The 112,265-nt window shown below is 71.4% G+C and carries 105 protein-coding genes and 5 tRNA genes (2 of these 110 cut by a window edge); 72 read left to right on the top strand and 38 right to left on the bottom strand.

All coding sequences use genetic code 11. From position 1 onward, the window contains the following. A protein-coding gene (locus tag ACZ7LU_RS12060; RefSeq protein ID WP_398308892.1) for an ABC transporter ATP-binding protein crosses the window boundary here: on the top strand, nt 1–19 show its end. The gene continues 1,079 nt to the left of window position 1, outside the view; the window shows 19 of its 1,098 coding nt (coding positions 1,080–1,098); its start codon lies beyond the left edge, outside the window; its stop codon occupies nt 17–19. Nucleotides 20–72: 53 nt separating this feature from the next. Beyond that, complete coding sequence (locus ACZ7LU_RS12055; RefSeq protein WP_470985397.1) at nt 73–1,209, top strand: ABC transporter ATP-binding protein; 1,137 nt, start codon at nt 73–75, stop codon at nt 1,207–1,209. A 56-nt stretch (nt 1,210–1,265) separates the two neighbouring features. On the opposite strand, the gene ACZ7LU_RS12050 is transcribed toward ACZ7LU_RS12055, so the two are convergent. Next, entirely contained in the window at nt 1,266–1,451 is a 186-nt protein-coding gene (locus ACZ7LU_RS12050) for a hypothetical protein (protein ID WP_470985302.1), read from the bottom strand. Between the two features lie 151 nt (nt 1,452–1,602). Between ACZ7LU_RS12050 and ACZ7LU_RS12045 the strand changes: the two genes are divergently transcribed. Together ACZ7LU_RS12045 and ACZ7LU_RS12040 are read left to right on the top strand one after the other, a co-directional pair. Further along, complete coding sequence (locus tag ACZ7LU_RS12045; protein WP_398308889.1) at nt 1,603–2,277, top strand: trimeric intracellular cation channel family protein; 675 nt, start codon at nt 1,603–1,605, stop codon at nt 2,275–2,277. Nucleotides 2,278–2,352: 75 nt separating this feature from the next. Then, nucleotides 2,353–3,222 (top strand): thioesterase family protein, encoded by an 870-nt coding sequence (locus tag ACZ7LU_RS12040; protein WP_398308887.1) that lies wholly within the window; start codon nt 2,353–2,355, stop codon nt 3,220–3,222. On the opposite strand, the gene ACZ7LU_RS12035 is transcribed toward ACZ7LU_RS12040, so the two are convergent. Beyond that, nucleotides 3,219–4,088 carry an alpha/beta fold hydrolase gene (locus ACZ7LU_RS12035; RefSeq protein ID WP_471916639.1) on the bottom strand — a complete coding sequence of 290 codons (870 nt, stop codon included), beginning with the start codon at nt 4,086–4,088 and terminating at the stop codon, nt 3,219–3,221. The genes ACZ7LU_RS12040 and ACZ7LU_RS12035 overlap by 4 nt on opposite strands. 86 nt (nt 4,089–4,174) lie before the next feature. Further along, nucleotides 4,175–4,801 carry a TetR family transcriptional regulator gene (locus ACZ7LU_RS12030; RefSeq protein ID WP_468089512.1) on the bottom strand — a complete coding sequence of 209 codons (627 nt, stop codon included), beginning with the start codon at nt 4,799–4,801 and terminating at the stop codon, nt 4,175–4,177. Nucleotides 4,802–4,912: 111 nt separating this feature from the next. Here ACZ7LU_RS12030 and ACZ7LU_RS12025 point away from each other — a divergent pair, with 111 nt between their 5' ends. The 3 genes from ACZ7LU_RS12025 (at nt 4,913) to ACZ7LU_RS12015 (ending at nt 6,715) form a co-directional block, all read left to right on the top strand. Further along, nucleotides 4,913–5,065, top strand: coding sequence for a hypothetical protein (locus ACZ7LU_RS12025; protein WP_398308881.1), 153 nt, complete (start codon nt 4,913–4,915; stop codon nt 5,063–5,065). 170 nt (nt 5,066–5,235) lie between these two features. Beyond that, nucleotides 5,236–5,454, top strand: coding sequence for a DUF4190 domain-containing protein (locus ACZ7LU_RS12020; RefSeq protein WP_468089868.1), 219 nt, complete (start codon nt 5,236–5,238; stop codon nt 5,452–5,454). A gap of 91 nt (nt 5,455–5,545) precedes the next feature. Continuing rightward, nucleotides 5,546–6,715: a cysteine desulfurase family protein gene (locus ACZ7LU_RS12015; RefSeq protein WP_471916638.1), complete on the top strand. Its 1,170-nt coding sequence runs from the start codon at nt 5,546–5,548 to the stop codon at nt 6,713–6,715. On the opposite strand, the gene ACZ7LU_RS12010 is transcribed toward ACZ7LU_RS12015, so the two are convergent. Next, entirely contained in the window at nt 6,712–7,413 is a 702-nt protein-coding gene (locus ACZ7LU_RS12010) for an N-acetylmuramoyl-L-alanine amidase (protein WP_471916637.1), read from the bottom strand. The two genes, ACZ7LU_RS12015 and ACZ7LU_RS12010, sit on opposite strands and share 4 nt — an antisense overlap. A 67-nt stretch (nt 7,414–7,480) precedes the next feature. On the opposite strand from ACZ7LU_RS12010, the gene mnmA reads away from it, so the two are divergent. Further along, entirely contained in the window at nt 7,481–8,626 is a 1,146-nt protein-coding gene (gene mnmA / locus ACZ7LU_RS12005; protein WP_398309030.1) for a tRNA 2-thiouridine(34) synthase MnmA, read from the top strand. A gap of 21 nt (nt 8,627–8,647) precedes the next feature. Here mnmA and ACZ7LU_RS12000 read toward each other — a convergent pair whose 3' ends face one another. After that, a complete protein-coding gene (locus tag ACZ7LU_RS12000; protein ID WP_471916636.1) occupies nt 8,648–9,301 on the bottom strand; it encodes a GNAT family N-acetyltransferase in 654 nt (217 codons plus the stop codon). 69 nt (nt 9,302–9,370) lie between these two features. Then, on the bottom strand, nt 9,371–10,306 hold the full coding sequence (locus ACZ7LU_RS11995; protein WP_471917060.1) for an NADP-dependent oxidoreductase: 936 nt from the start codon (nt 10,304–10,306) through the stop codon (nt 9,371–9,373). A gap of 119 nt (nt 10,307–10,425) precedes the next feature. Here ACZ7LU_RS11995 and ACZ7LU_RS11990 point away from each other — a divergent pair, with 119 nt between their 5' ends. Further along, nucleotides 10,426–11,421, top strand: coding sequence for a GlxA family transcriptional regulator (locus ACZ7LU_RS11990; protein WP_471916635.1), 996 nt, complete (start codon nt 10,426–10,428; stop codon nt 11,419–11,421). On the opposite strand, the gene ACZ7LU_RS11985 is transcribed toward ACZ7LU_RS11990, so the two are convergent. After that, a complete protein-coding gene (locus ACZ7LU_RS11985) occupies nt 11,405–11,737 on the bottom strand; it encodes a DUF427 domain-containing protein (protein WP_471916634.1) in 333 nt (110 codons plus the stop codon). The two genes, ACZ7LU_RS11990 and ACZ7LU_RS11985, sit on opposite strands and share 17 nt — an antisense overlap. A gap of 51 nt (nt 11,738–11,788) precedes the next feature. On the opposite strand from ACZ7LU_RS11985, the gene ACZ7LU_RS11980 reads away from it, so the two are divergent. The 16 genes from ACZ7LU_RS11980 (at nt 11,789) to ACZ7LU_RS11905 (ending at nt 32,543) form a co-directional block, all read left to right on the top strand. After that, on the top strand, nt 11,789–12,334 hold the full coding sequence (locus ACZ7LU_RS11980; RefSeq protein ID WP_398308870.1) for an LOG family protein: 546 nt from the start codon (nt 11,789–11,791) through the stop codon (nt 12,332–12,334). Nucleotides 12,335–12,341: 7 nt separating this feature from the next. After that, a complete protein-coding gene (locus tag ACZ7LU_RS11975; RefSeq protein WP_471916633.1) occupies nt 12,342–13,040 on the top strand; it encodes an SDR family oxidoreductase in 699 nt (232 codons plus the stop codon). Next, entirely contained in the window at nt 13,037–14,050 is a 1,014-nt protein-coding gene (locus ACZ7LU_RS11970) for a methionine synthase (RefSeq protein ID WP_471916632.1), read from the top strand. Before ACZ7LU_RS11975 ends, ACZ7LU_RS11970 begins: the two co-directional genes overlap by 4 nt. Before the next feature lie 30 nt (nt 14,051–14,080). Further along, nucleotides 14,081–16,264 (top strand): NAD-dependent DNA ligase LigA, encoded by a 2,184-nt coding sequence (gene ligA, locus ACZ7LU_RS11965; RefSeq protein WP_468562414.1) that lies wholly within the window; start codon nt 14,081–14,083, stop codon nt 16,262–16,264. Nucleotides 16,265–16,579: 315 nt separating this feature from the next. Further along, nucleotides 16,580–18,895: a putative bifunctional diguanylate cyclase/phosphodiesterase gene (locus tag ACZ7LU_RS11960; RefSeq protein WP_471916631.1), complete on the top strand. Its 2,316-nt coding sequence runs from the start codon at nt 16,580–16,582 to the stop codon at nt 18,893–18,895. 100 nt (nt 18,896–18,995) lie between these two features. Continuing rightward, nucleotides 18,996–19,292 (top strand): Asp-tRNA(Asn)/Glu-tRNA(Gln) amidotransferase subunit GatC, encoded by a 297-nt coding sequence (gene gatC / locus ACZ7LU_RS11955; RefSeq protein ID WP_362999093.1) that lies wholly within the window; start codon nt 18,996–18,998, stop codon nt 19,290–19,292. A gap of 5 nt (nt 19,293–19,297) precedes the next feature. Beyond that, entirely contained in the window at nt 19,298–20,791 is a 1,494-nt protein-coding gene (gene gatA, locus ACZ7LU_RS11950) for an Asp-tRNA(Asn)/Glu-tRNA(Gln) amidotransferase subunit GatA (protein WP_398308860.1), read from the top strand. Next, a complete protein-coding gene (locus ACZ7LU_RS11945; RefSeq protein WP_362999095.1) occupies nt 20,788–21,027 on the top strand; it encodes a hypothetical protein in 240 nt (79 codons plus the stop codon). Before gatA ends, ACZ7LU_RS11945 begins: the two co-directional genes overlap by 4 nt. Before the next feature lie 16 nt (nt 21,028–21,043). Next, the gene (gatB, locus tag ACZ7LU_RS11940) at nt 21,044–22,558 is read left to right on the top strand and encodes an Asp-tRNA(Asn)/Glu-tRNA(Gln) amidotransferase subunit GatB (RefSeq protein WP_471916630.1); all 1,515 of its coding nucleotides are present in this window, start codon (nt 21,044–21,046) and stop codon (nt 22,556–22,558) included. Nucleotides 22,559–22,772: 214 nt separating this feature from the next. Then, nucleotides 22,773–24,887: a phosphocholine-specific phospholipase C gene (locus tag ACZ7LU_RS11935; protein WP_471916629.1), complete on the top strand. Its 2,115-nt coding sequence runs from the start codon at nt 22,773–22,775 to the stop codon at nt 24,885–24,887. 219 nt (nt 24,888–25,106) lie between these two features. Further along, nucleotides 25,107–27,374 carry an MMPL family transporter gene (locus ACZ7LU_RS11930; protein WP_471916628.1) on the top strand — a complete coding sequence of 756 codons (2,268 nt, stop codon included), beginning with the start codon at nt 25,107–25,109 and terminating at the stop codon, nt 27,372–27,374. Further along, nucleotides 27,343–27,915, top strand: a complete 573-nt coding sequence (locus tag ACZ7LU_RS11925) for a GNAT family N-acetyltransferase (RefSeq protein WP_471916627.1) — start codon at nt 27,343–27,345, stop codon at nt 27,913–27,915. Before ACZ7LU_RS11930 ends, ACZ7LU_RS11925 begins: the two co-directional genes overlap by 32 nt. 35 nt (nt 27,916–27,950) lie before the next feature. Beyond that, nucleotides 27,951–28,613 (top strand): hypothetical protein, encoded by a 663-nt coding sequence (locus ACZ7LU_RS11920; RefSeq protein WP_471916626.1) that lies wholly within the window; start codon nt 27,951–27,953, stop codon nt 28,611–28,613. A gap of 195 nt (nt 28,614–28,808) precedes the next feature. Continuing rightward, complete coding sequence (locus ACZ7LU_RS11915; RefSeq protein ID WP_398308849.1) at nt 28,809–29,009, top strand: hypothetical protein; 201 nt, start codon at nt 28,809–28,811, stop codon at nt 29,007–29,009. A gap of 67 nt (nt 29,010–29,076) precedes the next feature. Next, nucleotides 29,077–32,181: a helix-turn-helix transcriptional regulator gene (locus tag ACZ7LU_RS11910; RefSeq protein WP_471917059.1), complete on the top strand. Its 3,105-nt coding sequence runs from the start codon at nt 29,077–29,079 to the stop codon at nt 32,179–32,181. A gap of 80 nt (nt 32,182–32,261) precedes the next feature. After that, complete coding sequence (locus ACZ7LU_RS11905; protein WP_471916625.1) at nt 32,262–32,543, top strand: DUF6191 domain-containing protein; 282 nt, start codon at nt 32,262–32,264, stop codon at nt 32,541–32,543. Nucleotides 32,544–32,549: 6 nt separating this feature from the next. On the opposite strand, the gene ACZ7LU_RS11900 is transcribed toward ACZ7LU_RS11905, so the two are convergent. Next, nucleotides 32,550–33,713: a PQQ-dependent sugar dehydrogenase gene (locus ACZ7LU_RS11900; protein ID WP_471917058.1), complete on the bottom strand. Its 1,164-nt coding sequence runs from the start codon at nt 33,711–33,713 to the stop codon at nt 32,550–32,552. A 233-nt stretch (nt 33,714–33,946) separates the two neighbouring features. Then, on the bottom strand, nt 33,947–34,975 hold the full coding sequence (locus ACZ7LU_RS11895; protein WP_398309022.1) for an aldo/keto reductase: 1,029 nt from the start codon (nt 34,973–34,975) through the stop codon (nt 33,947–33,949). Between the two features lie 117 nt (nt 34,976–35,092). On the opposite strand from ACZ7LU_RS11895, the gene ACZ7LU_RS11890 reads away from it, so the two are divergent. The 6 genes from ACZ7LU_RS11890 to serA all read left to right on the top strand — a co-directional run bounded on the left by ACZ7LU_RS11890 (nt 35,093) and on the right by serA (nt 45,066). Continuing rightward, complete coding sequence (locus tag ACZ7LU_RS11890) at nt 35,093–36,046, top strand: 2-hydroxyacid dehydrogenase (protein ID WP_468089484.1); 954 nt, start codon at nt 35,093–35,095, stop codon at nt 36,044–36,046. Between the two features lie 386 nt (nt 36,047–36,432). Next, on the top strand, nt 36,433–39,477 hold the full coding sequence (locus ACZ7LU_RS11885) for a putative bifunctional diguanylate cyclase/phosphodiesterase (protein WP_468562404.1): 3,045 nt from the start codon (nt 36,433–36,435) through the stop codon (nt 39,475–39,477). Between the two features lie 233 nt (nt 39,478–39,710). Then, complete coding sequence (locus tag ACZ7LU_RS11880) at nt 39,711–41,558, top strand: acetolactate synthase large subunit (protein ID WP_468313365.1); 1,848 nt, start codon at nt 39,711–39,713, stop codon at nt 41,556–41,558. Nucleotides 41,559–41,587: 29 nt separating this feature from the next. Beyond that, the gene (ilvN, locus tag ACZ7LU_RS11875; protein WP_030785263.1) at nt 41,588–42,115 is read left to right on the top strand and encodes an acetolactate synthase small subunit; all 528 of its coding nucleotides are present in this window, start codon (nt 41,588–41,590) and stop codon (nt 42,113–42,115) included. 116 nt (nt 42,116–42,231) lie between these two features. Beyond that, nucleotides 42,232–43,230, top strand: coding sequence for a ketol-acid reductoisomerase (ilvC, locus tag ACZ7LU_RS11870; RefSeq protein ID WP_398308837.1), 999 nt, complete (start codon nt 42,232–42,234; stop codon nt 43,228–43,230). A 231-nt stretch (nt 43,231–43,461) separates the two neighbouring features. Continuing rightward, nucleotides 43,462–45,066: a phosphoglycerate dehydrogenase gene (gene serA / locus ACZ7LU_RS11865; protein ID WP_398308835.1), complete on the top strand. Its 1,605-nt coding sequence runs from the start codon at nt 43,462–43,464 to the stop codon at nt 45,064–45,066. 99 nt (nt 45,067–45,165) lie between these two features. On the opposite strand, the gene ACZ7LU_RS11860 is transcribed toward serA, so the two are convergent. Beyond that, nucleotides 45,166–45,513 (bottom strand): hypothetical protein, encoded by a 348-nt coding sequence (locus tag ACZ7LU_RS11860; RefSeq protein WP_398308833.1) that lies wholly within the window; start codon nt 45,511–45,513, stop codon nt 45,166–45,168. Nucleotides 45,514–45,606: 93 nt separating this feature from the next. Continuing rightward, entirely contained in the window at nt 45,607–46,776 is a 1,170-nt protein-coding gene (locus ACZ7LU_RS11855; protein WP_471916624.1) for a PucR family transcriptional regulator, read from the bottom strand. 193 nt (nt 46,777–46,969) lie between these two features. Here ACZ7LU_RS11855 and ACZ7LU_RS11850 point away from each other — a divergent pair, with 193 nt between their 5' ends. Both ACZ7LU_RS11850 and pruA read left to right on the top strand, forming a co-directional pair. Next, a complete protein-coding gene (locus ACZ7LU_RS11850) occupies nt 46,970–47,896 on the top strand; it encodes a proline dehydrogenase family protein (protein WP_398308829.1) in 927 nt (308 codons plus the stop codon). Nucleotides 47,897–47,953: 57 nt separating this feature from the next. Continuing rightward, entirely contained in the window at nt 47,954–49,585 is a 1,632-nt protein-coding gene (gene pruA / locus ACZ7LU_RS11845) for an L-glutamate gamma-semialdehyde dehydrogenase (RefSeq protein ID WP_468562400.1), read from the top strand. Nucleotides 49,586–49,672: 87 nt separating this feature from the next. Here the strand turns inward: pruA and bla are convergent, their stop codons facing one another. Then, nucleotides 49,673–50,563 (bottom strand): class A beta-lactamase, encoded by an 891-nt coding sequence (bla, locus tag ACZ7LU_RS11840; RefSeq protein ID WP_471916623.1) that lies wholly within the window; start codon nt 50,561–50,563, stop codon nt 49,673–49,675. A gap of 157 nt (nt 50,564–50,720) precedes the next feature. Here bla and ACZ7LU_RS11835 point away from each other — a divergent pair, with 157 nt between their 5' ends. Continuing rightward, nucleotides 50,721–51,839 carry an oxidoreductase gene (locus tag ACZ7LU_RS11835; protein WP_471916622.1) on the top strand — a complete coding sequence of 373 codons (1,119 nt, stop codon included), beginning with the start codon at nt 50,721–50,723 and terminating at the stop codon, nt 51,837–51,839. On the opposite strand, the gene ACZ7LU_RS11830 is transcribed toward ACZ7LU_RS11835, so the two are convergent. Both ACZ7LU_RS11830 and ACZ7LU_RS11825 read right to left on the bottom strand, forming a co-directional pair. Beyond that, nucleotides 51,818–52,525, bottom strand: coding sequence for a nitroreductase family protein (locus tag ACZ7LU_RS11830; protein WP_468089474.1), 708 nt, complete (start codon nt 52,523–52,525; stop codon nt 51,818–51,820). The two genes, ACZ7LU_RS11835 and ACZ7LU_RS11830, sit on opposite strands and share 22 nt — an antisense overlap. A 69-nt stretch (nt 52,526–52,594) precedes the next feature. Next, nucleotides 52,595–53,587, bottom strand: a complete 993-nt coding sequence (locus ACZ7LU_RS11825; protein WP_471916621.1) for an NADP-dependent oxidoreductase — start codon at nt 53,585–53,587, stop codon at nt 52,595–52,597. A gap of 101 nt (nt 53,588–53,688) precedes the next feature. On the opposite strand from ACZ7LU_RS11825, the gene ACZ7LU_RS11820 reads away from it, so the two are divergent. Together ACZ7LU_RS11820 and ACZ7LU_RS11815 are read left to right on the top strand one after the other, a co-directional pair. After that, a complete protein-coding gene (locus ACZ7LU_RS11820; protein ID WP_471916620.1) occupies nt 53,689–54,633 on the top strand; it encodes a LysR family transcriptional regulator in 945 nt (314 codons plus the stop codon). Nucleotides 54,634–54,839: 206 nt separating this feature from the next. Next, nucleotides 54,840–54,968, top strand: coding sequence for a hypothetical protein (locus tag ACZ7LU_RS11815; protein WP_398308815.1), 129 nt, complete (start codon nt 54,840–54,842; stop codon nt 54,966–54,968). 10 nt (nt 54,969–54,978) lie between these two features. Here the strand turns inward: ACZ7LU_RS11815 and ACZ7LU_RS11810 are convergent, their stop codons facing one another. Continuing rightward, complete coding sequence (locus ACZ7LU_RS11810; RefSeq protein ID WP_471916619.1) at nt 54,979–56,583, bottom strand: purple acid phosphatase family protein; 1,605 nt, start codon at nt 56,581–56,583, stop codon at nt 54,979–54,981. Between the two features lie 140 nt (nt 56,584–56,723). On the opposite strand from ACZ7LU_RS11810, the gene ACZ7LU_RS11805 reads away from it, so the two are divergent. Next, nucleotides 56,724–57,773, top strand: coding sequence for a 3-isopropylmalate dehydrogenase (locus ACZ7LU_RS11805; protein WP_471916618.1), 1,050 nt, complete (start codon nt 56,724–56,726; stop codon nt 57,771–57,773). Nucleotides 57,774–58,031: 258 nt separating this feature from the next. Beyond that, entirely contained in the window at nt 58,032–59,123 is a 1,092-nt protein-coding gene (locus ACZ7LU_RS11800; RefSeq protein ID WP_398308809.1) for a branched-chain amino acid aminotransferase, read from the top strand. Between the two features lie 359 nt (nt 59,124–59,482). Here ACZ7LU_RS11800 and ACZ7LU_RS11795 read toward each other — a convergent pair whose 3' ends face one another. Beyond that, nucleotides 59,483–60,118, bottom strand: coding sequence for a TetR family transcriptional regulator (locus ACZ7LU_RS11795; RefSeq protein WP_471916617.1), 636 nt, complete (start codon nt 60,116–60,118; stop codon nt 59,483–59,485). A gap of 119 nt (nt 60,119–60,237) precedes the next feature. Here ACZ7LU_RS11795 and ACZ7LU_RS11790 point away from each other — a divergent pair, with 119 nt between their 5' ends. Then, the gene (locus tag ACZ7LU_RS11790) at nt 60,238–61,167 is read left to right on the top strand and encodes a zinc-binding dehydrogenase (RefSeq protein ID WP_471916616.1); all 930 of its coding nucleotides are present in this window, start codon (nt 60,238–60,240) and stop codon (nt 61,165–61,167) included. Nucleotides 61,168–61,186: 19 nt separating this feature from the next. On the opposite strand, the gene ACZ7LU_RS11785 is transcribed toward ACZ7LU_RS11790, so the two are convergent. Next, nucleotides 61,187–61,360 (bottom strand): hypothetical protein, encoded by a 174-nt coding sequence (locus ACZ7LU_RS11785; protein WP_471916615.1) that lies wholly within the window; start codon nt 61,358–61,360, stop codon nt 61,187–61,189. A gap of 48 nt (nt 61,361–61,408) precedes the next feature. Further along, entirely contained in the window at nt 61,409–62,854 is a 1,446-nt protein-coding gene (locus tag ACZ7LU_RS11780; protein WP_471149318.1) for a cytosine permease, read from the bottom strand. A gap of 166 nt (nt 62,855–63,020) precedes the next feature. Between ACZ7LU_RS11780 and ureA the strand changes: the two genes are divergently transcribed. The 6 genes from ureA (at nt 63,021) to ACZ7LU_RS11750 (ending at nt 70,427) form a co-directional block, all read left to right on the top strand. Further along, the gene (gene ureA, locus ACZ7LU_RS11775; protein ID WP_468313306.1) at nt 63,021–63,725 is read left to right on the top strand and encodes an urease subunit gamma; all 705 of its coding nucleotides are present in this window, start codon (nt 63,021–63,023) and stop codon (nt 63,723–63,725) included. Beyond that, nucleotides 63,722–65,443 (top strand): urease subunit alpha, encoded by a 1,722-nt coding sequence (locus tag ACZ7LU_RS11770; protein WP_398308798.1) that lies wholly within the window; start codon nt 63,722–63,724, stop codon nt 65,441–65,443. Before ureA ends, ACZ7LU_RS11770 begins: the two co-directional genes overlap by 4 nt. 11 nt (nt 65,444–65,454) lie before the next feature. Further along, entirely contained in the window at nt 65,455–66,492 is a 1,038-nt protein-coding gene (locus ACZ7LU_RS11765) for an agmatine deiminase family protein (protein ID WP_468718032.1), read from the top strand. 14 nt (nt 66,493–66,506) lie between these two features. Continuing rightward, the gene (locus ACZ7LU_RS11760; protein ID WP_471916614.1) at nt 66,507–67,151 is read left to right on the top strand and encodes a TetR/AcrR family transcriptional regulator; all 645 of its coding nucleotides are present in this window, start codon (nt 66,507–66,509) and stop codon (nt 67,149–67,151) included. A 281-nt stretch (nt 67,152–67,432) separates the two neighbouring features. Next, complete coding sequence (cimA, locus tag ACZ7LU_RS11755) at nt 67,433–69,037, top strand: citramalate synthase (RefSeq protein WP_471149314.1); 1,605 nt, start codon at nt 67,433–67,435, stop codon at nt 69,035–69,037. Between the two features lie 40 nt (nt 69,038–69,077). Beyond that, nucleotides 69,078–70,427 (top strand): hypothetical protein, encoded by a 1,350-nt coding sequence (locus ACZ7LU_RS11750; RefSeq protein ID WP_471916613.1) that lies wholly within the window; start codon nt 69,078–69,080, stop codon nt 70,425–70,427. 59 nt (nt 70,428–70,486) lie between these two features. Here ACZ7LU_RS11750 and ACZ7LU_RS11745 read toward each other — a convergent pair whose 3' ends face one another. Beyond that, nucleotides 70,487–71,035: a hypothetical protein gene (locus ACZ7LU_RS11745; RefSeq protein ID WP_468562377.1), complete on the bottom strand. Its 549-nt coding sequence runs from the start codon at nt 71,033–71,035 to the stop codon at nt 70,487–70,489. 18 nt (nt 71,036–71,053) lie between these two features. Then, a complete protein-coding gene (locus ACZ7LU_RS11740) occupies nt 71,054–71,677 on the bottom strand; it encodes a YceI family protein (protein ID WP_471916612.1) in 624 nt (207 codons plus the stop codon). 280 nt (nt 71,678–71,957) lie between these two features. Here ACZ7LU_RS11740 and ACZ7LU_RS11735 point away from each other — a divergent pair, with 280 nt between their 5' ends. The 6 genes from ACZ7LU_RS11735 to ACZ7LU_RS11710 all read left to right on the top strand — a co-directional run bounded on the left by ACZ7LU_RS11735 (nt 71,958) and on the right by ACZ7LU_RS11710 (nt 77,745). After that, nucleotides 71,958–72,506 carry a hypothetical protein gene (locus ACZ7LU_RS11735; RefSeq protein WP_398308784.1) on the top strand — a complete coding sequence of 183 codons (549 nt, stop codon included), beginning with the start codon at nt 71,958–71,960 and terminating at the stop codon, nt 72,504–72,506. Between the two features lie 164 nt (nt 72,507–72,670). After that, nucleotides 72,671–73,510 carry a DUF4097 family beta strand repeat-containing protein gene (locus tag ACZ7LU_RS11730; protein WP_471916611.1) on the top strand — a complete coding sequence of 280 codons (840 nt, stop codon included), beginning with the start codon at nt 72,671–72,673 and terminating at the stop codon, nt 73,508–73,510. A gap of 221 nt (nt 73,511–73,731) precedes the next feature. Continuing rightward, nucleotides 73,732–74,682 carry an ATP-binding cassette domain-containing protein gene (locus ACZ7LU_RS11725; RefSeq protein WP_471916610.1) on the top strand — a complete coding sequence of 317 codons (951 nt, stop codon included), beginning with the start codon at nt 73,732–73,734 and terminating at the stop codon, nt 74,680–74,682. Nucleotides 74,683–74,716: 34 nt separating this feature from the next. Next, nucleotides 74,717–75,553 carry an ABC transporter permease gene (locus ACZ7LU_RS11720; protein ID WP_468089434.1) on the top strand — a complete coding sequence of 279 codons (837 nt, stop codon included), beginning with the start codon at nt 74,717–74,719 and terminating at the stop codon, nt 75,551–75,553. 352 nt (nt 75,554–75,905) lie between these two features. Beyond that, the gene (locus ACZ7LU_RS11715) at nt 75,906–77,498 is read left to right on the top strand and encodes an acyl-CoA carboxylase subunit beta (RefSeq protein WP_398308776.1); all 1,593 of its coding nucleotides are present in this window, start codon (nt 75,906–75,908) and stop codon (nt 77,496–77,498) included. Between the two features lie 52 nt (nt 77,499–77,550). Next, on the top strand, nt 77,551–77,745 hold the full coding sequence (locus ACZ7LU_RS11710) for an acyl-CoA carboxylase subunit epsilon (protein WP_398308774.1): 195 nt from the start codon (nt 77,551–77,553) through the stop codon (nt 77,743–77,745). A 55-nt stretch (nt 77,746–77,800) separates the two neighbouring features. Here ACZ7LU_RS11710 and ACZ7LU_RS11705 read toward each other — a convergent pair whose 3' ends face one another. Continuing rightward, on the bottom strand, nt 77,801–78,679 hold the full coding sequence (locus tag ACZ7LU_RS11705; RefSeq protein ID WP_471916609.1) for a LysR family transcriptional regulator: 879 nt from the start codon (nt 78,677–78,679) through the stop codon (nt 77,801–77,803). A gap of 115 nt (nt 78,680–78,794) precedes the next feature. Between ACZ7LU_RS11705 and ACZ7LU_RS11700 the strand changes: the two genes are divergently transcribed. Further along, the gene (locus ACZ7LU_RS11700) at nt 78,795–79,184 is read left to right on the top strand and encodes a tautomerase family protein (RefSeq protein ID WP_470984372.1); all 390 of its coding nucleotides are present in this window, start codon (nt 78,795–78,797) and stop codon (nt 79,182–79,184) included. Nucleotides 79,185–79,246: 62 nt separating this feature from the next. On the opposite strand, the gene ACZ7LU_RS11695 is transcribed toward ACZ7LU_RS11700, so the two are convergent. From ACZ7LU_RS11695 to ACZ7LU_RS11660, 8 genes are all read right to left on the bottom strand, one after another. Then, nucleotides 79,247–79,831, bottom strand: coding sequence for a GTP-binding protein (locus tag ACZ7LU_RS11695; protein ID WP_030361923.1), 585 nt, complete (start codon nt 79,829–79,831; stop codon nt 79,247–79,249). Continuing rightward, nucleotides 79,812–80,402: a DUF742 domain-containing protein gene (locus tag ACZ7LU_RS11690; protein WP_398308769.1), complete on the bottom strand. Its 591-nt coding sequence runs from the start codon at nt 80,400–80,402 to the stop codon at nt 79,812–79,814. Before ACZ7LU_RS11690 ends, ACZ7LU_RS11695 begins: the two co-directional genes overlap by 20 nt. Before the next feature lie 94 nt (nt 80,403–80,496). Beyond that, nucleotides 80,497–80,910 (bottom strand): roadblock/LC7 domain-containing protein, encoded by a 414-nt coding sequence (locus ACZ7LU_RS11685; protein WP_030787419.1) that lies wholly within the window; start codon nt 80,908–80,910, stop codon nt 80,497–80,499. Nucleotides 80,911–80,920: 10 nt separating this feature from the next. Next, complete coding sequence (locus ACZ7LU_RS11680) at nt 80,921–84,073, bottom strand: sensor histidine kinase (protein ID WP_471916608.1); 3,153 nt, start codon at nt 84,071–84,073, stop codon at nt 80,921–80,923. A 339-nt stretch (nt 84,074–84,412) separates the two neighbouring features. Then, nucleotides 84,413–84,997, bottom strand: coding sequence for a GTP-binding protein (locus tag ACZ7LU_RS11675; RefSeq protein ID WP_362998169.1), 585 nt, complete (start codon nt 84,995–84,997; stop codon nt 84,413–84,415). Continuing rightward, nucleotides 84,978–85,379 carry a DUF742 domain-containing protein gene (locus ACZ7LU_RS11670; RefSeq protein ID WP_398308765.1) on the bottom strand — a complete coding sequence of 134 codons (402 nt, stop codon included), beginning with the start codon at nt 85,377–85,379 and terminating at the stop codon, nt 84,978–84,980. Before ACZ7LU_RS11670 ends, ACZ7LU_RS11675 begins: the two co-directional genes overlap by 20 nt. Before the next feature lie 141 nt (nt 85,380–85,520). Continuing rightward, nucleotides 85,521–85,934, bottom strand: a complete 414-nt coding sequence (locus ACZ7LU_RS11665) for a roadblock/LC7 domain-containing protein (protein ID WP_030787430.1) — start codon at nt 85,932–85,934, stop codon at nt 85,521–85,523. A 9-nt stretch (nt 85,935–85,943) separates the two neighbouring features. Beyond that, on the bottom strand, nt 85,944–89,885 hold the full coding sequence (locus tag ACZ7LU_RS11660) for a sensor histidine kinase (RefSeq protein ID WP_471916607.1): 3,942 nt from the start codon (nt 89,883–89,885) through the stop codon (nt 85,944–85,946). Nucleotides 89,886–90,460: 575 nt separating this feature from the next. On the opposite strand from ACZ7LU_RS11660, the gene ACZ7LU_RS11655 reads away from it, so the two are divergent. The 9 genes from ACZ7LU_RS11655 to ACZ7LU_RS11615 all read left to right on the top strand — a co-directional run bounded on the left by ACZ7LU_RS11655 (nt 90,461) and on the right by ACZ7LU_RS11615 (nt 94,517). Next, complete coding sequence (locus ACZ7LU_RS11655) at nt 90,461–90,661, top strand: hypothetical protein (protein WP_398308761.1); 201 nt, start codon at nt 90,461–90,463, stop codon at nt 90,659–90,661. A gap of 79 nt (nt 90,662–90,740) precedes the next feature. Next, entirely contained in the window at nt 90,741–91,529 is a 789-nt protein-coding gene (locus tag ACZ7LU_RS11650; RefSeq protein ID WP_362998161.1) for a fumarylacetoacetate hydrolase family protein, read from the top strand. Then, nucleotides 91,522–93,000 carry a glutamate--tRNA ligase gene (gltX, locus tag ACZ7LU_RS11645; RefSeq protein ID WP_468089420.1) on the top strand — a complete coding sequence of 493 codons (1,479 nt, stop codon included), beginning with the start codon at nt 91,522–91,524 and terminating at the stop codon, nt 92,998–93,000. Before ACZ7LU_RS11650 ends, gltX begins: the two co-directional genes overlap by 8 nt. A gap of 176 nt (nt 93,001–93,176) precedes the next feature. Further along, complete coding sequence (locus ACZ7LU_RS11640; RefSeq protein WP_471916606.1) at nt 93,177–93,905, top strand: HAD family hydrolase; 729 nt, start codon at nt 93,177–93,179, stop codon at nt 93,903–93,905. Nucleotides 93,906–93,992: 87 nt separating this feature from the next. After that, nucleotides 93,993–94,064: transfer RNA gene (locus ACZ7LU_RS11635), tRNA-Gln, on the top strand. Nucleotides 94,065–94,105: 41 nt separating this feature from the next. After that, nucleotides 94,106–94,178: transfer RNA gene (locus tag ACZ7LU_RS11630), tRNA-Glu, on the top strand. A 62-nt stretch (nt 94,179–94,240) separates the two neighbouring features. Continuing rightward, a tRNA-Glu gene (locus ACZ7LU_RS11625) sits at nt 94,241–94,313 on the top strand. 31 nt (nt 94,314–94,344) lie between these two features. Then, nucleotides 94,345–94,416, top strand: a tRNA-Gln gene (locus tag ACZ7LU_RS11620). A 28-nt stretch (nt 94,417–94,444) separates the two neighbouring features. Beyond that, a tRNA-Glu gene (locus ACZ7LU_RS11615) sits at nt 94,445–94,517 on the top strand. Nucleotides 94,518–94,559: 42 nt separating this feature from the next. Here ACZ7LU_RS11615 and ACZ7LU_RS11610 read toward each other — a convergent pair. Then, complete coding sequence (locus ACZ7LU_RS11610) at nt 94,560–95,216, bottom strand: MerR family transcriptional regulator (RefSeq protein WP_398308755.1); 657 nt, start codon at nt 95,214–95,216, stop codon at nt 94,560–94,562. A 131-nt stretch (nt 95,217–95,347) separates the two neighbouring features. Between ACZ7LU_RS11610 and ACZ7LU_RS11605 the strand changes: the two genes are divergently transcribed. Next, nucleotides 95,348–95,806: a DUF4188 domain-containing protein gene (locus ACZ7LU_RS11605; RefSeq protein WP_468313511.1), complete on the top strand. Its 459-nt coding sequence runs from the start codon at nt 95,348–95,350 to the stop codon at nt 95,804–95,806. 159 nt (nt 95,807–95,965) lie between these two features. Here the strand turns inward: ACZ7LU_RS11605 and ndgR are convergent, their stop codons facing one another. Further along, nucleotides 95,966–96,682 carry an IclR family transcriptional regulator NdgR gene (gene ndgR, locus ACZ7LU_RS11600; protein WP_058942291.1) on the bottom strand — a complete coding sequence of 239 codons (717 nt, stop codon included), beginning with the start codon at nt 96,680–96,682 and terminating at the stop codon, nt 95,966–95,968. A 181-nt stretch (nt 96,683–96,863) separates the two neighbouring features. Between ndgR and leuC the strand changes: the two genes are divergently transcribed. From leuC to ACZ7LU_RS11580, 4 genes are all read left to right on the top strand, one after another. Continuing rightward, nucleotides 96,864–98,291, top strand: coding sequence for a 3-isopropylmalate dehydratase large subunit (gene leuC / locus ACZ7LU_RS11595; protein WP_398308753.1), 1,428 nt, complete (start codon nt 96,864–96,866; stop codon nt 98,289–98,291). 2 nt (nt 98,292–98,293) lie between these two features. Further along, a complete protein-coding gene (leuD, locus tag ACZ7LU_RS11590; RefSeq protein ID WP_398308751.1) occupies nt 98,294–98,887 on the top strand; it encodes a 3-isopropylmalate dehydratase small subunit in 594 nt (197 codons plus the stop codon). Between the two features lie 248 nt (nt 98,888–99,135). Beyond that, nucleotides 99,136–99,372 (top strand): SCO5555 family protein, encoded by a 237-nt coding sequence (locus tag ACZ7LU_RS11585; RefSeq protein WP_398308750.1) that lies wholly within the window; start codon nt 99,136–99,138, stop codon nt 99,370–99,372. 161 nt (nt 99,373–99,533) lie between these two features. After that, nucleotides 99,534–100,241: an HU family DNA-binding protein gene (locus ACZ7LU_RS11580; RefSeq protein ID WP_471916605.1), complete on the top strand. Its 708-nt coding sequence runs from the start codon at nt 99,534–99,536 to the stop codon at nt 100,239–100,241. 150 nt (nt 100,242–100,391) lie between these two features. On the opposite strand, the gene ACZ7LU_RS11575 is transcribed toward ACZ7LU_RS11580, so the two are convergent. Beyond that, nucleotides 100,392–100,595 (bottom strand): hypothetical protein, encoded by a 204-nt coding sequence (locus ACZ7LU_RS11575; protein ID WP_471916604.1) that lies wholly within the window; start codon nt 100,593–100,595, stop codon nt 100,392–100,394. Nucleotides 100,596–100,609: 14 nt separating this feature from the next. Beyond that, nucleotides 100,610–101,245, bottom strand: coding sequence for a 2-phospho-L-lactate guanylyltransferase (gene cofC, locus ACZ7LU_RS11570; protein ID WP_468089410.1), 636 nt, complete (start codon nt 101,243–101,245; stop codon nt 100,610–100,612). 152 nt (nt 101,246–101,397) lie between these two features. Here cofC and ACZ7LU_RS11565 point away from each other — a divergent pair, with 152 nt between their 5' ends. The 3 genes from ACZ7LU_RS11565 (at nt 101,398) to ACZ7LU_RS11555 (ending at nt 104,413) form a co-directional block, all read left to right on the top strand. Next, on the top strand, nt 101,398–102,183 hold the full coding sequence (locus ACZ7LU_RS11565; protein ID WP_398308742.1) for a lysophospholipid acyltransferase family protein: 786 nt from the start codon (nt 101,398–101,400) through the stop codon (nt 102,181–102,183). A 74-nt stretch (nt 102,184–102,257) separates the two neighbouring features. Further along, nucleotides 102,258–103,208 carry an NAD(P)H-dependent glycerol-3-phosphate dehydrogenase gene (locus ACZ7LU_RS11560; protein ID WP_398309016.1) on the top strand — a complete coding sequence of 317 codons (951 nt, stop codon included), beginning with the start codon at nt 102,258–102,260 and terminating at the stop codon, nt 103,206–103,208. A gap of 47 nt (nt 103,209–103,255) precedes the next feature. Next, the gene (locus tag ACZ7LU_RS11555) at nt 103,256–104,413 is read left to right on the top strand and encodes a D-alanine--D-alanine ligase family protein (protein WP_398308740.1); all 1,158 of its coding nucleotides are present in this window, start codon (nt 103,256–103,258) and stop codon (nt 104,411–104,413) included. 24 nt (nt 104,414–104,437) lie between these two features. Here the strand turns inward: ACZ7LU_RS11555 and ACZ7LU_RS11550 are convergent, their stop codons facing one another. Beyond that, a complete protein-coding gene (locus tag ACZ7LU_RS11550) occupies nt 104,438–104,938 on the bottom strand; it encodes a DUF3515 domain-containing protein (RefSeq protein WP_468089405.1) in 501 nt (166 codons plus the stop codon). A gap of 20 nt (nt 104,939–104,958) precedes the next feature. After that, nucleotides 104,959–105,192: an Lrp/AsnC family transcriptional regulator gene (locus ACZ7LU_RS11545; RefSeq protein WP_016642988.1), complete on the bottom strand. Its 234-nt coding sequence runs from the start codon at nt 105,190–105,192 to the stop codon at nt 104,959–104,961. Between the two features lie 212 nt (nt 105,193–105,404). On the opposite strand from ACZ7LU_RS11545, the gene ACZ7LU_RS11540 reads away from it, so the two are divergent. Further along, nucleotides 105,405–106,373: a thiamine-phosphate kinase gene (locus ACZ7LU_RS11540; RefSeq protein ID WP_398308735.1), complete on the top strand. Its 969-nt coding sequence runs from the start codon at nt 105,405–105,407 to the stop codon at nt 106,371–106,373. Continuing rightward, nucleotides 106,370–107,182 carry a bifunctional hydroxymethylpyrimidine kinase/phosphomethylpyrimidine kinase gene (gene thiD, locus ACZ7LU_RS11535; protein ID WP_398308733.1) on the top strand — a complete coding sequence of 271 codons (813 nt, stop codon included), beginning with the start codon at nt 106,370–106,372 and terminating at the stop codon, nt 107,180–107,182. The genes ACZ7LU_RS11540 and thiD overlap by 4 nt, the downstream gene beginning before the upstream one ends. Here the strand turns inward: thiD and ACZ7LU_RS11530 are convergent. From ACZ7LU_RS11530 to rpmB, 3 genes are all read right to left on the bottom strand, one after another. Continuing rightward, complete coding sequence (locus ACZ7LU_RS11530) at nt 107,155–108,429, bottom strand: FAD-dependent monooxygenase (protein WP_471916603.1); 1,275 nt, start codon at nt 108,427–108,429, stop codon at nt 107,155–107,157. The genes thiD and ACZ7LU_RS11530 overlap by 28 nt on opposite strands. Nucleotides 108,430–108,464: 35 nt before the next feature. Continuing rightward, nucleotides 108,465–111,569, bottom strand: a complete 3,105-nt coding sequence (locus ACZ7LU_RS11525; RefSeq protein WP_471916602.1) for an AfsR/SARP family transcriptional regulator — start codon at nt 111,567–111,569, stop codon at nt 108,465–108,467. A gap of 158 nt (nt 111,570–111,727) precedes the next feature. Then, nucleotides 111,728–111,913: a 50S ribosomal protein L28 gene (gene rpmB, locus ACZ7LU_RS11520; RefSeq protein ID WP_016642993.1), complete on the bottom strand. Its 186-nt coding sequence runs from the start codon at nt 111,911–111,913 to the stop codon at nt 111,728–111,730. 212 nt (nt 111,914–112,125) lie between these two features. On the opposite strand from rpmB, the gene ACZ7LU_RS11515 reads away from it, so the two are divergent. Further along, nucleotides 112,126–112,265, top strand: the start of a protein-coding gene (locus ACZ7LU_RS11515; RefSeq protein WP_471118143.1) for a DAK2 domain-containing protein. The gene runs 1,588 nt beyond the window's last position; 140 of the gene's 1,728 nt are visible here — the first part of the coding sequence; the start codon lies at nt 112,126–112,128; the stop codon falls past the right edge of the window.

Below are 112,265 nucleotides of genomic sequence, written 5' to 3'. Positions count from 1 at the left end.
GATTGCGCCGAAGCTGTGAACGATGACGCGAAGAGCCAGGCCGCGAAGGGCCAGGACGTGAAGGGCCAGGAGATGACGATCCCGGCGCAGGCGAAGGGCTCGTCCGAGCCGCTGCTCAAGGTCGACGGCCTGGTGAAGCACTTCCCGATCAAGAAGGGGCTGCTCCAGCGCCAGGTGGCGGCGGTGCAGGCGGTCGACGGCCTCTCCTTCGACGTACGCCCCGGTGAAACGCTCGGCGTGGTCGGCGAGTCCGGCTGCGGCAAGTCGACGATGGGCCGGCTGATCACCCGGCTCCTCGAACCGACCGGCGGCCGCGTCGAGTTCGAGGGCACGGACATCACGCATCTGAACACCGCGCGGATGCGTCCGCTCCGCCGCGACGTCCAGATGATCTTCCAGGACCCGTACTCGTCGCTGAACCCGCGGCACACCATCGGCACGATCGTCGGCGCGCCCTTCAAGCTCCAGGGCGTCAAGCCCGAGGGCGGCGTGAAGAAGACCGTGCAGGAGATGCTGGAGCGGGTCGGGCTCAGCCCGGAGCACTACAACCGCTACCCGCACGAATTCTCCGGCGGCCAGCGCCAGCGCATCGGCATCGCGCGGGCCCTCGCCCTGCGGCCCAAGCTGGTCGTGGCGGACGAGCCGGTCTCCGCCCTGGACGTCTCCATCCAGGCCCAGGTGGTCAACCTCCTGGACGACCTCCAGGAGGAGCTCGGCCTCACGTACGTGATCATCGCGCACGACCTGTCGGTCATCCGGCACGTCTCGGACCGCATCGCGGTGATGTACCTCGGCAAGATCGTGGAGCTGGCGGACCGGAACGACCTCTACTCCACGCCGATGCACCCGTACACGAAGGCGCTGCTCTCCGCGGTGCCGGTGCCCGACCCCAAGCGGCGCGGCGTCAAGAGCGAGCGGATCCTGCTCCGCGGCGACGTCCCCTCGCCGATCGACCCGCCGAGCGGCTGCCGCTTCCACACGCGGTGCTGGAAGGCGACGGAGATCTGCAAGACCAAGGAGCCGCCGCTGACCGCGCTCGCCACCGGGCACCAGGTGGCGTGCCACCACCCGGAGAACGCGGCGGACCAGGCGCCGCAGGACACCGTGCTCCTCTCGGCGGCCAAGGAGGCGATCGAGGTGGTCTCGGTGGCGACCAAGGCGGAGGAGACGGCGGCGGCCGAGAAGGCTTCGGAGAAGCCCTCGAATTAGTGGCCAAGGGAGGGGAGGGTGTGCGACTGATCGCGCGCCCTCCCCTCCTTTGTGTGTCACTCCGTGACGGTCCAGCGCCCCACTTCCCGGTACGCGGAGTCGTAGACGCTCTCGCCGTCGCCCGGCGTCAGCGCGTAGTGGCCGAGGTTGCCGCCCCAGTACCGCAGGATCCGGCCCAGCTCCTCCGCCGCCTTGCCCTCGAACGCCGTCTCACCCATGTCGATCTCCAGCAGGAATCTCATGGCTTCAACCTTGTCATTGAAGTCCTTTGTGAGACTTCGCCGGACGAGAACCCGTGGTGACCGGCGGCGATGGCCGGTCAACCCTCAAACCGGGGAGAAGGCAGGGGGCAGGGCGGTCCGGCCATGGGGAAGACACGCGTAAGAATGGCGCGTGCTCCAGGATCTGTTCACGCCCTCCGTCCAGCACGCGCTCGACATCGTGGGGATCTTCGTCTTCGCGATCTCCGGCGCGCTGCTCGCCGTGCGCAAGAACTTCGACGTCTTCGGCATCGCCGTGCTCGCCGAGGTCACCGCGCTGGGCGGAGGCCTCTTCCGCGATCTGGTCATCGGGGCGGTCCCGCCGGCCGCCTTCACCGACCTCGGCTACTTCATCACCCCCCTCTTCGCGGCCGCGCTGGTCTTCTTCCTGCACCCCGAGGTCGAGCGCACCCAGCTCGCGGTGAACGTCTTCGACGCGGCGGGCCTCGGCCTGTTCTGTGTGGCGGGCACGACCAAGGCGTACGACTACGGCCTCGGGCTCACCGCGTCGGCGACCCTGGGCCTGATGACCGCGGTGGGCGGCGGCGTGCTCCGCGACATCGTCGCCAACGAAGTGCCCTCGCTGGTCCGCTGGGACCGCGACCTGTACGCGGTCCCCGCCATCGTGGGCGCCACGATGGTCGCCCTGTGCATCCACTTCGAGCAGCTGACGGGCTTCACCAGCGGCCTCGCCGCCGTGACGGCGTTCACCCTGCGGCTGCTCGCGATCCGCTACCACTGGCGGGCGCCGCGCGCCTGGAACCGGCGCTCCACCGCGGTGGAGGCGGAGGTGCGGGAGACGCCGTGAAGCGCCCCGAGGCCGTGGCTGTCGAGCGTCCCGGAAAAGCTACCGCTCAGTAATTAGATGTTGTACGTTGCTGCCATGGCAACGGCAGCATCAATTCCCGCATCGGTGCCCGCGCGCATCGGCGACAGCGAGTTCGACCGCGACACGGCGGTCACCCGCCGGGAGCCCGGCGTCTACGACACGGAGCTCTCCGCGGGCTGGACGATCATCAGCGCCGTCAACGGCGGCTATCTCCTCGCCGTCATCGGCCGCGCGCTCGCGGACGCCCTGCCGCACGCCGACCCCTTCACGATCTCGGCGCACTACCTCACCGCGTCCAGTCCCGGCCCCGCCGTGATCCGCACGGACGTGGTGCGCGGCGGCCGGTCGCTCTCCACCGGTCAGGCCTCGCTCTTCCAGTACGACGAGGAGGGGCGCGAGGTCGAGCGGATCCGCGTGCTCGCCTCGTACGGCGACCTGGACGCGCTCCCCGACGACGTCCGCACGACGGCGAAGCCGCCCGCCATCCCGCCGCTCGACCAGTGCTTCGGCGCGCAGGACGCACCCGACCACCGTCCGGTGCCCGGCAGTTCGGCCATCGCCGACCGCCTCTTCCTCAAGCTCGACCCGGCCACGCTCGGCTGGGCGCTCGGCCAGCCGTCCGGCAAGGGCGAGATGCGGGCCTGGTTCGGGCTCGCGGACGGCCGCGACGCGGACCCGCTCTCGCTGCTGCTCGCCGTCGACGCGCTGCCGCCGACCGCCTTCGAGATGGGCCTCACCGGCTGGGTGCCGACCGTGGAGCTGACGGTCCACGTCCGTCACCGCCCGGCCCCGGGCCCGCTGCGCGTCGCGATCACCACGCGGAACCTCGCGGGTGGCTTCCTGGAGGAGGACGCCGAGGTCTGGGACAGCGAGGACCGCCTGGTGGCGCAGTCGCGGCAGCTGGCGCGGGCGCGGCTCGGCTAGCGGCTCCGGCTTTCCCGGAGGAAGCCGATCAGCTCCCCGGCGAGCTCGGCGGGCGCGTCCTCCTGGACGAGATGCCCCGCGCCCTCGATCAGGCGCAGCTCGGCGCCGGGGACGAGCTGCGCGAGCTCCTCGCCCTTGGCCGCGGGGATCCAGGTGTCCTGGGCGCCCCAGCAGATCAGGACGGGCAGCCGCAGCTCGCCGTACCGGCCCTGGATCTCGTCGGTGAACCGCTGGTCGTTCTGCTCGATCTGCCGGTAGAAGGCGGCCTGCCCCTCTGTCGTGCACCAGGGCTCCACGAGCCGGTCGAGCACGGCCGGATGCAGTCCGCGCCGGCTGGCCGAGCCGACGTACTCGCGGACCAGCGCCCGGTGCAGCTCGGGCGGCAGCTGGGCGAACACGTCGGCGTTCGCGCCGAGCAGCCGGTACGTGGGGGAGCCCCAGGGGGCGAGCGCCACCGGGTCGACGAGGGCGAGCCGTTCGTAGCGGGCGCCGTGCAGCAGGTGTGCGCGCAGCGCGACGCATCCGCCGAAGTCGTGCGCCACGACGGCGGGCCGGTCCAGGCCCCAGTGGCCGAGGAGTTCCGTGAGAACCCGGCCCTGCGCGGCGAGCGAGACGTCCTGCCCGTCCCGCATCTCCGAGGCGCCGTAGCCGGGCAGGTCCCACACGTACACGCGATGGCCGCCGGCCAGCGCGCGGGCGACGCCACGCCACACGTACGACGAGAAGGGCGTGCCGTGGACGAGGACGAGGGGCGGGGCGCCGGTGGGGCCGAGGGCCGCCCAGCGGACGGCGCCGGCGGAGCTGTCGAAGGTCTGGTCGAGGACCCAGTCGAGGGCCGGGAGGTCACGGTCCGAGGCAGCTGACATGACCGTAAGGCTAGTTGCTCCTTACGTGCCGTGCCAGTGTCTTACGTGTCTTCCGCGCCCTGGATGTCTTAGGCGTCTTAGGTGTCTTACGTGTCGTGCCAGTGCCTGCGGCCGAGGCCCACCAGCCGCAGCTGCCTGCGGGCGACGTCCGCGACCCGGGCCTCCGCCGCCGTCCCGGGGCCCGCGTCCAGGAACGCCGACGCGGTCATCACCATGTGGTCGACGTACATTCCGGCCAGCATCAGCAGATCGTCCTCGGTCCAGCCCGCAGTCGGCTCCTCCTGGGCGAACTGCTCCGCCACCTCCTTGGCGAACAGGGCGAGTTGGGCGCCGATCGCGTCCCGCACCGCCCGCACGCCGCCGTGCCGCTCGCGGGCGATGAAGCGGACGTGCGCCGGATGCGTGTGGACGTAGCCCGCTATCAACTCGACCGTGCCCGCGATGCGTTCCTCACCGTCGCCGGTCGCCGCCAGCATCGCGGTCAGCGTGGTGTGCAGACTGCCGAGCGCCTCCTCGACCAGGGCCACGCCCAGGTCGGCGGTGTCGCGGAAGTGCCGGTAGAAGGCGGTGGGGGCGACGCCCACGGCGCGGGTGACCTCGCGCAGGCCCAGGCTGCTGAGGCTCTGCTCGTCCAGCAGCTGGAGCGCCGCGTCGAGGAGTGCCTGCCGGGTCTTCTGCTTCTGGGCCTGCCGGACGCCGAGGGTGTGACTCATGCCATGCAGTTAACAACTGTTCTCCGAGTTTTGAAAGCCGGAGACGGAGTACTCTGTAAGTCAGTGAACAGTTGTAACCACAAGCGTTCACCGAACGAGAGAGGGATCTCCGTGCTCTTCATCGTCGCCGCCCTGATGCTGCTGGGTGTCGCCATGGGTACCGTGGCGCACGCCCCGCTTCCGGTCACCCTCGTCGCCGCCGCCGTCATCGGCGTGTGGCTCGCGGTCTTCGCCCTGCGCGAGCGCCACGCGCGGCACCGCTGAGCCCACCTCTCCGTACGACACCTCCACCTGTCAGGAGTCGCACCATGGGAAGCACCGCAACCCGCACTCGCACCCGTTCGGAGCTTGAGAGCACGGCCCCGGCCCGTACCGAGGAGCCCCGTCCCGTCACCGAGGAGCCCCGTCCCGTCGGACGGCGGGACACCGACGGCATGGCCGTCGCCTCCTTCGTCCTCGGTCTGCTCGGACTGCTCGTCCTGAACCTCTTCCTCGGGCCCATCGCGATCGTCCTCGCGAGCATGGCCCTGTGGCGCGGCACCGCCCGCAGGGGCCGCGCGCTGCTCGGTCTCGGACTCGGCGTGGCCGACCTCCTCGTGCTCGCCGCGCTCGTCGCGACGGACGACACCGTGTCCTGGGGTCTCGCGGGCTGACACCTGTCCCGGGTCTCTCGGGGTGACGGGTCTCGCAGGCTGACACCGCCGGGGCGGAGGGCGGCGCACGGCTCGTAGAATCGTGCCCACCATGGCCTACCTCGACCACGCAGCGACCACTCCGATGCTCCCGGAGGCGATCGCGGCGATGACCGCGCAGATCGCCGTCACCGGCAACGCCTCCTCGCTGCACGCGGCGGGGCGCCGAGCGCGACGCACCGTCGAGGAGGCCCGCGAGACGCTCGCCGAGTCACTCGGCGCCCGCCCCAGCGAGACCGTCTTCACCTCCGGCGGCACCGAGGCCGACAACCTCGCCGTGAAGGGCCTGTACTGGGCCCGCCGCGACGCGGAACCGGCCCGCACCCGCATCCTGTCGAGCCCCGTCGAGCACCACGCCGTCCTCGACGCCGTGCACTGGCTCGGCGAGCACGAGGGTGCCACCGTCGAATACCTCCCCGTCGACCGGCACGGCCGCGTGCACCCCGACGTGCTGCGCGAAGCCATCGAGCGCAACCCCGACGACGTCGCCCTGGCCACCGTCATGTGGGCCAACAACGAGATCGGCACGGTCCAGCCGGTCCGCGAACTGGCCGACGTCGCCCATGAGTTCGGCGTCCCGCTGCACGCCGACGCCGTCCAGGCCTACGGTCAGATCCCCGTCGACTTCGCCGCCTCCGGCCTCGCCGCGATGACCGTGTCCAGCCACAAGATCGGCGGTCCCTACGGCATCGGCGCGCTGCTGCTCGGCCGTGAGTACAGCCCCGTGCCCGTCCTGCACGGCGGCGGCCAGGAGCGGCATGTGCGCTCCGGGACGCTGGACGTGCCCGCCATCGCGGCGTTCGCCGTCGCGGGCGAGCACGCGGCGGCACACCGCGAGCGGTTCGCCGCCGAGATCGGCGCGCTCCGCGACGACCTGGTGACCGCCGTCCGCTCGGCGGTCCCCGAGGCGATCCTCGGCGGCGACCCGGCCCCCGGCGGCCGGCTGCCCGCCAACGCCCACTTCACCTTCCCCGGCTGCGAGGGCGACTCCCTCCTGCTGCTCCTGGACGCGCAGGGCATCGAGTGCTCCACCGGCTCCGCGTGCACGGCGGGCATCGCGCAGCCCAGCCACGTCCTGCTCGCCACCGGCACCGACCCCGACCTGGCCCGCGGCACCCTCCGCTTCTCGCTGGGCCACACGTCCACGAAGGCGGACGTCGACGCGGTGGCGGCGGCGATCGGCCCGGCGGTGGAGCGGGCGCGGACGGCGGGCCTCAGCTAGGGCTTCTTCTCCTTGCTCGCGCTTTTCGTGGGCTTCTCCGGTCTGTCCCGCTCCGCCCGCACCAGACGCAGATAGCGGTCCCAGTCCCAGTGCGGCCCGGGGTCCGTGTGGTCCGTGCCGGGCACCTCCACGTGGCCCATGATGTGCTCGCGGTCCACCGGGATGTCGTACCGTCGGCAGATGCCGGCGGTGAGCCGCGCCGAAGCCGCGTACATCGCGTCCGTGAACGACGACTTCTTGTCGACGAAGCCCTCGTGCTCGATGCCGATGCTGCGTTCGTTGTAGCTCTTGTTGCCCGCGTGGAACGCCACGTCCAGCTCGCGGATCATCTGCGCGATGTGGCCGTCCTTGCGCACCACGTAGTGCGCGGCGGCGCCGTGGCCCGGGTCCTTGAAGACCCGCAGCGCCGTCTGGTACCCGCCCTGGACGACGTGGATGACGACGCGGTCGATCTCGTAGTCGTCGGGGCGGTCCGCGCGGCGCCAGTTGTAGTCCGAGGCGGCTATCCACTGGGCGCCCGGGGCGTCGACCTCGCCCTCCTTGCGCTTCTTGACCACGCCCGGCAGCCGCCACCACAGCCGGCCGAGCTCGTCCCCGGCGAGCACGGCGGTGCCGACGGCCGCCGCGGCGCCGCCGATCAGCAGAGTGCGCCGGTCGATGCCCCGGCGCCCCGGCTTCTCCTGCTCTGCATCCCCCATATGATCGTCAACGCTTACTCACGGGCATCCGGTTCCCGCGGCCCCGTACCCTATGAGGGCTATGACTTTGACCGAGACCCCGCAGCCTCAGCCCTCGCAGCGTCCCCAGCGCCCCCTCCGCGTCCTGGCCGCCATGTCCGGAGGCGTGGATTCCGCCGTCGCCGCCGCCCGCGCGGCCGAAGCGGGGCACGACGTGACCGGAGTGCACCTCGCGCTCTCGGCGAACCCCCAGTCGTTCCGTACGGGCGCGCGCGGCTGCTGCACCATCGAGGACTCGCGCGACGCCCGCCGCGCCGCGGACGTCATCGGCATCCCGTTCTACGTGTGGGACCTCGCCGAGCGGTTCCGCGAGGACGTGGTCGAGGACTTCATCGCGGAGTACGAGGCGGGCCGCACCCCGAACCCGTGCCTGCGCTGCAACGAGAAGATCAAGTTCGCCGCGCTCCTCGACAAGGCCCTCGCCCTCGGCTTCGACGCGGTCGTCACCGGCCACTACGCCAAGGTGATCGTCCGCGAGGACGGCACGCGCGAGCTGCACCGGGCCTCGGACATGGCCAAGGACCAGAGTTACGTCCTCGGCGTCCTGGACGACAAGCAGCTCGCCCACGCGATGTTCCCCCTGGGTGACACGGTCACCACCAAGGAGGAGATCCGCGCGGAGGCCGAGGAGCGCGGGCTGGCCGTCGCCAAGAAGCCCGACAGCCACGACATCTGCTTCATCGCCGACGGCGACACCCAGGGCTTCCTCGCCTCCCGCCTCGGCAAGGCGGAGGGCGACATCGTGGACGAGTCCGGAGAGGTCCTCGGCACCCACGAGGGAGCGTTCGGCTACACCATCGGCCAGCGCAAGGGCCTCCGCATCGGCACCCCCGCCCCCGACGGCAAGCCGCGCTACGTCCTGGACATCTCCCCGGTGAACAACACCGTGACGGTCGGCCCGGCCGCCGCCCTGGACGTCACGGCCCTGACGGCCATCAAGCCCCGCTGGTGCGGAGCGGCCCCCACGGGTCCGGGCACGTACACGGCGCAGCTGCGCGCGCACGGCGACGAGACCCCGGTCACCGCGGAGCTGGTGGAAGGGGAGCTTCGGGTCTCCTTCGACGAGCCCGTCCGCGGCGTCGCCCCCGGCCAGGCCGTCGTGCTCTACGACGGCACGCGCGTGGTCGGCTCGGCGACGATCGCGTCTACGGAGCGGGTGACGGCGGCGGCCTGAGCGCCCCACTCTCAAGGCCCCTCACCGGGCCGCCGTGAACATCGCGCTGGTGAGCGGGGCCCGGTAGGTCCACCCCAGCGACCCGTACAGCGCCCGTCCCTCCGGAGTGCCCGCGAGGACGGCCGTGCGGGCGCCCCGGGCCGCGGCCGCGTGCTGGAGGGTGCGCATCACCAGGCCGCCCAGGCCCCTGCGCCGGTGTGCGGGGGCGGTCTCGACCTGGTCGACGACCGCGGTCGCCCCGGTCGGCGCGATCTGGCCGCGAGCCGCGAGGGCGCCGTCAGGCGCGGTGACCAGCACCCGGGTGACCCCGCCGCGGGTCCAGACGCGCAGCCGGTATCCCGCGGGCACCGGCGCGGGCTCCGGCGCGTCCGGCGTCAGCGGCAGCGACATCAGGCACCCCGGCTCCGGGTCGATCCGCCAGCGAGGGCCCAGCCACGCGCGTACGACCTCCGGGTCCGCGAAGGCCTTGAACCAGACGCCAGCCCCGGTCACCTGGTCGGCCACCTTCCGGACGGTGGTCTCGTCGACCTCGTCGCCCACCGCCCCGAGGACGTGCCGGGTGACGTGGTCGAGGTGGCCCACGTCGATGGTCCAGCCCCACGGCTCGGTGAGCGGCGGCGCGGCCCCGCGCGACACCACCCAGCCGTCGACCCAGGCCCGTACGAGGTCGTCCATGCCATCCCCCTCTGTAATAACCAATGCAGGATAGAGGCTATTACAGGGACTATAGCCGGGCCGAGTCGATCAGGCGACGCGGAGCACGATCTTGCCCTGGGTGCGGCCCTGTTCGCCGCGCGCGTGGGCCTTCGCCGCCTCCTCCAGGGGGATGACCGCGTCGATCTCCACGCGGAGCTTCCCCTCGTCGACCAGGCGGGAGATCTCCAGCAGGCCGAGGCGGTCCGGCTCGACGATCGTCCAGCCCGTGTGCACGCCGAGCTCCGCGGCCCGTGCCGGGTCCGGGAGGCCGCCCGGGTCGGGCAGCGTGACCAGGTGCCCGCCGGGGCGGATGATCTCCAGGGACCGTGCCCCGTACGCGCCGCCCACGCCGTCGAGGACCACGTCCACGTCGCTCACCGCCTCGGTGAAGTCCACGCGCGTGTAGTCGACGACTTCGTCCGCGCCGAGGCCGCGCAGGAAGTCGTGCTTCTCCTCGCGCGCGGTGCCGATCACGTACGCGCCGTGCGCCTTGGCGATCTGCACGGCGAGGTGGCCCACGCCGCCGGCGGCCGCGTGGATCAGCACCCGCTGCCCGGCGCGCAGCCCGGCCGTCTCGATCAGGCCCTGCCAGGCGGTGAGCGCGGCGAGGGGCAGCGCGGCCGCCTCGATGTGGCTGATGCCCGTGGGCTTGGGCGCGAAGCGCCGGGCGGGGGCCGCGACGAACTCGGCGTACGCGCCGGTCTGTTCGGGGAAGCGGGGCATGCCGAAGACCTCGTCGCCGGGCTGGTAGAGGGTCACTCCGGGGCCCACCGCCTCGACGACGCCCGACACGTCGTAGCCGAGGATCGGGGTGTCGCCCCAGTTGCCGAAGGCGCCCTCCGCGCGGGTCTTCCAGTCGACGGGGTTGACGCCCGCCGCGTGCACCCGGACCAGGATCTCGGTCAGTCCCGGCTCGGGGCGGTCGACCTCCACGGGGGCGAGGTTCTCGGGGGCGCCCCAGGCGCGGGGGCTGACGGCACGCATCTTCATGGTCTTCCGCTTTCTTCAGGAATGTCCTCGGGAACGGCTTGCGGGACCAAGCGTGCGACGGTGCGACCGAGGACAGTGCTGGCAGTTTGGTCATCATGTGACAGGATTCGGCCATGCAGTGCAGTGGAGCAAGTGGCACAAAGGGTGCGCATCGCGTGGCCGTCCTCGCCCTGGACGGCGTGTACGCCTTCGAGCTGGGCATTCCGTCCCGGGTCTTCGGTGTCGCCGAGGGCGCCGGGCGCACACCGCTCTACGACGTCGTGGTCTGCACGGTGGACGGGAACCCGGTGCGCACGGACTCCGGGTTCACGGTGGCCGTCGAGCACGGCCCCGAGGCCCTGGAGCGCGCGGACACCGTGGTGATCACGCCGACCCGCCGCTTCGACCGGGGCATGGAGGGCGACGAGCTGCCGGAGGGCGTGGTCGCCGCCCTGGAGCGGATCAGGCCCGGCACCCGCATCGTGTCGTTCTGCAACGCCTCGTACGTCCTCGCCGCCGTCGGCCTCCTCGACGGGCGCCCCGCGACGACGCACTGGCACGTCGCCCGCGACTTCCAGCGGTCCTTCCCCAGGATCAAGGTCGACGCGGACGTGCTTTTCGTGGACGACGGCGACGTGCTCACCGCGGCGGGCGTCGCCGCCGGCATCGACCTCTGCCTCCACCTCGTGCGCCGCGACCACGGCGCGGCCGTCGCCAACCACGTCGCCCGCGTCTGCGTCGTGCCGCCCTGGCGCGACGGCGGGCAGGCGCAGTACATCGAGCGGCCCGTCCCGGAGCCCACGCTCGCCACGACGGCCGCCACGCGCGCGTGGGCCCTCGAACGGCTTCAGGAGCCGCTGCCCCTGAGCGAACTCGCCGCCCACGCCCGCATGAGCCTGCGGACCTTCACCCGCCGCTTCCAGGAAGAGACCGGCATGCCGCCCGGCCGCTGGCTGACCGCCCAGCGCATCGAACTCGCCCGGCAGCTCCTGGAGTCCAGCGACCTGCCCGTGGACGTCGTGGCCCACCGGGCGGGGTTCGGCACCGGCAACTCCCTGCGCCAGCACATGCGTTCCGTGCTCGGCGTCTCGCCGGCCGCCTACCGGCGGACGTTCACGGCTGCTTCGTGACCTCTGCTTCGTAGAAGCAGAGGTGGTCCTTGATCTGCGCCACGGCCGGCTTCGGCTCCGGGTACGCCCACACCGTGTCCGGCGCGCCCGGCAGCGACCAGTAGGCGGCCGTGCCCTTGAACGGGCAGTACGTGTGGGTCTCCGACGGTGTCAGCAGGTCCGTGCGCACGTCCTCCGGGGGGAGGTAGTGGCGTACGGGATACCCCGTCTCGCGCAGCAGCAGGGGGCGGCTGCTCTCCGCCACGACCTGCCCGTCACACACCACGCGCACGTGGTCCGTGCCCTGCTCGACGGTGATCCGGTGTCCGTTGGTCATGAGATGCCCTCCTCGACGAGTGCCTTCTGAGACGGAACGTACCGTGGGCGCATGAACATCTGCGTCTTCCTCTCCGCCGCCGATCTCGACGAGCGCTACACCCGCCCGGCCCGTGAATTCGCCGAACTGCTCGGCAAGGGCGGCCACACGCTGGTGTGGGGCGGCTCCGAGAGCGGCCTCATGAAGGTCGTGGCGGACGGCGTGCACGAGGCGGGCGGCCGGCTCGTCGGCGTCTCCGTCGACTTCCTCGCCGCCAAGGCCCGGCAGGTCGTCGAGCCCCACGAGATGGTGATCGCGCGCGACCTCGCCGAGCGCAAGGCGCTCCTCCTGGAGAAGGCCGACGCGATCGTGATCATGGTGGGCGGCACCGGCACCCTCGACGAGGCCACCGAGATACTGGAGCTGAAGAAGCACGGCAAGCACACCAAGCCGGTGGTCCTGCTGAACTCCGCCGGGTTCTACGACGGCCTCAAGGAGCAGTTCCGCCGCATGGAGGACGAGGGTTTCCTGCCCGTCCCGCTGACCGACCTGGTCTTCTTCGCGGAGGAGCCCGTCGGCGCCCTGGCCTACCTGGAGGAATCCTTCGGCACCCGGTGATGCGAGCATGGCGGGTATGGCTACACATGTGATCACCGGGGCGGGCTCCGGCATCGGCGCGGCCGTCGCCCGCCGCCTCCACGCACGCGGCGACGACCTCGTCCTGCACGCGCGGGACGCGGGCCGCGCCAAGGAGCTCGCCGCCGAGTTTCCCGGCGCGAGCACGCTCGTCGGAGACCTCTCCGACCCCGACAAGCTGTCCTGGGCCTTCGGCCACCAGTCGCTGCCGTCCCGGGTCGACTCCCTGCTGCACATCGCGGGCGTCGTCGACCTCGGCCCGGTCGGCGAGCTCACCCCCAAGGCGTGGCGCCACCAGCTCAACGTCAACCTCATCGCCCCCGCCGAACTGACCCGCCACTTCCTGCCCCAGCTCCGGGTCGCCCAGGGGCACGTGGTCTTCGTCAACTCCGGCGCCGGCCTCAGCGCCCACGCCGACTGGTCCGCGTACGCGGCCTCCAAGCACGGCCTGAAGGCCCTCGCCGACTCGCTGCGCCAGGAGGAGCACGGCAACGGCGTCCGCGTCACCTCCGTCTACCCCGGCCGTACGGCGAGCGCCATGCAGGTCAAGGTCCACCAGCAGGAGGGCAAGGAGTACGACCCGTCGCGCTACATCGACCCCGAGTCGGTCGCCACGACGATCCTCATGGCCCTGGACCTGCCGCGCGACGCGGAGGTCAACGACCTGACGGTGCGGCCGGGACGATGAGCGACACCTTCACCTGGGGCCCCGCCACCGGCATCGGGTCGATGCCCGGCGGGGACGCCCGCGAGGCCGCGAAGACCGTGACCGGCAGCTTCGATGGGCCCGAACAGGGCATCCCGTACCTGCCCGAGCTGCCCGCGCGCGGACCCGGCGCCGACATGATCGGCCGCACCGCCGGGCTCCTCGTCGACCTGTACGCGCGCGTGGAGCCCAGCGGCTGGCGCGTCGGCGACCGTCCGGGCCGGGACACCCGGCGCGCCAGGGCCTGGCTCGGCGAGGACCTTGACGCCCTGGAGGAGTTCACCCAGGGGTACGAGGGCCCGCTGAAGGTCCAGGCCGTCGGCCCCTGGACGCTCGCCGCCGCCCTGGAGCTGCGGAACGGCGAGGCCGCGCTCTCCGACCCCGGCGCCTGCCGCGACCTCGCAGGGTCCCTCGCCGAAGGCCTGCGCGAACACCTCGCCGACGTGCGCCGCAGGGTGCCCGGCGCACAGGTGGTCCTGCAGCTCGACGAGCCCTCGCTCATCGCCGTGCTGCGCGGGCAGGTCAAGACCGCCAGCGAGTACCGCACGCACCGCGCCGTGGACCGGCAGGTCGTCGAGAGCACGCTGCGGGACGTCCTCGCCGTCCGGGGCGAGGGTGCCGCGGTCGTCCACTCCTGCGCGCCCGACGTGCCCTTCGCGCTGCTTCGCCGCGCCGGGGCCGACGCGATCTCGTTCGACTTCTCCTTGCTCACCGAGCGTGACGACGAGGCGATCGGTGAGGCGGTCGAGGGCGGCACGAAGCTCTTCGCCGGTGTCGTGCCGGGCGTGGACGGCCGATTGTCAGACCCTGCCGGTAGCGTCATGGGTGTCAGGACGTTCTGGCGCAGGCTGGGGCTGAATCCGGGATCGCTCGCGGAGTCGGTCGTGGTCACTCCGTCGTGCGGTCTCGCGGGCTCTTCTCCCGCGTACGCACGCGAGGTGCTCGGCCATTGCGTGAGAGCGGCGCGATCGCTCGCGGACAACCCTGAGTAATTGGGTATGACGTAACGGGAGGACGAAACGGTGGCTGTCGAACAGCAAGGCTCTGTGCCCGCCGAGGCACGGGATCAGCATGCCCAGCTGGCCGAACAGATCGAGGAGCACCGCTTCCGGTACTACGTGAAGGACCAACCGGTCGTCAGCGACGCCGAGTTCGACAGGCTCCTGCGTTCTCTCGAAGCCCTGGAGGAGGAGTATCCGGAGCTCAGGACCCCGGATTCGCCCACCCAGAAGGTCTCCGGTTCGTACGAGACGGAGTTCACCGCGGTGGAGCACCGCGAGCGCATGCTCTCCCTGGACAACGCCTTCGACGACGAGGAGCTGGCCGCCTGGGCCGACCGTGTCGCCAAGGAGGTCGGCTCCCCGGACTTCCACCTCCTGTGCGAGCTGAAGGTCGACGGCCTCGCGGTCAACCTCACGTACGAGGACGGCAGGCTGACCCGCGCCGCCACCAGGGGCGACGGCCGCACCGGCGAGGACATCACACCGAACGTCCGCACGATCGCCGACATCCCCCAGCGCCTCAAGGGCGACCGCGTCCCCGCCCTGGTGGAGATCCGCGGCGAGGTCTTCTTCCCCATGGAGAAGTTCGAGGAGCTGAACGCCCGCCTGGTCGAGGCGGGCGACAAGCCCTTCGCCAACCCGCGCAACGCGGCGGCGGGTTCGCTGCGCCAGAAGGACCCGCGCGTCACCGCGACCCGCCCACTGCACATGGTGGTGCACGGCATCGGCGCCCGCGAGGGCTTCGACATCGACTGCCTCAGCCACGCCTATGACCTGCTCAAGGAGTGGGGCCTGCCCACCGCCAAGCACAACAAGGTGGTGGACGGACTCGACGGCGTCCGCGACTTCATCGCGTACTTCGGAGAGAACCGGCACTCCGTGGAGCACGAGATCGACGGCGTCGTCGTCAAGCTCGACGAGATCCCGCTCCAGGGCCGCCTCGGCTCCACCTCACGCGCCCCCCGCTGGGCCATCGCCTGGAAGTACGCGCCGGAGGAGGTCAACACCAAACTCATCAACATCCGCGTCGGCGTCGGCCGCACCGGCCGCGTCACGCCGTACGCCCAGGTTGAGCCCGTCACCGTCGCGGGCTCCGAGGTCGAGTTCGCAACCCTGCACAACCAGGACGTGGTGAAGAAGAAGGGCGTCTTCATCGGCGACACCGTCGTGATCCGCAAGGCCGGTGACGTCATTCCGGAGATCCTCGGCCCCGTCGTGGACCTGCGGGACGGCAGCGAGCGGGAGTTCGTGATGCCCGCCGAGTGCCCCGAGTGCGGCACCGCGCTGCGGCCCATGAAGGAGGGCGACATCGACCTCCGCTGCCCCAACGCCCAGTCGTGCCCGGCCCAGTTGCGCGAGCGCCTCTTCTACCTCGCGGGCCGCAAGAGCCTGGACATCGAGAACTTCGGGTACGTCGCCGCGGCCGCGCTCACCAGGCCCCTGGAGCCCGCCGAGCCGCCGATCCTCGACGAGGGCGACATCTTCGACCTGAAGGTCGACGAGCTCCTGCCCATCAAGTCGTACGTCTTGGACCAGGACTCCGGCCTGCCCAAGCGCGACCCCAAGACCGGCGAGGAGAAGGTCGTCACCTTCTTCGCCAACCAGAAGGGCGAGGCGAAGAAGAACACCCTCGCCATGCTGGAGAACATCGCGGCGGCCAAGGAGCGCCCGCTCGCCCGCGTCCTCACGGGCCTCTCGATCCGGCACGTAGGACCGGTGGCCGCCGAGGCGCTGGCCCGCGAGTTCCGCTCCATCGACCGCATCGAACAGGCCACCGAGGAGGAGCTGGCCACGACGGAGGGCGTCGGCCCGACCATCGCGGCCTCACTCAAACAGTGGTTCGCCGAGGAGTGGCACCGGGAGATCCTGCGCAAGTGGCGGGCCGCCGGCGTGCGCATGGAGGAGGAGTCGGGCGGCGAGGACGAGGGACCGCGCCCGCTCGCGGGCCTCACCGTCGTCGTCACCGGGACGCTCGAGCACCACACCCGGGATGGCGCGAAAGAGGCGCTGCAGAGCCGGGGAGCAAAGGTGACCGGTTCCGTTTCGAAGAAGACCTCATTCGTCGTCGTCGGCGACAACCCCGGGTCGAAGTACGACAAGGCCATGCAGGTGAAGGTTCCGGTTCTCAACGAGGAAGGCTTCGCTGTGCTGCTCGAACAAGGACCTGACGCGGCGCGGGAAGTCGCGCTTCCGACCGAGGAGTAGCGGTTGAAGGCCACCCGTTCGGCGCATACCAGAGGCATACGGGTGGCCGGGTCGCATTCGGGCAACCGTAGCCGACCGCTGCCCGTGGAAGCCTTCTGCGGCCTACTGTTGAGGTGTGCGCCTGCCGTGCCCCGCTGCGAACGGGGTATCACCTGCTCATCAAGAGCTCGGAAGGGGGCATCCCCTGCTCGGCAAGGGTCCGGGAGGGCTGCGTCTCCCTGCTCGTGCGGAGCATGGGGACGGTTGTTCGGGCGCGGCCGACTCGTGGGCCGAGTCCGCGTGGCGTGGGCACCGCCGGCTGTGAGAGGGACGGGAATGGAACCGACCGAGAGCGCCGCCCCGGACTCACGGCTGCGCGCGCGCCTGTGGCGCGCGCCGGGAGCCTGGTTGCGGGGCCGCCGGGCAGTGCCGGCCACCGACCCGGGCGCCGCCGTCGGCGCGGCCGCCCGCTCCGGATCCGCCGCGCTGAGCACCGCCGTGGAACCACGCGAGCGGGCCTGGATGGCCACACCCGACCGCACCGACACCCCCGTCACCTGCACGGCCGACCCGGCCGCGCAGGACTCCCGCGAGGCCTGGCCCCTGCTGCCCGTCATGGTCGTCGCCGCGGCCGCCGTGTTCCTCGGCACCGGCTTCTTCCAGGCCGTCACGGGCCGGCACGCGCTGTTCCCCACCGGCGCGGCCGGCTGGTCCCTCGCCGTCCTCACCGGCCTCATCGTCGCCCACCTCGTCGCCCTCGGCCGCGACCGCTGGTGGGGCGGCACGGGATCCGGCGGCGCGCTCACCGTCGCCGTCCTCCTGCTCTACGGCTGGGTGCCCGCCGGCCTGGTCAGCCTCACCGTCGTCGTCCTGGTCGGCGTCGCGCGCAGACACCGCTGGCGGCAGGGCCTGCTGCACGGCGCGGTCGACATCCTCGGCATCGGCGCGGGCGGCCTCGCCCTGGCCGCCTTCGGCACGGCGCCGAGCGCCGAATCCCCCTGGCTGCCCGCCACCTGGGACCTGTACACCGCCCCCCAAGTGGCCCTGGTCGCCGTCGCGTACCTCGTCGTCACCCGCGTCCTGCTCTGGTACGTCCACGCGCCCCGCACCGGCGCCCTGCCCACCGTCACCCGCACCGCCCTCGTCAGGCAGGGCCTCCTCAGCGTCGCGCTGCTCGGCATCGCCCCGCTGATCTGCGTCGTGGCGATCTCCCTGCCCATCCTGCTGCCCCTCTTCGCCATCCCGCTGGTCGCGCTCGACTCCACCCTGTGGATCGCCCGCGCCCGTGCGGAGGAGCAGCTGCGCGACCCGCTCACCGGCCTGCCCAACCGGCAGTGGCTGCTCGAACGGACCTGGACGGCCCTCGACGACGCCGAGCGGCTCGGCGCACGGGCCGCGTTAATGCTGATCGACATGGACCGCTTCCGGTCGGTCAACGACACCCTCGGCCACCTCGCCGGCGACCGGCTGCTGCTGCAGATAGCGGACCGGCTGCGGCTCGCGCTGCCGCGCGGCGCCGAGGCCGCACGGCTCGGCGGCGACGAGTTCGCCGTCCTGCTGCCGGTCGTCGACTCCACCACCTCGGCCACGCGTGTGGCGCGCCAGCTGGTCGCCGCCCTCGGCTCGCCGCTCGACCTTGACGGCCTGACCCTCGTCCTGGAGGCGAGCGCCGGCCTCGCCGTCTTCCCCGACCACGCGCTCGACGCGGAGGGCCTCCTGCGCCGCGCCGACGTCGCGATGTACCAGGCGAAGCGCGACCGCACCGGCGTCGAGGTGTACGAGTCCAAGCGGGACTCCAACACCCCGGACCGCCTCGGCCTGTTGGGCGACCTGCGCCGCGCGCTCGACGCCGGCGACGTCGAACTGCACTATCAGCCGAAGGTCCGCTTCGACGGCAAGGTCGCGGGCCTGGAGGCCCTGGTCCGCTGGGTGCACCCCGAGCGCGGCCGGGTGCCGCCCGACGAGTTCATCGCCATCGCCGAGTCGTCCGGCCTCATGCCCCACCTGACGGAGTACGTCCTGGAGACGGCGCTTGGCCAGGTCGCCAAGTGGCAGGCGATGGGACTCAAGGTCCCCGTCGCGGTGAACGTGTCCCCGCGCGACGTCCACACCCCCGGCTTCGCGGGTGCGGTCGCGGCGCGTCTCGCCCGGCACGGGGTCCCGCCCGGGGCGCTGCAGCTGGAGATAACCGAGCACGTCCTCCTGGAGGACCCGCAGCGCGCCGCGGACACACTGGCCGGGCTCACCGGCCACGGGGTCAAGATGTCCCTCGACGACTTCGGCACGGGGTACTCCTCCCTGGTCCACCTGCGCCGCCTCCCGGTCAGCGAACTGAAGATCGACCGCTCCTTCGTGGCCCGCCTCGCCATCGACAACGAAGACGCGGAGATCGTCCGCTGCACCGTGGACCTCGCCCACTCGCTCGGCCTGCTCGTCGTCGCGGAGGGCGTCGAGGACGACGAGACGTGGGAGCGGCTGCGGGACCTCGGGTGCGACGCGGTCCAGGGCTGGCTCGTCGCCGCGGCGATGCCCGCCGAGGAGGCGACGGCGTGGCTCCGCGCGCGCGGCTCCCGCGGCTGGCGCCGCCCGGCGGACGTCGCCGCGGAGGCCGCCTCCGCGGCGGAACAGTCCTCGGGCCACGTGGTCAAGTAGCCGCCGCGGAGCGGTGCGGAGGAAACCGTTTAACGGGCACCCCGGAGCGACCCATAGGATTGGGGCCACAACCCGCACACTCACCCCTGAGGACCGCCGCATGCCTGGCATCACGCGCGAGGAGGTCGCCCACCTCGCCCGCCTTGCACGTCTGGAGCTGAAGGCCGAGGAGCTCGACCACTTCGCCGGACAGCTCGACGACATCATCGGCGCGGTCGCCCGCGTCTCCGAGGTCGCCGACCAAGACGTACCGCCGACCTCGCACCCGCTGCCGCTGACGAACGTCATGCGCGCGGACGAGGTCCGTCCGTCGCTCACCACCGAGCAGGCGCTCTCTGGCGCCCCGGCCCAGGAGCAGCAGCGTTTCAAGGTGCCGCAGATCCTGGGGGAGGACTGAAGATCATGACGGACATCATCAAGCTCACCGCCGCCGAAATCGCGTCGGGGATCGCCTCCGGCGAGCTCACGGCGGTCGAGGTCACCGAGGCCCACCTGGCCCGTATCGAAGCCGTCGACGAGAAGGTGAACGCCTTCCTGCACGTCGACCGCGAGGGCGCTCTCGCGCAGGCCCGCGCCGTCGACGAGAAGCGCGCCAGGGGAGAGAAGCTCGGCCCGCTGGCCGGCGTCCCGATCGCGCTCAAGGACATCTTCACCACCGAGGGCGTGCCGACCACGGTCGGCTCGAAGATCCTCGAAGGCTGGATCCCGCCGTACGACGCGACCGTCACCAAGCGCCTGAAGGCCGCCGACGTCGTCATCCTCGGCAAGACCAACATGGACGAGTTCGCCATGGGGTCCTCCACCGAGAACAGCGCGTACGGCCCCACCGGCAACCCCTGGGACCTCACCCGCATCCCGGGTGGCTCCGGCGGCGGCTCCTCCGCGGCCCTCGCCGCGTACGAGACCCCCCTCGCCATGGGCACCGACACCGGCGGCTCGATCCGCCAGCCCGCGGCCGTCACCGGCACGGTCGGCGTCAAGCCGACCTACGGCGGCGTCTCCCGCTACGGCATGGTCGCCTTCAGCTCCAGCCTCGACCAGGGCGGCCCCTGCGCCCGCACCGTCCTCGACGCCGCCCTGCTGCACGAGGCCATCGCCGGGCACGACGAGCTCGACTCGACGTCCATCGACGCCCCGGTCCCGCCGGTCGTCGAGGCCGCGCGCAACGGCTCCGTCCAGGGCATGCGGGTCGGCGTCGTCAAGCAGTTCCGCGGCGAGGGCTACCAGGCCGGTGTCGTCCAGCGCTTCGACGAGTCCGTGGAGCTCCTCAAGGAGCTCGGCGCGGAGATCGTCGAGCTGGACTGCCCGACGTTCGACCTGGCGCTCTCCGCGTACTACCTGATCGCGCCCTCGGAGTGCTCCTCGAACCTCGCCCGCTTCGACGCCATGCGCTACGGCCTGCGCGTCGGCGACGACGGCACGAAGTCCGCCGAGGACGTCACCGCGCTGACCCGCGAGGCCGGCTTCGGCGACGAGGTCAAGCGCCGCATCATCCTCGGTACGTACGCGCTCAGCTCCGGCTACTACGACGCGTACTACGGCAGCGCCCAGAAGGTCCGCACGCTCATCACCCGTGAGTTCGAGGCGGCCTTCGAGCAGGTCGACGTGATCGTCTCCCCGACGACGCCGACCACTGCCTTCCCGATCGGCGAGCGCGCCGACGACCCGATGGCGATGTACCTCGCGGACCTGTGCACCATCCCGACCAACCTGGCGGGCAACGCCGCCATGTCGCTGCCCTGCGGCCTCGCGCCGGAGGACGGCCTGCCCGTCGGACTGCAGATCATCGCCCCCGCCATGAAGGACGACCGGCTGTACAAGGTCGGTGCTGCCGTAGAGGCCGCCTTCGTGGAAAAGTGGGGACACCCGCTGCTTGAGGAGGCACCGTCGCTGTGAGTGCACTGAACAAGGCCAAGGGCTTCAAGAAGTCCAAGACCGGCACGTACCTGTCGATCGGCACCACCGCCTTCGGCGCGGTGAGCGTGATCAAGCAGGCCAAGAAGGCCCGCTACGACCACGACACGCTCCGCCTCGTGGACGCGATCGTCTCCGCTGCCGCCATCGCCACCGGCGTCGCTCTGCTCGTGCGCGAGCTGAAGCGCCTCGGCGACGACGACGTCCTGCTGGGCTGAGAGGGAAAGTTTCACCGTGACTGTCACTTCTGACCTGGTGTCGTACGAGGAAGCCCTCGCGACGTACGACCCCGTCATGGGCCTCGAGGTCCATGTCGAGCTCGGCACCAAGACCAAGATGTTCTGCGGCTGCTCGACCGCGCTCAAGCAGGACGCGAACAGCCAGACCTGCCCCACCTGCCTCGGCCTGCCCGGCGCGCTGCCGGTCGTCAACGAGATCGGTGTCGAGTCCGCGATCAAGATCGGTCTCGCGCTGAACTGCGAGATCGCCGAGTGGTGCCGCTTCGCCCGGAAGAACTACTTCTATCCGGACATGCCGAAGAACTTCCAGACCTCGCAGTACGACGAGCCGATCGCCTTCAACGGCTATCTGGACGTCCAGCTGGAGGACGGCGAGATCTTCCGCGTGGAGATCGAGCGCGCCCACATGGAGGAGGACACCGGCAAGTCCACGCACGTCGGTGGCGCGACGGGCCGCATCCACGGCGCCTCGCACTCCCTCCTGGACTACAACCGCGCCGGCATCCCGCTCATCGAGATCGTCACCAAGCCGATCGAGGGCGCCGGCGAGCGCGCCCCCGAGGTCGCCAAGGCGTACGTCGCCGAGCTGCGCGAGCTCATCAAGGCGCTCGGCGTCTCCGAGGCCCGCATGGACAAGGGCCAGATGCGCTGCGACGTCAACCTCTCGCTGCGCCCCAAGGGGCAGCAGGCGTTCGGCACCCGCAGCGAGACGAAGAACGTCAACTCGCTGCGGTCCGTGGAGCGCGCGGCGCGCTTCGAGATCCAGCGCCACGCGGCGGTCCTGAGCTCCGGCGGCACCATCGTCCAGGAGACCCGTCACTTCCACGAGGACGACGGCTCCACGACCTCCGGCCGCATCAAGGACAACGCCGAGGACTACCGGTACTTCCCGGAGCCCGACCTCGTCCCCGTCGCCCCGTCCCGCGAGTGGGTCGAGAAGCTGCGGGCCGGCCTGCCCGAGATGCCGCGCGTGCGCCGCAACCGCCTCCGCGAGGAGTGGGGCATCACCGAGCACGACATGCAGTCGATCCTCAACGCGGGCGCGGTCGAGCCGATCGTCGCCACCATCGAGGCGGGCGCCGACGCGGCGTCGGCCCGCAAGTGGTGGATGGGCGAGCTGGCCCGCAACGCCAACGAATCGGGTGTGGCTCTCGAAGAGCTCCCCATCACCCCGGCGCACGTCGCCCGGGTGACCGAGCTCGTCGCCGCAGGTGATCTGAACGACAAGCTGGCCCGCCAGGTCATCGAGGGTGTCCTGAAGGGCGAGGGCACCCCGGACGAGGTCGTCGAGAAGCGCGGCCTGAAGGTCGTCTCGGACGAGGGCGCGCTGACGGCCGCCGTCGACGAGGCCATCGCCGGCAACCCCGGTGTCGCGGACAAGATCCGCGGCGGCAAGGTCGCGGCCGCCGGCGCGCTGGTCGGCGCGGTCATGAAGGCCACCCGTGGCCAGGCCGACGCGGCCCGCGTCAAGGAGCTCATCCTGGAGAAGCTGGGCGTCAGCGAGGGCTGAGGTTTCCCTTCCTCCCGGTGAGGGGGCGGCGCACCCGACGGGGGCGCCGCCCCCTCACTCGTGTCCGGACGTCCTGGTGAACTCTTGGACGTTCACTCCGACTTCGTCCCGCGGTCTTCACAAGGAAACCGGACGTCACTAGCGTCCCGCCGAACAGGTCAATGGATCAGCAGAGAACCATTGGATGTCGGCCAGGACAACTGGGAGGTCCCACGTGACTCCGGAGATTTCGCGCAGACGCCTGATGGCGATCGGCGGCGGCGCGCTCGGTGCCGCCACCGTCGGCTCCTTCCTGCCGCCTTCGCTGCAGGAGGCGCTCGCGCAGGAGCCGCCGAGGGACGGCGGTCTCGACAAGATCGAGCACGTGGTGATCCTCATGCAGGAGAACCGGTCCTTCGACCACTATTTCGGATCCCTGCGCGGAGTGCGCGGCTTCGGTGACCGCAACGCCATCCGACTGCCCAGCGGCAAGACGGTGTTCGAGCAGCCCGGCGCCCTGCGCACGATCCTGCCCTTCCCCGTCCGCCAGGCCGCGGAGACGCAGAAGAAGGACCTCCAGTACATCGGCGACCTGGACCACTCCTGGAGCGGCGGCGCCAAGGCCTGGCGCGACGGCTGGATGGACGGCTGGATCACCGCCAAGACGGCGGCCACGATGGCGTACTACACGCGCGAGGACATCCCGCTGCACTACGAACTCGCCGACACCTTCACCGTCTGCGACGCCTACCACTCGTCCATCCACACCTCCACCAGCCCCAACCGCAACCACCTGTGGAGCGGGAAGACGGGCTACGAGGCGAACGGCAAGCGGGCCGTCGGCAACGACGCCTACGCCGAGGGAACGCACCCCGGCTACGGCTGGGGGACGTACGCCGAGCGCCTGGAGAAGGCCGGCGTGAGCTGGCGGACGTACACCGAGTGGGAGAACTTCACCGACAACCAGATCGAGTTCTTCACCACCTTCAAGGCCATCGCCCGCAAGGCCCTGGCCGCGGCGGGCACCGGCCTGACCTACATGGAGGCCTTCTACGCCAAGGTGCGCGACACCAAGGACGAGACGGCGCGCGCGAAGCTCCTCGCCGACCTGGACAAGGGCGTCGCCACCCTCACCAAGAGCGAGCGGTCGCTGTTCGAGCGCGGTCTGCGGCGCGTGCCGACCGGCAAGCTCGCCGAGGAGTTCGCGAAGGACGTCGCGGGCGGCAAGCTCGCGAAAGTCACCTATCTGGTGCCGTCCGCGGTGGACTCCGAGCACCCCAGCGTCTCCTCGCCCATCCACAGCGCGACCATCGTCTACAAGGTGCTCGACGCCCTCGCCTCCCATCCCGAGGTCTGGCGTCGCACCGCCGTGTTCATCAACTACGACGAGAACGACGGCTTCTTCGACCACGTCCCGCCGCCCGTGCCCGGCGGCGACTCCGCCGAGGAGAAGGAAGAGCGCTGGGACGGGAAGCCGACCGGTCTCGGCGCGCGCGTGCCGATGCTCGTCATCTCGCCGTGGACCGTCGGCGGATACGTCTGCTCCGAAGTCTTCGACCACACCTCCGTCGTGCGCTTCCTGGAGAAGTGGACCGGGGTGAAGGAGCCCAACATCAGCGCCTGGCGCCGCAAGGTCACCGGCGATCTCACCGGCGCCTTCGACTTCCGGCGCGGCCACCGCAGGCCCGACATCGACCAGCCCGGCGCCATCCCCGCGTTCAGCGGCCGCTGGGCGCCGCAGCCGCCCCTGAAGCAGTCGATGCCGGTCCAGGAGCCCGGCACCCGCCGCGCCCGCCCACTGCCCTACCAGCCCGACGCCGACGTGACGCCCGGCGAGGACGGCACGCTCACGGTGCGGCTGCGCAACGGCGGCAGCTCCAGCGCGCACTTCGCGCTCTACCCGTACGCCGGTGAGTTCACGATTCCGCAGCACCAGGACGTCGTGCGCAAGGGCTCCTGGACCGTTCCGGTGCCGGGGGACGCGTACGCCTTCACCGTCACCGGGCCGAACGGCTTCCGCCGCGAGTTCGCGGGGGCCAAGGGGGCCGGGGACGGCGGCGCGCGGCTCGCCTCCGCGATCACCCGCCGCGAGATACACCTCACCCTCGCCAACCGCGGCCGCCACGACCTGGTCTTCACGGTCAAGCCCCTCGGCTATGTGGACGAGGACGACATCAGGCGCCGCACACGGACCGTCCGGGTCAAGGCGCGCAGCAGCCGCACCGTCGCCTGGCACACCGCCGGCGAGCACGGCTGGTACGACGTCGAGGTGACCACCGACCGCGACACCGCCTTCCGTCGCCGCCTCATGGGCCACATCGAGAACGGACGCGTGAGCGTCTCGGGATGACCCCGGCACGCCGGGTGCGCGGAGGTACCCCCGGTGCCTCCGCGCACACCTTGTGCCCTTGTGAGTAAGGCCACGAAACGGACCAACGATCGCCAACGGCTGTCAAAGTGACTGTGGCGCCGATGTCGCCACTCATGCGTTCTTTGCGGGCTGCGGGCTGTCCACTTGCTTGACTGTTGCTCCCGATGAAGATCCACGAACCATTCAGGGAGCCAGTCCGTGGCAGCACTCGCCCGGTGGTGCGTCAGGCACCGACTCGTCGTCGTCCTGCTGTGGCTCCTCGCTCTCGGCGGGGCCGTCTCGGCCGCCGCCGTCGCCGGATCCGCGTATTCGAACGACTACGAGGTGCCGGGCACCGAGTCCGGCCGGGCGACCCAGCTCCTGAACGAGAACTTCCACGGCCTCGGCGGCGACAGCGACACCGTCGTCTGGCACACCGGCCCCGGCACCTCCGTGCGCGCCGCCGACGTCGAGCAGACGATGTCCGGCGCCCTCGACAAGATCGCCGAGCTGCCCGCCGTGGCCTCCGTGACCGGGCCCTACGAGGGCGAGGGAGGGGGCGCGGACCAGGTCAGCCAGGACAGCCGCACGGCGTACGCCACCGTCACCTTCCGCGAGCAGGCCGACGACATGGACAAGGCCGACGCGCAGGCCGTCGTCGACACCGCGAAGGCCGCCGCGTCCGACCGCCTGCAGGTGGAGCTCGGCGGCACCGCCATCGGTCTCACCGAGTCCAAGAGCGCCCAGGTCGCCGAGATCGTCGGGGTGGCCGTCGCCGCCGTCGTGCTCTTCGTCGCCTTCGGCTCGCTCGCCGCGTCCGCCCTGCCCATCGCCACCGCGTTGGTGTCCGTCGGCACCGCGTACGCGGGCATCGTGCTGCTCGGCCATGTGATGACCGTCGCGGACTTCGCACCGATGCTCGGCACCCTGATCGGGCTCGGCGTCGGCATCGACTACGCCCTCTTCATCGTCACCCGGCACCGCAAGGGCCTCAAACGCGGCCTGCCCGTGGCCGTCGCCGCCGAACGCGCCGTCGCCACCACAGGACGCGCCGTGGTCTTCGCGGGCGCCACCGTCTGCATCGCCCTGCTCGGCATGCTCATCCTGCGGCTCGGCTTCCTCAACGGAGTCGCGATCGCCGCCTCGCTCACCGTCGTCCTCACCGTCGCCGCGTCCGTGACCCTGCTGCCCGCGCTCCTCACCTGGATCGGCCCGCGCGCCCTCAGCCGCCGCGAACGCCGCCGCATGGCCGAGCACGGCCCCGAACCGGAGCTGCCGACCGGACTCGCCGCCCGCTGGGCCGTCTTCGTGGAGCGCCACCCCCGCCTGCTCGGCGCCGTCGCGGTCCTCGTCATGGCCGTGCTCGCGCTGCCCGCCCTCGGCCTGCACCTCGGCACATCCGACCAGGGCAACAACCCGGCGAAGGCGACCACCCGGCAGGCGTACGACCTCCTCGCCGACGGTTTCGGCCCCGGCGTCAACGGGCCCCTGACACTAGTGAGCGAGATCTACGGAGCGGGCGACCGGGTGGCCGTCGACGACCTCGCCGCGACGCTGAGGTCGACCGAAGGCGTCGCCTCCGTGAGCCCGGTGACGTACGGGGACAACGGCCGCGCCGCCTTCCTCACCGTCGTCCCCGACTCGGCTCCCCAGTCCGAGAAGACCAGCGCACTCGTCGACCGGCTGCGCGACGACGTCCTCCCTGAGGCGGAGGCGGAGAGCTCCCTGGAGGTGTCCGTCGGCGGCGTCACCGCGAGCTACGACGACTTCGCGGAGGTCATCGTCGGCAAGCTGCCGCTCTTCGTGGGCGTCGTCATCGGGCTCGGCTGCGTGCTGCTCCTGCTGGCCTTCCGGTCCATCGGGATCCCCCTCAAGGCCGCCGCGATGAACGTCGCCGCGGTCGCCTCCGCGTTCGGCGTCGTCGTCGCGATCTTCCAGTGGGGCTGGGGGAGTGAGCTGCTCGGGCTCGGCAGGGCCGGGCCGATCGAGCCTTTCCTGCCGGTGATCATGGTGTCCGTCCTCTTCGGGCTCTCCATGGACTACCAGGTCTTCCTGGTCAGCCGGATGTACGAGGAGTGGCTGGAGACCGGCGACAACCGGCGGGCCGTCCGCGTGGGCCTCGCCGAGACCAGCCGCGTGATCAACTCCGCGGCCGTGATCATGATCTCGGTCTTCCTGGCCTTCGTCCTCAGCGGCGACCGGGTCATCGCGATGTTCGGCATCGCGCTCGCGGCGGCCGTCGCCCTCGACGCCTTCGTGCTGCGTACGCTGCTCGTGCCCGCCCTGATGCACATGCTCGGCGGCGCCAACTGGTGGCTGCCGAGCCGCCTGGACCGCCTCCTGCCGCGCATCAGCATCGAGCCGCCGGAATCTCGTTCGAACCCGCGTGGCACACGTGCGAAGATCCCCGGAAACCGGGACGTCGCCGACGACGTGAGTGCGCTGGAGGAGCAGGATGTTCGCGATATCGCTGGACGAGGGCGCTGAGCTGCGGCCGCTGGAGCCGTGGCAGGCACAGGAGTTCCTGGAGCACGTCGAGCGGGCGCGGGAGTACGCGGGGCCGTGGGTGCCCTTCACCGCGGTCGTGACGGACCTCGAGACCGCGCGGAAGCACCTCCAGACGTACGCCGACAAGCAGGCCTCCGACACCGGACGTTTCTACGGCATCTGGCTGGACGGCACCCTCGTCGGCGGTGTCCTCTTCCGGATCTTCGACACCGGCAGCGACAGCTGTGAGGTCGGTGTGTGGCTGGAGCCGTCGGCCGCCGGGCGCGGCCTGGTCAACAAGGCGTCGCGGGTGCTCATCGACTGGGCCGTGGACGAGCGCGGGATGCACCGCGTGGAGTGGCTGGTCTCCTCGCTCAACGACCGCAGCAAGGCGGCCGCCGAGCGGCTCGGGTTCACCAGGGACGGCGTGCTGCGGGAGAGCTTCCCCTGGCAGGGCGTGCGGCACGACATGGAGGTCTGGTCCGTACTCGCCCCGGAGTGGCGGGCGGCGCGGGACGCCCAGGTGGCGGACGCGCGTTAAGGGAGCTCTCAGACTCCGTCCGTACGGTGCGGGGCATGGGTACTAAGACAGATGACGCGGCCGGTGCCAAGGGTGCGGCCGGGACCGAGGCCGAGGCCGACGAAGTGACCGGGGCCGGGAAGCCGGAGACGGTCGACGTCACGAAGTCCGACGCGGCCGACGCCGCCGGGCCCGAGGGCGCCACCCCCGAGGCGGCGGAGGCCGCCGACGCGGACGCCGAGACCGCCGAGGACGCAGAGAACGCCGACGCCGACGCGGATGACGATGTGGATGCCGACGTGGCCGCCCGCCCCGCCGGGCCCACCGGTGTCGGCCAGGGCGCCGCGGCCGTCGTGTCCGCCGCGCTCGGCGTGATCGGCCTCTCCGGAGGCTGGCTCGGCACGATCGCCGGCGCGCGCTCGAACATCATGGGGCAGCTGGAGACCAAGCAGTCCGCGAGCGTCTCCGACCAACTCCAGGCCATGTACGGCGACTCCTGGCAGGCCACCGCGCTGATCGCCGGCTTCTTCGCGGCCGCCGCGCTGGTCGTCGGCTTCCTGGTGCTCGTCAGGCCCGCGTTCGGCGCGCCCGGCAAGGAGCAGGCGCCGTGGATCAAGTCCGTGGCGTGGGCAGGCGTCGCGCTCGGCGTGATCGGGCTGCTCCTCGCCGTCGCCAAGTACTCCGACCTGCTGCTCGGACTGCCGTCCGCACCTTCCTGAGCCATCGGCCCGCGCACGTAAGGCAGGGGCGGGGCAGGGGCTAAGGCCCCCGCCCCGCCCTTCGTCGTACCTAAGGCCCCACGCCTCCGGGAGATGCGGCATCCGCCCGATGTGGGCGACCCCCCTGGGAGACGAAAGTGGAGACATCGCAGAGAACGACACCGGCGATACCACCGACAACCCGAGGGGTACGACATGTTCGAGTACGAGATGCACCAGGTGCGCGCCGCCGAGCTGGCCCGCGAGGCCGACCGCCACCGCCTGCTCGGCGAGGCCCGCAAGCTCCGTGCCGCCGCCCGCCGTTCGGCCCGCCACGAAGCCGAGGGGCGGGTGAGTACGACGCTCTGGAGGAACCGCCTCATGCGGGGCAGGGCGCGCTTCACACGGGCCGCCTGAGATGACGGGGCCCGTGCCGGTGACCGCTCCGCGGACATCGGGTGCCGCGCCGGCCGCCCTCTGTGCGATGCTCGCGGCTGTGGAGACCAGGTCCGTGAGCCCGGTGTTCGTCGGCCGAACCGACGAACTCGGCGTACTGAACGAAGCGCTCGCCCGCGCCACCGGCACCCCGCTCGAAGGAGCCGGGGGGCCCGGCCCGGGCGAGCCGCAGGCGTTGCTGCTCGGCGGTGAGGCGGGGGTCGGCAAGACCCGCCTCGTCGAGGAGTTCGCCGCGGCCGCCGAGAGACAAGGCGCCGTCGTCGCGCTCGGCGGCTGCGTGGAGATCGGCGCCGACGGCCTGCCGTTCGCCCCCTTCGCCACCGCGCTGCGCTCGCTGCGCCGCCAGCTCCCCGACGAACTGGCCGCCGCCGCCGAGGGCCAGGAGGAAGAACTCGCCAGGCTCCTGCCCGAACTGGCGGGGCCCACGCACGGAAACACCTCGCACGGACACGCCCCCGGAGGCAGATCCGACGAGGGAACGGCCCGCCTCTTCGAACTCACCGCACGCCTCCTGGAGCGCCTCTCCCGCGACCGCACCGTCGTCGTCGCCCTGGAGGACCTGCACTGGGCCGACACCTCCACCCGCCACCTCCTCGCCTATCTCTTCCGCACCCTGCGCGGCGGCCGCCTCGTCCTCCTCGCCACCTATCGCGCCGACGACATCCACCGCCGCCACCCCCTGCGTCCCCTCCTCGCCGAACTGGACCGGCTGCGCACGGTGCGCCGTGTCGAGCTGAGCCGCTTCAGCAAGGACGAAGTCGCCCGCCAGATGGCCGGGATACTCGCAGCCGAGCCCGAACAGGCCTTGGTCGACGACATATTCGACCGCTCCGACGGCAACGCCTTCTTCGTCGAGGAACTCGCCGTCGCCTCCCACGGCGGCAGCTGCGCTGGTCTGACGGACTCCCTGCGCGACCTGCTCCTCGTCCGCGTCGAGGAACTGCCCGAGGACACCCAGCGGGTGGCGCGGATCGTCGCCGAGGGCGGCTCCACCGTCGAGTACGAACTGCTCGCCGCAGTCGCCGGACTCGACGAGGACGACCTCATCGAGGCGCTGCGAGCGGCCGTCGGCGCCAACATCCTGCTCGCCTCGCCGGACGGCGACGGCTACCGCTTCCGCCACTCCCTGGTCCGCGAGGCCGTCAGCGACGACCTGCTCCCCGGCGAGCGCTCCCGCATCAACCGTCGCTTCGCCCAGGCCCTTGAGGCCGAGCCCACGCTCGTCGCCGCCGACCAGCGCGCCGCCCGCCTCGCCACCTACTGGTACCACGCGCACGACGCGGCCAAGGCCCTGCCCGCCGTCCTCGACGCCTCCGTCGAGGCCCGCCGCCGCTACGCCTACGCCGAGCAACTCCGCCTGCTCGAACGGGCGATGGAGCTGTGGGACGACGCCCCCGAGTCCGTCCGCGAATCCCTCCGCCCCGCCGACTACGTCGAGGGCTACCCCGCCTGCGGCTGCGACCCCGCCACCGCCCCCCTGCGCTATCTGGACCTGATGGCCGAGGCCACGGTCGCCGGGCGCCTCTCCGGCGAACGCGACCGCGCCCTCAAAATCACCAAGCGCGCCCTGCGCTTCCTCGACGGCGAGAACGACCCCCACCGCTCCGCCTGGTTCTGGGTGGCCCGCTCCCGGCTCGTCTCCACCCTCGGCCGCGGCGACGGCTGGGCGGAGATCGCCAAGGCCGAGGAGCTGATGCGCGGCCTGCCGCCCTCCGAGGTGCACGCGGACGTCCTCGTCTACCGCGCCTCCTGGGGCATGCTGCACGACCCGGGCCCCGAGACCCTGGCCGCCGCCGAACGCGCCGTCGAGTACGCCCGCATGGTCAAGGCCGACACCATCGAACTCAACGCCCGCCTCACCCGCGGCGCCCTCCTCGTCGAGGCAGGCGACCCCGAGGCGGGCCTCGCCGAGATGTACGAGGTCAGGGACCGCGTCGTCCGGGACGCCCTGGTCACCGACCTCAGCCGGGTCCACATCAACCTCCCTTCCTCCCTCGAAGGCGTCGGCCGCTCCGCCGAAGCGGTCGAGGTCGCGATGGCGGGCATCGAGTTCTGCCGGAAATACGGACTGGTGGACTCCGAGGGCTGGGTCTGGGCCAATGTCGCCGAGTCGCTCATCTCCCTCGGCCGCTGGGACGAGGCGGCCCACGCCGTCGCGGAGACCCAGCGCTGCGTGCAGAGCTCCAAGCCCCGGGCCTCGGCCTCCGAACGGTCCGCGCGCATGGCGCTCTACCGCGGTGAATACGCCGCGGCCGCCCGCCACATGCACACCGCCCACCAGCACCTCGGCACCCACGATCCACAGCCCCAATACATCCTCGTCCTCGTCCGCATCGCCCTCGGCCTCGCCGCCGCCGAGGGCCGGATCCTCGACGGCCGCGCCGAGTTCGAACGCGGCCTCGCCACCGGCCTCCCCCTCGGCACCTACAAATACGGCTGGCCCCTGCTCCTCGCCGCCGCCACGATGGAGGCCGACGCCCGCGGCCTGCCCGCCGCCGAACCCGGCCGCCCCGCCGCCCTCGAACGGATCCGCGGCGTCACCAAGTCCCTCGCCACCCCCACCCCGCTCTCCCTCGCCCTCGACGAGTGGACCCGCACCGAACTCCTGCGCGCCGAGGGCCGTGACCGCCCCGCCGACTGGCACACCGTCGTCACCGCCCTCGAACCCCTCGACCGCCCCTACGACCTCGCCCAGGCCCGCCTGCGCCTGGCCGAATCCCTCCTCGCCCCGGACACCACCGACCGCGACCGCGCCGCCCACCTGCTGCGCCAGGCCGGCGAGGTGGCTGACCGGCTCGGCGCCCGGCCGCTCTCCGACTCCATCACCGGACTCGCCCGGCGCGCCCGCCTCTCCCTGCACCCCGCCGAGACCGTCCGCGCCCCCGCCGCCCCGGCCCACCCCGCCGAGGCGCTGGGCCTGACCAGCCGGGAACGGGACGTCCTGCGGCTGGTCGCGGCGGGCCGCAGCAACCGCCAGATCGCCGAGGAACTCTTCATCTCCCCGAAGACGGCGAGCGTCCACGTCTCCAACATCCTCGCCAAGCTGTCCGTCACCGGCCGCGGCGAGGCCGCCGCGCTCGCCCACCGGCTCCGGCTGTTCCCCACCGCCGACGAGCAGCCCGCCCGGGGTTGACCTGCGCTTTTCCGTCTCGAGCCGGTTTCCGGCCGCCTCGCTTACGCTTGACGGCAGGATCTCGGCTCCTGGGAGGCGCAGTGTTCAACGCGATCGAGGCTCTGTTCGCGCCGGGGCGCAAGCACACCGACGACGAACAGAAGCGCCTGGAGATGACCCGCGTCGACCTCGCCGACGGCGACCCGGGGCGCGGACCGATCGACCTGACCTCGGGCAAGGTGGTCGTACGCCCACCCGTCCCGGCACCACGCTCCGACGAGACGCCGAGCACGGACGAGACGCCGAGTGTCGACGAGACGCTGAGCACGGAAGAGACCCCGAGCGTCGAGGAGAGACCTTCGCTCGACGCGCCGGACAGCTGACCTGACCTACTTCACCTGCACCTCCAGGATCTTGTCGTCCCCCTTCTCGGGTGTGCCCCGCGAGTCCGTCTCGTTCGTGACCAGCCACAGCTTGTCGCCGCCCGCCGCGACCACCGTGCGCAGGCGGCCGTGCTCGCCCTTCAGGAACGCCTGCGGCTCCGGCTCGCCCTCCAAACCCCGCACCGGGACGCGCCACAGCCGCTCACCGCGCAGACCCGCCATCCACACCGAGCCCTCGGCATAGGCGATACCGCTCGGTGAGGCCTCCGACGTCTTCCACTGGGCCACCGGATCCCGGAAGCCCTCCTTGCCCTCCTTGCCCTCGACCTCGGGCCAGCCGTAGTTCTCGCCGGCCTTGATGTCGTTCAGCTCGTCCCAGGTGTCCTGGCCGAACTCCGAGGCCCACAGCCGCTTCTGCTCGTCCCAGGCCAGGCCTTGCACATTCCGGTGCCCGAACGAATAGACGGCTGAGTCGTCGAAGGGATTGCCGGGGGCCGGCTCGCCCTCCGGGGTGAGGCGGAGGATCTTGCCGCCGAGGGACTTCTTGTCCTGCGCGAGGTCCGTCTCACCCGTTTCCCCCGCGCCCGCGTACAGCATCTTGTCGGGGCCGAAGGCGATCCGGCCGCCGTTGTGGATCATGCCCTTCGGGATGCCCTTGAAGACCGTGTCGGGTGCGCCCAGCTGCTCGCCCGAGGGTTTCTTCTCGTCGTACAGCATGCGGGCGATGCGGTTGTCGGACGCCGTCGTGAAGTACGCGTACACCAAGTGGTCCGATGCGTACGAAGGCGAGAGGGCGAGGCCCATCAGGCCGCCCTCGCCGCCGGGGGAGACGCCCGGCACCGAGCCGAGCTCCGTCTTCTTGCCCGTCTTCCCGTCGACCCGGGTGATCGTCCCCTCGTCGCGCGAGGACACCAGCAGGTCACCGCCGGGCAGCGGCGCGAGGCCCCAGGGGGACTTGAGGCCCGTGGTGACCGTGCGGACGACCTTCGCGGAGCCCTTCTCCGGTGGGGCCTCGGCGCCCGCCTTCCCGGTGGGGGACCGGCTCGACGTGTCCCGCTGCGGCGGGCTCTCGCGTCGGTCCGGTTCGTCGTCGCCGGACGAGCACCCCGCCGCGAACACGAGGGAGGCAGCGGCCAGCAAGGCCGTAACAGCAGGTCGTCGCACGATCAGATCCCTTCGACGCAGCGCTTCTACTGTTCATACACCGCTCGCGCCCCTCAGGTTCCCGAACTCAGCCCCACGACAGATTCCCGGACTCAGCCCCACGACAGATTCCCGGACTCAGCCCCACGACAGATTCCCGGACCCAGTCCCACAACAGATTCCCGGACTCAGCCCCACAACAGATTCGCGAACCCAGCCCCACGACAGGTCCCGAACCCAGCCCCACAACAGGTCCGGACTCAGTCCCACGACCCCAGCGCGGCCGGCAACGCCGCGATCTCCGCCAGGTCCGTCTCCGTCAGCCGCACCGAGGCCGCCCCGGCGTTCTCCACCGCCCAGCGCTCCCGCTTGGCACCGGGGATCGGCACCACGTGCCTGCCCTGCGCGAGCACCCACGCCAGCGCGACCTGCGCGGGCGTCGCCCCGTGCCGCTCCGCCACCCGGCGGAGCCCCACCACCAGCGGCTGGTTGGCCGCCATCATCTCGGCGGTGAAGCGCGGGTGCCGGGCCCGCAGGTCGTCCGGCTCGAAGCCCTGGCCGGGCTTCAGCGTGCCCGTGAGGAAACCATTCCCCAGCGGCATCGCGGCGAGCAGCCCTATCCCGCGGTCCACGCACCACGGCAGCAACGCGTCCAACGCCTCCGGTGACCACACGGAAAGCTCGGCCTGCACCGCGCTCACCGGAAAGACCTGCTGCACCCGCTCCAACTGCCGGATCGTCGCGTCGTGCAGCCCCGGCCCCGGGCGCCCGGGCGCCGCACGCCGCTGAGCGCGCGCCCCCACCGCGCACAGCCCCAGCGCCCGCACCTTTCCCGCGGCGACGAGTTCGGCCATCGCGCCCCAGGTCTCCTCGATGGGCACCTCGGGGTCCGCGCGGTGCAGCTGATAGAGGTCGATGGTCTCCGTCTGGAGCCGTCGCAGCGACGCGTCGCAGGCCCTTTTCACATAGCCGGGGCGGCCGTTGGCGACGATGTGCTGCTCGCCCACGAGCAGCCCGCACTTCGTCGACACGAACGCCTCCGCGCGCCGCTCCTTCAACACCCTGCCGATCAGCAGCTCATTGGTGAACGGCCCGTACATGTCCGCCGTGTCCAGCAGCAGCCCCCCACCGCCACCGGCCGCGCCGACGGCGTCCAACGCCGCGTGCACAGTGCGCAACGACGCGTCGCCGCGCTGCCGCGAGCCGGTGTACGCCCAGCTCATCGGCATGCAGCCGAGTCCGACGGCGCCCACTTCGAGCGCCCCCGCGCCGATCGTCCTGCGCTCCACCTGGACGTACCCTCCCACTCCTCGTTCGGAGATCATCAAAACTAACCGCTGCCGCCCCGGCCCCGACCGCTGCCCTCCACAGGGCGGCCCGCACCAGCGCGCACTAGCCTCCTGGCCATGACGACAGATGTATGGCTTCCGTTTGCACCGCACGAGATACAAGGGCTGCCCGAGGCCTCCGAGGCGGGCCTCGAGTACCGCTACTGGGACGGCGGCCCGGAGTTCCCCGCCGACCCGGCCGACTGCGCCTTCTATGTCGTGCCCTATATGAAGGGCACCGAGATCGCCGTACGCCCCCTGTCCGCGATGACGTCCCTGCGCGTCGTACAGACACTGACCGCGGGAATCGACCACGTGGAGCCGGGCATCCCGTCCCTCGCGCCCGGCGTGCGGTTGTGCAATGCCCGCGGTGTGCACGAGGCCAGCACCGCCGAGCTCGCGCTCGCCCTGACGCTCGCCTCGCTGCGGGGGATCCCGCGCTTCGTGGAGGGGCAGCGGCTGGAGAAGTGGCGGTCCGGGTTCTATCCGGCGCTCGCCGACAGGTCCGTCCTCATCGTGGGCTACGGATCGATCGGTTCCGCCATCGAGGACAGGCTCGCCCCCTTCGAATGCGCGCGGGTGGCGCGCGTCGCGCGCTCTGCCCGTGCCACGGAGCGCGGTCCCGTGCATCCGCTCGCCGACCTGCCGTCCCTGCTGCCCGACGCGGACGTCGTCATCCTCTCGACGCCCCTGTCCGAGACCACGCGCGGGCTGGTCGGCGCCGACTTCCTGGCCCGCATGAAGGACGGCGCGCTGCTCGTGAACGTCGCCCGCGGACCCGTGGTCGACACCAAGGCACTCCTCGCGGAACTGGAGTCCGGCCGCATCACCGCCGCCCTCGACGTGACCGATCCGGAACCCCTGCCCGCAGGTCACCCCCTGTGGCACGCTCCAGGAGTGCTCATCAGCCCGCACGTGGGCGGCTCCACCTCGGCGTTCGGGCCCCGCGCCCGGCGCCTGCTGGCCGCACAACTGACCAAGTACGTGGCCGGACAACCCCTCGACAACGTGGTGCTGACAACGGGCAGTTGATCGCCCGGAAGCGCTTTGCGCACGCTCCGCGCCCGACTGCGTGCGCCCTGTGTCCGCTTCTCCGCCGATAGTCACGGAGCGTAGAGGAGCTATGTCCCTGAGTGACGAGTCTGGTGTATCGTCCCGACAGGGGATGCGCCGTGGACCGTTCGGCGCCGGGGACGAGACATCAGACTGCGAGGGGGGCGACGGGCGATGCACGGCCTATGGGCGAACGATCCGACGCGGCGGGACCGCAGCCGGCGACTCTGCCGCACACCGGCCCGCAGACGCAGGCGAGCCGGGAACCGCACGAGCGGCCGTCGCCGCACGCACCAGCGCCCCTGTCGGCACGGCCGACGCGCGCGCCGGGCGGACACGGGGGCGGCGCGGACCAGGGCGGCCCGATGAGTGCCCGCCCGACCTCGACCCCCGTCCTCGACGGGGGCGTGGCCGCGCTGCCGCACAGGGTGCCGCTGGTCAGGCGCCCGCTGCCCGGGGGCCGCGGCCTCTTCTCCCAGCTGGTGCTCCTGCTGCTCTGCGGGGCGTATGCCGCGGGCTCGGCGCTCGGCTGGGGATCGGAGCGGCTCGCCCTGATCATGGGTGACTTCGGGCTGAGCATCGCGGCGGCGGCCGCCGCGATCTCCTGCTTCCGCTACTCCCGCACGCGCCGCAGCCGCTTTCGACCCGCATGGCTGCTCTTCGCGCTTTCCTCCGCGATGGCAGCCCTCGGCAACGGCGTCTGGGGCTGGTACGAGGTCGTGTTGGAGCGGCCCGTGCCCACTCGGGGCCTCGCCGACCTGTTCTTCCTCTGCTTCGCCCCGCCCGCCATCATCGGACTACTCGTGCTCGCCAAGCGCCCGGTGACCAAGGCGGGTTGGGGGTGCCTCGCCCTCGACTCCTGGCTGATCGGGGGCTCGCTCCTCACGCTCTCCTGGAGTCTGGCCCTCGCGCACACCGCCCAGTTCGAGGGGCGCAGCGTCGCGTACGCCGCGCTCTCCCTCGCCTATCCGCTCCTCGACATCGCGCTGGTCAGCATGGTGCTGGCCCTGCACTTCAGACGGTCGTCGGCCAACCGCACCGCGGTGAACACCGCGATCGGCGCGCTCGCCCTGACCGTGATGTGCGACGCGCTCTTCACCTCGCCGCTGCTGCACGCCAGTTACCGCTCGGGCCAGATGCTGGACGCCGGATGGTTCGCGGGCTCGCTGCTCCTCGCGTACGCCCCATGGGCCGCCCCCTGGCACGTGTACGGCGAGCGCGGGACCGGCCACGCACGCGTGCCGTACGACAGCGCCCCCGAGGAGCCGCGGACCCCCGCGACCCGTCCGATCGCCGGCTCGCTGGCCGCCCTCACGCCCTATCTGGCCGCCGCCGTCTGCACGTTGGGAATTCTCTACAACGCACTGAACGGCCGCAGCGTCGACCGCGTCGTGCTCTTCACCGCCAGCACCGTGGTGCTCGCACTCGTGGTCCGCCAGGGCATTATGCTCCTCGACAACATCACCCTCACCCAGGAACTGGCCCAGAAGGAGAACCACTTCAGGTCCCTGGTCCAAGGCTCCAGCGACGTCATCATGATCGCCGCGCCGAACGGCATCCTGCGGTACGTGAGCCCGGCCGCCGCCGGGGTCTACGGCCGCGACGCCGAAGAACTCGTCGGTTCCGAACTGGCCTCGCTCATGCACCCCGAGGACCTGGGCCGAGTCGTCCACGAAGTCCGCAGATTCCTCGCCGCCAACCCCGTCGAGGAGCCCACCACCCGCATCGAGTGCCGCTTCAAGTCCGGCGACGGCGACTGGCTGAACGTGGAGTCCACCGTCAACCGCCACCAGGGCGGCCTCATCTTCAACAGCAGAGACGTCACCGAACGGGTCCGCCTCCAGGCGCAGTTGCAGCACAACGCCGAGCACGACCCGCTCACCGACCTGCCCAACCGCGCCCTGTTCACCCGCCGCGTCGGCCAGGCACTGGCCGGCCGCAGAGTGACCGACCGCGGCACGGCCGTGCTCTTCATCGACCTCGACGGCTTCAAGGCCGTCAACGACACCATCGGACACCAGGCCGGGGACGAGCTCCTCATCCAGGCCGCGCGCAGACTCCAGGAGGCGGTGCGTTCGGGCGACACCGCCTCCCGGCTCGGCGGCGATGAGTTCGCGGCCCTCATCGTCGGCGACGGGACCAGAGACCAGGCCGCCAGAGAACGGCACATCTGCGAGCTCGCCGACCGGCTGAGAATCACCCTGTCCCAGCCCTACGCCATCGACGGCAACGACGTGCGCGTGGCGGCGTCCATCGGCGTGGCCTTCGCCGAGCCGGGCATCGGCGCGGGAGAGCTCCTGCGCAACGCCGACCTCGCGATGTACCGCGCCAAGGCAGGGGGCAAGAACCGCGTCGAGCTGTACGCGCCCCAGATGCAGGCCGACGTCGTCCGCAAGGCGCAGCTCGCCACGCGGCTGCGCGCCGCGCTGCACGAGGGCGAGTTCGCGCTGCTGCACCAGCCCGTGGTCCGGCTCGACGACGGCCGGATCACGTCGGTCGCGGCCCAGGCCCGCTGGCGCTCGGCGCAGGGCATCCTGTTCACGCCCGCCGAGTTCCTGCGCGTGTCCGAGAAGAAGGGCGAAGACGGCGGCCGGGCGGCCGAGCTGGGCCGCTGGATGCTCGAAGAAGCCGTCGAGCAGGCTGCCGAGCGCGGCCGGAGCGGGCACGCGGTGCCCGTCGCCGTCCGGATGAGCGCGCGCCGCCTGCTGGACCGGTCCATGCCCATGGGCTCCATCGAGGCGCTCCTGACCCGGCACGGCCTGCCCTCCGGCGCGCTCGTCATCGAGCTCGCCGACAGCGACCCCAGGGTCTCGCTCGACGACCTGGAGCGCCGCCTCGCGTCCCTGCGCAGGCTCGGCGTGCGGATTGCGCTCGACGGCTTCGGCAGCGGATACGCGGCGATCACCGCGCTGCGCCGGCTCCCCATCGACGTGCTGAAGCTGGACCGCGGCCTGATCGAGGGCGTCGTCGAGTCCGCGCGGCTGCACAAGATCACCTCCGGCCTGCTCCGCATCGCGAACGACCTGGGGCTCGTCTCCGTGGCCGACGGCGTCGACCTGCCCGAGCAGGTGGTCGCCCTGCGCGCGATGGGCTGCACGCACGGCCAGGGCATGGCGTTCTCCGGGCCGCTCGACGAGTACCGGCTGCGCCGGGCGCTCACCATCGGCGAGTATCCGGTGCCGCACGGCCCGGCCGAGCCGGTGCTCGCGGGCGGCCGCCCGGTGGCGTACGGCGGCGTGGCGTCGGCGACCTACGCGGGCGGACCCGCGGGTGCCTATGCGGGCGGGTCCTCCGGGCCGTTCGCGAGCGGGCCCGCGGGGACGTACGCGGGCGGCTCCCCGGGGGCGTACGCGAGCGGCCCCTCGCCCTACGCCCGTTCACATAATGAGACCCCCGTCCCACCTACTTGACACACCATGCGTGCCGGGGGGAGGGTCAATGCCATGCGCACCCGAATTCTCGTACTTGGAAAGCGCGTCGGCTGAAGCTGGGACCGACCGGTCCGAACACCGGATCCCAGCGACCGCACCCGGCGCGCTCCCCTCGCTTGCCTCACGGCACGAGGGGTTTTTTGTTGCACTGGCACCTGCCAAACCCCCGCAAACACCCCGCAAAAACCCTCAGCTTCGAGAAGAGAATGCCGATGACCGAGCAGGCCACCGGGGCCCACCATCCGCAGCCGCGGCCCCGATCCTCAGGACAGCAGTCCGCCCCCGTCGAGCACGTCACGGGTGCGCAGTCCCTCATTCGTTCTCTCGAGGAAGTCGGGGCCGACACGGTGTTCGGCATCCCCGGCGGAGCCATCCTCCCGGCCTACGACCCGATGATGGACTCCACCCGGGTGCGGCACGTCCTGGTGCGGCACGAGCAGGGCGCGGGCCACGCGGCCACCGGATACGCGCAGGCCACCGGCAAGGTCGGCGTCTGCATGGCGACGAGCGGCCCCGGCGCAACCAACCTGGTCACCCCGATCGCCGACGCCCACATGGACTCCGTCCCGCTGGTCGCGATCACCGGCCAGGTGGCCTCCAAGGCGATCGGCACGGACGCCTTCCAGGAGGCGGACATCGTCGGCATCACCATGCCGATCACCAAGCACAACTTCCTGGTCACCAAGGCCGAGGACATCCCGCGCACCATCGCCGAGGCCTTCCACATCGCCTCGACCGGGCGCCCGGGCCCCGTCCTCGTGGACATCGCGAAGGACGCGCTGCAGGCGCAGACGACGTTCTCCTGGCCGCCGCAGCAGGACCTGCCCGGCTACCGCCCGGTGACCAAGCCGCACGCCAAGCAGATCCGCGAGGCCGCCAAGCTCATCACCGCGGCCAAGCGCCCGGTCCTCTACGTCGGCGGTGGCGTCCTGAAGGCGCGGGCCACCGCGGAGCTGAAGGTCCTGGCAGAGCTCACCGGAGCGCCCGTCACCACCACACTGATGGCGCTCGGCGCATTCCCCGACAGCCACCCGCTGCACGTGGGAATGCCGGGCATGCACGGTGCGGTCACCGCCGTCACCGCGCTGCAGAAGGCCGACCTGATCGTCGCCCTCGGAGCCCGCTTCGACGACCGCGTCACCGGCAAGCTGGACAGCTTCGCCCCGTTCGCGAAGATCGTCCACGCCGACATCGACCCGGCCGAGATCGGCAAGAACCGCGCCGCCGACGTGCCGATCGTCGGCGACGCCCGCGAGGTCATCGCCGACCTCGTCCAGGCCGTCCAGACCGAGCACACCGAGGGCCACACGGGTGACTACACCGCCTGGTGGAGCGACCTCAACCGCTGGCGCGACACCTACCCCCTCGGCTACACCCAGCCCGAGGACGGCTCGCTCTCCCCGCAGCACGTCATCGAGCGCGTCGGCCGGCTCGCACCCGACGACACGATCTTCGCGGCGGGCGTCGGCCAGCACCAGATGTGGGCCGCGCACTTCATCCAGTACGAGAAGCCCGCCACCTGGCTCAACTCCGGTGGCGCGGGGACGATGGGCTACGCGGTCCCGGCCGCGATGGGCGCCAAGGCCGGACAGCCCGACCGCACGGTCTGGGCGATCGACGGCGACGGCTGCTTCCAGATGACCAATCAGGAGCTCACCACCTGCGCCCTGAACAACATCCCGATCAAGGTCGCCATCATCAACAACGGCGCCCTCGGGATGGTCCGCCAGTGGCAGACCCTGTTCTACAACCAGCGTTACTCCAACACCGTCCTGCACAGCGGTCCCGAGGACATCGGCCCCAACAAGGGCACCCGCGTCCCGGACTTCGTCAAGCTGTCGGAGGCCATGGGCTGCGTGGCGCTGCGCTGCGAGCGCCCCGAGGACCTGGACAAGGTCATCGCGGAGGCGAACGCCATCAACGACCGCCCCGTCGTCGTCGACTTCATCGTCCACGAGGACGCCCAGGTCTGGCCGATGGTCGCCGCCGGCACCTCGAACGACGAGGTCATGGCCGCCCGCGGGGTCCGCCCCGACTTCGGCGACAACGAAGACGACTGAGACCGAGAGCGAAAGAGAGACCACGCGTCATGTCCACCAAGCACACGCTCTCCGTCCTGGTCGAGAACAAGCCCGGCGTCCTCGCCCGGATCACCGCCCTGTTCTCGCGCCGCGGCTTCAACATCGACTCGCTCGCCGTAGGCGTCACCGAGCACCCCGACATCTCCCGCATCACCATCGTGGTGAACGTCGAGGACCTGCCGCTCGAACAGGTCACGAAGCAGCTCAACAAGCTCGTCAACGTCCTGAAGATCGTCGAACTGGAGCCGGGCGCCGCCGTGGCCCGCGAGCTCGTCCTCGCGAAGGTCCGCGCCGACAACGAGACCCGCTCCCAGATCGTCGAGATCGTCCAGCTGTTCCGCGCCAAGACCGTGGACGTCTCCCCGGAGGCCGTCACCATCGAGGCCACCGGCAGCAGCGACAAGCTGGAGGCCATGCTCAAGATGCTGGAGCCCTTCGGCATCAAGGAGCTCGTCCAGTCCGGCACCATCGCGATCGGCCGCGGCTCCCGCTCCATCACGGACCGCAGCCTGCGGGCGCTCGACCGCAGCGCCTGACCCGGGGCTCCGGTATCCCTCTCGGACATCCCTCTCGGATACCGAGACCCCTGAACTTCCCTCACTGAACCCGCCGTACGGTGGGACGCAACACCAGCACACATAGGAGATTCCCAGTGGCCGAGCTGTTCTACGACGACGACGCCGACCTGTCCATCATCCAGGGCCGCAAGGTCGCGGTCATCGGTTACGGCAGCCAGGGCCACGCCCACGCGCTGTCGCTCCGTGACTCGGGTGTCGACGTCCGCGTCGGTCTGCACGAGGGCTCCAAGTCCAAGGCCAAGGCCGAGGAGCAGGGCCTGCGGGTCGTCACCCCGTCCGAGGCGGCGGCCGAGGCCGACGTCATCATGATCCTGGTGCCGGACCCGATCCAGGCCCAGGTCTACGAGGAGTCCATCAAGGACAACCTCAAGGACGGCGACGCGCTGTTCTTCGGCCACGGCCTGAACATCCGCTTCGGCTTCATCAAGGCCCCCGAGGGCGTCGACGTCTGCATGGTCGCCCCCAAGGGCCCGGGCCACCTGGTCCGCCGCCAGTACGAGGAGGGCCGCGGCGTCCCGTGCATCGCGGCCGTCGAGCAGGACGCCACGGGCAACGGCTTCCAGCTGGCGCTCTCGTACGCCAAGGGCATCGGCGGCACGCGTGCGGGCGTCATCAAGACGACCTTCACCGAGGAGACCGAGACCGACCTCTTCGGCGAGCAGGCCGTGCTCTGCGGCGGCACCGCCGCGCTGGTCAAGGCGGGCTTCGAGACCCTGACCGAGGCCGGCTACCAGCCGGAGATCGCGTACTTCGAGTGCCTCCACGAGCTGAAGCTGATCGTGGACCTCATGTACGAGGGCGGCCTGGAGAAGATGCGCTGGTCCGTCTCCGAGACCGCCGAGTGGGGCGACTACATCACCGGCCCGCGGATCATCACGGACGCCACCAAGGCCGAGATGAAGAAGGTCCTCGCGGAGATCCAGGACGGCACCTTCGCCAAGCAGTGGATGGACGAGTACCACGGCGGCCTGAAGAAGTACAACGAGTACAAGACCCAGGACGAGAACCACCTCCTGGAGACCACGGGCAAGGAGCTGCGCAAGCTCATGTCGTGGGTCAACGACGAGGACTGACGTATTCGGGGTCCGGGGCACCGCCCCGGGCCCCGCTGTCGTTGTCCACCCCGTCCAGCCACGGACGGGTGATCCTTCCGCAGAGGCGCATGCTGATCCGTTCGGCGCCACTATGCTTCTGTTCAACATTCGCGTCGGGCCCACAGCGTCGTGCGTCTTCCACGCGGCAAGCACCCTCCACCGCCTGCGGCCGTCGGGACGGCCGTCCGCAATGGACCTGTGAGGACTCACGTGAGCACTGCTGCCACCGGCAAACCCGTCGTACTCATCGCTGAAGAGCTGTCGCCCGCCACCGTCGACGCACTGGGCCCGGACTTCGAGATCCGCCAGTGCAACGGCGCGGACCGCGCCGAGCTGCTGCCCGCCATCGCCGACGTCGACGCGATCCTGGTCCGCTCCGCGACCAAGGTCGACGCCGAGGCCATCGCCGCGGCCAAGAAGCTGAAGGTCGTCGCCCGCGCGGGCGTCGGCCTGGACAACGTGGACGTGTCCGCCGCCACCAAGGCCGGCGTCATGGTCGTCAACGCCCCGACCTCGAACATCGTCACCGCCGCCGAGCTCGCCTGCGGCCTGCTCCTGGCCACCGCGCGCAACATCCCCCAGGCCAACGCCGCCCTCAAGAACGGCGAGTGGAAGCGCTCCAAGTACACGGGCGTCGAGCTCGCCGAGAAGACCCTCGGCGTCGTCGGCCTCGGCCGCATCGGTGCCCTCGTCGCCCAGCGCATGAGCGCCTTCGGCATGAAGGTCGTCGCCTACGACCCGTACGTGCAGCCCGCCCGCGCCGCCCAGATGGGCGTGAAGGTGCTGTCCCTGGACGAGCTCCTCGAAGTCTCCGACTTCATCACCGTGCACCTCCCCAAGACGCCCGAGACCCTCGGTCTCATCGGTGACGAGGCGCTGCACAAGGTCAAGCCGACCGTCCGCATCGTCAACGCCGCGCGCGGCGGCATCGTCGACGAGGAGGCGCTGCACTCCGCCCTCAAGGAGGGCCGCGTCGCCGGCGCCGGCCTGGACGTGTACGCGAAGGAGCCCTGCACGGACTCCCCGCTCTTCCAGTTCGACCAGGTCGTCTGCACCCCGCACCTCGGCGCCTCCACGGACGAGGCGCAGGAGAAGGCCGGCATCGCCGTCGCCAAGTCGGTGCGCCTCGCCCTCGCCGGTGAGCTCGTGCCCGACGCGGTGAACGTGCAGGGCGGTGTCATCGCCGAGGACGTGCGCCCCGGCCTGCCGCTCGCCGAGAAGCTCGGCCGGATCTTCACCGCCCTCGCGGGCGAGGTCGCGGCCCGTCTCGACGTCGAGGTGTACGGCGAGATCACCCAGCACGACGTGAAGGTGCTCGAACTCTCCGCGCTGAAGGGCGTCTTCGAGGACGTCGTCGACGAGACCGTCTCCTATGTGAACGCGCCGCTGTTCGCCCAGGAGCGCGGCGTCGAGGTCCGCCTCACCACGAGCTCCGAGTCCCCCGACCACCGGAACGTGGTCACGGTGCGCGGCACGCTCTCCGGCGGCGAGGAGATCGCGGTCTCCGGCACGCTGGCCGGCCCCAAGCACCTCCAGAAGATCGTCGCCATCGGTGAGTACGACGTGGACTTGGCGCTCGCCGACCACATGGTCGTCCTGCGGTACGCCGACCGTCCCGGCGTCGTCGGCACCGTCGGCCGCGTCCTCGGCGAGGCCGGCATCAACATCGCGGGCATGCAGGTCGCCCGCGCCGACGTCGGCGGCGAGGCCCTCGCCGTCCTCACCGTCGACGACACGGTGCCGCAGCCGGTTCTGAACGAGCTGGCGGAGGAGATCGGCGCGGATTCCGCCCGCGCGGTGAACCTCACGGACTAGGAAAACGCGAAACGCCGGGTGGGCCGGAGAAATCCGGCCCGCCCGGCGTTTCGCTGTTCACCAACCGTTGTTCACCAGCCGTTGTTCACCGGTCGTTGTTCACCAGTCGATGCAGGTGGCCGGGACGTAGCCCTTGATGTTGTAGTTGTTCGGCATGACGTACAGCCACTTGTTGCTGCTCTTGCCGCAGAGGCGGTACGACTGGCCGGTGAAGGACTGGCCGTCGTTGCAGAGGAACGCCTTGCGGCCCTTGTTCAGCTGACCGACCGCGTGGCCGTTCACCTTCGGCGTGGTGCGGACCTTCACCGTCTCCTTGGCGGGGACGTTGGTGAGGCCGCGGGAGCAGTCCGGCCTCGTGGCGGCCGCGGCGGTACCCGTGGTGAGGACGGTGCCGGAGAGCGCGACGGCGGAGACGGCGACGGCGGAGGCCAACAGCCTGAGCTTCATGGGGTGTTCGTTCTCCCGTGTGGAGGGTGATTTTCGGACGGGGGAAACCGTACCCCTCCAAGATCACGGAATCGGGCGTTCGTTACCCGCCGCTTACAGCCGTGACGACTTCAGGACCATGTGCAGCAGCAGGCGGTCCTCGCCGTCGTCCAGGTCGAGGCCGGTGAGCTGCTCCACGCGCGACAGGCGGTAGTAGAGCGTCTGGCGGTGGATGCCCAACTCGGCGGCCGCGCGGCCCGCTTGCCCCGCGCAGTCGAGGAACACCTCGGCGGTACGGGCCAGTTCGCGGTGGGTGGGGGAGAGGAGCTGGCGGCCCACGGGGTCGTGCGCCGCCTCCGGGGGCAGGGCGGTCAGCAGCCGGTAGGGGCCCACGTCCGACCACTGCGCGACCGGGCCGAAGCGCCGCTCGGCGAGCGCCGCCCGTGCCGCCCCCGACGCCTCCCACCAGGCGGCCCCCAGATCCTCCAGGCCGTGCCGGGCCCCCGCGATGCCGGCCGCCGCACCCGGCGCCGCGTCCAGCAGACGCGACGCCGCCGTGTGCGCGGGCGACAGCGCGTCGGCCGAGCGCAGCCGCACCAGCGCCGCCAGGGACTGTGCGGTCGTGCCCCACGGCACCGTGCACACCGCGGCCGCGCCCGGCACCGTACGGGCGGCCGGGGCGTCGTCCGGGTCCGCGGAGCGCCACGGGGCCACGCACACCACCGCGTGCAGCCCCTCGCCGCGCGGGCCGAGCGCCGTGCGCAGCGAGGCCACCGCCATGTCGCGCTGCCAGCCCCGCTCGGCCGTCAGGACCGCCCGGAACTCCCGGGTGAGGTCGGCGCCCGCCTGCGCCTCGTCGGCGAGCAGCGCACCGATCCTGGCGGCCACCTCCATGGCAGCGGCCAGCTGCTGCTCGCCGGGGCCCGGCTCGTCGTCGAGCAGCCAGACGTATCCAAGGGCGAAGCCCCGGTGTCGTACGGGAAGGCAGATCCGGCCCCGGTGGACGCCCGCCTCCGGGGTGGGCGGGATGCGGACCGGGGCGGTGGCGCGGGCGATGCCGAAGCCCTCGAACCAGGAGCGGACCTCGGCGGTGGACCGGCGGGTCAGGATCGACCGGGTCCTGACCGGGTCGAGGACGGACGCGTCGAAGCCGCTGTCGCCGCCGCCGTCGTGCGCGCCGAAGGCGATCAGCTCGAAATCCCGGTTCTCCAGGGTCGCGGGAGCCCCGAGCAGCGTCGAGATCTCGTCGACCAGTTCTTGGTAGTCGCCCTTCACGAAGCCCATTCTCGCGCAGGTCGCCGCGTTCTTCAGACATCTGTCTGAGATCCAGGGCACGGATGCGTGACAGCTGTCGATGGTTCGCGATCCGGTGTATCCCTAAATTTCACGGTGGTTCTCCGTGCCGTACCGCCGCATTCCCTCCATGGAGGGGTTTGTCGGTATGGCTCTCGATTTCGTACACCCGTGGAGGTGCCCCGTGCTGGGTCCCGTGATCCTCGCCGCGTCGCGCAGCGACAAGATGCGCCGTTTCGTATCGGCGGCCCCCGGCACCAAGCAGGTCGTCTCGCGGTTCATCGCCGGTGAGACCGTCGACCAGGTGGTCCCGATCATCGTCGATGCCGCGGACAAGGGCCTGGAGGTGACCCTCGACGTGGTGGGCGAGGACATCACCACCGTCGAGCAGTCCCACGCGGCCCGGGACGCCTACCTGGAGCTGATCGACCGCCTGAAGGACCTCGGCCTCGGCACCAAGGCCGAGATGTCCGTGAAGCTGTCGATGTTCGGCCAGGCGCTGGAGGGCGGCCACGAGCTCGCCCTCGCCAATGTGCGTCCCGTCGTCGAGGCCGCCGCCGCCATCGGCACCACGGTCACCCTGGACGCCGAGGACCACACCACCCTCGACTCGATGTTCGCCATCCACGACGAGCTGCGCAAGGACTTCCCGCAGACCGGCTGCGTCATCCAGGCCTACCTCTTCCGCACCGAGGCCGACGCCCGGCGCCTCGCCGAGAACGGCAGCCGCGTCCGCATCGTGAAGGGCGCCTACAAGGAGCCCGCCGAGGTCGCCTACCAGGACAAGGCGGAGACCGACAAGGCCTACGTCCGCATCCTGCGTACCCTGATGGAGGGCGAGGGGTACCCGATGATCGGGTCCCACGACCCGCGCCTGATCTCGATCGCGCAGGAGCTCGCGCGGCGCGCCGGGCGCAAACTGGATGAGTACGAATTCCAGATGCTGTACGGCATCCGCAGCGACGAGCACCTGCGGCTCGCCGCCGAAGGCCACCGGATGCGTGTGTACACCGCGTACGGCACCGACTGGTACGGCTATTTCATGCGCCGTCTGGCGGAGAAGCCGGCGAACCTCCTCTTCTTCGGCCGCTCCATCCTCACCAAGGGCTGAGCCGCCCCCCAGTACAGAGCCCTCGCAGAGCCCTCGCACAAAGGAGCTAAGGAACTCATGGACGCTGTGACCCAGGTCCCCGCCCCGGTCAACGAGCCGGTACACGGCTACGCGCCCGGCTCCCCGGAGCGCGCCCGCCTCGAGACCAAGCTCAAGGAGCTGGCCGAGAACCCCATCGAGCTGCCGATGACCATCGGCGGCGTCAAGCGCCTCGGTGGCGGCGAGCCCTTCCAGGTCGTGCAGCCGCACAACCACAAGGCCGTCATCGGCACCGGCCGCCACGCGACCCAGCAGGACGCCCAGGACGCGATCGACGCCGCCCTCGCCGCCGCCCCGGCGTGGCGCGCGATGTCCTTCGACGACCGCGCCGCGATCATCCTGCGCGCCGCCGAGCTGCTCTCCACGACGTGGCGCGAGACCCTGGCCGCCTCGACGATGCTCGGCCAGTCGAAGACCGCGCAGCAGGCCGAGATCGACACCCCGTGCGAGCTCGTCGACTTCTGGCGCTTCAATGTGAAGTACGCCCGTGACCTGCTCGCCGAGCAGCCCCCGGCGAACGCGACCGGTGTCTGGAACCGCCTGGACCACCGCCCGCTGGAGGGCTTCGTCTACGCGATCACGCCGTTCAACTTCACGGCCATCGCGGGCAACCTCCCGACCGCCCCGGCCCTGATGGGCAACGTGGTCGTGTGGAAGCCGTCCCCGACGCAGACGCACGCCGCCGTGCTGCTCATGCAGCTCCTGGAGGAGGCGGGCCTGCCCAAGGGCGTCATCAACCTCGTCACCGGTGACGGCATCGCCGTCTCCGAGGTCGCCCTGCACCACCGCGACCTCGCCGGCATCCACTTCACCGGCTCCACCCCGACCTTCCAGCACCTGTGGAAGACGGTCGGCGAGAACATCGCCAAGTACCGCACCTACCCGCGTCTGGTCGGCGAGACCGGCGGCAAGGACTTCGTCGTCGCGCACCCGAGCGCCGACCGCGCGATCCTGAAGACCGCGCTGACCCGCGGCTCCTTCGAGTTCCAGGGCCAGAAGTGCTCCGCCACCTCGCGCGCCTACATCCCGGCCTCCATCTGGAACTCCGGCTTCAAGGAGGAGTTCGCGGCCGAGGTCGACGGCATCAAGATGGGTGACGTCACCGACCTGTCGAACTTCATCGGCGCGGTCATCGACGAGCGCGCGTTCGCCAAGAACAAGGCGGCCATCGACCGCGCCAAGGCGGACGACTCCTGCACGATCATCGCCGGCGGCACCTACGACGACTCCGTCGGCTACTTCGTGCGCCCGACCGTCGTCGAGTGCTCGGACCCGGCCAACGAGGTCTTCACGACCGAGTACTTCGGCCCGTTCCTCGCCGTCCACGTCTACGAGGACGACAAGTACGACGAGATGCTGACCCAGATGGAGTCGGTCTCGGACTACGCGCTCACCGGCTCGGTCATCGCGAACGACCGCGCGGCGGCCGCGTACACGATGGAGAAGCTCCGCTACGCCGCGGGCAACTTCTACATCAACGACAAGTCGACCGGCGCCGTCGTCGGCCAGCAGCCCTTCGGCGGCGGCCGCGCCTCCGGCACCAACGACAAGGCCGGCGCCCCGCAGAACCTCCAGCGGTGGACGCTGACCCGCGCCATCAAGGAGACGCTGGTCCCGCCGACCGAGTACGGCTACCCGCACATGGGCTGACGCCCGCCGCGGGCCCTTTCGGCCCGCCCCTGAACCCCGCCTCCGACCCGGGCCCCACCCCGGTCGGAGGCGGTGTCGTGTCCGGAGTCAGACGAGCGCGTCGACGGCGATACGGGTCATGTCGGCCGCGATGCGGTCCTCGCCGGGGGTGTCCGGGTCCAGGCGGGTCGTGTAGACGGAGATGACCAGCGGGGCGCCGCCCTTCGGGGGCCAAGCCACGGCGACGTCGTTGACCCCGCCGTACGCCGGGGATCCGGTCTTGTCGCCGACCCGCCAGCCCTCGGGGAGCCCGGCGCGGATCCGCTTGTCGCCGGTGGTGTTCTCCACGAGCCACCGGACGAGCTGGTCGCGGTCGAGCGGGTCGAGGGCGTCGCCGAGGACGAGCTTGCGCAGGTTCGCGGTCATGGCCGCCGGGGTCGTCGTGTCGCGCGGGTCGCCCGGGATGTTGGTGTTGAGGTCGGTCTCCCAGCGGTCGAGGCGGGTGCGGGAGTCGCCGAGGGAGCGGGCGAAGCGGGTGATGCCGGACGGGCCGCCGAGCCGCCGCAGCAAGAAGTTGCCCGCCGCGTTGTCGCTGTACGTGACGGTCGCGTCGCACAGCTCCCGGACCGTCATGCCCGTCGCGAGGTGCATCTCGCACCGGGGCGAGTAGGTGACCAGGTCGTCGCGGTCGTACCGGACCACGGTGTCGAGCAGCCCGGGCTCCTCCTCGCGCGCCTTGCGCAGGATCGCCGCGGCGGCCAGGACCTTGAACGTCGAGGCGATGGCGAAGCGCTCGTCGGCGCGGTAGCCGAGGGTGGCGCCGGTGCCGGTGTTCAGGGCGTGCAGGCCTATGCGGCCGGGGTAGCCCTTCTCCAGCTCGCGCAGCTGCCGCCGGGCGTCGGCGGACGGCGCCGCGTGCGCGGTGCCGGGGACGGAGAGGAAGACGGGGGCCGCGGCGGCGGCGCCGAGGACGGTCCTGCGGGAGGGAGTCACGTTCATGATCCAGAAGGTACCGGCCCGGTGCGGCACCGGGCCAGGGGCTCCGGGCGGGCCGGCCGACCCGTGTCCGGTGGACCTCCGCGCCGGCTCGCCGACCCGTGTCCTGCGGGCCTCCGCGCTTGAACTTCACACCTGTGTCAACTCCTACCGTTCCGGCATGACGAACACCACGCTCCTCGCGCCCCACTCCGCCGGCTCCCTCGGCCTCCTCCCCAACCGCATGGTCATGGCCCCCATGACACGCCTCCGGGCGACCGCCGACGGCACCCCGCTCCCGGTCGTCGCCGACTACTACGCCCAGCGCGCGAGCGCCGGCCTCATCGTCACCGAGGGCATCTGGCCCAGCAGCCGCGGCCAGAGCGGCTGGCGCTACCCGGGGATCGAGACCGCCGAACACATCACGGCCTGGCGGCGCGTCACCGATGCCGTGCACGCCGAAGGCGGCCGGATCTACGCGCAGCTGATGCACGGCGGCCGCCACGGGCACCCCCTGTCCCGCGTCGACGGGGACGCCCCCGCCGCGCCGTCCGCCGTGCTGGTGGACCCGGAGCGCGTGCACGTGCCCGGCGGCAAGGCCGACCCCGTCACTCCGCGCGAGATGTCCCTGGACGACATCCGCACCGCCGTCCAGGACTTCGCGGCCGCCGCCCGCAACGCCATCGAGGCGGGCTTCGACGGGGTCGAACTGCACGGCGCCAACAGCTACTTGATCCACCAGTTCCTCGCGGACAACACCAACCTCCGTGCCGACGCGTACGGGAGGGGCTCGGTCGCGGACCGCATCCGCTTCGCCGTCGAGGTCGTCCGCGCCGTCGCCGCAGCCATCGGCGCCGAGCGGCTCGGGCTCCGCCTCTCGCCGGGCAACCCGCAGTTCGGCATGGTGGAGGCCGACCCCGGGCCCGTCTACCGCGCGCTGCTGGACGAGCTCGACGGCCTGGGCCTCGCCTACCTCCACCTCACCGACAACGACCGCTACCCGGCCCTCGCCGATCTGCGCCCCCGCTGGCACGGCACGCTGATCGCCAACGTCGGCGAGAACGGCGACCCGACGACCAGGGAGGCGGGCGAGGCCCTCCTCGCGTCGGGCCTCGCCGACCTCGTGTCGTACGGGCGCGGGTTCATCTCCAACCCCGACCTGCCGGAGCGCTTCGCCACGGGCGCCCCCCTCCAGGAGATCGACCAGACCCACCTCTACGGAGAGGGCGTCGAGGGCTACACCGACTACCCCGCCCTCACGGACCTGCCGGTGTCCGCTCAGACCTCGACGAGCACCTGATCCAGCGACTTGCGTACGAGATCGGGGACCCGGCAGTCCGGCGCCGGGTAGCCCACCGGGATCACCGCGAACGCCTTCTCGTTCTCGGGGCGGCCGAGCACCTGGGACAGGAACCGCATCGGGCTCGGCGTGTGGATCAGCGCGGCGAGGCCCGACAGGTGCAGCGCGGACAGCAGCATCCCGACCGCGATGCCGACCGATTCGTCGACGTAGTAGTGCTTGTGCTTGGTGCCGTCCTCGCCGAGCCAGTACCGCTGCTGGAAGACGACGATCAGGGCGGGCGCGTCCGTCAGGTGCGGCTTGACCTCGTCGGTGCCGAGGGGGCGGAGGGCCGCGAGCCACTCCTCGCCGAGGCGGCCGTCGTAGGAGATCTGCTCCTCGTGCTCGGCGGCCTCGCGGATGCGGCGGCGTATCTCAGGGTCCTGGACGAGGACGAACGTCCACGGCTGCTGGTGCGCGCCGGACGGGGCCGTCGCCGCGCACGCGATGGCGTCCCGCACGACCTGCGGGGGCACGGGGTCCGGAGCGAACTGCCGCACTGTCCGTCGCTCCCGCATCCGTGCCCTCAACTCGGCCGCCTGCGCCAGGGATTGCGCCTCGGGCATGCGCTCGGGCCGATAGGGAACGGAGCGGTAGGGCTCACCGTGGATCGGGGTCCACGCTTGCTTCTGCTCGGTCTCAGGCATGGTCCGATTCTGCGGCGGGGGCGGCCTCCGCGCCATGGTGCGGAGAGCCATGGTGCAGACCAATTCCGATCAGCTCGCGCGGACGATCATCTTTCCCCGGTTCTCGCCCCGCAGCATCCCCAGGAACGCGTCCACGATCCGGTCGAACCCCTCCACCACCGTCTCGTCGAGCCGTACGCGGCCGCTCTGCAGATGCGGCACCACGAACTCGTACAACTCCTCCTGGAGATGTGCGTAATCACGGACGAGGAAGCCCTCCATGCGCAGGCTCTTCTCGACGATGTCGGGGAGGTTGCGCAGCGCGTACGGCGCGCCCGTCGCGTTGTACTGCGCGATCGTGCCGACCCGTACGATCCGGCCGTACGGGCGCAGCGAGGAGATCGCCGCCTCCAAATGCTCGCCGCCCACGTTGTCGACGTACACGTCGATGCCGTCGGGCGCCGCCTCGGCGAGAAGGTCGGCGGTCGGCCCCGCGTGGTGATCGAAGACCTCGTCGTAGCCGACGTGTTCGGTCAGGTACGCCGCCTTCGCCGCCGTGCCCGCGCTGCCGACGAGCCGTCCCGCGCCCATGAGCCGGGCGAGGCGTCCGGTCGCCGTGCCCACGCCGCCCGCCGCCGCGGAGACGAACAGGTCCTGGCCCTCGCGGAGTTCGGCGATGCGGGTCAGGCCGACGTACGCGGTCAGGCCCGTGCCGCCGAGGATGCTCAGATACGCGGAGAGCGGCACGCCCTCGAAGGCGGGCAGCCGACGCACCTCGTCCGGCGTCACCACGGCATGCGTGCGCCAGCCCTGCCGGTGGAGGACGATCTCGCCCTCGGCGAGGGCGGGCTCGCGGGACGCGACGACGCGGCCGATGGTGCGGCCCTCCAGCGGGGCGTGGAGCGCGAAGTCGCCGTCCATCATCTCGCGGTGGTACGGGTCGACGGACCAGTAGAGGTTCTCGACCAGGGCGGTGCCGGGGGCGGGCCGGGGGAGCGGGGACTCCACGAAGGCGAAGTGGGCGGCGGTGGGGAAGCCGTGGGGGCGGGCGGTCTGGTGCACGGTGAGCGCGGTGTCGGTCATGTCGATGACCGTAGGAAGGAATGCGGGGGTGGGGCAGTGGGTTGCGCTCATGGAACGGCCCGGACCATGAGAAGCCCTCATAGAAGCAGGTGAGCCCCCTGATGACCCCCGGCACTCCGGCCCCGGCGAACGCCGGTGGCGCCGGTCCCCGCGCCACCGCCGCCCTGCCCGCCGACCTCGCCCCGCACGAGCTGCGCATCCTCGTGGCGGTCGACAGGGAGCGCGGGTTCTCGGCGGCGGCGCAGGCGCTGGGGCTCACCCAGTCCGCGGTGTCCCACTCCATCCGCGGGACGGAGCGCAAGGTCGGTGCCGTGCTCTTCGAGCGGGGCAGGAAGGGGGCCACGCCGACGCCCGCGGGGGCCGCCGCGGCCGCGCACGCCCGGCGGGTGCTGCGGCTGTTGGACACGCTCGTCGCGGAGGCGCGGGGTGCCGCGCGGGGAGCGGACGGAGCCGTGGAGGGGACGCTGCGGATCGCCGCGTTCCGTAGCGCTGCACTGCATCTTCTTCCGGCGGCCCTGGACCGGCTCGCCGCCGCGCATCCCGGTATCAGGCCGGAGGTCCGCGTGGTGCGGGAGCTGGGTGCGGGCACGGCGGGGGAGGTCGCCGAGGGGCGCGCGGACGTGGGGATCGCGACGCTCGGGGGTGCGTCGCCGGTGCCTGCCGGGTTTGTCGGTGACGTCATCCTGGAAGAGGCCTACTCGTTCGTGCATCCGGCGGGCCACCCCGACCCGCGCTCGCTGCCGCTGGTGGACTGGCACGAGAACTGTGGCTCGTACACGAGGGAGTGGTGGGGGCGGCAGGAATGGATTCCCGCGGCGACCGTCCTGACCGAGGACGACGGAGCAGTGCTCTCGATGGTGAGCAACGGTCACGGCATGGCGATCATGCCGGCCCTCTCCCTGACCGGAGCACCGGACACGGTGCGGATCACTGATCTCGGAACGGAGCGCCCGACGCGCTCGGTCGGCTACGTCACCACTCCTGAGCTGGCCTCTTCCCTCGCCGTACGGGCACTGATCCGCGAGCTGAGAGCGGTACGCGGGTGAAGCCGTCTCAGATAGTAGGAAGTCCGAGTAACTGTGGAGACAGACGCTCCGTTCTCCCTTAGCTTTGTAGGAGCCGAACGTCTCGCTCGATCAAGCGAATGCGGTAGCGAGCCGGAGCCGCACGCAGGCGAACCCTGCCGCTCCAGCGCTCCCCGCCCCCGGCGTCTCGTAATGAATGCACCCTTCCCTCAAGGAGTGGATCCCCCATGGCCGAGACGACCGCCCGCCGAGTCCGTCACACCCCCCGCACCAGCGACGCCGAGCGCAGGAACGCCGCCGCCGCACTCCAGCGAGCCCTCGACCGCAGGGACAACGGCGGCGAGACGGGCCACTGAGCCCGACAGGTCACCGAATCCCCCGCGCCACCCCCCGCACCACCTCGAAGTGGTCGATGCGCTCGCCGCTCTCGGCGAGCGCGGAGACCGACAGTTTCGGGCGCGCCCCGGCCGTCACCTCCACCGCGAGGAACGAGAAGCCGGTGTAGCGCACCCGGGACCACTCCACGGTGTCCGGGTTCGGCACGCGTGACTTCGTCCAGTGGAAGCTCTTGATGCTGTCGTGGTCGTGGACGTTGCCCTCGTAGCTGTCCTCGACCCCGGGGCCGAAGCCGTAGAGGTCCTTGCCCGCGCCGCCCGCGGTGACGTACACGATGCCGTCGCGCGTCGGATCGGTCGACGCGCCGACCGGCACGGGCCTGCCGACCTTGCCGCCCTTGATGGCGTCGGTGCGTTCGTAGACGTGGTTGTGGCCGTTGACGACCAGGTCCACCTGGTGCCTGATGAACAGCTCCAGCCACGCGTCGCGCACCCCGCCGTCGGAGGCGTGCGTCGACGTCGAGTACACGCAGTGGTGGAAGAAGACCACCACGAAGTCGACTGACTCGTCCGCGCGCAGTTCGCGCAGGCGCCTGTCGAGCCAGGCGGTCTGCCGGCCTTCGGTGTAGCCCTTGTTGGCGGGTATCTCGTACGAGACGTCGTTGGCGTCCAGGGCGACGACGCCGACGTTCCCGTACGTGAAGGAGTAGACGCCCGGCGCGTTCCTCGGGTCGAAGCCGTTCTCCGGGAGCGACCAGCGGGCCCACTGGCCGCCGTAGCCGTTCGGCGAGTACCACGCCTCCATGTCGTGGTTGCCGGTGGTCACCATCCACGGCACGGACTTCGCGACGGACTCCGTCTGGGCGAGGAAGGTGTCCCACACGCGCGCGTCGTAGGTGTCGGACTCCTTGCCGTGGCCGGTGCTGTCCGCATAGCAGATGTCGCCTGCGTGCAGGTGGAACGACGGGTTCTGGCCCAGGATCACCTGGTCGTTGGCGAGCGCGTGGTAGCTGACGCCCTGGTCGCCGAAGGCCGTGAAGACGAACTTCTCCGGCTCGGCGGGCGCGGTCCTGAAGGAGCCGATGGTGGCCATCCGCTCGGGCGACGCCGGGTCGAAACCGTCGTGGCCGACGCCGTAGTAGTACGTCGTGCCGGGGCTCAGGCCGTCGAGCGCCGCGTGCAAGTAATACTGCTCGACCGCGGGCAGCTTCTTCGAGAGCGACGGGGTGTGCAGGTCCCGCACCTCCGCCTCGATCTTCCGGCTCAGCTCCCAGGGCCGCGTACCCACCCGCAGGAAAGGGGACTTGACCGCGAACGGCACCTGCCAGGAGACCCGCATCTGCGTCTTCGGGTCGGCACCGAAGGCGAGGTGCCGGCCGAAGGGCGCCACCAGCTTGCCGTCGACCCGCACCGGGGCGGGCGGCGCGCTCACGGAGTGCGCCGGCGACGTGCCCGAGCCGTTGGCCGTGCCCGAACTGCCCGCGAGCAGCCCCGCGCCGCCCACCGCCCCAGCCGTCGCGAACGAACTGGCGAGCACCCTGCGGCGGGAGAACTTCCCGCGCAGGTACTCGTGCTGTTCGGGCATGCTCATCCGGGCCGCGAGCCGCTCCGGAATGCCGACGTGGGGAGTGTCCATGCCTGGGAACTTCCCAGCGGGGCCCAACTCCCGCCAGACACCAGGATGAACAGAAACCGACCACGAGGTGCCGCGATCGTTGCCTGTCCGCATGCCGGACACCGCATGTCATCCCCTGGGACGAAGAGTACGGTGCTCGTATGTCGGCCAGTTCTCGCAGCATCAATCTCGCAGTCATCCCCGGAGACGGCATCGGCCAAGAGGTCGTGGCCCAGGGGCTCAAGGTCCTCAACGCCGTGCTTCCGCAGGATGTGAAGCTCGAGACGGTGGAATTCGACTTCGGCGCGAGGCGGTACCACGCCACCGGTGAGACCCTCACCGACGCCGACGTGGAAGCCCTCAAGCAGCACGACGCGATCCTCCTCGGCGCGATCGGTGACCCCTCGGTCCCGTCCGGCGTCCTGGAGCGCGGCTTCCTGCTGAAGCTCCGGTTCCTCTTCGACCACCACGTCAACCTGCGGCCCTCGAAGCTGCTGCCCGGCGTCGCCACCCCGCTCGCCGGCCAGCCCGAGATCGACTTCATCGTCGTCCGCGAGGGCACCGAGGGCCCCTACACGGGCAACGGCGGCTCGATCCGCACCGGCACCCCGCACGAGGTCGCCACCGAGGTCTCCGTCAACACGGCCTTCGGCGTGGAGCGCGTGATCCGTGACGCCTTCGCCCGCGCGCAGGCCCGCCCGCGCAAGAAGCTGACGCTGGTCCACAAGAACAACGTCCTCGCGTACGCAGGTCACCTCTGGACGAACGTCTTCAACCAGGTGGCGAAGGAGTTCCCCGACGTCACCACCGACTACATCCACGTCGACGCCGCGACGATCTACCTCGTCACCGACCCCGGCCGCTTCGACGTGATCGTCACCGACAACCTCTTCGGCGACATCATCACCGACCTCGCCGCGGCCGTCTCCGGCGGCATCGGCGTCGCCGCCTCCGGCAACATCAACCCGAGCCGCGAGTTCCCGTCCATGTTCGAGCCGGTGCACGGCTCGGCGCCGGACATCGCGGGCCAGGGCAAGGCCGACCCGTCGGCCACGGTCCTCTCCGTCGCGCTGCTCCTGCGCCACCTCGGGTACGAGGCAGAGGCCGCCCGCATCGAGGCCGCCGTCTCCGCCGACCTCGCGGAGCGCGGGGACACCGTCCGCACCACCGAGCAGATCGGCGACGCGCTCGCCGTACGAGTAGCGGGCTGACCCGGCAGCTCGTAGATCGCGCAGAAGATCACGCAGAAGCCGCCGGGCCCCCAGAGGCGCCCGGCGGCTTCTCGTATCCGGCCCCCGGGTGTCACCATCGACCCCCGGGCCGCAATCGTGCCGTTTCTCCCTGGGGACCCCGCGAGCGATAATCGAACGTGGGGCCGTGGAAGCAGCAGGGAAACTCGGACGTCCTAGTACTGGGCGTCCGGATGTGAGCGCGGTCCGTCACCATCACACGTGAAGGACGAAGTACTCATGACGACGACGCCGACCATCGAGCTCAAGCCCTCCTCGACGCCGCTGGCCACCGCGGAGCGCGAGGCGATCCTGGCCAATCCCGGGTTCGGCCGCCACTTCACCGACCACATGGTGACGATCAAGTGGACGGAAGGGCGCGGCTGGCACGACGGTCAGCTCGTGCCGTACGGCCCGCTCGCCCTCGACCCCGCGACGAACGTCCTGCACTACGCCCAGGAGATCTTCGAGGGCCTGAAGGCCTACCGGCAGCCCGACGGCTCGGTGGCCACGTTCCGCCCCGACGCCAACGCCCGCCGCTTCCAGGCCTCCGCGCGCCGCCTCGCGATGCCGGAGCTGCCGGTCGAGACGTTCATCGAGGCGTGCGACGCGCTGGTCCGGCAGGACAAGGCGTGGGTTCCGGCGCACGGCGGCGAGGAGTCCCTCTACCTGCGCCCCTTCATGATCGCCACCGAGGTCGGCCTGGGCGTGAAGCCCGCCAACGAATACCTCTTCGTCGTCATCGCCTCGCCCGCCGGCGCCTACTTCCCCGGCGGCGTGCAGCCCGTCTCGATCTGGCTCTCCGAGGACCGCGTGCGCGCCGTCCCCGGCGGCATGGGCGACGCCAAGACCGGCGGCAACTACGCCGCGTCGCTGCTCGCGCAGGCCGAGGCCGCGGCGAAGGGCTGCGACCAGGTGGCCTACCTCGACGCCGTCGAGCACAAGTGGGTCGAGGAACTGGGCGGCATGAACCTGTACTTCGTGTACGGCGACAAGATCGTCACCCCCGCCCTGACGGGGTCCCTCCTCGCCGGCATCACCCGCGACTCGCTCCTCTCGGTCGCCCGCGACCTCGGCTACACCTCCGAGGAGGGCCGCGTCTCCATCGACCAGTGGAAGGCCGACACGGAGAACGGCACCCTCACCGAGGTCTTCGCCTGCGGCACGGCGGCCGTCATCACGCCCGTCGGCACGGTGAAGTGCAACTCGGGCGAGTGGCAGCAGAGCGGCGGCAAGCCGGGCGAGGTCACGATGAAGCTCCGCGAGGCGCTGCTGAACGTGCAGCGCGGCACGGTGGCGGACCAGCACGGCTGGATGCACGGGCTCGGCTGAGGGCTTGACCGTCGCCACGTGGGCGGCCCCGTGCCGGGGCCGGGGACGGAGGGATCTCGCCCTCTTCGCTGCCGGCTGCGGGCCGTATGTGGCTGGTTGCGCAGTTCCCCGCGCCCCTGACCATTTCCGGCCGCGGCCCGTATGTGGCTGGTCGCGCAGTGCAGTTCCCTGCGCCCCTGATCGCTTCCGGCTGCGGGTCGTATGTGGCTGGTCGCGCCGTTCCCCGCGCCCCTGAGTGCACCTCCGGGCACCGCCCCCGGGTGGCGAAGCCGTCCAGGGGCGCGGGGAACTGCGCGGCCAGCCACCGCCGGGCCGCAGATGGGCAGGGCCGTAAGTTGGCGTGGGAGGGCAGGGGCCCGTCAGCGGGCCGGGAGGGCGAAGGCGGCCGGGAGGGCGGCGCAGGCGTCGCGGAGGAGTGACGCGAGCCGGTCCCGCGTCGGATCGGGCCCCTCCGTCCACGCCTCCAGTGCCCGGTGGAACGCCGACACCAGCAGGTCGATCGCCAGCCGGGGGCGCAGGTCGTCCTCCTCCGGCAGGTCGAACCGGCGCCGGGCCATGACCAGCGCCGCCCGGCTCGTGCGGTCGCAGAAGGCGAGCCCGTGCGCGTCCATGGACGGAGTCCGCGCCGCCAGCCGCCGGCTGAGCAGCACCCGGTGGGCCCAGCCTTCGGCGGGCATGCGCCCGAGTGCGGCGAGGAGCGCGTCCCGCAGGACGTCGAACAGCGGCTGCCCCCGCACCGGTTCGACCTCCTCCAGCTCCTCCAGGAACGCCGCCCACAGATCCTGCGTCGGCGCCATCGCCACGTCTTCCTTGCTGGTGAAGGTGCGGAAGAAGGTGCGTTTGGAGATTTCCACGGCGTCGCACAGGGCGTCGAGCGTGACGCCGTCGAAGCCGCGGTCCGTGAAGAGGTCCAGGGCCGTGTCGACCAGGGCCTGGCGCGTCCGCAGCTTCTTGCGCTCCCGGAGGGGGAGCCGGTCGAGGTCCGTGGAGTCCATGACGGAAGTGTAGCTCCGGGAGCGAATGCCCCTTGATGGCTTCTGCCACTCAGTGGCACCATGGCGAGCGGTCGGCGATCTCGCGACCCCATAGGACCCCGGAGAGAGGCTCAACCCCCATGCGCGCACTACTGGTCGACCGTTCCGCCCCCGGAGGCATGCGCCTCGGCGAGGCCCCCGTCCCCGATCCCGCGCCGCACCAGGCCCTGGTCAGGGTGACCGCCACCTCCCTCAACTACGGCGAGGTTCGCTTCGGTCTGGAGAGCGCACCGGAAGGTGCGGTGCTCGGCTGGGACGCCGCCGGCGTGGTCGAGCGCGCCGCCGCCGACGGCTCGGGCCCGGCGGCCGGCACCCCGGTGGTGACCCTGGGCGGTGACGGAGGCTGGGCCGAACTCCGCGCCGCCGACACGGACTTGATGGGCGTCGTGCCCGAGGGTGCGGACCCGGGAGCCATCAGTACGCTGCCGGTCGCGGGCGCCAGCGCCCTGCGCGCCCTCGACCGGATCGGCCCGATCCTCGGCAGGCGCGTCATGGTCACGGGCGCCACCGGCGGCGTCGGCCGGTACGCGGTACAGCTCGCCCGGCGCGGCGGCGCCGAGGTCGTCGCGGTGACCGGTGATCCCGAAGGGCGCGGGGACGCGCTCAGGGCCCTCGGCGCGCACGAGGTGATCGCCACGCCTGCGGCAGCCGCAGCGCCCGTGGACGGCGTGCTCGACATGGTCGGCGGCCGCCAACTCGTCGAGGCGTACGAGCAGTTGGGCCAGCACGGCACGCTCGTGTCCGTGGGGCACTCAGGCGGTGACGCCGAGCACTTCCCGTACGGGACCCTCTACGGAGACATGGGCCGGCACGACCGTTCCGTCGTCAGCTTCTACCTGCTCGGCTGCACCGGTCTCGCCAGGGGTCTCACCTGGCTGGCGGGGGAGGTGGCGTCCGGCGCGCTCGACCCCGGCACGTCCTGGCGGGGGTCGTGGGAGAAGTTCCCCGAGGCGGCCGAGCAGCTGCTCGGCCGCCGTCTCCACGGCAAGGCGGTTCTGGACATCGCCTGAGCTGGGGGGTCTGCCCGGGCTACTTGCCCTTGCCTTCCTCGTTCTTGCTCTCGTTGTCGTTCTCGTCGTCCGCCTTCGGGACGTTCGAACCCACCGGGGTGAGCGGGCCGCCGGTGAGGGCGTCGACGACGCCGAGGACCGCCGCTCCGGCGCCCTTGGCCGCGCGGACGCCGAGTCCTATGAGTTCTTCCATGGTCGTACTCCCCGTACTGCTGTGATCCCCTGACGGTCAAGTTCCGCTTCAGGCTACGTGATCGACGGAGGCGGCAGCCGGGGCGGCCTCCGGGGCGGTGGGGGCGGCGGCCCGGCCCTCCCGAGCCGACAGCGCCAGGTAGGCCGCGCCGCCCACCACGCCCGACAGCAGGAAGCTGCAGTCGACCCCGCCCGTCAGGGAGAGCAGCGGGCCCTCGTACGACGGCAGCGAGACCGCGAGTACGCCGACCGCCGCGCCCAGCGCCCAGGCCGTCGTGGCCTGCACGTTCCAGCCGGCGCGGTACCAGTAGACGCCGCCCCTGGAGCGGCGGTTGAAGACCTGGAGGGCCTCCGCGTCGTACTCCCCGCGACAGCGCGCGAAGCCGATCAGGGTGATCACCGCCCACGGGGTGCCGATGGCCGTGAGGAGGAGCACGAAGGACGTCATCGCGTCCTGCGCCTCCCACGCGTAGTGGCCGACGAAGACGCAGGCCGTGGCGACGACGGCGACCGTGTACGTGGCGCGGGCGCGCGAGGCGCGGGGCAGGATCGCGTCCAGGTCGAGGCCCATGGAGTAGAGCATCAGGCCCGCGTTGCCGACCGAGCCCGCGGAGGCGGCGAGCAGCAGCGGCACCAGGTACCAGGTGGGCGACGCGTCGACGAGCCCGCCCGCGTAGTCGAGGGCGGCGCGCGCCGCGTACGCCGTGAACGTGCCGAAGAGCTGCGGGATCAGGAGACCCGCGAGCAGGCCGAGCCACGCCGCGCCGAGGACCGCGCGGGAGCTGTGCCGGGCCGGGGAGACGTAACGGGTGTAGTCGCCGAGGAGCGTGATGAAGGCGATCGGGCCGGAGAGGCCCGCGGCGACCAGGGCGAGCAGCCATGTCGGCCAGAACGAGCCGAGGAGGTAGCCGCCCGCCCCCGGGAGCGCCGACGTCGTGAAGTCGGGGGCGTACGCGACGACACCGAGGATCAGCAGCGCCGTCATGCCGAAGGCGAGGACCCGGGAGAGGCGAAGGAGCACGCGGTAGCCGAAGACGGCACCGATCACGGTGGCGGCGGCGAGCAGGGCGTAGACGACGGCGTACGAGAAGCCGCCGGCCGGCAGGCCGAGCAGGCGGTGCAGGGTGCCGACCATCACGTCGCCGCCGATCCAGATGGTCAGCGCGGTGTAGCCGAGGGAGAGCAGCAGGCCCACGACGGAGCCGACGAGGCGGCCGCGCACGCCGAACTGGGCGCCCGAGGACGTGGAGAGGTTCGTGCCGGTGCGCAGCGACACCAGGGCGAGCGGCGCGGTCAGTGCCGTGCCGATCACCGTGCCCGCCACCACCGCGCTCACCGACTGCCACCAGCCGAGGCCGAACGACACCGGCAGCCAGCCGAAGACGATCACCCCCAGGCAGAGGTTGGAGCCGATGAGGATCGACACGAGATCGCGGGGACCGCTGGTGCGCTCCCCGTCCGGGATGGTGTCGACTCCGCGCTGTTCTATCGGCATGAGGGTGCCCCTGACGCTCGCTGGTCCGGAATGGTTGCCCCGTTTTTGAGCAGCGCTCAATGTGACGCGTTCACCACTGGTTCGTCAATGCCTCTGTCGCCGCTTCCCGTGTGCGGATTTCGTAGTTAGAGTGGCGCTCTAAACGTGGAACAGGGAGGTACGGCGCGTGCGACTCACGCCCACCGAACGCGACCGGCTGCTGCTCTTCGGGGCCGCCGAGCTCGCGAGGTCCCGCAAGGCGCGCGGCCTCAGACTCAACGTCCCGGAGGCGACCGCGCTGATCGCCGACACGGTCTGCGAGGCCGCCCGCGACGGCGCCCGGCTCGCCGAGGCCGTCGAGCGGGCCCGCTCGGTGCTCGGCCCTGACGACGTGCTGCCCGGCGTCGCGGACGTGGTGACCGAGGTGCACGTGGAGGCCGTCTTCGACGACGGGTCCCGGCTCGCGGTCGTCTCCGACCCGATCGGGGAGGGCCTCGGCGACGAGGCGCCGGGCGCGCTGCTGCCCGGGCCGCTGCACGAGGACGCGGCGCCGGCCGTGACGCTGACCGTGCACAACACCGCCACCGTGCCGGTCTCGGTGACCTCGCACTTCCATTTCTTCGAGGCCAACCCCCGGCTCGACTTCGACCGCGCCGCCGCGTACGGCATGCGGCTCGCCGTGCCCGCCGGGTCCTCCGTCCGCTTCGGGCCCGGCGAGAGCGTCGACGTCGGGCTGCTGCCCATCGGCGGCGAGCGGATCGCCATCGGCTTCGCGGGCCTGGTGGACGGGCCGCTGGACGCGCCGGGCGCCCGCGAGGAGGCGCTGCGCCGCGCCGCCGCCTGCGGCTACCTCGGCGTACCGGAAACCACTGAGCAGGAGGTCGAGCGATGAGCCGCCCCGGAGGACACGCCGCCGAACCGCGCCGTCTCACCCCGTACGAGTACGCCGCCACGCACGGCCCCCGCGCCGGCGACCACGTCAGGCTCGGCGACTCCGGCCTGACGATCCGCGTGGAGTCCGACGCCCAGAAGTACGGCGACGAGTTCCTCGCCGGCTTCGGCAAGACCGCCCGTGACGGCCTGCACCTGAAGGCCGCCGCTGTCCGCGAGACCTGCGACGTCGTCATCAGCAACGTCGTCGTCATCGACGCCGTGCAGGGCATCCGCAAGGTGTCCATCGGCATCAGGGAAGGCCGCATCCACGCCATCGGGCGCGCGGGCAACCCCGACACCCTGGACGGCGTCGACGTCGTCGTCGGGACCGGCACGTCCATCGTGTCGGGGGAGGGGCTCATCGCCACCGCCGGGTCCGTGGACACCCACGTCCACCTGCTCTCGCCCCGCATCATGGAGGCCTCCCTCGCCTCCGGCGTGACCACGATCATCGGCCAGGAGTTCGGCCCTGTGTGGGGCGTCGGCGTCAACTCGCCGTGGGCGCTGCGTCACGCGTTCAACGCCTTCGACGCCTGGCCGGTCAACATCGGCTTCCTCGGCCGCGGCTCGTCCTCGCACGACGCCCCGCTCATCGAGGCGCTCGCCGAGGGCGGCGCGTCCGGCTTCAAGGTGCACGAGGACATGGGCGCGCACACCCGCGCCCTGGACACCGCGCTGCGCGTCGCCGAGGAGCACGACGTCCAAGTGGCCCTGCACAGCGACGGGTTGAACGAGTGCCTCTCCGTCGAGGACACCCTGAAGGTCCTGGAAGGCCGCACCATCCACGCCTTCCACATCGAGGGGTGCGGCGGCGGTCACGTACCGAACGTCCTGAAGATGGCGGGCGTGCCGAACGTCATCGGCTCCTCCACCAACCCCACCCTGCCCTTCGGCCGCGACGCCGTCGCCGAGCACTACGGCATGATCGTCTCGGTCCACGACCTCAAGACCGACCTGCCGGGCGACGCGGCCATGGCCCGCGACCGCATCCGCGCCGGGACGATGGGCGCCGAGGACGTGCTGCACGACCTGGGCGCCATCGGCATCACCTCGTCCGACGCCCAGGGCATGGGCCGCGCGGGCGAGACCGTCCGCCGCACCTTCGCGATGGCCGGGAAGATGAAGGCCGAGCTCGGCCCCATGGCGGGCGACGGCCCGCACGACGACAACGCGCGCGTCCTGCGCTACATCGCCAAGCTGACCATCAACCCCGCCCTCGCCCACGGCCTCGCCCACGAGGTCGGCTCCATCGAGGTCGGCAAGCTCGCCGACATCGTGCTGTGGCGTCCCGAGTACTTCGGCGCCAAGCCGCAGCTCGTCCTGAAGTCCGGCTTCCCCGCGTACGGCGTCGTGGGCGACCCGAACGCCGCGACCGACACCTGTGAACCTCTCGTCCTCGGCCCGCAGTTCGGGTCGTACGGAGCCACGCCCGCCGACATCTCCGTGGCGTTCGTCGCGCAGGCCGCCGTCGACCAGGGCAACGACCTGATGCCCACGCGCCGCCGCCGGGTCGCCGTGCGCGGCACCCGCGGCATCGGCCCCGCCGACCTGCGCCTGAACTCCCGCACCGGGGCCGTCGACGTGGACCAGCGCTCCGGCCTCGTCACCCTCGACGGCGACCCGGTCCGCTCCGAGCCCGCCGACTCCGTCTCCCTCAACCGCCTCTACTTCCTTTAAGGGTTTACGTCATGTCTGCTGCCGCCGACGGCTTCCGCATGCCCGCCGAGTGGGCCCCGCACGAACGCACCTGGATGGCGTGGCCGTGCCCCAACCCCACCTTCGACGACCCCGAGGGCCTCGACGAGTCCCGCATCGCCTGGGCGAACGTCGCCCGCGCCGTACGCCGCTTCGAGCCGGTCACCGTGGTCTGCGGGCCCGGCCAGGCCACGTACGCCGAGGAACTCCTCGGCCCGGACATCGACATCACCGAGCGCGAGCTCGACGACGCCTGGATGCGGGACATCGGGCCCACCTTCCTGACCGACGGGAAGGGCCGACTGGCCGCCGTCGACTGGACGTTCAACGGCTGGGGCGCCCAGGAGTGGGCCCGCTGGGACCACGACTCCAAGATCGGGGCGCACGTCGCCGACCTCGCCGGCGCCCGCACGTACGCCTCGAAACTCGTCAACGAGGGCGGCGGCATCCACGTCGACGGCGAGGGCACCGTCCTGCTCACCGAGACCGTCCAGCTCGGCCCCGAGCGCAACCCCGGCTGGACCAGGGAGCAGGTCGAGGCGGAGATCCACGCCCACCTCGGCACCACCAAGGCGATCTGGCTGCCGCGCGGCCTCACCGCCGACTACCCCGGCCACGGCTACGGCACCCTCGGCCACGTCGACATCGTCGCCGCCTTCGCCGCGCCCGGCGTCGTCCTCGTCCACTCCCAGCGCGACCCCGCCCACCCCGACTTCGAGGTCAGCAAGGAGGTCATCGCGACGCTCCAGGGCCAGACCGACGCCCGCGGCCGCACCCTGCGGATCGTCGAGGTGCCCGCCCCCACCGTCCTCAAGGACGACGAGGGCTGGGTCGACTACTCCTACATCAACCACTACCTCTGCAACGGCGGCGTCGTCCTGTGCGCCTTCGGCGACCCGAACGACGAGCTCGCGGCGGGCATCTTCCGCGGTCTCTTCCCGGACCGGACCGTGACGCTCGTGGACGCCCGTACGATCTTTGCCGGGGGTGGTGGCATCCACTGCATCACCCAGCAGCAGCCGAAGGTGTGATCAAGGAGTACGGGATGGCCGGTCAGGCCCGCGCGCGGAAGAACGCCCCACCGCGTGAGGACGTCATGGCGGCCGCCATGGAGATGATCGCCGCACGCGGCCTGGAGAAGCTGACCATGGCCGCGCTCGGCCGCGAGGTCGGCATGAGCTCCGGCCATCTCCTCTACTACTTCCGCACCAAGGACGAGCTGCTCCTGCGCACCCTGGAGTGGAGCGAGGGCCGCCTCGGCACCGAGCGCGGCCGCCTCCTCGCCCGGCAGGGCACGGCCCGCGAGCGCCTCGACGCGTACGTCGACCTGTACGTCCCCGACGCCGTCGGCGACCCCCACTGGACGCTCTGGCTCGAGGTCTGGAACCGCTCCCTCAACGCCGACGAGGAGGGCCGCGACCGGCAGGCCGCCATCGAGGGCGCCTGGCACCGCGACCTGGTGGCGCTGCTCGCCGAGGGCGTCTCGCGCGGCGAATTCGCCCCCGTCGACCCCGACCGCTTCGCCTCCCGCCTCCGGGCGCTGCTCGACGGGTTCTCCATCCACGTGGCGATCGGGCTGCGGGGGACGGGGCGGGACCAGGTCCTCGCGCACGTGCGGGAGTTCCTGGACGACGCGCTCGCCCCGGACCCCCGGCCGTCCCGCGCGTCCCAGGCGCCGCCCGCATCGTGAGACGGGGCAGCGCGCTGTGTGCGGGCTGTGGCAGGCTGCCACCGTGCTCTCGTTCGCCATGATTATTGGCAGCAGGCGCGCCGGTCCGCAGTGACCGTCTCGTACCCATCACGTACGGGCGGACACCGTCGCCTCGACCCGCGCGCAGACCTCTCGCACCCGCGAGGGGTTTTTTCGTTTCCCGGCCCAACTGCAGCCGGACACGGAGCGCGCGGGATCATTGGGGGTGGTGGAGCCGGTCATTCCGGTAGACCGAGATCCGACACAGGAGCCAGATCAGCATGACGGAAACCAGCGCACCCGACGATTCCTTCCACGTCTTCGACACGACGCTGCGCGACGGCGCGCAGCGCGAAGGCATCAACCTCACCGTCGCGGACAAGCTGACCATCGCCCGGCACCTGGACGACTTCGGCGTGGGCTTCATCGAAGGCGGCTGGCCCGGCGCCAACCCGCGCGACACCGAGTTCTTCGCGCGGGCACAGCAGGAGATCACCTTCCGGCACGCCCAGCTCGTCGCCTTCGGCGCCACCCGCCGCCCCAACGCCAAGGCGGCCGACGACCCGCAGGTCAACGCCCTCCTCGCAGCCGGCGCCCCCGTCATCACCCTCGTCGCCAAGTCCCACGACCGGCACGTCGAACTGGCCCTGCGCACCACCCTCGACGAGAACCTGGAGATGGTCCGCGACACCGTCTCCTACCTCGTCGCCGAAGGCCGCCGCGTCTTCGTCGACTGCGAGCACTTCTTCGACGGCTACCGCGCCAACCCCGAGTACGCCAAGGCGGTCGTGCGGACCGCCGCCGAGGCCGGCGCCGACGTCGTCATCCTGTGCGACACCAACGGCGGCATGCTGCCCGCGCAGGTCCAGGCCGTCGTCTCCACCGTCGTCGCCGACACCGGCGCCCGGCTCGGCATCCACGCCCAGGACGACACCGGCTGCGCCGTCGCCAACACCCTCGCCGCCGTCGACGCCGGCGCCACCCACGTGCAGTGCACCGCCAACGGCTACGGCGAGCGCGTCGGCAACGCCAACCTCTTCCCCGTCGTCGCCGCCCTGGAACTGAAGTACGGCAAGCAGGTCCTGCCCGAGGGCTCGCTGCGCGAGATGACCCGCGTCTCGCACGCCATCGCCGAGGTCGTCAACCTCACGCCCTCCACCCATCAGCCGTACGTGGGTGTCTCCGCCTTCGCCCACAAGGCGGGGCTGCACGCCTCCGCGATCAAGGTCGACCCGGACCTCTACCAGCACATCGACCCGGACCTCGTCGGCAACCGCATCCGCATGCTCGTCTCCGACATGGCGGGCCGCGCCTCCATCGAGCTCAAGGGCAAGGAGCTCGGCGTCGACCTCGGCGGCGACCGCGCGCTGATCGGCCGCGTCGTCGACCGGGTCAAGGAGCGCGAGCTCCAGGGCTACACGTACGAGGCCGCCGACGCCTCCTTCGAGCTGCTGCTCCGCGAGGAGGCCGAGGGCCGGGCCCGCCGCTACTTCCGCGTCGAGTCCTGGCGGGCCATCGTCGAGGACCGGCCCGACGGCACGCACGCCAACGAAGCGACCGTGAAGCTGTGGGCCAAGGGCGAGCGCATCGTCGCCACCGCCGAGGGCAACGGCCCGGTCAACGCCCTCGACCGGGCGCTGCGGGTCGGCCTTGAGCGGATCTACCCGCAGCTCGCCAAGTTGGAGCTCGTCGACTACAAGGTCCGCATCCTGGAGGGCAAGCACGGCACGTCCTCCACCACGCGCGTCCTGATCTCCACCACCGACGGCGTCGGCGAGTGGTCGACCGTCGGCGTCGCGGAGAACGTCATCGCCGCGTCGTGGGGCGCGCTGGAGGACGCGTACACCTACGGCCTGCTGCGGGCCGGGGTCGAACCGGTGGAGTAGCCCGGGTACGCCGCGGAGCCGACTGGGTTACGTTCGAAGTATGAAGAATCGGACGAAGCGGATCACTGTCGGACTATCCGGGCTGCTGCTCGCCCTGGGTGCCGTGTCCTTCACCGCGGCGCCCGGGGCTCCGGACCCCTCCGCCGTCTCGGTGGTGGCCGACGCCTGGGAGAAGAGTCCGGTGTACGTCGATCCCGCGGCGTCGGACCAGCTGTCGGGGGAGCAGGCCGACGCCCTCGCCCAGCGGATCGAGAGGGCCGACAAGCCGGTCTTCGTCGCCGTCCTGCCGGACGACTTCCCCCGGCAGAACCTCTTCCAGCGGCTGCGCGCCGAGACCGGCGTGACCGGGGTGTACGCCGTACGGCTCGGCGACGGGTTCGACGCGAAGGCCGACCGGTCCGTGCTGACGGGCAACGCCGTCGGCAACCTCGTCTCCCTCGTCCAGGGGGAGGACACCGCGGCCCAGCTCGACCACTTCGTCGACCAGGCCCTCGCGCAGGCGGGCGGCAGGGCCCCGGATTCGTGGGGCGGCGGCCCGGGCCACGGGATCTCGGTGGGTGCCCTGGTCGGGGTCGGCGTGGTCGTCGTGGCGGGTGCCGGCGGGGCGTACGCGATCGTGCGGCGCAAGAAGCGGCGCCACGAAGAAGTGCAGCGCGAGTCGCTGCGCAAGCTGTCCGTTGTCGTCGACGAGGACATCACCGCGTTCGGCGAGGAGCTGGACCGGCTCGACTTCCACCCCGCGGAGCCGGGGGCGGACGACGCGATGCGCGCGGACTACGAGCGTGCGCTGGACGCGTACGAGAAGGCGAAGTCGTACATGGCCGCCGCGACCCGCCCCGAGGACGTGCGGGGTGTCACCCAGGTGCTGGAGGACGGACGCTTCTCGCTGGCCCTGCTCGCCGCGCGGCGGGAGGGGCGCGAGCTCCCGGAGCGGCGCGCCCCGTGCTTCTTCGACCCGCGTCACGGGCCTTCGGTCGAGGACGCGGCATGGGCGCCCGCGGGCGGGGCCGAACGCTCGGTCCCGGTGTGCGCGGCGGACGCGGCACGCCTCGCGGACGGCCGGGACCCGATGGTGCGGACCGTGGCCACGGAGTCCGGGGAGCGGCGGCCCTATTGGGAGGCCGGGCCCGCGTACGGGCCGTGGGCCGGCGGCTACTTCGGCGGGGGCATCCTGCCGGGTCTCCTCGTCGGCACGATGCTCGGCGGAATGATGATGAGCCCCGCGTACGCGGCGGACTACGGGCCCGGGTACGGCGACTCCGGCGGCTTCGAGGGCGGCGACTTCTCGGGGGCGGACTTCGACCCGGGGGACTTCGGCGGCGGAGGAGACTTCGGCGGGGGCGGGGACTTTGGGGGCGGGGGCGACTTCGGGGGTGGGGGAAGCTTCTGAGGCGGGCGAGCTTCTGAGGCTTCGGGGCCTGCTGAGGCTTCTGGAGGGGTGATGGGGGCTCAGTCGGCCTGTGGGTCGGCCGGCGGGAGCGTCACCGGCCAGCGTCCCGGATGTCCGGGCGGCAGCGCCAAGTCCCGTCGTACGGCCGCGTAATACGCCTCGCGTGCGGCGCGCTGGCGCTCCAGCAACTCGGCCCACGCCTCGGGGTCATGGGTGTCCTCCCGCAGGAACCGCTCCATCCGGATCACCAGGAGCACCCAGGCCCGCGCCTCCTCGACCACGTCCGGTGCGCCGAGCATGAGCAGCGCCTCACCGGCGGGGTCGCGGGCTTCCGCGGCCTGGGTGAAGTGGGGGACGGCCTCCTCGGGCGAGAGGGGGTGCGGGTGCGGGTCGTTGCCCAGGTGGGCGGCGACGCGGTAGGTGAGGCTGACGGTCTGCCGCAGGACCCGGGCGTACTCGGTGTAGACGGCGAGCCGCCGCTCCTCCCAGCGCGCCGCCTGCTCCCGCCGGAACCGGATGCGGTCTCCCCGGGTGATCGCCACGTAGGAACCGAGCGCACCGATGATCACGCCCATGAGGGCGGGGAGTTGTCGTATGAACTCGTCCACGCCGAAACGTTAGCGCGGTCAGGAACCCGCCTTGATCGCCGAGATGTCGAAGTTCAGCTTGATCTTGTCGGAGACGAGCATGCCGCCGGTCTCCAGCGCGGCGTTCCACGTGAGGCCCCACTCCGAGCGCAGGATCTCGGCCTTGCCCTCGAAGCCGACGCGCTCGTTGCCGAAGGGGTCCTTGGCCGAGCCGTTGAACTCCAGGTCGATGGAGAGCGGCTTCGTGGTGCCCAGGATCGTCAGGTCACCGGTGACGCGGTAGTCGTCGCCGCCCAGGACCTCCGTCTTCGTGGAGCGGAAGGTCATCTGCGGGAATTCGTCGGTCTTGAAGAAGTCGGCGCTCTTCAGGTGGCCGTCGCGGTCGGCGTTGCCGGTGTCGATGCTGTCCATCGTGACGTCGAGGGAGGCCGTCGAGCGGGACGGGTCCGTGCCGTCCAGGTGCAGCGTGCCCGTGAAGTCGAGGAAGGAGCCCTTGACGTTCGTGACCATGGCGTGGCGGGCGACGAAGCCGATCGTCGTGTGCGCCGGGTCGATCGTGTAGTCGCCGGTCAGCGCGGCGAGCTCCGGGCTGACCGGCGCGGGGGCGGCGGCAGCGGCGGTGGTGGTGGCGGCGGTTTCGTTCTTGCGGCCGAAGATACCCATGACGTGCTCCTTGAGATCTGGAGATCCGGAGATCTGTTGAATGTTCAACGAGAACGACGGTAGCGCGATTCTGTTCAACATTCAACCTATCTGCCGAAGTCGGCGTGTTTTCGGCGCTTGGCGCCGGGTGGCGCCACTTGTGTGCGTGGTGGCGCCATTCTGCGCCAGGTGGCATGCCACCTCGGCTGACCTGGGGAAACGGTCACTTGTGCGCCCGTGTGCCGCATTGGTGGTGTCGCCAAGGCTTGCGGTGGCGTCACTCTGATGCCATGATGGCGTCATGAACCTCACGCAGTACGTCGACCAGCTCCGCCAGGAGCTCGCGGTGGCCGCCGAAGCGGGCGGCGACGAAGCCCGTGCCCTGGCCGAGCGCCTCACCGCACCGCTGGAATCGGCCGCCCGGCTCACCCTGTTGAACGCGCTCTCCGCCGCCGCGGAGGAGATCACCGTCGATCTCGCGCCGGGCTCGGTCGACGTGCGGCTGCGTGGAGTCGACCCCGAGTTCGTCGTGACACCGCCGCCGGCGGTGGAGGCCTTCGACGCACGGGCGGAGTACGCGGCCCTCATGGCCGCCGCGCCCGCACCGCCCCCGCCCCCCGCCGCGCCCGACGCGGCGGACGACGGCGGCACCGCCCGGATCAACCTCCGGCTGCCCGCCCACGTCAAGGCCCGCGTCGAGGAGGCGGCGAACCGCGACGGCCTCTCGGTCAACGCCTGGCTCGTCCGCGCGGTCTCCGCGGCACTGGACCAGCCCGACGCCCGGACGGTCATGACGGCGAACCGCGAGGCCCGCAGCTCGGGCAACGGGTTCACCGGCTGGGTGCGCTAGCCCCGGCGCTCTCGCGGGACTCCGCAGGACTCCGCAGGATCGCGGGCCTCACGGGCCTCACGGGACTCACGGGACTCGCAGGACTCGCGGGCCTCACAGGACTTCGTTTCACCCTTCACCGATCGAGCCATACGGGCTCGCCGAGCCGGCAGGACGGGACAGCCATGCCTTCTTTCGACACCCCCAAGCCCATCACCGCCACCATCACCTTCGACGCGGGAAGCCTCAAGATCGTGGCGGGAGACCGCACGGACACCGTCGTCGACGTCCACCCCAGCAGCGAGGCCCAGGAGGGCGACGTCAGGGCGGCCGACCGTACCCGCGTCGAATTCTCCAACGGCAAGCTGCTGGTCAAGGGGCCCAAGGAGCGCTCACTCTTCGGCAAGGGCCCGTCGATCGACGTGGAGATCGCGCTGCCGGCCGGTTCCGAGGTGCACGCCACGACCTCCATGGCGCACCTCACCGCCGAAGGCACCCTGGGGGACTGCGAGTTCAAGACGTCCGCCGGTGACGTGCAGGTGGAGCGGGCGGCCGGGGTCCGACTGAACACCGGCTACGGCGAGGTCACCGTGGGCCGCGCGAACGGCCCGGCCGACATCCGCACCGGCTCCGGCGAGGTCCGCGTCGGCGAGGTCAAGGGGACGGTCTCGGTCAAGAACTCCAACGGCAACACGGGCCTCGGCGACATCGAGGGCGGCATCACGGTGAAGGCCTCCAACGGCTCCGTCACCGTCGACCGCGCCGCCGCCGACGTCAGCATCAAGACGGCCAACGGCCCCATCCGGGTGGGTGAGTTGGCGCGCGGCGAGGCCGGCCTCGAAACCGCCGCGGGCAAGATCGAGATCGGCATCCCGGAGGGTACGGCCGCCTGGCTCGACGTACGGACGAAGACGGGCAACGTACGCCAGTCGCTGGAGGCGTCGGACGCGCCCGGCGAGCCCGCGGACACGCTGAAGGTGCGGGCCCGCACGTCGATGGGCGACATCGTGATCCACCGCGCCTGACCCCGCACGCGCCACCCCGCCCCACCCCACCCCGCCGCCCCGCCTCACCCCCGACCCCCTCATTCCCAGCTGCCGCCCCGGCAGCCGCCCGGGACCAGAATCGAACTGGTGTCCGGTACTGAAGCTGCCCTCCCGCGCACGCCCTCGAGCTGCCCCCCGGCGCACGCCCGAGCTGCCCTCCCACGGACGCCCAAGCTGCCCTCCCGCGAAAAGGAACGGACATGCCCACGCCCCACCAGAAGCGCCCGGCGGCGATCACCGCCACCGGTCTCCGCAAGTCCTACGGCGAGAAGACCGTCCTCGACGGCATCGACCTGAACATCCCGCAGGGCACGATCTTCTCCCTGCTCGGCCCCAACGGCGCGGGCAAGACGACCGCCGTGCAGATCCTCTCCACCCTCATCTCCGCCGACGCGGGCGAGGCGCGGGTGGCGGGCCACGACCTGGCGGCCGAACCCGACGCGGTGCGTGCCGCGATCGGTGTCACCGGCCAGTTCTCCGCCGTCGACAACCTCCTGACCGGCGAGGAGAACCTGACGCTCATGGCCGACCTGTACGGCTACGGGCGCCGCCAGGGCAGGCACCTCGCCGCCGACCTCATCGAGCGGTTCGATCTCGTCGAGGCGGCCGGGAAGCCCGCCTCGACGTACTCGGGCGGCATGCGGCGCCGCCTCGACATCGCCATGACCCTGGTCGGCAGCCCGCGCGTGATCTTCCTGGACGAGCCGACCACCGGACTCGACCCGCGCAGCCGGCACGGCATGTGGGAGATCGTCCGCGAACTCGTCGCCGACGGCGTGACCATCTTCCTCACCACGCAGTACCTGGAGGAGGCCGACCAACTCGCCGACACCATCGCGGTGTTGAGCGGCGGCAGGCTGGTGGCCCAGGGCACCCCCGCCGAGCTGAAGCGCCTCGTCCCCGGCGGCCACGTCCAGCTGCGCTTCGCCGACGTCAGGGGGCTGGATACCGCCGCGCGACTGCTCGGCACCGGCAGCCGCGACGACGACGCCCTGACCCTCCAGGTCCCCAGCGACGGCAGCCTCAAGTCCGTCAAGGCGGTACTCGACCGGATCGACGCCACCGAGATCGAGGTCGAGGCGCTCGCCATCGACACCCCCGACCTGGACGACGTCTTCTTCGCCATGACCGGCAGCCCCGCCAAGCCGTGACCGCCCGCCCCGACCACGAGAGAGCGACGACCCGATGAGCACTGCCACCACCACCCCGGCCGTCACACGCCCCGGCCGTCCGGTCCCCGCCCGCCCCTCCGCGCTGCACAACTCCCGGACCATGCTGCGCCGCAACCTCCTGCACGCCCGCCGCTACCCGGCCATGACGATCAGCCTGGTGAGCATGCCCATCGCCATGCTGCTGCTCTTCAACTACGTCTTCGGCGGCACGATGTCGGCGGGCATGGGCGGCGAAGGGGCCGGCGACTACATCGACTACCTCGTCCCCGGCATCCTGCTGATGGCCGTCGGCTCGGGTGTCCTGCCCACCACGGTCGGCGTCTGCACCGACATGACCGAGGGGATCGTGGCCCGCTTCCGGACCATGCCGATCAACGGCTCCTCGGTGCTCACCGGCCGCGCCGTCGGCGCCGTCATCCAGATCATGATCACCCTCGTCCTCGTCACCGGCGTCGCCTTCCTCGTGGGCTTCCGCTCCAGCGCCGAACCCGTCGAGTGGCTCGCCGCCGCCGGTCTCCTCACCCTCATGAGCACCGCGCTCACCTGGCTCGCCGTCGCACTCGGCCAGCTGGTCAAGGCCCCGGAGGCGGCCAGCAGCGTCGCCCTGCCCTTCTCGTTCCTGCTGCCCTTCCTCAGCAGCGTGTTCGTGCCGCTCGACTCGATGCCGGACTGGCTGCGCCACTTCGCCGAGTGGCAGCCCTACACCGCCTTCACCGAGACCCTGCGCGGCCTGCTGACCGGCGGCGAGATCGGCAAGTTCGGGCCGCTCGCGGTGGGCTGGGGCGTCGCCATCGCCCTGCTCGGCTTCGTCTGGGCGCGCTCGCTGTTCAAGCGCGACGCGACGCGCTGACCCCGCCGGCCGACCCTTCCCGCGGAGCCACGGGGGTGCCTCGCGGGGAGGGTCGCCGGTTGTCGGCCCCCGCCAATTCGGTGGGGGCCCAGGAGGAGGCGCTACGGTGCACGCGAGGGAACCCCCGCGCACCGGAGGGCCACCCTGGTGTGAGGTGCCTCTCAGCCGACGGAGCCCTTGCGGAGTCGCGCCCCTTGCGCTCTCTTGTGGAATCTCTACAACGGGAGACGGTCTGAGCCGTCACTTCTTCATGGCCCCGGCGCGCTTCTGTCCGGGGGTGCCAGGAAAACGGCCCGGAGACTGTACAGAGTCGACGGTCCGTTTCCCCGGGGGCGCTCCGTAAGGTCGCTACATGACCGTTTTGGACGAGACCGCTGCCGCCGGGAGCGAGCCCACCGACTCGCATGGCCGCGTGGCCGAACTGCACGAGATCCGTGCGGAGGCGCTGCGCGGGCCGAGCGAGAAGGCGACCGAGGCACAGCACGCCAAGGGCAAGCTGACCGCCCGCGAGCGGATCGAGCTGCTCCTCGACCCGGACTCGTTCAACGAGGTCGAGCAGTTGCGCAGGCACCGGGCCACCGGCTTCGGCCTGGAGGCCAAGAAGCCGTACACGGACGGTGTGATCACCGGCTGGGGCACGGTGGAGGGCCGGACGGTCTTCGTCTACGCGCACGACTTCCGGATCTTCGGCGGCGCGCTCGGCGAGGCGCACGCCACGAAGATCCACAAGATCATGGACATGGCCATCGCGGCCGGTGCCCCGCTGGTCTCCCTGAACGACGGCGCAGGCGCCCGCATCCAGGAGGGCGTCTCGGCCCTCGCCGGCTACGGCGGCATCTTCCAGCGCAACACCAAGGCGTCCGGTGTCATCCCGCAGATCAGCGTGATGCTCGGCCCGTGCGCCGGCGGCGCGGCGTACTCGCCCGCCCTCACCGACTTCGTGTTCATGGTCCGCGACACCTCGCAGATGTTCATCACCGGCCCGGACGTCGTCCGCGCGGTGACGGGCGAGGAGATCACCCAGAACGGCCTCGGCGGCGCGGACGTGCACGCCGAGACGTCGGGCGTGTGCCACTTCGCGTACGACGACGAAGAGACCTGCCTGGCCGAGGTCCGCTACCTGATCTCGATGCTCCCCTCCAACAACCGGGAGAACCCGCCCACCCACGAGTCGGAGGACCCGGCCGAGCGCCGCTCGGACGTCCTGCTCGACCTGGTCCCGGCGGACGGCAACCGGCCGTACGACATGACGAAGGTCATCGAGGAGCTCGTCGACGACGGCGACTACCTCGAAGTCCACGAGCGCTGGGCGCGCAACATCATCTGCGCCCTGGCCCGCCTGGACGGCCAGGTCGTCGGCATCGTCGCCAACCAGCCGCAGGCGCTGGCCGGCGTCCTCGACATCGAGGCGTCCGAGAAGGCCGCGCGCTTCGTGCAGATGTGCGACGCCTTCAACATCCCGATCCTCACCCTCCTGGACGTGCCCGGCTTCCTGCCCGGCGTCGACCAGGAGCACGGCGGCATCATCCGCCACGGCGCCAAGCTCCTGTACGCGTACTGCAACGCCACCGTCCCGCGGATCTCGCTGATCCTGCGCAAGGCGTACGGCGGCGCGTACATCGTCATGGACAGCCAGTCCATCGGCGCCGACCTCACCTACGCCTGGCCGACCAACGAGATCGCGGTCATGGGCGCCGAGGGCGCCGCGAACGTGATCTTCCGGCGGCAGATCGCGGCCGCCGAGGACCCCGAGGCGATGCGCGCGCGCATGGTCAAGGAGTACAAGGCCGAGCTGATGCACCCCTACTACGCCGCCGAGCGCGGCCTGGTCGACGACGTCATCGACCCGGCCGAGACCCGCGAGGTCCTCATCAAGTCCCTCGCGATGCTCCGCAACAAGCACGCCGACCTGCCCTCGCGCAAGCACGGCAACCCTCCGCAGTAGCGGTCACCACACCGCGTCCGCGCCGCAGTAGCCCACAAGGAGAAGCTGCACGATGACACCCCCCGACATTCGCGTAGAGAAGGGCCACGCCGAGCCCGAGGAAGTCGCGGCCATCACCGCGATCCTGCTGGCCCGCGCCGCCGCCCAGCCCGCCGCTCCCACCGCCCGCCGCGGCCGCGACAAGGCCGGCTGGCGCCGCCTGGAGCGCACCCCGGGCTTCCGCGCCCCGCACAGCTGGCAGGGCTGAGCCCCCAGCTCTCGGGCCCCGTTCTCCTTCGGGAGGGCGGGGCCCGCGCGCGTTCCTACCCCTCCTCGCGGGGCCGCGTCAGGTGCGTCACCGCCGACTCCGCCAGCGGCCGGACCGCCGGATGCCAGGCGCGGCCCCGCGGCCCGCTCAGGACCAGGCGCCGCGCGGCCCGCGGCTCCACCGGCAGCAGCACCAGGTCGGGCGGGACCAGGGAGCGTGAGACCTCGGACAGGACGGTCACGCCGAGGCCCGCCTGCACCATGCTGATCAGGGTGGCCAGGTCCCGCACCCGGTGCGCGGGGGTGAAGCGCAGCCCGGCCAGGTCGTGGAGCGCGCGGACCCGTTCCTCGCAGCTGTTGGGGGAGATCAGGAACTCGTCGTCCTCCAGATCGCGGACGTCGACGGCCGCCTCGCCCGCCAGGGGGTGATCGCGGGGGAGCAGGGCGCGGTAGCCGTCCAGGGCGAGCTGGGTGCCGGGGCCGGGCGGCGGGTCGATCAGGACGGCGGCGTCGGCCGTGCCGTTCTCCAGCCACTCCGCGACCTCGGCGCTGTCGCCCTCGAAGACGCGCACGGTGATCCGCGGCCGGTCCTGCCGCCAGTGCCGCAGCAGCCCGGGCAGCAGGCCCTGGCAGACCGTGGGCGTCGAGGCGAGCCGCACGGTGCCCGTCACCGCCCCGGCGTCGGCGGCGATCTCCGCCACGGCCCCGACCGCCGACAGCGCGGCCCGGGCGTGCGGCAGGACCCGCTTCCCGAGCGCCGTCGTCCGCACCGGCCCGGACCGGACGAGGAGCGAGCCCGCCAGCTCTCGTTCGAGGGAGGCCACGGCGTGCGACACCGCCGACTGGCTCATGCCGAGCTCCGCGGCGGCCGCGCTGAACCCGCCCGCGTCGACCACCGCGACAAAGGCCCTGAGCTGCGGGAAGTTCACGGTCATGAGGCGGCCTCATAGGTCTATGACGGCTATGCGTTGGATCAATGGTGCCAGGTGGGGCGAGAGTTGCCCGTGCCGCCGACGCGGCGGATCACCGGAGAACGACGTGAGGAGAGCCATGCCCCACATCAGGGCCACCGTCACCGACCCCGCCCTGCCCGCCGACACCGCACGGGCCCTCGCCGAGGGGCTGACCGGCCTGGCGGTCACCGCGCTCGGCAAGTCCGCCGAGCGCACCATCGTCCACCTCGACCTCGTCCCCGCCGACCGCTACTACGTCGCGGGGAAGCCCCTGACCGGCGGCGGCCGCGACGCGCACCTGGAGGTCAGCATCACGGCGGGCACCAACAGCGCCGAGGAGAAGGCCGCCTTCATCACCGGGGCCGCCGCGTTCCTGTCGGAGCTCCTCGGCCCGCTCGCCCGCGGCGGCGTCGCCCTGCACGAACTGCACCCGGAGAGCTACGGCTACCAGGGCGTCACGCAGTTCGCGCACTACCGCCGGAACTGACAGAGGCCCGCACGCCGAAGCGTGCGGGCCGTCGTCCGCGTACGGGCAACAAAAGAAGAGCGTTAACGGAGCCGCGCCATCAGCGCGTGCTCGACCAGCGTGATCAGCGCGCTCTTCGCGTCCGCGCGGTGGCGGGCGTCGGTCGTGATGATCGGGGTGTCCGGGCCGATCTGCAGCGCCTCGCGCACCTCGTCGGGCGTGTACGGCTGGTGGCCGTCGAAGCCGTTGAGGGCGATGACGAAGGGCAGCCCGGAGTTCTCGAAGTAGTCGACGGCGGGGAAGCAGTCGGCGAGCCGCCTCGTGTCGACCAGGACGACCGCGCCGATGGCGCCACGGACCAAGTCGTCCCACATGAACCAGAAGCGGTCCTGACCCGGCGTACCGAAGAGGTACAGGATCAGGTCCTGGTCCAGGGTGATGCGACCGAAGTCCATGGCCACCGTCGTGGTGGTCTTGTCTCCGGTGTGGGTCAGGTCGTCGATGCCCGCTGACGCGGACGTCATGACGGCCTCGGTGCGCAGCGGGTTGATCTCAGAGACCGCCCCGACGAACGTGGTCTTGCCCACGCCGAAGCCGCCCGCCACCACGATTTTCGCGCTGGTGGTGGAGCGGGCTGTTGCTCCGCCGCTAGAGCTTGCGAAGTCCACTGAGCACCCTTTCGAGCAGTGTCACGTCTGGCTGGCCGCCGGCGGACTCGTCGCCGCCGGGCTGATGGATGGCGACAAGTCCGGCCTCCGCCAGGTCGGCTACGAGGATCCGGGCGACGCCGAGGGGGATGGAGAGGAGCGCCGAGATCTCGGCGACCGACTTGATCTCCCGGCACAGGTTGCAGATGCGCTGATGCTCGGGCAACTGGCCCTGCAACTGGTGCGGTTGTGCGGTGGTGTGCACCAGCGCCTCGATGGCGAGCTGGTAGCGCGGCCTGGTGCGGCCGCCCGTCATGGCGTACGGGCGCACCAGGGGGTTGCTCGCCGACCCGGCGGGCGCCGGTTCAGGGGCGCGCCGCTGGGGGTGCACCGGCTGGATGCGGGGCGCGCGCGCCGGGGTGCCCTGGTCGTACGGACGCGGCCCCGGCTGCTGGGGCTGCGCGTACGGCTGGCGGCGGTGGCTCGGCGCGGAGGGGAAGTTGTACCTGTTCGGCCCGCCGTCGTGCTGACCACCCTGGCCATGACCAGGGGACCAGTTCGCCGATGACGAACCGTCTGGGGGTGTTGCCACGTTTCTTCCTCCTCCAACTGTGCCGGGCCCATCACTGTGGAGCCGCGTCCCGAAACCTTACGGGCACAAGACGCGAAAACGCACCGTCTGTCTGTTAGTTGAGAAGGCTCCCCTGGAGCTCCGCGCGCAGGTCCGGCGTGAGAACGGTGCCCGCGCGGTCGACAAGAAGTGCCATCTCGTACCCAATGAGACCGATGTCCGCATCCGGGTGGGCGAGAACGGCGAGCGAGGAACCGTCGGAAATGGACATGATGAAGAGAAATCCTCGCTCCATCTCCACAACGGTCTGGGTCACGGAGCCGCCCTCGAAGATCCGGGAGGCCCCGGCGGTCAGCGAGGTAAGGCCGGAGGCGACGGCCGCGAGCTGATCGGCGCGGTCGCGGGGGAAGCCTTCGGACATCGCCAGAAGGAGTCCGTCGGCGGAGACCACCACTGTGTGGGACACCCCGGGGGTGTTGTCCACGAAGTTGGTGATCAACCAGTTCAGGTTCTGTGCCGCCTGGCTCATCGGGCTCACACTAACGCTCCTGGTTGTAGGTGCTATCAGGGCTGAAGCCCTGGCCATTCGTGTCACTGCTCGAGTTGCGTCCCCGCTGGACGCCGCGGCGCAGGTTGCTCAGCCTGCCCCGCACCTCCTCGGGGTCGCGGGAGACCTGGGGGCCGCCCTGTGGGGTCTGTTCCGCGGTGCCCTCGACCAGATTGGCCTTGGGCACCCGCCGCGGGAGCCCGGACGAGGTGACCCCGCCCGCCTTCGGCTCCTTGAGGCGCTCGGCTCGCTGCCAGCGCTCGTCGTTGGACGAACGCCAGTCGTCCTTGCCCTCGCTCGGGGCGGGGGAACTCTCGTTCCCGTTCGCACCGGAGGAGCCCCTGCGGGGGAGGCCCGCGTCGGTCATCTCGTGGACGACGGACGGAGTCGGTCCCGGCCGGTCGAAGCCTACGCGCTCGTCGTCGGCCGCGGGGGCCGCCTGCGCGGATTCCGCTTCCTGGCCGTACTCGGCCTGGTAGCCGTCAGCGGTGGGCCAGTCGTCCTGACGGGACCGCTCCGGATAGGGCAGCTGCTGGTCCTGGTAGCCGGCCGCGCCATCCGAGCCGTCAACGTAGTGCTGCTCGGCCGGCGCGTACTGCTCGGCGCCGTAGCCGTTCTCGGCGTACTGCGCGTCGGTGTACTGCGGCTGTGCGTACTCACCGGTGGCGTACTGCTCGTTCTCGTACGCGCCGCCCTGGTCGTACGTGGCCTGCTGGTGCTCGTCGTACGCGGGGGCCTGCTGGTCGTAGCCGCCCTGCTGCTCGTACGCACCCGGCTGCGGCTGCTGCTGTGCCTGCTGCTGCGGCTCGACCTCGTCGCGGAAGAGCGGGCGGTGGGCGCCGGGCTGCTGGGCCTGCGCCTCCAGGGCCGCGCGGCGCTCCTCACGCATCAGTGAACGGCCGACCGGGTCCAGCTCGGGCTGCACCTCGCCGCCGTCACCGTGGTAGCGGCTGTCGTCGAAGCCCAGCTCCGCGGCGGTGCGCAGCGGCTCGGCCGCAAGGACCTGCTGCTCCGGGATGATCGAGGAGACGGTGAACTCGTCCTGCGCGGGCTGGTCGCCACCGCCACCGTGCGTGATCGCGTCCGGCAGCATGACCAGCGACGTGGTGCCCGCCTGCTCGCCCGAGGGGCGCAGCTGCACGCGGATGCCGTGCCGGTCGGACAGCCGGCCGACCACGAACAGACCCATGCGCTGCGAGATCGCGGCGTCCACGGTCGGCGGGTTGGCCAGCTTGTGGTTGATGTCCGCGAAGTCCTCGGCGGTGAGGCCGATGCCCTTGTCGTGGATCTCGACCATGATGCGGCCGTCGGGCAGCCTGGTCGCGGTGACGCGGACCTTGGTCTGCGGGGAGGAGAACGTGGTGGCGTTCTCCAGGAGCTCGGCGAGCAGGTGCACGAGGTCGGTCACGGCCAGGCCGTGGATCTCGGCCTCCGGGACGCCCTGCAGCTCGATGCGCTCGTACTGCTCCACCTCGGAGGAGGCGGCGCGGAGCACGTCGACCAGCGGGACCGGCTGGTCCCAGCGGCGGCCCGGCTCCTCGCCGGAGAGGACCAGGAGGTTCTCGCCGTTGCGGCGCATACGGGTCGCCAGGTGGTCCAGGCGGAAGAGGTTCTCCAGCTGGTCCGGGTCGGCCTCGTTGTTCTCCAGGTCGGTGATGAGGGTCAGCTGGCCCTCGATCAGCGACTGGTTGCGGCGCGACAGGTTGGTGAAGATCGCGTTGATGTTGCCCCGGAGCAGCGCCTGCTCGGCGGCGAGCCGCACGGCCTCGCGGTGCACCTGGTCGAAGGCGCGGGCGACCTCGCCGATCTCGTCCGTGGAGTTGATCGGGATGGGCTGCACGCGGGTGTCCACGCGGCCCGGGTCGGTGCGCGACAGCTGGTCGACCAGCATCGGAAGGCGCTGCTCGGCGATGCCGAAGGCGGCGGTACGCAGCTGACGCATCGCCTTGGACATCTGGCGGGCCATCATCCCGGCCAGGATGAAGGCGGCGAGCAGCGCGAGCACCACGATGGCACCGGTGATGTACGCGTTGCGCTGCGCGGTGGCGGCGATGTCGGACGCCTCGTCCACGGCCTTGTCGGCGAGGTCCGACTCGATGGTGCGGTAGGCGTCGAACTTGGCGGTGGTGGTGGCCCACCAGGCCTTGGGCGTGATGCCCTTGCCGGCCAGCTCGACGCGTGCGCTCGGCTGGGTGCTCGGCATGGTGGCGATGGCCGCGACCATCTTGTCCTGCGAGAGGGCCGGGCCGCCCTGCTTCTCGGCGGCGGCCGCAAGCTCCTTCTTGGCGTCCTCCAGCTTGGCGACGTCCTCGGGGGTGCCGCCGCCGGTGTACTCCTCGATGGCGATGCGCTCCAGGTAGGCGTACGAGGAGAACGAGGTGCGCTGGAGCGTGAACGAACCGGTGCCGGGGCCCGGCTCGACCAGGAGGTGCGTGCCGATGGACCGCTGGAGGGAGAGCGCTGCCTTGGAGAGCGAGATCGCGTAGACGGTGCGGCCGTAGCTTGTGATGTTGCCGGTGCCCAGACCGAGCTCGTTGGCGAACTCCATCAGCGGGTGCTGGATGGCGACGTAGCCCTCTTCGGTCTTCACACCGGGAAGCCTGGTGGTGTACGCGGCCTGACGCAGCGGGGCGAGCTTCGGCTCGACCTTGTGGAAGGCGTCGAGACGACGGTTGAGGCCTTCCTTGTCCGGCATGCTCTCCGCCGCGGACTTGAACTCGGCGGCGGCGCGGTCGGTGGCCTTGCGGGCCTTGACGACGACCGGGTCGTTCCGCTTGCCGCGCAGCAGGGGAGCGGCGGTGAGGTCGCGCTCCTCGATGAGGCGGTTGCCGTAGTTCAGCGACGCCCGCACCAGGCGGGCGGTGCTCTCGGCGTCCTGGGCCTCGCTCCAGGTGTCGATGGAGCCCTTCACCTGGAAGCCGCCCATGACGAGACCGACGAGCACGGGTATGAGCAGGATCGCGTTCAGTCTGGTCGGCACGCGCCAGTTGCGGGGCGACATCCGCCCGCCGGAGGGAGCCGGGGACTCGTTGCCGGGGGCGGCGCTCACGTCAACGGGGGACGCCGCTGTGCGCGGCGGCGGGGTGAAGTTGCCCCGCGCGTCCCCGGTGGGGGATGCCGCGGGACTCGGCTTGCTTCGCCTCACTCGACCAACAACCTCTCGGCGGCGGCACTCACGTCGTGCCGCTGTCGTCTCCAAGGCCCGTGCTACTGGGCAGTTCAGCGCATTCCAGCACGTCAGGGGCTGCTCTTCCAAACACCAGGAAGGGCCGGTTCCGAGTGGTGTAAGCCTCAGATAAATCGGTCATAAAGAGCGAGCCCCGCCAAAAGGCGGGGCTCTTGTGAGCACAGCGACACCAGGTGACCGCGACGCGTGGCGGTTACCTTGCAATTCTCTGTCGAAACGTTATGAACACGGCGCACGGCCGTGTCAAAGGACACAGGCCGCTCCGGTTTGACTACGACAACTGCCGTACGGACCTGCCTACTTGAGACGTGCCATAAGTGCGTGTTCGACCAGCGTGATCAAGCCACTCTTTGCGTCCGCACGGTGTCGCGCGTCCGTCGTGATGATCGGTGTCCCGGGGCCGATCTGCAGCGCCTCGCGGACCTCGTCGGGCGTGTACGGCTGGTGGCCGTCGAAGCCGTTGAGGGCGATGACGAACGGCAGCCCGGAGTTCTCGAAGTAGTCGACGGCCGGGAAGCAGTCGGCGAGCCTGCGGGTGTCCACGAGCACGACCGCGCCGATGGCGCCGCGCACGAGGTCGTCCCACATGAACCAGAAGCGGTCCTGCCCCGGCGTACCGAAGAGGTACAGGATCAGGTCCTGGTCCAGGGTGATGCGGCCGAAGTCCATGGCGACGGTGGTCGTCGTCTTGTCCCCGGTGTGGGTCAGGTCGTCGATGCCCGCGGACGCGGACGTCATGACGGCCTCGGTGCGCAGCGGGTTGATCTCGGAGACGGCCCCGACGAACGTGGTCTTGCCCACGCCGAAGCCGCCCGCCACCACGATCTTCGCGGAGGTGGTGGAGCGGGCCGAGCCCGAGTCACTAGAGCTGGCGAAGTCCACTGAGCACCCTTTCGAGCAGTGTCACGTCTGGCTGGCCGCCGGCGCTCTCGTCGCCGCCGGGCTGGTGGATGGCGACGAGCCCGGCCTCCGCCAGGTCCGCCACGAGGATCCGGGCCACACCGAGCGGCATCGACAGGAGCGCGGAGACCTCGGCCACCGACTTGACCTCACGGCACAGGTGGCAGATCCGCTGGTGCTCGGGGAGCATCCCCATCAGCTGGGCCGGGTCGGCCGTGGTGCTCACCAGCGCCTCGATGGCGAGTTGGTAGCGGGGCCGGGTCCGGCCGCCGGTCATCGCGTAGGGCCGCACCAGCGGCTGGTCGCCCTCCATTCCGTACGAGGCGTCGCCGTACGGGTTGTGAGAGGCGGTGGGCGGGGTCATGGATCCTCCGGGCGGGACAGCAGGTCATCTGCGTGTGCCGTCTGACAGAGCCGGTGGGGGCAGTGTGGCGGCCGGACGGTTGGTCAGTACGTTCGGTCGGTGGGGCGGCCGAAGGGGGAAGGCTTCGGAGCGTGCTCCGGGCTAGTGGAGCAGGCTGCCCTGCAGCTCGGCGCGGAGGTCCGGGGTGAGGACGGCGCCCGCGCGGTCGACGAGGAGGGCCATCTCGTAGCCGACGAGGCCGATGTCGCACTCGGGGTGCGCGAGCACGGCCAGGGACGAACCGTCGGAGACGGACATGATGAAGAGGAACCCCCGCTCCATCTCCACCACGGTCTGGGTGACGGTGCCGCCCTCGAAGATCCGGGAGGCCCCGGCGGTCAGCGAGGTCAGGCCGGAGGCGACCGCGGCGAGCTGGTCGGCGCGGTCGCGGGGGAAGCCTTCGGACATCGCCAGAAGGAGTCCGTCGGCGGAGACCACCACTGTGTGGGACACCCCGGGGGTGTTGTCCACGAAGTTGGTGATCAACCAGTTCAGATTCTGTGCCGCCTGGCTCATCGGGCTCAACTAACGCTCCTGCTGGTGAGTGGGGCGAGGGAAACTGCCGGTCTGGCCGGTACCGGCCTGGCGCCCCTGCTGGATGCCCCGACGGAGATTCGTCAGCCGGCCGCGTACGTCATCGGGCGCACGCGAGACCTGCGGACCTGTGCTGTCCTGCTGCTGCTGGGCCGTGCCCGCGACCAGGTTGGCCCGCGGGACGCGGCGCGGCAGTCCGGATGTGGTGACGCCGCCCGCGGTGGGCTGCCGGACGCGCTCGGCCTGGCGGCCCAGCTCGTCGTTGGGGGAGGAGCGCCAACCGCTCGGCATGCCGTTGCCGTTGGTGCCGCCTCCGCCCGCGGGCGCGGCGTTCGGGTCCTGGCGCTGGGGGCGCGAGGGGAGCGGGCGCTGCGGCGGCTCGGCGGCCTGGCGCGGCGCGGCCTCGGGGGCCTGCCTGCCCTGCTGCTCCTGCGGCGCGGCCTGCCGGTGCTGCTGCTCCTGCTGGGCCGCCTGCTGCTGGGCCGCCTGCTGGTTCTGCTGCTGCTGGAACCAGTTGGTCTCCAGCGTGTCGAACAGCGGCGTACGGCCGTCGCCGGGGCCGGCCGGGGGCAGGGGCTCGGGCTCCGCGGGCTGAAGGGGCTGCGCGGGCTGCAGGTGCTGCTGCTGGTTCTGCTGAGCCTGCTGGCCCTGTTGCGGCGCCTGACCCGGACCGTGACCCTGACCCGGCTGCTGGGGGAGACCCTGGTGAGGGTCGCCCTGGCCGCGGCGCGGGGCCGGCGGGCGCGGCACGGTGTAGTCGGGCATCTCCCGATTGCCGTGCTGCGCCGGGGCGTTGGCCTGGTTCTGCTGCTGGTTCTGCGGCAGGCCCTGGTTCTGGGGCTGGTTCTGGCCCTGGTTCTGCCGGCCGCCCTGGCCGCCGAAGACGTCGGAGCGGACGAACTGCCCGGTGGAGCCGCTGTCCTGCGGCGCCGGGGTGCCGTGCGCCGGAGTACCGGGCGGCGGTGCGTCGAAGTCCGGGCGGGCGAACTCCGCGGTGGAGCCGGGGCCCTGCCGGTCGTCCGTACCCGCCGGAGGCTGGGGGAACTGGCCGGTGGACTCGTGCTCCTCGTGGCCCCGCGGGGTGTCGAAGGGCTCGCGCGCCACCTGCGGCTGCGCGTTCTCGTCGCTCCAGCTGGGCACGCGCGGCTGCGGGTTGCCCCCGGGCAGCTCGGCACGCGGGCCGCCGCGCGGCGGCAGCTGGGGCCTGCGGCCCTGGTCACCGGCGTCGGCCTGGGCGTTCGCCGGCGGCTTCATGGCGTTCGTACGCTGCTGGGGCACCGGAGGCTGCGGCGCGTTGCCGCCGCGACCGCGCTGCGGCGCCTGCGGCTGACCGCCCTGCGGACGCTGACCCTGACCGGGGGCCTGGCCGAGACCCAGACCGGGACCCTGACCCGGTCCTTGACCTTGGCCCGGTCCCTGAGGCTGACCCGGACCCTGCCCCTGCCCACGGCCCTGAGCCTGACCCCGACCCTGACCCGTGTCCCGGGAAGGCAGCGCGGCCCGCGGACCCGAGCCCGCGACCTGCTGGCGCGGCGCACCGGCACCGAGCAGCCCGGGCCCACCCTGGGCACCGGCACCGGCACCGGCACCCGCACCGGGGCCACCGCCGAGCGCGGGACCACCGCGTCCGGGGCCACCGGTCAGACCGGGACCGTTGCCACCCGCACCGACACCGCGACGCGCGGCAGCGGCACCGGCCGCGGCCTGGGCCGCCGCGGGACCGCCGGTCGGGGAGGGCGCACCGGGCTTGCCCGGCATCTTCTTGCCGCCCTGGGCGACGTCGACGGGCAGCATGACCAGCGCGGTCGTACCACCGGAGTCGGACGGGCGGAGCTGGATGCGGATGCCGTGGCGCTGCGACAGACGGCCGACCACGAACAGACCCATGCGGCGCGAGACCGAGACGTCCACGGTGGGCGGCGACGCGAGCCGCTCGTTGATCGCGGCGAGGTCCTCGGGCGAGAGGCCGATGCCGGTGTCGTGGATCTCGATCAGGACGCGGCCGTCGGGCAGCGCGTGACCGGTGACCTTGACCTTGGTCTGCGGCGAGGAGAACGACGTCGCGTTCTCGAGCAGCTCGGCGAGGAGGTGCACGAGGTCGTTGACGACGCGTCCGGCGACCTCGGTCGCGGGCACCGAGGAGAGTTCGATGCGCTCGTACTGCTCCACCTCGGACGCGGCGGCACGCAGCACGTCGACGAGCGGCACGGGCCGGGTCCAGCGGCGGCCCGGCTCCTCACCGGCGAGGACGAGGAGGTTCTCGCCGTTACGGCGCATGCGGGTCGCGAGGTGGTCGAGCTTGAAGAGCGAGGACAGCTGGTCCGGGTCGGCCTCGCGCGACTCCAGCTCGGAGATGAGCGAGAGCTGGCGCTGGATGAGGCCCTGCGAACGGCGCGAGAGGTTGGTGAACATCGCGTTGACGTTGCCCCGGAGGAGGGCCTGCTCGGCGGCGAGGCGGACGGCCTCGCGGTGCACGTCGTCGAAGGCCGCGGCCACCTGGCCGATCTCGTCCCGGGAGTGCACACCGACGGACTCGACGGAGGTGTCGACGTCCTGCGGGTCCGACTCCGAGAGCTGCTTGACCAGCTCGGGCAGGCGGTCCTGGGCGACCTTGGTCGCGGTGTCCTGGAGCCGGCGCAGCGAGCGGATCATGGAGCGGGCCACGACGAACGCGCCGACGAGCGAGACGCCGAGCACGAGCAGGATCAGCGCACCGTTGAGGATGGCCGACTGCTCCGACTCGTTGCGCAGCTCGCGGGCCTTCTGCTCCATCTCGCCGAGCAGCGTCAGCTCGATCTTCGCCATCGCGTCGATCTTGGTGGTGTCGGCGTCGACCCAGTCCTTGTAGGACCGCTTGTCCTGGAGCTTGATGCCGCCTTCCTGCTCGAGCACGCGCTTGGCGTATTCGTTGGCGCCCTTGATCGCGGGGTTGGCGCCGTCGATGGGCTTGGTCAGCTCACCGGCGTTGCCCGCGTAGATCTTGCTGAAGGTCTGGAGCTCCGAGCGCTCCTTCTCGTTGGCGCTGAGGCCGAAGGTGCGGTCGGTCTCGGAGATCTTGCCGTACTCGTTGTCGTTCGCAGGCAGGGCCGCGGCGATGATCGCGCGCTGTACGGACGCGTACTCCTTGGCCGACGAGAAGGCGGCCAGCGAGCGCGTGCGCTGGATCATGTCCGGGTTGCTCGTCGCCTGCGCCATGTCCTGCGACAGCTTGAGGAGCTGCTCGACGAGCTGGCTGTAGGCCTCGACCGTCTGCGAGGTGGAGCCCTTGTCGGTGAAGGCCTGCTTGCGGACGTCGTTGATGCCCTGCAGCTGCTGGGTGATCTGGACGGCGCTGTGCCGGACGCCGAGGAGGCCCTTCTCGCCGTCGGTGTCGTTGAGGTCCTGGGTGCCCTGCAGGAAGTTGCGGTAGACCCGGTCGGTCTTCTCGCGGGCGCCCTTGACCGTGTAGTCGGAGGCCTTCGCGCCGTGCGCGAGGGGGCCGGCCGACTTGTCGCGCTCCTCCTGGAGCGCGGCGGCCAGCTCGGTGGCCTGCTTGGTCATCTCGGTCAGCAGCTTCATGTTGTCGAGCTGCTGGATCTCGTCCAGGGACGAGTTGATGCGGAGCGCGCCGAGCGAGGTCGCGGTGATCACGGGGAGCGCGAGCAGCGAGACCAGTCGGGTGGAGATGCGCCAGTTGCGCAGGGCTATTCGCGAGCCGGTGCTGGGTGCCTTGGTGCCGGTCGAGCCCTTGCCCTTGCTCTTGGCCTGGGCGGCCGTCGAGCCGCTGCCGACGGCTCCCTGGCGTGCGGCCCCGGGGCCGCTGTCGCCGGGCGTACCCGGTCCGGGGTTCTGGGCGTGCTGGGGCGAGGAGCCGCCCGGCTCCGCCGGAGCATCCCCTCGGCCGCGGTCGGCCTGGGGAGACCCCTTGCCATCCCTCTTGAAACGTCCCTGCACTAGCGTCGCAACCTCTGGACCAGGCGTCCTGCCGGATAACGGCGGGACGGTGTCGGCGTCGTGGGGCGCCAAGCGCCCCCTATGTGGTCGTGAGTGACCGGCGCTTGCTCCCCCTCCCCGCCGCCACTCGGCGCTGCGTTGCGCCCCTGCGCGCCGGTTCGATCCCGCGGCGGTCCCGGGAATTCCAGCACAGTGCAGGATCTCCAACAAGGCCCGTGTGTCGCGCCACGGCCTGCGTGACGCGTTGTGAGTGGGGGGTCACCAGACGTAGAAAGTGATCTAGTAAAAAACGGACTCATCCCCACAAAGCTTCTACCGGCGGGGGGTGTCCCAGTCTTCATGATCAGGAGCGGAATGGTGCCTTCAGTGGCGCAATGTCCGTTTCCAACGGGTCGACCCCGGGCCCGGATTGACCTTTTTGTCCGCTAACTCGTGAGCAAACTCACATGAAGATCTTGGCGTCTTCCGGACTTTGGCCGGGAATTGGATGTTTAGCCTGACGCTTTACAGGGATGGCGAATCCGACAAGCCGCGTCCACCACGTGACGCCTCAACCGACAAGGTCCGAACAGCAGATGAAGACTGTGAAGTCGACGATGTTCCGCAACATAGCCAACCCGCGCCGCACCACTCTCGCGCACCTCAAGGACGCGGACGACGTCCAGGCCGCGCCCGAGCAGCCGGAGCACGCCGTGGAACTGCCGACGCAGACCGCCAACCCGAAGCGCACGATCCTCATGGACGCGCCGGAGCAGCCCGCCCCCGTAGCGGGTTAATGGCGGGAGGTCGGACCCGCCTGCCGCGTTAGCCTGGAGTGTCACACTCCACCCATTCCAGCAAGGGGCCAAGGCACACGTGCGCATCGCCAGGTTCTCCATCGACGGCAACGTCGCCTTCGGCGCGGTCGAGGGCGAAAGTCCCCCCGGAACGACCGATGGGCTCGTCCTCGACATCATCAAGGGCATCCCGTTCGCGGACTTCGAGCTCTCCGGCACGAAGGTCCCGCTGAGCAAGGTCAGGCTGCTGCCCCCGGTGCTCCCCAACAAGGTCGTGGGCATCGGCCGCAACTACGCGGACCACGCGGCGGAGCTCGGCAACGAGGTCCCCGACGTCCCGGTCGCCTTCTTCAAGCCGTCCACCTCGGTGGCGGGCCCTGGCGACGCCATCGTGTACCCCTCCTTCTCGCAGGAGGTGCACCACGAGGCCGAGCTGGCCGTGGTCATCGGCCGCATGTGCCGCGAGGTCCCGCGCGAGCGCGCCCGTGACGTCATCCTCGGCTACACCTGCGCGAACGACGTCACCGCGCGTGACGTGCAGAAGCGCGAGAAGCAGTGGGCCAGGGCCAAGGGCTTCGACACCGCGTGCCCGCTCGGCCCCTGGGTGGAGACCGACCTCGACCCCTCCGACCTCACCATCCAGTGCACGGTCAACGGCGAACAGCGCCAGCTGGGGCGCACGGCCGAGATGGTCCGCTCCGTCGAGGACCTGATCGTGCACATCTCCGAGGCCATGACGCTGCTCCCCGGCGACGTCATCCTCACGGGCACCCCGGCAGGCGTCGGGCCGCTCAACGTCGGCGACGAGGTCGCCGTCACCATCGAAGGCATCGGCACTCTCACCAACAAGGTGATCAAGCGTGGCTAACGCGACCCCCGTACGCGTACGGTTCTGTCCCTCGCCGACCGGCAACCCCCACGTGGGCCTGGTCCGCACCGCCCTCTTCAACTGGGCCTTCGCCCGGCACAACGAGGGCACCCTGGTCTTCCGCATCGAGGACACCGACGCCGCGCGCGACTCGGAGGAGTCGTACGAGCAGCTCCTCGACTCGATGCGCTGGCTGGGCTTCGACTGGGACGAGGGCCCCGAGATCGGCGGCCCGCACGCGCCGTACCGCCAGTCGCAGCGCATGGACATCTACCGGGACGTCGCGGCCAAGCTCCTGGACGGCGGCTACGCCTACCCCTGCTACTGCACCACCGAGGAGCTGGACGCCCGCCGCGAGGCCGCCCGCGCCGCCGGCAAGCCGTCCGGTTACGACGGCCACTGCCGCGACCTCACCGCCGAGCAGAAGCAGGCGTACGAGACCGAGGGCCGCAGCCACATCGTCCGCTTCCGCATGCCGGACGAGGCCACCACCTTCACCGACCTGGTCCGCGGCGAGATCACCGTCCAGGCGGAGAACGTCACCGACTACGGCATCGTGCGTGCCAACGGCGCCCCGCTGTACACGCTGGTCAACCCGGTCGACGACGCCCTGATGGAGATCACCCACGTCCTGCGCGGCGAGGACCTGCTCTCCTCCACCCCGCGCCAGATCGCGCTCTACAAGGCGCTGATCGAGCTCGGCGTCGCGAAGGCGATCCCGGAGTTCGGCCACCTGCCGTACGTCATGGGCGAGGGCAACAAGAAGCTCTCCAAGCGCGACCCGCAGGCGTCCCTCAACCTCTACCGCGAGCGCGGCTTCCTCCCGGAGGGCCTCCTGAACTACCTGTCGCTCCTCGGCTGGTCGTTCTCCGCGGACCAGGACGTCTTCTCGATCTCCGACATGGTCGCGAAGTTCGACCTCGCGGACGTCAACGCGAACCCGGCCCGCTTCGACCTGAAGAAGGCCGAGGCGATCAACGCCGACCACATCCGCATGCTGGACGTGAAGGCCTTCGCCGAGGCCTGCGAGCCCTGGCTGAAGGCCCCGCACGCCAACTGGGCGCCCGAGGACTTCGACGAGGCGGCCTGGCAGGCCATCGCGCCGCACGCGCAGACCCGCCTCAAGGTCCTCTCCGAGATCACCGACAACGTCGACTTCCTCTTCCTGCCGGAGCCGGTCTTCGACGAGCCGAGCTGGACGAAGGCCATGAAGGAGGGCTCCGACGCCCTCCTGCGCACGGCCCGCGCCAAGCTGGAGGCGGCCGACTGGACCTCCCCCGAGTCCCTCAAGGAGGCCGTTCTGGCCGCCGGCGAGGAGCACGGCCTGAAGCTCGGCAAGGCCCAGGCCCCGGTCCGCGTGGCCGTCACCGGCCGCACGATCGGCCTGCCCCTCTTCGAGTCCCTGGAGATCCTGGGCAAGGAGAAGACCCTGACCCGCATCGACGCGGCCCTGGCGAAGCTCACCGCGTAGCGACGCGTACGCATACGCAGCCGAAGGACCCGGAAGCCTCCACGGCTCCCGGGTCCTTCGCATACCGTCGAAACATGCCGATCAAAGCCGTGGTCTGGGACATCGACACTGCGTTCATCGGGGGATAACCCCCGAACCCCCAGCCGGGGGCCGTGACTGCGGTTACCGTCGGCAGTATGCCGATCAGAGCCGTGGTCTGGGACATCGATGACACCATCTTCGACTACGCGCGCGCCGACAGCGCCGGCATGCACGCGCACCTCACCGCCGAGGGGCTCCTGGAGCGGTACGAGTCCGCCGAGCGTGCCCTCGGGCGGTGGCGGGAGCTCACCGAGCGGCACTGGGCCCGCTTCGGCGCCGGAGGGGTGACCTTCCAGGAGCAGCGCCGCGACCGGGTGCGGGACTTCCTCGACGCCCCCGCACTGAGCGACGCCGACGCCGACGCCTGGTTCGACCGTTACGTCGGTCACTACGAATCGGCCTGGTCCCTCTTCCCCGACACCGTCCCCACCCTGGACGCCCTCGCCGACGACTACCGCCACGCGGTGCTCTCCAACTCCGCCCTGTTCGTCCAGGACCGCAAACTGCGCCTCCTCGGCGTCCGCGACCGCTTCGAGGCCGTGCTGTGCGCCGCCGACCTGGGCGTCTCCAAGCCCGCCGCCGAGGCGTTCCTCGCGGTCTGTACGCACCTGGGCCTGGCCCCCGCCGAGATCGCCTACGTGGGCGACCAGCCGGAGATCGACGCCAGGGGCGCGAGGGACGCGGGCCTCGTCGGGATCTGGCTCGACCGCACCGGCACGGGGGGCGACGGCCCGGCCGGCGTACACCGGATCAGGGACCTCTCCGAGCTCCCCGCGCTGCTGCGTGCGGATACCCGTTTTGGAGCGCCGTCCACCTTCGGGTAATGTTCTTCCTGCGCCGCCCGAGAGGGCCGAAAGGTCCGGCCGGGAAGCGCAAGTCAAACAAAACCCCTTCCGGGGGTGGCGCTTTGATGGCCTATGGTGTAATTGGCAGCACGACGGTTTCTGGTTCCGTTAGTCTAGGTTCGAGTCCTGGTAGGCCAGCTCGCAGAGCTCATCTGCAACCTGTGGATCTCATCCACAATGCCCCCGTTGTGTAGCGGCCTAGCACGCCGCCCTCTCAAGGCGGTAGCGCCGGTTCGAATCCGGTCGGGGGTACAGATCCTTCCCGCGGGGACAGATCGGGTCGCACCCACTGTCACTGATGCAGGATCGCTAGGGCCCCCGTTGTGTAGCGGCCTAGCACGCCGCCCTCTCAAGGCGGTAGCGCCGGTTCGAATCCGGTCGGGGGTACTGTAGGTACTAGACATGGTCTAGACCACATTGGGCTATGGTGTAATTGGCAGCACGACGGTTTCTGGTTCCGTTAGTTTAGGTTCGAGTCCTGGTAGCCCAGCTGGATCGCGCGGTGACGCAAGATCCTCGCCCCCGTTGTGTAGCGGCCTAGCACGCCGCCCTCTCAAGGCGGTAGCGCCGGTTCGAATCCGGTCGGGGGTACAGAAACGGCAAGGGGCCTTCCCGTGAGGGAGGGCCCCTTCGTCATTCCTCCGTACGCCGTTGCCCGTAACGGCTCGTGGACTCCTCCGCCTGCGCGATGCGGCGCAGGCTCAGCAGCACCGGCTCGTACAGCACCGTGAGCGCCACGGCCGCCTCCAGCTGCCGGTCGGGCGACTCGTACCGCTCGATCAAGTCCAGGTCGGTCACGGCCAGTTGGCGTCCCGCGTACGCGTAGGGCGCCAAGTCGTCGACACCGCACGGATATCCGAGCCGGGCCAGGGTGGCGACGGCGGTCACCAGCACCCGATGGGCAGGCGACGCCTCCGCGCCGTCGCGCGTGCACTCCCAGTCGAGCCGCGTCAGCAGTGCGTCGACCGTGGCACGCGCCTCCCGGGCCGCCGCGTCGTCCTCGGCCGACTCCTGGCCGTGCGGCAGCGCCGAGACCGCCGTGCCCAGACGGGAGTTGTGGTCCAGCGACTCGTCCTCCAGGGCGGTCAGTACCTCGCGCGCCGAGGCGATCGGAACCCGTCCCACCTGGATCAGCGCCCGCACGAGCCGCAGTCGCTGCAGATGCGAGTCGTCGTACTCCGCCTGCGTCGCCGTCACGCGGCGGCCGGGCGGCAGCAGGCCCTCGCGCAGGTAGTACTTGATCGTGGCCGTGGGGATCCCGCTGAGCCTGCTCAGCTCCGCCAGTTTCATCGGTGGTGCCTCCTCTTGCGCCTCCCTTTGGGGAGTGGCACTATCCAAACATGGATAGCGGGACTATCCAATGTCCGGGCGGGGCTACGGCAAGGGAGAGCATCGTGGGCGGCAAGCCGATCGAAGGGCGCATGACCGCGGACGCGCAGGGAGGCGTCGTCGTCTTCCACATCGGGATGCGCATCAACAGCTTCCGTGCGGTGCGGAGCTGGTGGCCCGTCTTCTGGGCGATGGCCCGCATGCTCAAGGACCTGCCGGAGGACCGGGGGAGCGGACTGCTGGGATACCGGCTGCTCCTCGGCGGCCCGCGGTTGGTGTACGTCGTCCAGTACTGGGAGTCGCAGGAGAAGCTGCTGGCGTACTCGGTCGCCCAGGGCAAGGAACACCGGCCCGCCTGGGCGGCGTGGAACCGCCGGGTCAGGGAGGGCAGGGGGAAGGTCGGCTTCTGGCACGAGACGTACGTCGTGCCGGCCGGCGCCCACGAGGCGGTGTACGTCAACATGCCGGCGTTCGGCCTGGGCGAGGCCATCGGTGTCATCCCGGTCGGCCGCCGCGGGGACCGGGCCGCCGACCGGCTGCAGACGGCCTGAAGCCCGCAGGGGAGGCGGCGGCCAGAGAAGCGGGGGCCGCGTGAGAGGAGCGGGCGGGCAAAGAGGAGCGCCGGAAGGGGCCGCCGCGGCGTTGGGGCGGCCCCTTCCGGCGCTGAGTGCGTGCGCCGGGCGTTTCGGCGCCGGGGCGCCGGGTGAGCGTCAGCCGGAGCGGCGCAGGGCCTCGGAGAGGCGTCCCGCCGCGTCGATGACCGCCTGCGCGTGCATGCGGCCGGGGTGGCGGGTCAGGCGCTCGATCGGCCCGGAGACCGAGACGGCGGCCACCACGCGGTTCGACGGGCCGCGCACGGGCGCCGACACGGACGCGACGCCCGGCTCGCGCTCGCCGATCGACTGGGCCCAGCCACGGCGGCGTACACCCGAAAGGGCCGTGGCCGTGAAGCGGGCGCCCTGGAGACCGCGGTGCAGGCGCTCCGGCTCCTCCCAGGCCATCAGGATCTGGGCCGACGAACCCGCCTTCATCGTGAGCGTCGAGCCGACGGGGACGGTGTCCCTGAGGCCCGAGAGGCGCTCGGCCGCGGCCACGCAGATGCGCATGTCGCCCTGCCGGCGGTAGAGCTGCGCGCTCTCGCCCGTGACGTCGCGCAGGTGCGTGAGGACCGGGCCCGCCGTGGCGAGCAGACGGTCCTCGCCCGCCGCCGCCGCGAGCTCCGCGAGCCGCGGGCCGAGAATGAAACGGCCCTGCATGTCCCGCGCCACCATCCGGTGGTGTTCCAGTGCCACGGCCAGTCGGTGAGCCGTGGGTCGTGCGAGCCCCGTGGCCGCGACCAAGCCCGCGAGGGTGGCCGGACCGGACTCCAGAGCGCTCAAGACAAGGGCCGCCTTGTCCAGAACGCCGACGCCGCTAGAGTTGTCCATGCGTCGATACTCGCGTCTCACTCTGTGAAACGCAAGTTCAATTTTCCGCGCGACGCGCCACTCTGTACGAGCGATCCGCGGACCAACGGATTTCGCGGCCGACGTGCGGCACGAGGGGTACGCGCGTCGGCGAACAGATTCTCTAGTTGGGCCGGCGAAGCGGCCGGTCGGAGGGAAAGCGATGGGTAGGACACTCGCGGAGAAGGTCTGGGACGACCACGTCGTCCGGCGCGCCGAGGGCGAGCCCGACCTCCTCTACATCGATCTGCACCTGCTGCACGAGGTGACCAGCCCCCAGGCCTTCGACGGCCTCCGCCAGGCCGGCCGTCAGGTGCGGCGGCTCGACCTCACCATCGCCACCGAGGACCACAACACCCCGACCCTCGACATCGACAAGCCCATCGCCGACCCGGTCTCGCGGGCCCAGCTGGAGACGCTGCGCAAGAACTGCGCCGACTTCGGCGTGCGCCTGCACCCGCTGGGCGACGTCGAGCAGGGCGTCGTCCACGTGGTGGGACCGCAGCTGGGACTGACCCAGCCCGGCACCACCGTCGTCTGCGGCGACTCGCACACCTCCACCCACGGCGCCTTCGGCGCGCTGGCGTTCGGCATCGGCACCTCCCAGGTCGAGCACGTCCTCGCCACCCAGACGCTGCCGATGGCCCGCCCCAAGACCATGGCCATCACCGTCGACGGCGAACTGCCCGACGACGTCACGGCCAAGGACCTGATCCTCGCCGTCATCACGAAGATCGGCACCGGCGGCGGCCAGGGCTACGTCCTGGAGTACCGCGGCTCCGCCATCGAGAAGCTCTCGATGGAGGCGCGGATGACCATCTGCAACATGTCCATCGAGGCGGGCGCCCGCGCCGGGATGATCGCCCCGGACGAGACCACCTTCGACTACATCAAGGGCCGCGCCCACGCACCGCAGGGCGAGGACTGGGACGCCGCGGTGGCGTACTGGAAGACGCTGAAGACCGACGACGACGCGGTCTTCGACGCCGAGGTCTACATCGACGCCGCCTCGCTGGCGCCGTTCGTCACCTGGGGCACCAACCCGGGCCAGGGAGCGCCGCTTTCGGCGAGCGTCCCCGACCCCGCTTCGTACGAAGACGCTTCGGAGCGCCACGCCGCCGAAAAGGCCCTGGAATACATGGGGTTGACCGCGGGCCAGCCGCTGCGCGACATCAAGGTCGACACCGTCTTCGTAGGCTCCTGCACCAACGGCCGCATCGAGGACCTGCGCGCGGCGGCCTCCGTCGTCGAGGGCCGCAAAGTCGCCGACGGCGTGCGGATGCTGGTCGTCCCCGGCTCGGTCCGGGTCTCCCTGGAGGCCGTCGCGGAGGGGCTGGACAAGGTCTTCATCGCCGCGGGGGCCGAATGGCGGCACGCGGGCTGCTCGATGTGCCTGGGCATGAACCCCGACCAACTGGCGCCCGGCGAGCGCTCGGCCTCCACGTCGAACCGCAACTTCGAAGGCAGGCAGGGCAAGGGCGGACGCACCCATCTGGTCTCCCCGCAGGTCGCCGCCGCCACCGCGGTCACCGGCCACCTCGCCTCGCCCGCCGACCTGTCCGACGCCCCCGTGAACGCCGGAGTCCGATAACCATGGAAGCATTCACCAAGCACACCGGCCGGGCCGTCCCGCTGCGCCGCAGCAACGTGGACACCGACCAGATCATCCCCGCCCACTGGCTCAAGAAGGTCACCAGGGACGGCTTCGAGGACGGGCTCTTCGAGGCCTGGCGCAAGGACCCCGAGTTCGTCCTCAACCGACCCGAGCGGCAGGGCTCCACGGTCCTGGTCGCCGGACCCGACTTCGGCACCGGATCCTCCCGCGAGCACGCCGTGTGGGCGCTGCAGAACTTCGGCTTCAAGGCCGTCATCTCGTCCCGCTTCGCCGACATCTTCCGCGGTAACTCGCTGAAGAACGGCCTGCTCACCGTCGTGCTCGACCAGAAGGTCGTGGACGCGCTCTGGGAGCTGACGGAGCGGGACCCGCAGGCCGAGATCACCGTCGACCTGGAGGACCGCCAGGTCCGCGCGGAGGGCATCACCGCCGACTTCGAACTCGACGAGAACGCCCGCTGGCGGCTCCTGAACGGCCTGGACGACATCAGCATCACGCTGCGGAACGAGCCGGACATCGCCGCGTACGAGACCGGGCGCCCCTCGTACAAGCCGCGGACCGTTCAGGTCTGACAGCCCGCAACACGTCACAACAGCCTGATGTACCCCCAATCGTGGACGGTTGGGGGTACATCTGTGTGTGCCTCCCGAGAGGTGCCGGATGGCCTGAACGGGTGGTCTCAACTCCCGTGCCCGGCAAGGAAGAAGAGGCTGGAAATCCCCTTGTACTCGGCGCGACGGGGTACCCTCAGGAAGGCGGCGGACGGCGGCAGTTACCCCCTGCGGAGGCGACAACTCGCCCCAGATGGCACAATCGGTGCATGGGACGTGACAGCCAACTCGAGCTCTACGGGCTCGTCGCGGACCAACTGAAGGAAGCGCACTCCCGAGTGCGCGCACTGCAAGTCCCGGAGGGCGTACGGATGGCGCTGACCCGGAAGCTGCTGGTCATTACGGCCGCGGCCAAACACGATCTCGCCGATGCGGCAAGGCGTCTGGAGCGATTGATGGCGTCCCTCGACGAAGCGGACGACGGCCGATTCCCCCAAGACCCCTGAGTCGCAGCCTCAACGGGCCTTCGAGGAACTCCGAGATGGGCCACTTCGTTGCGGCACAAGGGTGATTAGCCCGTTTCGTGTTTGATTTGCGGTATATATCTGCCTAACGTGCGAAAAAGCCGGAGTATTTCGCTCCCGGCAATGTCTCCGAAGGGGAAGACGTGAACAAGGCGCAGCTCGTAGAAGCGATTGCCGACAAGGTCGGAGGCCGCCAGCAGGCCGCCGACGCCGTCGACGCGGTCCTGGACGCCGTCGTCCGTGCCGTGGTCGGCGGGGACCGTGTTTCGGTCACCGGCTTCGGCTCGTTCGAGAAGGTCGACCGCCCGGCCCGTTACGCCCGCAACCCCCAGACCGGGGAGCGCGTGCGCGTCAAGAAGACCTCGGTGCCGCGGTTCCGCGCCGGTCAGGGCTTCAAGGACCTGGTGAGCGGCTCGAAGAAGCTCCCGAAGAACGACGTCGCGGTCAAGAAGGCGCCCAAGGGCAGCCTGACCGGCGGCGCTTCGGCGACGGTCAAGAAGGCCGCGGCCAAGAAGGCCACCGCGAAGAAGGCGACGCCGGCGGCGGCGAAGAAGACCACCACCGCCAAGAAGACCGCCGCGAAGAAGAGCACGGCCACCGCCAAGAAGGCCACGGCGACCGCCAAGAAGGCGACGGCGACGGCGAAGAAGACGGCCACGAAGTCGACGGCCAAGAAGGCGACGCCGGCGGCGAAGAAGACCACCACCGCCAAGAAGGCGACGCCGGCCGCCAAGAAGGCCACCGCCAAGAAGACCGCCCCGGCGAAGAAGGCCACGGCGAAGAAGGCGCCCGCCAAGAAGTCCACGGCGCGCAAGACGACCGCCAAGAAGACCACGGCCCGCAAGAAGTAGGGGCACGAGGGCACTCACGCGCCGGGCCGGGCTCCCACGGGGGAGCCCGGCCCGCGTCGTGCGCCCGGATGGCGCAGGCGCCCCGGACGCGGCACGTCCGCGCCGGGTTCGGCCACGTCGGCGCCGGGCGTCAGAAGGTCCGCGCCGGGTTCAGAACGTCTGCAGGGTCACCAGAGTGATGCGGCGCGCGTCACCCTCGCCGTCCATCTCGATGCGCACGCGCTGCCCGGGCCGCAGCAGCCGCAGCCCGCCCGCGTCGAACGCGGGCGCCTCGAAGGGCACGGGAGTCCCGTCGTCGAGCAGCACGCTGCCGCTGCGGGTCTCGGAGTCGTACGTGTACGCGGTCGCCTGCATGGAAAGCAGCGTACTCAGTCGGCGATGAGCAGGCGCGCCGCGGCCGCGGCGGTGCGCGGTCCCACGCCGAGCGCGAGAGCGGCCCGCAGGTCCTCTCCGGTGTCCACGTCCTGGCGTACGGAATCGACGCCGTCGAGCGCGAGTTCCACGGCCCCGGACGCCGAATGCCGGGCCCGGGAGGCCCCTCCGAAAGCGGGACGCAATTGCGTCCCCGCCGTCGCGCACAGCAGCGTCGTCCCGATTCCTGCGGCATCCGGCATGAATGCGCGGGAAAATGCGGCGGCACTGTCGAGCGCCCGGGCCAATTCCGCGGGGCGCAGCGCGGGCAGGTCGGCGTTCAGGGCTGCGACGGCCGCGTCGGGCCGCTCGGCGCGCACCCGGGCCGCCCCGTGCGCCAGCGCGGCGTTCAGGCCCCCGCCGGGCTCGTCGGCCAGGACCCGGGCGCCGAGCGCGGCGAGCTCCCGGCCCGCCAGGGCGTCATCCGTGACGACCGCCACATCCCGCACCGCCGGGCACGCCGCCGCGGCGGCCACGGTGTCCTGCGCGAATGCCAGGGCGAGACCCGGCCGCAGACCGTCCCCGGACGCGGCGGCGAGCCTGCTTTTGGCGCGCGCCAGCGATTTCACGGGTATGACCAGGGTCCATTGCACGAGCGCTCCGTCCTTCGCGTCGCGCCCATTGTGACCTGCCGACGGACGAGGGGCGGTGGCCGCAGACGGGTGGGCGTACGGTGTTCTCGACAGACCGGCAGCCTGGGGCGACACTTGTGCGGCCGACCAGGTTCATGGAGGAAGGTGTCCGAGTGTCCCGCCGCAGAATCGGCTTCTGGTACCGCCTTGCGGCGGTCATTGCTAAACCGCCGCTCGTGGTTCTGTTCAAGCGGGACTGGCGTGGAATGGAGCACATTCCGGCCGACGGTGGATTCATCACCGCGGTGAATCACAACTCGCATATCGACCCGTTCTCGTACGCGCACTTCCAGTACAACACGGGGCGAGTGCCGCGATTCCTGGCAAAGGACGCCCTTTTCAAGGGTGGTTTTGTCGCCAAGGTGATGAAGGGCACGGGCCAGATCCCGGTCTACCGCGAGACCACGAACGCGCTCGACGCCTTCCGCGCCGCCGTCGACGCCATCGCGCGCGGCGAGTGCGTCGCCTTCTATCCCGAAGGCACCCTCACCAGGGACCCCGACATGTGGCCGATGACCGCCAAGTCCGGTGCCGCGCGGGTCGCTCTGGAGACCAAGTGCCCGGTGATTCCCGTCGCGCAGTGGGGCGCCAACCTCGCTCTGCCGCCGTACAGCAAGAAGCCCGCCCTCTTCCCGCGCAAGACCCTCCAGGTGAAGGCCGGACCGCCCGTGGACCTGTCGCGCTTCTACGACAAGGAGCCGACGCCCGAGGTGCTGCGCGAGGTGACCGAGACCATCATGGCCGCGATCACCGGACTCCTGGAGGAGATCCGCGGCGAGAAGGCCCCTGAGACGCCGTACGACCCGCGCAGGGCGCGGCAGGAGCAACGACGCAAGGCAGCAGCGCGCCGCAACGCCGCGCGGGGCACCACAGAGAGCACCTCGGAGGACAGCAAGTGACGAACCCCGTGAACCCGGCGCAGCCCGTGAAGGCCGCCGTCTTCGGAACGGGCTCCTGGGGCACGGCCTTCGGCATGGTGCTCGCCGACGCGGGCTGTGACGTCACCCTGTGGGGCCGCCGCGCCGAACTCGCCGACGCGGTCAACTCCACGCGGACCAACCCGGACTACCTCCCCGGCGTGCGGCTCCCGGAGAACCTCCGGGCGACCACCGACCCGGCCGAGGCCGCCGCGGACGCCGACTTCACCGTCCTCGCCGTGCCGTCGCAGACACTGCGCGCCAACCTCGCCGAGTGGGCCCCGCTGCTCGCCCCCGAGACCGTCCTCGTCTCCCTCATGAAGGGCGTCGAACTGGGCTCCGCCATGCGGATGAGCGAGGTCATCGAGGACGTCACGAAGGTCCCCGCGGACCGGATCGCCGTCGTCACGGGACCCAACCTCGCCCGTGAGATCGCCGCGCGGCAGCCCGCCGCCGCCGTGGTCGCCTGCCGGGACGAAGCCGTCGCGCAGCGCCTCCAGACGGCCTGCCACACGCCGTACTTCCGCCCGTACACCAACACCGACGTGGTCGGCTGCGAGCTCGGCGGCGCCGTGAAGAACGTCATCGGCCTCGCCGTGGGCATCGCGGACGGCATGGGCCTCGGCGACAACGCCAAGGGCTCGCTCATCACGCGCGGCCTCGCGGAGACCACCCGGCTCGGCCTCGCCATGGGCGCCGACCCGCTCACGTTCTCCGGACTCGCGGGCCTCGGCGACCTGGTGGCCACCTGCTCGTCGCCGCTGTCGCGCAACCACACCTTCGGCACCAACCTCGGCAAGGGCATGACGCTCCAGGAGACCATCGCGGTCACCAAGCAGACCGCGGAGGGCGTCAAGTCCTGCGAGTCCGTGCTGGATCTGGCCCGCAGGCACGGCGTCGACATGCCGATCACCGAGACGGTCGTGGGCATCGTGCACGAGGGCACGCCCCCGGTGGTCGCCCTCAAGGACCTCATGTCGCGCAGCGCCAAGCCCGAGCGCCGCTGACGGCGCCGACTGACTACTGCGGGACCAGCGGGTACTCTCAACGCGATATGAGCAGCGAGAACCTCCCCCAGAGCCCTGAGCAGCCGCTCCGCAAGCCGCGTGTGGCCGTCGTGTTCGGCGGCCGCAGCTCGGAGCACGGCATCTCCGTCGTCACGGCCGGTGCCGTACTGCGCGCGATCGACCGCTCCAAGTACGACGTCCTGCCGATCGGCATCACCACGGACGGCCGTTGGGCGCTGACCGCCGACGAGCCCGAGCGGATGGCCATCGCCGACCGCCGGATGCCGAACGTCGCCGAAATCGCCGACTCCGTAGAGGGCGGTGTCGTGCTCCCGGTCGACCCCGGCAACCGCGAGGTCGTCTACAGCGAGCCCGGCTCCGTGCCCAAGGCGCTCGGCGAGGTCGACGTCGTCTTCCCGATGCTGCACGGTCCCTACGGAGAGGACGGCACCCTCCAGGGCCTGCTCGAACTCTCCGGAGTGCCCTACGTCGGCTCCGGAGTCCTCGCCTCGGCCGTCGGCCAGGACAAGGACTACATGAAGCGGGTGTTCGCCTCCTTCGGGCTGAACGTCGGCCCGTACCTGGTGATCCGCCCGCGCGAGTGGCGGCAGGACGAGGCGGGCGCCCGGCAGCGCATCGCGGAGTTCGCCGGCGAGCACGGCTGGCCGCTGTTCATCAAGCCCGCGCGCGCGGGCTCATCGATCGGCATCACGAAGGTCGACTCCTTCGACGGTCTCGACGAGGCCATCGCCGAGGCACAGCGCCACGACCCCAAGATCATCGTCGAGGCGCTGCTGCGCGGCCGCGAGATCGAGTGCGGCGTCCTGGAGTTCGAGGACGGCCCGCGCGCGAGCGTCCCGGCCGAGATCCCGCCCGTCCAGACGCACGACTACTACGACTTCGAGGCGAAGTACATCGACTCGACGCCCGGCATCGTGCCCGCGCCGCTGACGCCCGAGCAGACGGCGGAGATCCAGCGGCTCGCCGTCGAGGCGTTCGAGGCAGCGTCCTGCGAGGGCCTGGTGCGCGCGGACTTCTTCCTCACCGAGGACGGCCGGTTCGTGATCAACGAGATCAACACGATGCCGGGCTTCACGCCCATCTCGATGTACCCGCAGATGTGGGAGAAGAGCGGCGTCAGCTACCCGGAGCTGGTGGACCGCCTCATCCAGGCGGCCCTCAACCGCTCCACGGGCCTGCGCTGACCCACGCCCGGGGCGCCGCCCCCGTCAGGGGGCGACCCCCTTGGGGATCGTCTGCTTGATGGGGGCGGCGAAGTCCGTGAGCGGACTCAGGCCGCCCCCCGCCCGCTCCGCCGGGAGCGTCACCTCCACGTAGGCGAGGCGCGCCCCGGTGGTGAAGGTGTACGAGCCGTCGTCGCGCTTCTGCAGCAGCCAGGCGACACCGTTCACGTTCACGCTGTTCTGCTCGGCGTACGCGAGGTCGATCATCTCCGGGGGCCGCTCCACACCGCAGCGCAGTATGATCGCCGGGTCTCCCCACCCCGCGGTCAGCTCGGACTTCGGACCGGGGTCGGTCCGCCCGAGACCGTCGACCTTCTCCGGGAGCTTCTCGTGCAGGTTCCGGCAGAGTCCCGCGGCCTTCGCGGCCGGGGACGGAACCACCACTGACGCCTCGTCGTCCGAAGATGAGCAGGCCGCCGTCGTGATCAACAGGACGAGGGCGGACGTTCCTGTGAGGCAGCGGCGCCGGAGGCGGGGGAAGTTCACCGGGCCAGGGTAGACGGGGGCTACAAGTGCACGACCGGGCAGGTCAGGGTTCGGGTGATGCCGTCCACTTGCTGGACCTTGGCGACCACCATGCGGCCGAGTTCGTCGACCGTGTCCGCCTGCGCGCGCACGATGACATCGTAGGGTCCGGTCACGTCCTCGGCCTGGATCACTCCCGGGATCTTGCCGATCAGCTCGGCGACGGTCGACGCCTTGCCGACCTCTGTTTGGATCAGGATGTACGCCTGTACCACGGAACCTCCAGGGCGGCCACGAGGATCATGTGGGGGGAGAAAGGGACGCCACGGTACCGCGTCGCCGCTCGTCACGGGGAGACCCGCGTGACCTGTGGCGCGCACATCGTGGCGGACGGACAGCAGAAGTCGACGGTCACGTCGACCGTACCGATGACAGAGACGGCTCGCGACCGGGGGCCGAGCAGCGTGAAAGGGCATGGTGAGACTCGGTGAAGGGATCCGTGGGCGAGTTGGGGGAGTTCGGGCTCATCAGAGAGCTCACCTCGCGGCTCACCACCACTCCGGCCGTACGGCTCGGCCCGGGCGATGACGCCGCGGTCGTGTCCGCTCCGGACCGCAGGGTCGTGGCGAGCACCGACATCCTCCTGGAGGGGCGGCACTTCCGCCGCGACTGGTCCACCGCGTACGACGTGGGCCGCAAGGCCGCCGCGCAGAACCTCGCCGACATCGCGGCCATGGGGGCCGTGCCGACCGCGCTGCTGCTCGGCCTGGTCGTGCCCGCTGAGCTCCCCGCGAGCTGGCCGACCGAGCTGATGGACGGCCTCAGGGACGAGTGCCAGGTGGCGGGCGCGGCCGTCGTGGGCGGCGACGTCGTGCGCGGCGACACGATCACCGTCGCGATCACCGCGCTGGGCGATCTGCGCAACCACGAACCCGTCACGCGCGCGGGCGCGCAGCCCGGTGACGTCGTCGCCGTGACGGGCTGGCTCGGCTGGTCCGCCGCCGGGCACGCCGTGCTCTCCCGGGGCTTCCGCTCGCCGCGCGCCTTTGTGGAGGCCCACCGCAGGCCCGAACCGCCGTACCACGCGGGTCCCGCGGCCGCCGGCCTCGGCGCGACCTCCATGACGGACGTCAGCGACGGCCTCATCGCCGACCTCGGACACATCGCCGAGGCCAGCAAGGTACGCATCGACATCCGCTCCGGAGACGTCGACGTGCCCTCCCAGATGAACGACATCGGGCAGGCCGTCGGCGTCGACCCGCTGCAGTGGGTGCTGAACGGCGGCGAGGACCACGCCATCGTCGCGACGTTCCCGCCGGACGTGAAGCTGCCCGCCCGCTGGAAGGTCATCGGAGAGGTCCTCAACCCCTCCGCGCTGCCCCAGGTGACCGTGGACGGCGCCCCGTGGACCAGCAAGGGCTGGGACCACTTCGGGGACAACGGAGAGTCCGAGTGACCGGCCTGCCGAGGACGGGCGCCCCGCCGCGGGTCCTGACCGTCGCCGGGTCCGACTCGGGCGGCGGCGCGGGCATCCAGGCCGACCTGAAGACGATGCTCGCCCTCGGCACGCACGGCATGAGCGTCGTCACGGCCGTCACCGCGCAGAACTCGCTGGGCGTGCAGGGCTTCTGGGAGCTTCCGGTGGAGGCGGTGCGGGCCCAGTACCGCAGCGTCGTCGACGACATCGGCGTACAGGCGGTGAAGACCGGCATGCTCGCCTCCGCCGAACTGGTCGAGGCGGTCGCCGACTTGCTCGCCGGCACGGACGCCCCCGCGGTCGTCGACCCGGTCGGCGTCTCCAAGCACGGCGACTCGCTGCTCGCGGTGTCCGCGCTCGACTCGGTGCGCACGAAGCTGCTGCCGGTCGCCACGGTCGCCACACCCAACCTCGACGAGGTCGCCCAACTCACCGGTGTCGTCGTCGACTCGGAGGACGGCCTGCGCCGCGCGGCCGACGCCGTCCTCGCGTACGGCCCGCAGTGGGTGCTCATCAAGGGCGGCCACCTCAGCGGCGACGCCGTGGACCTGCTCACCGACGGCTCCGAAGAGCACGTGCTGCGCGCCCCGCGCCACGACAACCGCCACACGCACGGCACGGGCTGCACCCTGGCCAGCGCGATCGCGGCGGAGCTGGCCAAGGGGCGGAGCGTCCCGGAGGCCGTCACGGCGGCCAAGGAGTACGTGACAGGGGCGATCGCCGCCGGGTTCGCCCTCGGCGGCGGGATCGGACCGGTGGATCACGGCTGGCGGTCCACGGGCGCGTAGTCCTTGAGCACGAGGTCGCTCGCGGCCTTCTCCGTCAGCTTCTTGAAGAGGCCCGCCAGCAGCCGGGAGCCGAGCACGCGGTACGCGCGGTCGCGGCTGCGGATCTTCTTCTCGGTCGGCGGGGCGAGGAAGGGCCCGGCGTTGTCGGCGGTCTTTTGGCAGCCCTTGGCGTAGTCGCGGATCTCCGCCTCGTACGCGGCGAAGCCGACCCGGTGGTCGCCCCCGGCGGCCGCGAGCTCACCGGCGAGGACGTACGCGGACACCAGCGCCGTGCCCGTCCCGATGCCGCCCATCGTGGCGCCGTACCCGGCGTCGCCCAGGAGCACCACACGGCCCTTGGAGAGCCGGTCGACGTGGATCTGGGCGATGGCGTCGAAGTACAGGTCGTCGGCGCTCTCCAGGCCCTCCAGGGCCTTGGGGGCGTGCTTCCAGGCCAGGTCCGCGAACCGGTCCGCGAGGATCTTCTTCTGCTGCGCGATGTCGTGCCGGTCGTAATCGAGCCGGTCGGACCGGAAGATCAGGCCCACTCCGGCTCTGTCCGGGTCACCGTCGTAGTTGCTGATCACGACGGTGCGGCCGGGCTCGCTGTAGAGGCGGGCGGTGCGGTCGAGGCCGAGGTGGTTGGGGATGCCGAAGCCCGCCACGTAGTAGCCCAGGAAGCGCAGGTACCGCGACTCGTCGCCGAAGACCAGTCGGCGGGTGTGCGAGTGCAGCCCGTCGGCGCCGACCACCAGGTCGAACCGGCGGGGCGCGCCGCGGTCGAAGGTCACGTCGACGCCTTCGGAGTCCTCGGTCAGCGTGGCGACGGAGTCTCCGAAGACGTACTCGACCCGGTCCGCGGTGCGCTCGTACAGGATCTTGGAGAGGTCGCCGCGGAAGATCTCCACGTCACCGCTCATGAAGAACGCGGGCAGGGCGACCCGCTCCGTGTCGTCGGCCTCCACGACGGTCTGGCGGCCCATGTGCGTCTGACGGCGGTGGACCTCATCCCAGATGCCCATGCGCCGCAGCACGGTGCGGTGCACATCGCCCCGGAAGTCGACCGCGAAACCGCCCTCGCGCAGGGCGGGCGCCTTCTCCAGGACGGTGACCCGCGCTCCGTACCGGGCCAGCCACAGGGCGAGCGCGGGGCCCGCGACACTGGCGCCGGAGATCAGGACGTCCAGGTGGGCGAGGCTGCGGGTGGCGACCCGGCGCGGGCTCTTCGTAGGGGCCGATCCGGTGTTGGTACGCGTCGTGTGTGTCATGCCGGCAAGCCTCGGGGCGGCCGCTGACCGTCCGCCTACCGTTCGCTGACCGCCCGGGTATGTTCCCCGACCGTCGGCCCACCGTTCCTGACCGCCGCCGACCGCAGGCTCCGCCCCTCCTCGAAGGCCTTCTCGTACGCTTCCGGGGAGAGCCGCGCCCGAGCCGCCTCCACGAGGGGTACGACGTCGGGATCGCCGGCGATCAGGGTGCCGCGCAGGCCGTGGGCGGCGCCCAGGAGCCGCACGGCTTCCCCGGGGTCCGGCGCGACCGCGGCCAACGCCTCGGCCACCTCGGCCAGTTCGCCGGTGCCGGGCACGCCGCCGCCGACGCCCGGGGCCCGTACGTCGGAGCCGGAGCCGGAGGCCAGGACCCGGGCCTGCTCGAACCAGTCGGCGGCCTCCGCCGCGCGGGACTCGGCGAGCGCGGTACGGCCCAGGCCGATCAGGATCCGTACGCTCTCCCCGACGCTGAACCAGTTGGCCGCGCACGCCTCCAGAGCCGCTTCGTAGTGCGCACGCGCGTGTGCCGTGTCGCCGCGGAGCCGGGCCACGTCCCCGAGCCCGCGCCGTGCGGTCGCCACCTTGTCGGGGACGCCGACGGTTCGGGCGAGGGCGGCGGAGCGCGTGTAGTGGGCGGCCGCCGCGTCGAGGTCACCCCCGTGCATGAGGACCGTGGCACGCCGGTGCAGCAGGTCCGCGGTCTCCTCGGGCGCCGCCAACTCCCTTACGTGCGCGAGCCCTTCGTCGAGCAGTTCGAGGGCCCGCGCCCGCTCGCCCCGCCAGTCGGCGAACATGCCCAGCGGATCGAGGCAGTTGGCCATGCCCCAGCGGTCCCCGGTCGTCCTGAACCCCTCCAAAGCCCGGGCGAAAGCCGCCTCCGAGGCCGCGGCCCGGCCCGCGAACAGATCCTGGAAACCCAGCCCGAGATCCAGCAGGGCCACGCCCCAAGGATGGTCGTCGACCTGCTCCCGCACCTGGTCCTCCATGGCACGCGCGGGACCGCCGGCGATCGACCACAGCACCACCAGGTACGGCAGCCGCAGGGGGCCTTCGAGGCCGCCGAAGAGAGCGTCCGCCCGCGCGAGGCGGGCGGGTTCGTCAGGGTCGGTGCCGTCACCCGCGATCGTGTTGATCAGACACAGGACGTACTCCTCGGAGAGGCCGTCCGGCGGTTCCGCGCCCACCGCGGCGAGGAGGTCGACGGCGAGCTCCCTGCGCTCTCCGTAGCGGCCGCGCAGCAGCCAGAACCAGGCGAGCGCGGCCATCAGCCGGAGGCCGTCGCGCGGCGCGGTGCGGGTCAGATGGCGCAGCGCGGCGTCCAGGTTCGGCTGCTCGGCGTCGAGCTCGGCAAGAGCGCGGAGCTGCCCACCGCCGCGCAGGCGTGGCTCGGCCGCCTCGGCCAGCCGCAGGAAGTACCCGGCGTGCGCGGCCCGCAACCGGTCCTCCTCGCCCGCCGCGGCCAGCTCCCTGGCGCAGAACGCGCGGATGGTCTGCAACATGTCGTAGCGCCCGTCGGCCACGTCGAGGAACGACTTCTCCGCGAGGGAAGCGAGCAGGTCCTCGGGGTACGGAATCCCGCAGACGGCCTCCACGGCCTCGGACGTGGCCCCTCCGGAGAACACGGTCAGCCGTCGGGCCAGCTCCCGCTCCTCGTCGTCGAGCAGCTCCCAGCTCCACTCCACGACCGCGTGCAGCGTGCGGTGCCGGGGCGCCTTCGTACGGTCGCCGCGCGAGAGCAGCCGGAAGCGGTCGCCGAGGCGGGCGGCGAGCTCCTCCAGAGTGAGGGTGCGCAGGCGGGCCGCGGCCAGCTCGATCGCGAGGGGCAGCCCGTCGAGCGCCGCGCAGATCTCGTCGGTCAGCCGCCGGGCGTGCTCGTCACGCGGGCCCGCGAGGTCGGGCCGCACGGCGGCCGCCCGGTCCGCGAAGAGCCTGACGGCGGGGTCGGCGGCCAGCGGCGGCACGGGCCACAGGACCTCACCCGTGATCCCGAGCCCCTCCCGGCTGGTGGCGAGCACCCGCACGCCGGGGCAGGCGCCGAGGAGCAGCGCCGCGACGCGGGCCGCCTCGTCCACGACGTGCTCGCAGTTGTCCAGGACGAGCAGCAGCTCACGGCCGCGCAACGCGGTGAGCAGCCGCTCCGTGGCGTCGCCGCCCTGGCTGTGGAACCCGTCGCGCACCCCGAGCGCGGTGAGGATCGCGTACGTCACCCCGGCGCCGTCGGCGAGCGGGGCCAGCTCCACGAAGCAGACGTCGGGCAGCGCGCGGGCCGCCTCGACCGCGAGCCGCGTCTTGCCCGCCCCGCCGGGCCCTGTGAGCGTCACGAGCCGCGCCTCCGCGAGCAGGGCGCCGATCCGCGTGAGCTCGTCGGCCCGCCCGATGAACCGCGTCAGCTGCGCGGGCACGCCCCGCTGCCGGGCCGGCTCCCGGCCCTGGAGCAGCTCCAGGTGGAGCGCGGACAGCTCGGCGGAGGGATCGGTGCCGAGCTCGTCGGCGAGGGTGCGCCGCGCCTCCTCGTAGGCGGTGAGCGCCTCCGCGGGCCTGCCGTCCGCGTGCAACGCCCGCATCAGCTGTCCGTGCAGCCGCTCGCTCAACGGGTGCCCGGCCAGCAGCTCGCGCAACTCGGGCACCAGCTCAGCGCCGCCGCCCAGCGCGAGGTCCGCATCGACGCGGTCCTGCACGGCGGTGAGCCGCGTCTCCTCCAGGCGTGCGGCGAGCGGCCGGGCGTCCGGCAGATCGGCGAGGGCGGTCCCGCGCCACAGGCCGAGCGCCTCCCTCAGGAGCGTGGCTGCCCGGGCGGGGTCCCCGGCGTGGAGGGCCGCGCGTCCCTCATGGGCCAGCCGCTCGAAGCGGTGCAGGTCGACGTCGTCGGGGCGGACGGCGAGGCGGTAGCCGGTGGGGGTGGCTTCGACGGCGAGGCCCAGGCGCTTGCGCAGCCGGGAGATCTGGGACTGCAGCGCGTTCGCCGCGCCGGCGGGCGGCTCGTCGCCGTACAGCCCGTCGGTGAGCGCCGCCACCGAGACGGTGCGGCCGGGGTCCAGGAGCAGCAGGGTGAGCAGCGCCCTCGGGCGCGGCCCGCCGGGGTCCACGGGGGTGCCGTCGGGGGAGCGTACGTCGAGGGGGCCGAGGATGCCGAAGCGCATCCGCAAGATTCTGGCAGCCCCGCGCGCGTGGGCGGACGCCATGGCCGGGCGGGGGCCTCTCATGCATGGGCAGACGAATCATGCATGGGCAGACGAAAAAGCCGGCCCCCCTGAGGGGACCGGCTGATTCAGCAACCAGCTAGGTGGCCGCGCTGACGTCAGCGCGAGACCTTGCCGGCCTTGATGCACGAGGTGCAGGCGTTGAGGCGCTTCGGCGTCCCGCTCACCACGGCACGCACTCGCTGGATGTTCGGGTTCCAGCGACGGGGCGTACGGCGGTGCGAGTGCGAGATGTTGTTGCCGAAGCCCGGCCCCTTGCCACAGACGTCGCAGTTGGCAGCCACGGGTCACTCCAAAGACTTCAGATGCACTTACGGTTAAACCCGGCAGGCCGGGATCAGTGCAATGATCGAAGTGGCGTTGCCAGGAGGAATGGCCCGATGCGTATCGGGCAACCGAAGCAGCATACAACGACTGCTTCGGTTCCACGAAACTACCACGCCCTGCCCGGCCCCCGCCCCGGGCCCCTCGTTCACCGTGGGTCTACGCTGCGTCCATTCCGCATGGTCAAGGAGGCGAACAGGTGCCGCAGAACCTCGACGCGGTCGCGGTGCGCGCCTGGTGCCGACTGGCTCTGGACGCCCTCGGCAGGGCCCGCGAGGAGATCGACTCCATCAACGTCTATCCGGTCGCCGA

This window comes from Streptomyces sp. NPDC039462 (genome assembly GCF_055639375.1).
Note: the sequence above shows the minus strand (reverse complement) of the source record. Positions and strands in the feature narration are given on the sequence as shown.

Bases quoted from the DNA above. Each gene is read 5' to 3' on its own strand.
- ACZ7LU_RS11665 (WP_030787430.1), bottom strand. From the start codon at position 85,934: ATGAGCCAGGCGGCACAGAATCTGAACTGGTTGATCACCAACTTCGTG.
- ACZ7LU_RS11810 (WP_471916619.1), bottom strand. From the start codon at position 56,583: ATGGACACTCCCCACGTCGGCATTCCGGAGCGGCTCGCGGCCCGGATG.
- ACZ7LU_RS11815 (WP_398308815.1), top strand. From the start codon at position 54,840: ATGGCCGAGACGACCGCCCGCCGAGTCCGTCACACCCCCCGCACCAGC.
- ACZ7LU_RS11765 (WP_468718032.1), top strand. From the start codon at position 65,455: ATGTCTGCTGCCGCCGACGGCTTCCGCATGCCCGCCGAGTGGGCCCCG.
- ACZ7LU_RS11655 (WP_398308761.1), top strand. From the start codon at position 90,461: ATGAAGACTGTGAAGTCGACGATGTTCCGCAACATAGCCAACCCGCGC.
- ACZ7LU_RS11860 (WP_398308833.1), bottom strand. From the start codon at position 45,513: ATGAAGCTCAGGCTGTTGGCCTCCGCCGTCGCCGTCTCCGCCGTCGCG.
- pruA (WP_468562400.1), top strand. From the start codon at position 47,954: ATGGACGCTGTGACCCAGGTCCCCGCCCCGGTCAACGAGCCGGTACAC.
- ACZ7LU_RS11735 (WP_398308784.1), top strand. From the start codon at position 71,958: ATGAACCTCACGCAGTACGTCGACCAGCTCCGCCAGGAGCTCGCGGTG.
- ACZ7LU_RS11740 (WP_471916612.1), bottom strand. From the start codon at position 71,677: ATGGGTATCTTCGGCCGCAAGAACGAAACCGCCGCCACCACCACCGCC.
- ilvN (WP_030785263.1), top strand. From the start codon at position 41,588: ATGTCCACCAAGCACACGCTCTCCGTCCTGGTCGAGAACAAGCCCGGC.
- ACZ7LU_RS11915 (WP_398308849.1), top strand. From the start codon at position 28,809: ATGTTCGAGTACGAGATGCACCAGGTGCGCGCCGCCGAGCTGGCCCGC.
- ACZ7LU_RS11760 (WP_471916614.1), top strand. From the start codon at position 66,507: ATGGCCGGTCAGGCCCGCGCGCGGAAGAACGCCCCACCGCGTGAGGAC.
- ACZ7LU_RS11575 (WP_471916604.1), bottom strand. From the start codon at position 100,595: ATGCAGGCGACCGCGTACACGTACGACTCCGAGACCCGCAGCGGCAGC.
- ACZ7LU_RS11855 (WP_471916624.1), bottom strand. From the start codon at position 46,776: ATGGGCTTCGTGAAGGGCGACTACCAAGAACTGGTCGACGAGATCTCG.
- leuD (WP_398308751.1), top strand. From the start codon at position 98,294: ATGGAAGCATTCACCAAGCACACCGGCCGGGCCGTCCCGCTGCGCCGC.
- ACZ7LU_RS11910 (WP_471917059.1), top strand. From the start codon at position 29,077: ATGCTCGCGGCTGTGGAGACCAGGTCCGTGAGCCCGGTGTTCGTCGGC.
- ACZ7LU_RS12055 (WP_470985397.1), top strand. From the start codon at position 73: ATGACGATCCCGGCGCAGGCGAAGGGCTCGTCCGAGCCGCTGCTCAAG.
- ACZ7LU_RS11555 (WP_398308740.1), top strand. From the start codon at position 103,256: ATGAGCAGCGAGAACCTCCCCCAGAGCCCTGAGCAGCCGCTCCGCAAG.
- ACZ7LU_RS11920 (WP_471916626.1), top strand. From the start codon at position 27,951: ATGGGTACTAAGACAGATGACGCGGCCGGTGCCAAGGGTGCGGCCGGG.
- gatA (WP_398308860.1), top strand. From the start codon at position 19,298: ATGACGGACATCATCAAGCTCACCGCCGCCGAAATCGCGTCGGGGATC.
- ACZ7LU_RS11885 (WP_468562404.1), top strand. From the start codon at position 36,433: ATGAGTGCCCGCCCGACCTCGACCCCCGTCCTCGACGGGGGCGTGGCC.
- ACZ7LU_RS11780 (WP_471149318.1), bottom strand. From the start codon at position 62,854: ATGCCGATAGAACAGCGCGGAGTCGACACCATCCCGGACGGGGAGCGC.
- ACZ7LU_RS11995 (WP_471917060.1), bottom strand. From the start codon at position 10,306: ATGCGTGCCGTCAGCCCCCGCGCCTGGGGCGCCCCCGAGAACCTCGCC.
- ACZ7LU_RS11820 (WP_471916620.1), top strand. From the start codon at position 53,689: ATGACCCCCGGCACTCCGGCCCCGGCGAACGCCGGTGGCGCCGGTCCC.
- ACZ7LU_RS11970 (WP_471916632.1), top strand. From the start codon at position 13,037: ATGAGCGACACCTTCACCTGGGGCCCCGCCACCGGCATCGGGTCGATG.
- ACZ7LU_RS12015 (WP_471916638.1), top strand. From the start codon at position 5,546: ATGGCCTACCTCGACCACGCAGCGACCACTCCGATGCTCCCGGAGGCG.
- ACZ7LU_RS12040 (WP_398308887.1), top strand. From the start codon at position 2,353: ATGGCAACGGCAGCATCAATTCCCGCATCGGTGCCCGCGCGCATCGGC.
- ACZ7LU_RS11800 (WP_398308809.1), top strand. From the start codon at position 58,032: ATGACGACGACGCCGACCATCGAGCTCAAGCCCTCCTCGACGCCGCTG.
- ACZ7LU_RS12030 (WP_468089512.1), bottom strand. From the start codon at position 4,801: ATGAGTCACACCCTCGGCGTCCGGCAGGCCCAGAAGCAGAAGACCCGG.
- ACZ7LU_RS11725 (WP_471916610.1), top strand. From the start codon at position 73,732: ATGCCCACGCCCCACCAGAAGCGCCCGGCGGCGATCACCGCCACCGGT.
- ACZ7LU_RS12020 (WP_468089868.1), top strand. From the start codon at position 5,236: ATGGCCGTCGCCTCCTTCGTCCTCGGTCTGCTCGGACTGCTCGTCCTG.
- ACZ7LU_RS11880 (WP_468313365.1), top strand. From the start codon at position 39,711: ATGACCGAGCAGGCCACCGGGGCCCACCATCCGCAGCCGCGGCCCCGA.
- ACZ7LU_RS11525 (WP_471916602.1), bottom strand. From the start codon at position 111,569: ATGCGCTTCGGCATCCTCGGCCCCCTCGACGTACGCTCCCCCGACGGC.
- ACZ7LU_RS11980 (WP_398308870.1), top strand. From the start codon at position 11,789: ATGAACATCTGCGTCTTCCTCTCCGCCGCCGATCTCGACGAGCGCTAC.
- ACZ7LU_RS11835 (WP_471916622.1), top strand. From the start codon at position 50,721: ATGACGAACACCACGCTCCTCGCGCCCCACTCCGCCGGCTCCCTCGGC.
- ACZ7LU_RS12000 (WP_471916636.1), bottom strand. From the start codon at position 9,301: ATGGACGACCTCGTACGGGCCTGGGTCGACGGCTGGGTGGTGTCGCGC.
- leuC (WP_398308753.1), top strand. From the start codon at position 96,864: ATGGGTAGGACACTCGCGGAGAAGGTCTGGGACGACCACGTCGTCCGG.
- bla (WP_471916623.1), bottom strand. From the start codon at position 50,563: ATGAACGTGACTCCCTCCCGCAGGACCGTCCTCGGCGCCGCCGCCGCG.
- ACZ7LU_RS11605 (WP_468313511.1), top strand. From the start codon at position 95,348: ATGACCGCGGACGCGCAGGGAGGCGTCGTCGTCTTCCACATCGGGATG.
- ACZ7LU_RS11530 (WP_471916603.1), bottom strand. From the start codon at position 108,429: ATGACACACACGACGCGTACCAACACCGGATCGGCCCCTACGAAGAGC.
- ACZ7LU_RS11610 (WP_398308755.1), bottom strand. From the start codon at position 95,216: ATGAAACTGGCGGAGCTGAGCAGGCTCAGCGGGATCCCCACGGCCACG.
- ACZ7LU_RS11990 (WP_471916635.1), top strand. From the start codon at position 10,426: ATGCAGTGCAGTGGAGCAAGTGGCACAAAGGGTGCGCATCGCGTGGCC.
- ACZ7LU_RS11750 (WP_471916613.1), top strand. From the start codon at position 69,078: ATGAAGAATCGGACGAAGCGGATCACTGTCGGACTATCCGGGCTGCTG.
- ACZ7LU_RS11830 (WP_468089474.1), bottom strand. From the start codon at position 52,525: ATGCCTGAGACCGAGCAGAAGCAAGCGTGGACCCCGATCCACGGTGAG.
- ACZ7LU_RS12010 (WP_471916637.1), bottom strand. From the start codon at position 7,413: ATGGGGGATGCAGAGCAGGAGAAGCCGGGGCGCCGGGGCATCGACCGG.
- ndgR (WP_058942291.1), bottom strand. From the start codon at position 96,682: ATGGACAACTCTAGCGGCGTCGGCGTTCTGGACAAGGCGGCCCTTGTC.
- ACZ7LU_RS11640 (WP_471916606.1), top strand. From the start codon at position 93,177: ATGCCGATCAGAGCCGTGGTCTGGGACATCGATGACACCATCTTCGAC.
- ACZ7LU_RS11585 (WP_398308750.1), top strand. From the start codon at position 99,136: ATGGGACGTGACAGCCAACTCGAGCTCTACGGGCTCGTCGCGGACCAA.
- ACZ7LU_RS11890 (WP_468089484.1), top strand. From the start codon at position 35,093: ATGACGACAGATGTATGGCTTCCGTTTGCACCGCACGAGATACAAGGG.
- ACZ7LU_RS12050 (WP_470985302.1), bottom strand. From the start codon at position 1,451: ATGAGATTCCTGCTGGAGATCGACATGGGTGAGACGGCGTTCGAGGGC.
- ACZ7LU_RS11825 (WP_471916621.1), bottom strand. From the start codon at position 53,587: ATGACCGACACCGCGCTCACCGTGCACCAGACCGCCCGCCCCCACGGC.
- ACZ7LU_RS11785 (WP_471916615.1), bottom strand. From the start codon at position 61,360: ATGGAAGAACTCATAGGACTCGGCGTCCGCGCGGCCAAGGGCGCCGGA.
- ACZ7LU_RS12035 (WP_471916639.1), bottom strand. From the start codon at position 4,088: ATGTCAGCTGCCTCGGACCGTGACCTCCCGGCCCTCGACTGGGTCCTC.
- ACZ7LU_RS11700 (WP_470984372.1), top strand. From the start codon at position 78,795: ATGCCCCACATCAGGGCCACCGTCACCGACCCCGCCCTGCCCGCCGAC.
- ACZ7LU_RS11975 (WP_471916633.1), top strand. From the start codon at position 12,342: ATGGCGGGTATGGCTACACATGTGATCACCGGGGCGGGCTCCGGCATC.
- gatC (WP_362999093.1), top strand. From the start codon at position 18,996: ATGCCTGGCATCACGCGCGAGGAGGTCGCCCACCTCGCCCGCCTTGCA.
- ACZ7LU_RS11795 (WP_471916617.1), bottom strand. From the start codon at position 60,118: ATGGACTCCACGGACCTCGACCGGCTCCCCCTCCGGGAGCGCAAGAAG.
- ACZ7LU_RS11705 (WP_471916609.1), bottom strand. From the start codon at position 78,679: ATGACCGTGAACTTCCCGCAGCTCAGGGCCTTTGTCGCGGTGGTCGAC.
- ACZ7LU_RS11925 (WP_471916627.1), top strand. From the start codon at position 27,343: ATGTTCGCGATATCGCTGGACGAGGGCGCTGAGCTGCGGCCGCTGGAG.
- ACZ7LU_RS11985 (WP_471916634.1), bottom strand. From the start codon at position 11,737: ATGACCAACGGACACCGGATCACCGTCGAGCAGGGCACGGACCACGTG.
- ACZ7LU_RS11670 (WP_398308765.1), bottom strand. From the start codon at position 85,379: ATGACCCCGCCCACCGCCTCTCACAACCCGTACGGCGACGCCTCGTAC.
- ACZ7LU_RS11715 (WP_398308776.1), top strand. From the start codon at position 75,906: ATGACCGTTTTGGACGAGACCGCTGCCGCCGGGAGCGAGCCCACCGAC.
- ACZ7LU_RS11560 (WP_398309016.1), top strand. From the start codon at position 102,258: ATGGTGCTCGCCGACGCGGGCTGTGACGTCACCCTGTGGGGCCGCCGC.
- ACZ7LU_RS11685 (WP_030787419.1), bottom strand. From the start codon at position 80,910: ATGAGCCAGGCGGCACAGAACCTGAACTGGTTGATCACCAACTTCGTG.
- ACZ7LU_RS11770 (WP_398308798.1), top strand. From the start codon at position 63,722: ATGAGCCGCCCCGGAGGACACGCCGCCGAACCGCGCCGTCTCACCCCG.
- ACZ7LU_RS11805 (WP_471916618.1), top strand. From the start codon at position 56,724: ATGTCGGCCAGTTCTCGCAGCATCAATCTCGCAGTCATCCCCGGAGAC.
- ACZ7LU_RS11790 (WP_471916616.1), top strand. From the start codon at position 60,238: ATGCGCGCACTACTGGTCGACCGTTCCGCCCCCGGAGGCATGCGCCTC.
- cimA (WP_471149314.1), top strand. From the start codon at position 67,433: ATGACGGAAACCAGCGCACCCGACGATTCCTTCCACGTCTTCGACACG.
- ACZ7LU_RS11710 (WP_398308774.1), top strand. From the start codon at position 77,551: ATGACACCCCCCGACATTCGCGTAGAGAAGGGCCACGCCGAGCCCGAG.
- ACZ7LU_RS11960 (WP_471916631.1), top strand. From the start codon at position 16,580: ATGGAACCGACCGAGAGCGCCGCCCCGGACTCACGGCTGCGCGCGCGC.
- ACZ7LU_RS11720 (WP_468089434.1), top strand. From the start codon at position 74,717: ATGAGCACTGCCACCACCACCCCGGCCGTCACACGCCCCGGCCGTCCG.
- ACZ7LU_RS11730 (WP_471916611.1), top strand. From the start codon at position 72,671: ATGCCTTCTTTCGACACCCCCAAGCCCATCACCGCCACCATCACCTTC.